This window comes from Foetidibacter luteolus (assembly GCF_009650435.1).
GTDB lineage: Bacteria > Bacteroidota > Bacteroidia > Chitinophagales > Chitinophagaceae > Foetidibacter > Foetidibacter luteolus.
On sequence record NZ_VVIP01000059.1, the window covers coordinates 1 to 115,343 of the forward strand.

At 44.9% G+C, this 115,343-nt stretch carries 87 protein-coding genes and 1 riboswitch (1 of these 88 running past the window's edge); of the genes, 51 read left to right on the plus strand and 36 right to left on the minus strand.

The window, feature by feature from the left end; translation table 11 throughout:
* Positions 1 to 229 precede the first annotated feature (229 nt).
* From F0364_RS18740 to F0364_RS18750, 3 genes are all read left to right on the plus strand, one after another.
* A complete protein-coding gene (locus tag F0364_RS18740; protein ID WP_235921149.1) occupies positions 230 to 1,018 on the plus strand; it encodes a lysophospholipid acyltransferase family protein in 789 nt (262 codons plus the stop codon).
* A 268-nt stretch (positions 1,019 to 1,286) separates the two neighbouring features.
* Positions 1,287 to 3,212: a sensor histidine kinase gene (locus F0364_RS18745; RefSeq protein WP_153799340.1), complete on the plus strand. Its 1,926-nt coding sequence runs from the start codon at positions 1,287 to 1,289 to the stop codon at positions 3,210 to 3,212.
* A gap of 494 nt (positions 3,213 to 3,706) precedes the next feature.
* The gene (locus F0364_RS18750) at positions 3,707 to 4,600 is read left to right on the plus strand and encodes a sugar phosphate isomerase/epimerase family protein (protein ID WP_153799341.1); all 894 of its coding nucleotides are present in this window, start codon (positions 3,707 to 3,709) and stop codon (positions 4,598 to 4,600) included.
* 107 nt (positions 4,601 to 4,707) lie between these two features.
* Here F0364_RS18750 and F0364_RS18755 read toward each other — a convergent pair whose 3' ends face one another.
* From F0364_RS18755 to F0364_RS18765, 3 genes are all read right to left on the minus strand, one after another.
* The gene (locus F0364_RS18755) at positions 4,708 to 6,231 is read right to left on the minus strand and encodes a glycoside hydrolase family 32 protein (RefSeq protein ID WP_153799342.1); all 1,524 of its coding nucleotides are present in this window, start codon (positions 6,229 to 6,231) and stop codon (positions 4,708 to 4,710) included.
* Between the two features lie 48 nt (positions 6,232 to 6,279).
* A complete protein-coding gene (rdgB, locus tag F0364_RS18760) occupies positions 6,280 to 6,858 on the minus strand; it encodes an RdgB/HAM1 family non-canonical purine NTP pyrophosphatase (RefSeq protein WP_153799343.1) in 579 nt (192 codons plus the stop codon).
* A 156-nt stretch (positions 6,859 to 7,014) separates the two neighbouring features.
* Complete coding sequence (locus F0364_RS18765) at positions 7,015 to 7,566, minus strand: hypothetical protein (RefSeq protein WP_153799344.1); 552 nt, start codon at positions 7,564 to 7,566, stop codon at positions 7,015 to 7,017.
* 65 nt (positions 7,567 to 7,631) lie between these two features.
* On the opposite strand from F0364_RS18765, the gene F0364_RS18770 reads away from it, so the two are divergent.
* The 19 genes from F0364_RS18770 to F0364_RS18860 all read left to right on the plus strand — a co-directional run bounded on the left by F0364_RS18770 (position 7,632) and on the right by F0364_RS18860 (position 34,136).
* Positions 7,632 to 8,696, plus strand: a complete 1,065-nt coding sequence (locus tag F0364_RS18770; RefSeq protein WP_153799345.1) for a branched-chain amino acid aminotransferase — start codon at positions 7,632 to 7,634, stop codon at positions 8,694 to 8,696.
* Positions 8,697 to 9,054: 358 nt separating this feature from the next.
* A complete protein-coding gene (rpsL, locus tag F0364_RS18775; RefSeq protein ID WP_076379475.1) occupies positions 9,055 to 9,435 on the plus strand; it encodes a 30S ribosomal protein S12 in 381 nt (126 codons plus the stop codon).
* A 50-nt stretch (positions 9,436 to 9,485) separates the two neighbouring features.
* Complete coding sequence (gene rpsG, locus F0364_RS18780) at positions 9,486 to 9,953, plus strand: 30S ribosomal protein S7 (protein WP_153799346.1); 468 nt, start codon at positions 9,486 to 9,488, stop codon at positions 9,951 to 9,953.
* Between the two features lie 259 nt (positions 9,954 to 10,212).
* Positions 10,213 to 12,600 carry an alpha-L-arabinofuranosidase family protein gene (locus tag F0364_RS18785; RefSeq protein ID WP_153799347.1) on the plus strand — a complete coding sequence of 796 codons (2,388 nt, stop codon included), beginning with the start codon at positions 10,213 to 10,215 and terminating at the stop codon, positions 12,598 to 12,600.
* Between the two features lie 454 nt (positions 12,601 to 13,054).
* A complete protein-coding gene (locus tag F0364_RS18790; protein WP_153799348.1) occupies positions 13,055 to 18,013 on the plus strand; it encodes a PKD domain-containing protein in 4,959 nt (1,652 codons plus the stop codon).
* A 269-nt stretch (positions 18,014 to 18,282) separates the two neighbouring features.
* A complete protein-coding gene (locus F0364_RS18795; protein ID WP_153799349.1) occupies positions 18,283 to 19,173 on the plus strand; it encodes an RpnC/YadD family protein in 891 nt (296 codons plus the stop codon).
* 445 nt (positions 19,174 to 19,618) lie between these two features.
* Positions 19,619 to 24,568, plus strand: coding sequence for a PKD domain-containing protein (locus F0364_RS18800; protein WP_153799350.1), 4,950 nt, complete (start codon positions 19,619 to 19,621; stop codon positions 24,566 to 24,568).
* Positions 24,569 to 24,789: 221 nt separating this feature from the next.
* Positions 24,790 to 25,461 (plus strand): hypothetical protein, encoded by a 672-nt coding sequence (locus F0364_RS18805; protein ID WP_153799351.1) that lies wholly within the window; start codon positions 24,790 to 24,792, stop codon positions 25,459 to 25,461.
* A 43-nt stretch (positions 25,462 to 25,504) separates the two neighbouring features.
* Complete coding sequence (locus F0364_RS18810; RefSeq protein ID WP_207632761.1) at positions 25,505 to 25,870, plus strand: VOC family protein; 366 nt, start codon at positions 25,505 to 25,507, stop codon at positions 25,868 to 25,870.
* A 67-nt stretch (positions 25,871 to 25,937) separates the two neighbouring features.
* Entirely contained in the window at positions 25,938 to 26,438 is a 501-nt protein-coding gene (locus tag F0364_RS18815; protein ID WP_153799353.1) for a hypothetical protein, read from the plus strand.
* Between the two features lie 106 nt (positions 26,439 to 26,544).
* Positions 26,545 to 27,276, plus strand: a complete 732-nt coding sequence (locus tag F0364_RS18820; RefSeq protein ID WP_153799354.1) for an ATP-grasp domain-containing protein — start codon at positions 26,545 to 26,547, stop codon at positions 27,274 to 27,276.
* A gap of 36 nt (positions 27,277 to 27,312) precedes the next feature.
* The gene (locus tag F0364_RS18825) at positions 27,313 to 27,705 is read left to right on the plus strand and encodes a hypothetical protein (RefSeq protein ID WP_153799355.1); all 393 of its coding nucleotides are present in this window, start codon (positions 27,313 to 27,315) and stop codon (positions 27,703 to 27,705) included.
* A 233-nt stretch (positions 27,706 to 27,938) separates the two neighbouring features.
* Positions 27,939 to 29,234 (plus strand): aminopeptidase P family protein, encoded by a 1,296-nt coding sequence (locus F0364_RS18830; protein ID WP_153799356.1) that lies wholly within the window; start codon positions 27,939 to 27,941, stop codon positions 29,232 to 29,234.
* Between the two features lie 27 nt (positions 29,235 to 29,261).
* A complete protein-coding gene (locus tag F0364_RS18835) occupies positions 29,262 to 30,029 on the plus strand; it encodes a CDP-alcohol phosphatidyltransferase family protein (RefSeq protein ID WP_153799357.1) in 768 nt (255 codons plus the stop codon).
* Positions 30,026 to 30,274: a phosphoribosylformylglycinamidine synthase subunit PurS gene (purS, locus tag F0364_RS18840; RefSeq protein WP_153799358.1), complete on the plus strand. Its 249-nt coding sequence runs from the start codon at positions 30,026 to 30,028 to the stop codon at positions 30,272 to 30,274. The genes F0364_RS18835 and purS overlap by 4 nt, the downstream gene beginning before the upstream one ends.
* Before the next feature lie 197 nt (positions 30,275 to 30,471).
* The gene (locus F0364_RS18845; RefSeq protein ID WP_153799359.1) at positions 30,472 to 30,888 is read left to right on the plus strand and encodes a hypothetical protein; all 417 of its coding nucleotides are present in this window, start codon (positions 30,472 to 30,474) and stop codon (positions 30,886 to 30,888) included.
* Between the two features lie 55 nt (positions 30,889 to 30,943).
* Positions 30,944 to 31,612 carry a 16S rRNA (cytidine(1402)-2'-O)-methyltransferase gene (gene rsmI, locus F0364_RS18850; protein ID WP_153799360.1) on the plus strand — a complete coding sequence of 223 codons (669 nt, stop codon included), beginning with the start codon at positions 30,944 to 30,946 and terminating at the stop codon, positions 31,610 to 31,612.
* A gap of 60 nt (positions 31,613 to 31,672) precedes the next feature.
* Positions 31,673 to 32,122, plus strand: coding sequence for a PepSY-like domain-containing protein (locus F0364_RS18855; RefSeq protein WP_153799361.1), 450 nt, complete (start codon positions 31,673 to 31,675; stop codon positions 32,120 to 32,122).
* Positions 32,123 to 32,276: 154 nt separating this feature from the next.
* Positions 32,277 to 34,136, plus strand: a complete 1,860-nt coding sequence (locus F0364_RS18860) for a M1 family metallopeptidase (RefSeq protein WP_153799362.1) — start codon at positions 32,277 to 32,279, stop codon at positions 34,134 to 34,136.
* 150 nt (positions 34,137 to 34,286) lie between these two features.
* On the opposite strand, the gene porT is transcribed toward F0364_RS18860, so the two are convergent.
* From porT to ubiE, 5 genes are all read right to left on the minus strand, one after another.
* Positions 34,287 to 35,060 (minus strand): type IX secretion/gliding motility protein PorT/SprT, encoded by a 774-nt coding sequence (gene porT / locus F0364_RS18865; protein WP_235921150.1) that lies wholly within the window; start codon positions 35,058 to 35,060, stop codon positions 34,287 to 34,289.
* A gap of 121 nt (positions 35,061 to 35,181) precedes the next feature.
* Entirely contained in the window at positions 35,182 to 35,742 is a 561-nt protein-coding gene (locus tag F0364_RS18870) for a hypothetical protein (protein ID WP_153799363.1), read from the minus strand.
* Entirely contained in the window at positions 35,717 to 36,460 is a 744-nt protein-coding gene (locus F0364_RS18875) for an ImmA/IrrE family metallo-endopeptidase (protein WP_153799364.1), read from the minus strand. The genes F0364_RS18870 and F0364_RS18875 overlap by 26 nt, the downstream gene beginning before the upstream one ends.
* Entirely contained in the window at positions 36,453 to 36,875 is a 423-nt protein-coding gene (locus F0364_RS18880) for a helix-turn-helix domain-containing protein (RefSeq protein WP_207632762.1), read from the minus strand. The genes F0364_RS18875 and F0364_RS18880 overlap by 8 nt, the downstream gene beginning before the upstream one ends.
* A gap of 8 nt (positions 36,876 to 36,883) precedes the next feature.
* Positions 36,884 to 37,627, minus strand: a complete 744-nt coding sequence (gene ubiE, locus F0364_RS18885) for a bifunctional demethylmenaquinone methyltransferase/2-methoxy-6-polyprenyl-1,4-benzoquinol methylase UbiE (protein ID WP_153799366.1) — start codon at positions 37,625 to 37,627, stop codon at positions 36,884 to 36,886.
* A gap of 191 nt (positions 37,628 to 37,818) precedes the next feature.
* Between ubiE and F0364_RS18890 the strand changes: the two genes are divergently transcribed.
* From F0364_RS18890 to F0364_RS18910, 5 genes are all read left to right on the plus strand, one after another.
* Positions 37,819 to 38,817: an AAA family ATPase gene (locus F0364_RS18890; protein ID WP_207632763.1), complete on the plus strand. Its 999-nt coding sequence runs from the start codon at positions 37,819 to 37,821 to the stop codon at positions 38,815 to 38,817.
* 56 nt (positions 38,818 to 38,873) lie between these two features.
* The gene (locus F0364_RS18895) at positions 38,874 to 39,791 is read left to right on the plus strand and encodes a DUF58 domain-containing protein (protein ID WP_153799367.1); all 918 of its coding nucleotides are present in this window, start codon (positions 38,874 to 38,876) and stop codon (positions 39,789 to 39,791) included.
* 119 nt (positions 39,792 to 39,910) lie between these two features.
* Complete coding sequence (locus F0364_RS18900; RefSeq protein ID WP_153799368.1) at positions 39,911 to 40,834, plus strand: hypothetical protein; 924 nt, start codon at positions 39,911 to 39,913, stop codon at positions 40,832 to 40,834.
* Entirely contained in the window at positions 40,815 to 41,822 is a 1,008-nt protein-coding gene (locus F0364_RS18905) for a vWA domain-containing protein (protein ID WP_153799369.1), read from the plus strand. Before F0364_RS18900 ends, F0364_RS18905 begins: the two co-directional genes overlap by 20 nt.
* Before the next feature lie 394 nt (positions 41,823 to 42,216).
* Positions 42,217 to 42,822 (plus strand): hypothetical protein, encoded by a 606-nt coding sequence (locus F0364_RS18910; protein ID WP_153799370.1) that lies wholly within the window; start codon positions 42,217 to 42,219, stop codon positions 42,820 to 42,822.
* Positions 42,823 to 43,149: 327 nt separating this feature from the next.
* On the opposite strand, the gene F0364_RS18915 is transcribed toward F0364_RS18910, so the two are convergent.
* The 5 genes from F0364_RS18915 to F0364_RS18935 all read right to left on the minus strand — a co-directional run bounded on the left by F0364_RS18915 (position 43,150) and on the right by F0364_RS18935 (position 51,742).
* On the minus strand, positions 43,150 to 43,923 hold the full coding sequence (locus tag F0364_RS18915) for a DUF2272 domain-containing protein (RefSeq protein WP_153799371.1): 774 nt from the start codon (positions 43,921 to 43,923) through the stop codon (positions 43,150 to 43,152).
* A 363-nt stretch (positions 43,924 to 44,286) separates the two neighbouring features.
* Complete coding sequence (locus F0364_RS18920; protein WP_235921151.1) at positions 44,287 to 45,429, minus strand: metallophosphoesterase; 1,143 nt, start codon at positions 45,427 to 45,429, stop codon at positions 44,287 to 44,289.
* A gap of 253 nt (positions 45,430 to 45,682) precedes the next feature.
* A complete protein-coding gene (locus F0364_RS18925; protein WP_153799372.1) occupies positions 45,683 to 48,496 on the minus strand; it encodes a M16 family metallopeptidase in 2,814 nt (937 codons plus the stop codon).
* A 309-nt stretch (positions 48,497 to 48,805) separates the two neighbouring features.
* Positions 48,806 to 50,143, minus strand: a complete 1,338-nt coding sequence (locus F0364_RS18930; RefSeq protein ID WP_153799373.1) for an exonuclease domain-containing protein — start codon at positions 50,141 to 50,143, stop codon at positions 48,806 to 48,808.
* Between the two features lie 288 nt (positions 50,144 to 50,431).
* Positions 50,432 to 51,742, minus strand: coding sequence for a hypothetical protein (locus tag F0364_RS18935; protein WP_153799374.1), 1,311 nt, complete (start codon positions 51,740 to 51,742; stop codon positions 50,432 to 50,434).
* Positions 51,743 to 52,174: 432 nt separating this feature from the next.
* Here F0364_RS18935 and F0364_RS18940 point away from each other — a divergent pair, with 432 nt between their 5' ends.
* The 3 genes from F0364_RS18940 to F0364_RS18950 all read left to right on the plus strand — a co-directional run bounded on the left by F0364_RS18940 (position 52,175) and on the right by F0364_RS18950 (position 56,318).
* On the plus strand, positions 52,175 to 52,702 hold the full coding sequence (locus F0364_RS18940; RefSeq protein WP_153799375.1) for a hypothetical protein: 528 nt from the start codon (positions 52,175 to 52,177) through the stop codon (positions 52,700 to 52,702).
* Between the two features lie 317 nt (positions 52,703 to 53,019).
* A complete protein-coding gene (locus F0364_RS18945; RefSeq protein WP_153799376.1) occupies positions 53,020 to 54,057 on the plus strand; it encodes a CBS domain-containing protein in 1,038 nt (345 codons plus the stop codon).
* Between the two features lie 170 nt (positions 54,058 to 54,227).
* Positions 54,228 to 56,318, plus strand: coding sequence for an ATP-binding protein (locus F0364_RS18950; RefSeq protein ID WP_153799377.1), 2,091 nt, complete (start codon positions 54,228 to 54,230; stop codon positions 56,316 to 56,318).
* Positions 56,319 to 56,476: 158 nt separating this feature from the next.
* Here F0364_RS18950 and F0364_RS18955 read toward each other — a convergent pair whose 3' ends face one another.
* From F0364_RS18955 to F0364_RS18980, 6 genes are all read right to left on the minus strand, one after another.
* Entirely contained in the window at positions 56,477 to 56,941 is a 465-nt protein-coding gene (locus F0364_RS18955; protein ID WP_153799378.1) for a hypothetical protein, read from the minus strand.
* Between the two features lie 288 nt (positions 56,942 to 57,229).
* Positions 57,230 to 57,628: an RNA-binding S4 domain-containing protein gene (locus F0364_RS18960; protein ID WP_153799379.1), complete on the minus strand. Its 399-nt coding sequence runs from the start codon at positions 57,626 to 57,628 to the stop codon at positions 57,230 to 57,232.
* Between the two features lie 16 nt (positions 57,629 to 57,644).
* Entirely contained in the window at positions 57,645 to 59,015 is a 1,371-nt protein-coding gene (locus F0364_RS18965; protein WP_153799380.1) for a dipeptidase, read from the minus strand.
* 76 nt (positions 59,016 to 59,091) lie between these two features.
* Positions 59,092 to 60,033, minus strand: coding sequence for a cation diffusion facilitator family transporter (locus F0364_RS18970; protein WP_153799381.1), 942 nt, complete (start codon positions 60,031 to 60,033; stop codon positions 59,092 to 59,094).
* Positions 60,034 to 60,890: 857 nt separating this feature from the next.
* Positions 60,891 to 61,649 carry a superoxide dismutase gene (locus F0364_RS18975; protein ID WP_153799382.1) on the minus strand — a complete coding sequence of 253 codons (759 nt, stop codon included), beginning with the start codon at positions 61,647 to 61,649 and terminating at the stop codon, positions 60,891 to 60,893.
* A 9-nt stretch (positions 61,650 to 61,658) separates the two neighbouring features.
* A complete protein-coding gene (locus tag F0364_RS18980; protein ID WP_153799383.1) occupies positions 61,659 to 63,113 on the minus strand; it encodes an LptF/LptG family permease in 1,455 nt (484 codons plus the stop codon).
* A 100-nt stretch (positions 63,114 to 63,213) separates the two neighbouring features.
* Here F0364_RS18980 and F0364_RS18985 point away from each other — a divergent pair, with 100 nt between their 5' ends.
* Positions 63,214 to 63,822, plus strand: a complete 609-nt coding sequence (locus tag F0364_RS18985) for a hypothetical protein (RefSeq protein WP_153799384.1) — start codon at positions 63,214 to 63,216, stop codon at positions 63,820 to 63,822.
* Here the strand turns inward: F0364_RS18985 and F0364_RS18990 are convergent.
* Positions 63,819 to 64,199: an START-like domain-containing protein gene (locus F0364_RS18990; RefSeq protein WP_153799385.1), complete on the minus strand. Its 381-nt coding sequence runs from the start codon at positions 64,197 to 64,199 to the stop codon at positions 63,819 to 63,821. The genes F0364_RS18985 and F0364_RS18990 overlap by 4 nt on opposite strands.
* Before the next feature lie 293 nt (positions 64,200 to 64,492).
* Between F0364_RS18990 and F0364_RS18995 the strand changes: the two genes are divergently transcribed.
* On the plus strand, positions 64,493 to 65,365 hold the full coding sequence (locus F0364_RS18995; RefSeq protein WP_207632764.1) for a sigma-70 family RNA polymerase sigma factor: 873 nt from the start codon (positions 64,493 to 64,495) through the stop codon (positions 65,363 to 65,365).
* Positions 65,366 to 65,465: 100 nt separating this feature from the next.
* The gene (locus tag F0364_RS19000) at positions 65,466 to 66,086 is read left to right on the plus strand and encodes a GLPGLI family protein (protein WP_153799386.1); all 621 of its coding nucleotides are present in this window, start codon (positions 65,466 to 65,468) and stop codon (positions 66,084 to 66,086) included.
* A gap of 21 nt (positions 66,087 to 66,107) precedes the next feature.
* Here the strand turns inward: F0364_RS19000 and F0364_RS19005 are convergent, their stop codons facing one another.
* Complete coding sequence (locus tag F0364_RS19005) at positions 66,108 to 66,455, minus strand: hypothetical protein (protein ID WP_153799387.1); 348 nt, start codon at positions 66,453 to 66,455, stop codon at positions 66,108 to 66,110.
* A 120-nt stretch (positions 66,456 to 66,575) separates the two neighbouring features.
* On the opposite strand from F0364_RS19005, the gene F0364_RS19010 reads away from it, so the two are divergent.
* Entirely contained in the window at positions 66,576 to 68,003 is a 1,428-nt protein-coding gene (locus F0364_RS19010; RefSeq protein ID WP_235921153.1) for a tetratricopeptide repeat protein, read from the plus strand.
* 412 nt (positions 68,004 to 68,415) lie between these two features.
* Here F0364_RS19010 and F0364_RS19015 read toward each other — a convergent pair whose 3' ends face one another.
* Both F0364_RS19015 and F0364_RS19020 read right to left on the minus strand, forming a co-directional pair.
* Positions 68,416 to 70,377 (minus strand): DUF5689 domain-containing protein, encoded by a 1,962-nt coding sequence (locus tag F0364_RS19015; RefSeq protein WP_153799388.1) that lies wholly within the window; start codon positions 70,375 to 70,377, stop codon positions 68,416 to 68,418.
* Positions 70,378 to 70,394: 17 nt separating this feature from the next.
* Positions 70,395 to 72,956: a TonB-dependent receptor gene (locus F0364_RS19020; RefSeq protein WP_153799389.1), complete on the minus strand. Its 2,562-nt coding sequence runs from the start codon at positions 72,954 to 72,956 to the stop codon at positions 70,395 to 70,397.
* A 254-nt stretch (positions 72,957 to 73,210) separates the two neighbouring features.
* Between F0364_RS19020 and F0364_RS19025 the strand changes: the two genes are divergently transcribed.
* Positions 73,211 to 74,254 carry an endonuclease/exonuclease/phosphatase family protein gene (locus F0364_RS19025; protein WP_153799390.1) on the plus strand — a complete coding sequence of 348 codons (1,044 nt, stop codon included), beginning with the start codon at positions 73,211 to 73,213 and terminating at the stop codon, positions 74,252 to 74,254.
* A gap of 246 nt (positions 74,255 to 74,500) precedes the next feature.
* Here the strand turns inward: F0364_RS19025 and F0364_RS19030 are convergent, their stop codons facing one another.
* The 4 genes from F0364_RS19030 to F0364_RS19045 form a co-directional block, all read right to left on the minus strand.
* On the minus strand, positions 74,501 to 75,151 hold the full coding sequence (locus F0364_RS19030; RefSeq protein ID WP_153799391.1) for a DUF4136 domain-containing protein: 651 nt from the start codon (positions 75,149 to 75,151) through the stop codon (positions 74,501 to 74,503).
* A gap of 278 nt (positions 75,152 to 75,429) precedes the next feature.
* Complete coding sequence (locus F0364_RS19035; RefSeq protein WP_153799392.1) at positions 75,430 to 79,875, minus strand: Calx-beta domain-containing protein; 4,446 nt, start codon at positions 79,873 to 79,875, stop codon at positions 75,430 to 75,432.
* A gap of 11 nt (positions 79,876 to 79,886) precedes the next feature.
* Positions 79,887 to 80,897 (minus strand): hypothetical protein, encoded by a 1,011-nt coding sequence (locus F0364_RS19040; RefSeq protein WP_153799393.1) that lies wholly within the window; start codon positions 80,895 to 80,897, stop codon positions 79,887 to 79,889.
* An 844-nt stretch (positions 80,898 to 81,741) separates the two neighbouring features.
* Positions 81,742 to 84,192 (minus strand): sodium-translocating pyrophosphatase, encoded by a 2,451-nt coding sequence (locus tag F0364_RS19045; RefSeq protein ID WP_153799394.1) that lies wholly within the window; start codon positions 84,190 to 84,192, stop codon positions 81,742 to 81,744.
* A 530-nt stretch (positions 84,193 to 84,722) separates the two neighbouring features.
* On the opposite strand from F0364_RS19045, the gene F0364_RS19050 reads away from it, so the two are divergent.
* From F0364_RS19050 to F0364_RS19070, 5 genes are all read left to right on the plus strand, one after another.
* On the plus strand, positions 84,723 to 84,881 hold the full coding sequence (locus tag F0364_RS19050) for a hypothetical protein (RefSeq protein ID WP_153799395.1): 159 nt from the start codon (positions 84,723 to 84,725) through the stop codon (positions 84,879 to 84,881).
* 217 nt (positions 84,882 to 85,098) lie between these two features.
* The gene (locus F0364_RS19055; protein WP_153799396.1) at positions 85,099 to 86,316 is read left to right on the plus strand and encodes a hypothetical protein; all 1,218 of its coding nucleotides are present in this window, start codon (positions 85,099 to 85,101) and stop codon (positions 86,314 to 86,316) included.
* Positions 86,317 to 86,319: 3 nt separating this feature from the next.
* Positions 86,320 to 87,288 carry a chitosanase gene (locus F0364_RS19060; protein ID WP_207632765.1) on the plus strand — a complete coding sequence of 323 codons (969 nt, stop codon included), beginning with the start codon at positions 86,320 to 86,322 and terminating at the stop codon, positions 87,286 to 87,288.
* A gap of 234 nt (positions 87,289 to 87,522) precedes the next feature.
* Positions 87,523 to 88,338: a caspase family protein gene (locus F0364_RS19065; RefSeq protein WP_153799397.1), complete on the plus strand. Its 816-nt coding sequence runs from the start codon at positions 87,523 to 87,525 to the stop codon at positions 88,336 to 88,338.
* A 213-nt stretch (positions 88,339 to 88,551) separates the two neighbouring features.
* Positions 88,552 to 89,385 (plus strand): hypothetical protein, encoded by an 834-nt coding sequence (locus F0364_RS19070; RefSeq protein ID WP_153799398.1) that lies wholly within the window; start codon positions 88,552 to 88,554, stop codon positions 89,383 to 89,385.
* A 91-nt stretch (positions 89,386 to 89,476) separates the two neighbouring features.
* Here the strand turns inward: F0364_RS19070 and F0364_RS19075 are convergent, their stop codons facing one another.
* A complete protein-coding gene (locus tag F0364_RS19075; protein WP_153799399.1) occupies positions 89,477 to 90,559 on the minus strand; it encodes an AI-2E family transporter in 1,083 nt (360 codons plus the stop codon).
* 444 nt (positions 90,560 to 91,003) lie between these two features.
* On the opposite strand from F0364_RS19075, the gene F0364_RS19080 reads away from it, so the two are divergent.
* Positions 91,004 to 91,723, plus strand: a complete 720-nt coding sequence (locus tag F0364_RS19080) for a hypothetical protein (RefSeq protein ID WP_153799400.1) — start codon at positions 91,004 to 91,006, stop codon at positions 91,721 to 91,723.
* Positions 91,724 to 91,776: 53 nt separating this feature from the next.
* Here F0364_RS19080 and rocD read toward each other — a convergent pair whose 3' ends face one another.
* Complete coding sequence (gene rocD / locus F0364_RS19085; RefSeq protein ID WP_153799401.1) at positions 91,777 to 93,006, minus strand: ornithine--oxo-acid transaminase; 1,230 nt, start codon at positions 93,004 to 93,006, stop codon at positions 91,777 to 91,779.
* A 509-nt stretch (positions 93,007 to 93,515) separates the two neighbouring features.
* Between rocD and F0364_RS19090 the strand changes: the two genes are divergently transcribed.
* Positions 93,516 to 94,925, plus strand: coding sequence for an arylsulfatase (locus F0364_RS19090; RefSeq protein ID WP_153799402.1), 1,410 nt, complete (start codon positions 93,516 to 93,518; stop codon positions 94,923 to 94,925).
* A gap of 325 nt (positions 94,926 to 95,250) precedes the next feature.
* On the opposite strand, the gene F0364_RS19095 is transcribed toward F0364_RS19090, so the two are convergent.
* Positions 95,251 to 95,973 (minus strand): head GIN domain-containing protein, encoded by a 723-nt coding sequence (locus F0364_RS19095; protein WP_153799403.1) that lies wholly within the window; start codon positions 95,971 to 95,973, stop codon positions 95,251 to 95,253.
* 166 nt (positions 95,974 to 96,139) lie between these two features.
* A riboswitch (TPP riboswitch) is annotated at positions 96,140 to 96,236 on the plus strand.
* A 63-nt stretch (positions 96,237 to 96,299) separates the two neighbouring features.
* On the opposite strand from F0364_RS19095, the gene F0364_RS19100 reads away from it, so the two are divergent.
* The gene (locus tag F0364_RS19100) at positions 96,300 to 98,684 is read left to right on the plus strand and encodes a TonB-dependent receptor (RefSeq protein ID WP_153799404.1); all 2,385 of its coding nucleotides are present in this window, start codon (positions 96,300 to 96,302) and stop codon (positions 98,682 to 98,684) included.
* A 251-nt stretch (positions 98,685 to 98,935) separates the two neighbouring features.
* Here F0364_RS19100 and F0364_RS19105 read toward each other — a convergent pair whose 3' ends face one another.
* A complete protein-coding gene (locus F0364_RS19105; RefSeq protein WP_153799405.1) occupies positions 98,936 to 99,694 on the minus strand; it encodes a C40 family peptidase in 759 nt (252 codons plus the stop codon).
* Between the two features lie 79 nt (positions 99,695 to 99,773).
* Between F0364_RS19105 and F0364_RS19110 the strand changes: the two genes are divergently transcribed.
* Entirely contained in the window at positions 99,774 to 100,346 is a 573-nt protein-coding gene (locus F0364_RS19110; protein ID WP_235921155.1) for an RNA polymerase sigma factor, read from the plus strand.
* Positions 100,346 to 100,696, plus strand: coding sequence for a hypothetical protein (locus F0364_RS19115; protein WP_153799406.1), 351 nt, complete (start codon positions 100,346 to 100,348; stop codon positions 100,694 to 100,696). Before F0364_RS19110 ends, F0364_RS19115 begins: the two co-directional genes overlap by 1 nt.
* 208 nt (positions 100,697 to 100,904) lie before the next feature.
* Here the strand turns inward: F0364_RS19115 and F0364_RS19120 are convergent, their stop codons facing one another.
* Positions 100,905 to 102,548, minus strand: a complete 1,644-nt coding sequence (locus tag F0364_RS19120) for an LVIVD repeat-containing protein (protein ID WP_153799407.1) — start codon at positions 102,546 to 102,548, stop codon at positions 100,905 to 100,907.
* Positions 102,549 to 102,799: 251 nt separating this feature from the next.
* Positions 102,800 to 104,002 carry a hypothetical protein gene (locus F0364_RS19125; protein ID WP_153799408.1) on the minus strand — a complete coding sequence of 401 codons (1,203 nt, stop codon included), beginning with the start codon at positions 104,000 to 104,002 and terminating at the stop codon, positions 102,800 to 102,802.
* A 231-nt stretch (positions 104,003 to 104,233) separates the two neighbouring features.
* Here F0364_RS19125 and greA point away from each other — a divergent pair, with 231 nt between their 5' ends.
* Together greA and F0364_RS19135 are read left to right on the plus strand one after the other, a co-directional pair.
* Positions 104,234 to 104,707 (plus strand): transcription elongation factor GreA, encoded by a 474-nt coding sequence (gene greA, locus F0364_RS19130; RefSeq protein ID WP_153799409.1) that lies wholly within the window; start codon positions 104,234 to 104,236, stop codon positions 104,705 to 104,707.
* A gap of 35 nt (positions 104,708 to 104,742) precedes the next feature.
* On the plus strand, positions 104,743 to 105,138 hold the full coding sequence (locus F0364_RS19135) for an HIT family protein (RefSeq protein ID WP_153799410.1): 396 nt from the start codon (positions 104,743 to 104,745) through the stop codon (positions 105,136 to 105,138).
* 324 nt (positions 105,139 to 105,462) lie between these two features.
* On the opposite strand, the gene ruvC is transcribed toward F0364_RS19135, so the two are convergent.
* Positions 105,463 to 106,020, minus strand: a complete 558-nt coding sequence (gene ruvC / locus F0364_RS19140) for a crossover junction endodeoxyribonuclease RuvC (protein ID WP_153799411.1) — start codon at positions 106,018 to 106,020, stop codon at positions 105,463 to 105,465.
* Between the two features lie 827 nt (positions 106,021 to 106,847).
* On the opposite strand from ruvC, the gene F0364_RS19145 reads away from it, so the two are divergent.
* Positions 106,848 to 108,242: an MFS transporter gene (locus F0364_RS19145; RefSeq protein WP_153799412.1), complete on the plus strand. Its 1,395-nt coding sequence runs from the start codon at positions 106,848 to 106,850 to the stop codon at positions 108,240 to 108,242.
* A gap of 399 nt (positions 108,243 to 108,641) precedes the next feature.
* Positions 108,642 to 110,492, plus strand: coding sequence for a glycoside hydrolase family 13 protein (locus F0364_RS19150; protein ID WP_153799413.1), 1,851 nt, complete (start codon positions 108,642 to 108,644; stop codon positions 110,490 to 110,492).
* Positions 110,493 to 111,135: 643 nt separating this feature from the next.
* On the opposite strand, the gene F0364_RS19155 is transcribed toward F0364_RS19150, so the two are convergent.
* Complete coding sequence (locus tag F0364_RS19155) at positions 111,136 to 111,714, minus strand: hypothetical protein (protein WP_153799414.1); 579 nt, start codon at positions 111,712 to 111,714, stop codon at positions 111,136 to 111,138.
* 171 nt (positions 111,715 to 111,885) lie between these two features.
* Between F0364_RS19155 and F0364_RS19160 the strand changes: the two genes are divergently transcribed.
* Both F0364_RS19160 and fusA read left to right on the plus strand, forming a co-directional pair.
* Positions 111,886 to 112,251 carry a sialidase family protein gene (locus F0364_RS19160; protein ID WP_153799415.1) on the plus strand — a complete coding sequence of 122 codons (366 nt, stop codon included), beginning with the start codon at positions 111,886 to 111,888 and terminating at the stop codon, positions 112,249 to 112,251.
* 171 nt (positions 112,252 to 112,422) lie between these two features.
* Positions 112,423 to 114,570 carry an elongation factor G gene (fusA, locus tag F0364_RS19165; RefSeq protein ID WP_153799416.1) on the plus strand — a complete coding sequence of 716 codons (2,148 nt, stop codon included), beginning with the start codon at positions 112,423 to 112,425 and terminating at the stop codon, positions 114,568 to 114,570.
* Positions 114,571 to 114,744: 174 nt separating this feature from the next.
* On the opposite strand, the gene F0364_RS19170 is transcribed toward fusA, so the two are convergent.
* Positions 114,745 to 115,343: the 3' portion of an alpha/beta hydrolase gene (locus F0364_RS19170; protein ID WP_153799417.1), read on the minus strand. It continues 313 nt past the right edge of the window; only the last 599 of its 912 coding nucleotides appear in the window; its start codon lies off the right edge, out of view; its stop codon occupies positions 114,745 to 114,747.

Consider the following 115,343-nt stretch of genomic DNA (forward strand, 5'->3'; position numbering starts at 1 on the left):
TTGCTTTTGGGGGTGCCCCCAAGCTGCGCAAGGGGTCGGGCTTTCCGCTATTACTCCGCCACAAGGCCCTGCTGCAAAGGCTTCAGCGGGGTAGCCGCTTCAATCCCTCACCCGCGGTGTAACACGCGGCTATTTTTATGGCTTCTTAACTTTTTGTCTTCATGACTTTCCTGTCTTCATGACTTTCTTGACTCTCTGTCTTTTATGACTTCATGACTTTCCTGTCTTCATGACTTTCTTCACTTTTCTGTCTTTCTCTACTTTGTCTTTTATTTGCAATATGAAAATTGCCAGGGAAATCGCCGGGAGAATATGGGCCTTTTGGGCCCTGCTTGTATTTGTACCTTCCATGCTGGTAGCTATTATTTTTTACATGCCTTGTTTTTTAATGAAGGAGCCGGCAGCATCCTGGTGGCATCGCAGCGTTTCCCGTGCATGGATGACTTTTTTTCTTAACCTCGTAGGCTGTCCATTAAAGGTAAAAGGCGGCCATTATTTTAAGGAAGGGGAAAGTTATGTGGTTGTATGCAATCACAACAGCCTTATGGATGTGCCGGTAACCACACCTTTTATGCCTCATGCCAATAAAACCATAGCTAAAAAAAGTTTTGCGAAAGTGCCATTGTTTGGCTGGATATATTCGTTAGGCAGTGTATTGGTAGACAGGAATAGCGACGCCAGCCGGCGCAAAAGTTTTGAAGAAATGAAAAGGGTGCTGGCACTGGGCCTGGATATGGTTATTTACCCGGAAGGTACACGCAACCGCTCCGGCAAACCTCTTAAAGAGTTTTATGATGGCGCTTTCCGGCTGGCTGTTGACAGCAAAAGGAAAATAATGCCTACACTTATTTTCAATACCAGGAAAGTGCTGCCGGCCTCAAAACCTTTCTTTATGCTGCCGCATAAACTGCAAATGCATTTTCTGCCCCCGGTAGAGGTTGAGGGCCTGTCGTCAAAAGAGTTGAAAGAAAAAGTGTTTAAGCTTATGTGGGATTATTATGAGGCCAACAGCAAATAAACGGTAACATTTACGGTTAATTCCAATTTTCGAAGAACCAATGGGCTATGCTGCCCGGTGCCAACATAGGTATTGGGCAAGGCAAAATTTCAAATACCTGGCTGGTTACTAACGCTGTATAAAATAAACATTATCTTCGTTGCCGCTTAAGTAATCTGCCCATATCCTAAACGCAAACCATTTAATTCAACATCTTTCCTAAATAATAGGCCCTGTTGACTTGTAGTACATAACCTTATTTATTTTAACAGCACTGTATCCTTACGCAATGAACCCAGTAAGAGTATTGCTTTGCATTTTATTGTTGTTGCCCGCCTTTGTAAAATTTGCGGCCGGGCAGGTTAACTTTTTTAAGGAAGACCCCAACACGGTTGTAATTAAACGAACCGTTGACTCTCTGAATGAGTTGGCCTTTAAGGTAAAAAAGTACGACCTTAACAACGCCCTTACCTATATTGAAACAGCTAAAAACATTGCGGCTAAAAACAATTATAAAAAAGGCCTGGCTGTATCAGCATTGTACGAGGGTGGAATATTTCAGCAAAACGGGTATGCAAACAGGGCGCTCTCATTGTACTACCAGGCACACCAGATAAGCAAATCCATTAACGATACATTGAACATGGCCCGCGCCAACCAGCAAATAGCCATGAGCCATAGTAGTATGGGCCTGCAGGCCGATGCGGAAAAACGGCTGCTGGAAACGTTAGTGATTTATAAAATGCTTAACCAACGGGAAGAAATAATTAACGTTAAAAACAGTTTGGGCGTTATAAAACTTGGGTATAGAAATTTTGTTGCGGCGGACGAAAATTTTAGGGAAGCATTGGCGCAAAGCCTTACTCTTGGATATCCCTATGGAGAAAAGAAGGCCTATTTTAACCTGGGCCTTCTGTTTGAGGCGCTGGAAAAATATGATTCGTCTAATTTTTACCTGAAGAAATCATTCAGGCTGGATTCGCTGGCTTCCGATTGGTACGGCATGTCGTTAACCATGATAGAGTTGGCCAAAGTTGCTTACGAACGTAATAATATCACCAAAACCATCGAGTATGCGGAGCGGGCCGATACCATGGCCATTAACATACAGGCCCATGCGCTAAGGATAGAAGCCATGCAGCCTTTGTTGCGGGTGTACGGCCTGCAGGGGCGGCAAACAAAGCTTAATGAAACATTGCAGCGCATTGTGCGTAACCAGAAAGACCTGCTGCAAATGGAAAACCGCTATGTGGCCAACTTTGCCAACGCAATAAGGGAACAGCAGGAAAAGAACTTCCAGGCCGAAAAAGCCGCCATTGATGCTGAACGTGCTGCCCGCAACCAGTTGATACTGTTAATCTTTATCGGGTCAATTTTGCTGGTTGTATCACTGCTGCTTATACCCACTTTTCGCAACTACCGTAAAACTAAAAAGCTTACCAGGGAACTGGCAGAAAAAAATACATTGATACAGGAACACTCAGAATCGTTGGATAATCTTAACAAAGCCATCTCTGCTCAAAACAAAAAGCTGGAAGAAGAGAATAAAATGAAAGACAAGCTGCTGTTCACCATCTCCCACGACCTGCGGCATCCAATTGTCAACATCAAAAGCATCCTCGATCTTATCAGCCTTAACCTCGTTAGCCCTGAAGAAAGCCAGAAGTTGTTTCGCCAGTTGGGCAGCCAGTATATTAAAAGCCTGTCGCTGCTGGATAACCTCCTGTACTGGATACGTGGGCAAATGGATGACATTACCCTGGAGCATGTTAAGGTTAATATTTATCACCTGGCCAGCCTGTTGCTGGAAGAGCAAAGGCAACTATTGGCAGCAAAAAAAATTCGTGTATTCAATGATATTGATAAAGTGGCAGAGTGCACTGCCGAACCGGAAATGCTGAAAGTAATATTGCGTAACCTGCTCAACAACGCTATCAAATTTACCGGTGAATCCGGCAGTGTTCACCTTTCTTGCATGCAGGATAAAACCTACAGTTATATCAGCATTAAAGATACCGGTACAGGCCTAAGCAAAGAAACCCTGGAAAAGCTAAGGCTTAAGCAATACCACTCCCTTAACGGTACTGCCAACGAAACCGGCAGCGGGCTTGGCCTGCTGCTTACCAAAGATTTAATTGAACGCCACAAAGGCGAACTGCTGATTGAAAGCCAGCCAGGAACAGGCAGTACGTTTACGGTTAAGATACCTAACTAAAACTGTATCTTATATAAAAAGGTGCTTCGTAACTTTTACTTTTTTTCCATCATATACCCCACATCAAACATCTAACATTATTATGGGGTGCCCCCAAGCTGCGCAAGGGGTCGGGCTTTCCGCTATTACTCCGCCACAAGGCCTTTGCACAATGCCTTCAGCGGGGTAGCCGCTGCAATCCCTCACCCTCAGGTGTAACAGGTTGTTTATCCGCAGGCGGGCTTCATTAGGTACGAGTTACGAAGTACTCCAGGCTTAGAAATTATTTTTAAAGTAACAATTACAGGTACTTCGTAACTCGTTTGCATACACCGTACATCCCACACCTAACATCCTACATAAAAAAGGTACTTCGTACTTCGTAACTCGTACTTTGCATACATCGTACATCCCACATCTAACATCTTACATAAAAAAGGTAACCCCTACTTTGGTATCTTCTTAATACCTAACTTGCCCCGCTTAACCTCATTAATTATTAAAACACAATACAAATGAGAACGATTGTTTATGCGTGCCTGTGCTTATTGGGCATTGCTTTATTTACCCAATGTAATTCAGGTGGCTCCGGCGATGGTAGTGCCGACAGTACCTCCGTTGCTACTGATACCTCCACTGCCCCCGGTTCTACCGCCGGCTTTAAAATTGGTGCACAAATGTGGACGTTCCGCCTCTTTACCCTGGCCCAGGCTCTGGACAAAGCCGACAGTGCCGGTATCAAACACATCGAAGCGTTTCATGGCCAAAAGCTGGGCGGCGATATGAAAGGTTCCTTCGGCGTGGATATGTCTGCCGCTGACCGTGGCAAACTGAAACAACTGCTGCAGTCAAAAGGCATCAGTATTGTAGCCATGGGTGTAATTAGTCCCCAAACCCCCGAAGAATGGAAAAAGAATTTTGACCTTGCCAAAGAATTTAACCTCAGCTATATCACTTCCGAGCCTGTTAAATCACATTGGTCTGTTATAGACAGCCTTGCCGGGGTTTATGGAATCAAAGTAGCCATTCACGACCATCCCAAACCCAACGCTTACTGGCATCCGGATTCTGTATTGGCCGCCATCGAAGGCCATCCCAATATCGGCGCCTGTGCAGATGTAGGCCACTGGGCACGCAACGGTTTAAACCCGGCTGATTGCCTTAAAAAACTGGAAGGCCATGTATATGGCGTACACCTGAAAGACATAGTTAAATTCGACCAGACCAATGCCGCTGATACAGTGGTTGGTAAAGGTGTAATAGAGTTTGCGCCAATTTTTAAAGAATTGAAACGGCAAAACTTTAATGGTATGTTCTCTATAGAGCATGAATCTAATTGGGAAAATAACCTGCCTGATGTAATAGCAACGGTAAAATACTATAACGACCAGGTTGATGCGATAAAATAACTTCTTATTGGTATAAATAAAAAAGGGCGTTGCCGCCCCTTTTTTATTTATACGAATGTTGTAAGCAACGGCATTGCCTTTAGTTTGGGGTTAGCTTATACAAAATTTTACCACTGCATCGCAGGAAACAATTGCCACGATTTTACCGACTCTGCTTTAACAGTTGCGTCTTCTGCAAATATTTCAACATGTACAGCATCCTTAAGCGTTGGATAAACTACTTGCGTAATGCACTGTCTGCCATTTACAAAAACCTCTAAAACAGATTTGTCCAAAAATGCACGGATTTTCAGTTTTTCGCCTGGTAATATTTCAAAAGGGGCTTCTTCTATATCTACAGCAGGGTTAGGTTCCCGCACCATAGCAAATTCACGATACACTGACTTTTGCAGGCTGGATTGGTCAACGTTTATACCCAAAGTTTTTTTGTCCCTGTCAAAAACAACCGCTGTTTTCTCCCTGCCATCTGCTGAGCAGAACACGTTAAATCCAAAACGTTTTGCCAGGCCGGGGTCTACAACCATTTCTATTTCCATGCTCTTGCCTGCCGTGTTTTTCAGGGTCACTGTTTGCCCTTTTCCAATTTCAAAGCCTGCTTCACTGGCGGGCTGGTACCTTAGCCTTTCAACTTCCTGTGGCGGTTCAATCAGCAGAGATTTTTTGTCCTTTGCCAGTGTAAGCACACGTGGCATGCTCATAGTGCCGCTGGATACTCCGGATTTCCTGTCCAGTACCCAGGCCCATAAAATGCGTCGGCCTTTGTCGTCAAGCAGTGTTTCGGGGGCAAAAAATGTTCCGCCAGGCCAGTTCATCCTGTGGTGGTATTCCGGCGTAAACTGCTGGCCATCCCAATTGCCTATATAATACCTGGCGCCGCGGATATGACTGATGCAGACGAGCACCCATTTATCATCCAGCTTAAAAAAATCAGGGCAGGAAATATCTTCAAAATCATCCACACCCGGCAGGTCATACTTTAAAAAATTTCCCAGTTTTTTCATAGGCTCAGTATAACTTTTGCCGGTAAACAAAACAGCCGGGTTAGGTATGCCTGCAGATACCGGCATACCGCCGGAAATCTGGTAATAGGTATCTCCCTCCAGCCACATGTGTGGGTCCCACCCCGGTGTGGCAATAGGGTTGGCTTTGGGTTTTTGCCATATATCCAGGTTTTTGTCGCTGCTGTACGCCACGCAATTGCCTCCGCTTTCCACGCCATGGTAGCTTATAACAACGTTACCGTCTTTGGCTACAAAGGCATTACCGCTAAAAATACCTTTGTCGGGGTCGCCGGTATGGTGTTGTAAATCTTTGGAATGCCAGCGCCAGTGAAAGAGGTCAATGCTGCTCAGGTGCTGCCAGTGGTGGCCCGCTTCTGCCTGGTACAGGTGCCACAGGTGATAAACCCCGTCTTTAAAAATGGCCCCATTGGGGTCAAAAGGCATGCCTTGCCCTTCCGCAATTGTCAAATGCCAGGCGGGCCTTATTGCATCATCCAATTCTGCACGGCGTACACGCCTGGATGCTTCAATATCCCCGGGTTTAATGGTAAGTGTATCTTTTGTTTCCTGTGCGGTTGTGGTTAATACGGCAAACAGCAAACCTGCACAGAACAGTAAAAGTCTTTTCATGGCATAGCTTTTATCTAATATACAATTAAAAGCTTTAGCCAATTACAGTTAGCAGCTTTGTAAAAAGCTTATTAGTTTATCAGTAGCTTTTCTCCTGTGGCTGAAAATATTTTTTTCATCCATGCTCATTTCAGCAAAAGTCTTCTCGCTTCCTGCAGGTACAAAAACCGGGTCGTAACCAAAACCACCCGTGCCGGTTTGTTGTTCAATTATATGGCCATTACAAATTCCTTCAAATAAATGTTCTTTGCCATTCATCAGTAAAGAAATAACAGTTTTAAACCGTGCATTCCTGTTTTCTTTACCGGCAAGGTTGGCCAGCAGTTTGTCAATATTCTTTTGAAAATCTTTGCCGTCACCAGCGTACCTGGCGCTTTTCACGCCTGGTTCGCCATTCAGCGCCTCCACTTCAAGGCCCGTATCTTCACTAAAACAATCCTGCCCGGTAAGCTCAAAAATTACTTTCGATTTTTCAGAGGCATTAGCCGCGATGGTATCATGTGGTTCCGGTATATCTATGTTAATACCTGCTTCTTTCAGCGTAATAATTGTAAACCTGCTGCCAATAACATTTCTTATTTCTTCTACTTTGTGTTGGTTATTGGTGGCGAATATCAGTGTTGGCATTTGTAACGGGTATTTGGCTTGGTTTTGTTAAAGAAAAATTTTTATGAACCCGGCTGAGGGTTTTCATGGCATCGCCTCTTGCGTCGCAACAGCGTGTACGTCCGGCTCATTGGGCGGCTTTTCAGGCCCTGGTAGAAACCCCGCCTGCACCAGGCATCAGCTAAATACCCTTTTTAAACTATCCCAGAGTTTTCTTTTTTCTGCGTTGATGGCCTTGTCATTTTTTTCAGTGGAAAGCGTAGCAACCGGCGCCGATAAAATGGTACAATTGCCATGTTTCTGTACCTGGTAGTCAGGCATGGCAAAGGGCAACTGTATGTCTTTGGTGCTTATGCCAAAAAGCAGCACATACTGCGGTTGCAGATGTTTCTTCAGCAGGGTAAAAGTAACCTGTTGCTGGCTGGCATTAACTATGGCAATATCCGCCATATTCATTTTCAGGGCTTCCAATAGTTTCATCAGGGTATTAAGGCTGTTGTCATCAATGTAAGCATTGTCTTCATCGCTAACCACTACAGTAATATGGCGCCTGTTATCGCCCAGCCACCATTTTTTATTGATGAGTGGCGCCGGCCGGGCTGCTGCTTCAGGCTTTTTTGTTGTAATTTGCGTCTCATCATTCGTTAATCCAGCCTTTACATCACCCGTTAAAACAAGCGTGTTTCTGAAAAGTTCCGCAATAACAAATGGTGGAAGTGTGGAATTCATGTAATGAGTATAATTAACGGTTGTTAGTTTTATTTTTTTATTTTCTTTGCAGCAAATTTAGTGTTATGACCGAAGCTTTAGACATTTCAGTAACAAGGGTTGAAAGAAGCAAATTAACAGGCTTCAATTTTGACAACCTGCCTTTTGGCAAGTATTTTACCGATCACATGCTGGAAGCCGACTACGAAAACGGCGAATGGAAATCAGTCGAAATAAAACCTTACCAGCCCCTGCTGCTGGAGCCTTCGCTTGCGGCGCTGCACTACGGCCAATCTATTTTTGAAGGTATTAAAGCTTACAAAGACGCGGAAGGAAATCCTTTCATCTTTCGCCCATACGATAATTTTAAAAGGTTTAACCTTTCGGCAGACCGTATGAACATGCCGGAAGTGCCTGAAGAAATTTTTATAGAGGGTATGCGCCAGTTGATTGAAATTGATAAGAATTGGATACCCGCTAAAAAAGATTATTCCCTTTACATACGCCCCTTAATGTTTGCCACGGATACCATGCTTGGCGTAAGACCTTCTGAAAAATATAAATTCCTTATACTGTTAAGCCCGGCCGGCGCCTATTTTTCCGCACCGCTGCGCATAGCTGTTGAAGAAAAGTATACCCGCGCTGCACCTGGGGGCGTTGGTTTTTCAAAAAACGCCGGTAACTATGGCGGAAGTATGAAAGCCGCTACCGTGGCTAAAGAGCAGGGTTACGACCAGGTTTTATGGACAGACGCTTTTGAGCACAAATGGCTGCAGGAAGTGGGCATGATGAATGTATTCTTTATAATCAACAACGTGGCCATTACACCTTCGCTGGAAGAGGGGACCATACTGGCTGGTGTTACCCGCAACAGTGTGATAACACTACTGGAAGAGATGGGGATTAAGGTGGAAGAGAGGAAAATCAGCATAGACGAGCTGACTGAGGCCTACAAAAACAACCAGCTACAGGAAGTTTTTGGAACCGGTACCGCTGCTGTAGTGTCGCTGGTGAAGGAGTTAAAGTACAGGGATACGGTTATGCAGTTTGATGTTGCTTCATTTAAGCTGGCCGCGGCTGTAAAGCAGCGCCTGGCCGATATAAGGGAAGGTAAAGTGGAAGATACCCACAACTGGCTGGTTAGGATTTAGTGCGATGTGTGATGATTCAAGTACGGGCTACGAAGTACGAAGTGCTTTTTTGTGTATGATGTACTATGTGGGCTGTAATTGACAGAAATGCACAAGACTCACTATTCACCACTCACCATTCACCACTCACTTCTCTACCCGGGCTTAAAAGCCGCATAGCGAACAAGGCGTACAAGTGAGTGACACAACGCAAGCCCGGTTAGAATTGCCGTCGCTGGTCTCCTGAAAAAAGAAAAAATTCAATAGAAATCCCCGGTTTATTCACAAATCCGGGGATTTTTTGGAAATAGGAATTTGTTTATTTGGAATTTCACAATCATGCCGTTACCTTTGCCGTCCGAAAAAATAATGGTTTAGAATGCCTACAATACAACAATTAGTTAGAAAGGGCCGTGAAATCATCAGGGCAAAAAGCAAATCAAGGGCTTTGGATGCTTGTCCCCAGCGCCGCGGCGTTTGCACAAGGGTTTATACAACCACTCCAAAAAAACCTAACTCCGCTTTGCGTAAAGTTGCCAAAGTGCGTTTAACAAACAAAGTAGAGGTTATCGCTTACATACCTGGTGAAGGTCACAACCTGCAGGAGCACTCCATTGTGCTTATACGCGGTGGCCGTGTTAAAGACTTACCGGGTGTTCGTTACCATATCGTACGCGGAAGCCTGGATACTGCCGGTGTTAAAGACCGCAAGCAGAGCCGCTCTAAATACGGTACCAAAAAGGAAAAACCTAAAAAATAGGTTTTCTGTTTAAAAACTGATAAGTAACAAATAATAATAGTTTTTGAGATATGCGTAAAGCACAAGCCAAAAAATTACCCTTAGCGCCTGATGGCCGCTATAACGACAAACAGGTTACCCGTTTCATTAATAACCTGATGTGGGATGGCAAAAAAAGCACAGCTATCAGCACTTTTTACAATGCTTTGGATAAAGTAAGTAAAAACACTGGTGAAGATGGCTACGAAATATGGAAAAAAGCATTGGTGAATGTTACCCCTGCAGTTGAAGTGCGCAGCCGCAGAATTGGTGGCGCTACCTTCCAGATTCCTACAGAAGTACGTGCTGACAGAAAAATTTCCCTGAGCATGAAATGGTTAATCCGTTTCAGCCGCGATAGAAACGGCCGTACCATGGCTGATAAACTGGCTAACGAAATAGTGGCCGCCAGCAAAGGTGAAGGCGCTGCTTTCAAAAAGAAAGAAGACACACACCGCATGGCTGAAGCCAACAAGGCATTCTCACACTTCCGTGTATAACCGTTACCCGTTCAATCTAACGTCATTATATACCTGTCCCGCCTAACCGGCGGGACTTTTTTTTTGCACAATCTTTCAAACTTTTCCCCGTTTAAAGGGTTATTAAATCTCCGGCACTTTCTTAAAATAGCGTTTAAATGCTTGCCGGGCTAAAACTTAAGGCATAAATTCGGTTACCCATCTAATTATAACTTTAATTATCAGAATCTTGCACGGTTTGTGCGTATTGTTGAAAAACCAATAATTGAAAATTTTGAGCATGAGAAAATCCCATCTTCAAAAGGTGATATTATTAGCTTGTATTATATTGCCCGCGGCCTTATTCGGCCAGGAAAAGTCAGTTTCCCTAACAGTGCATCCCTCGCGGATAGCAGGCAAAATCAACGAAAAAATTTATGGCCACTTCCTGGAGCACATTTACCACTCTGTTAATGGGGGTATTTGGGGCGAAGTGGTCTGGAACCGCAGTTTTGAGGAATGCATGGCCAAAGGCAACTGGCGCATTAACAACCAGGATAAAACCATTATCACCAGTGCGCCGGAAAAGGCAGCCTCCCAGTTTTTAATAGGCGATGAAAAGTGGCGTGACTATGAAGCCTCCGTAGAGTTCAGAAAAACAGAAGACGAAGGCGATGTGCTGGTGGGCGTACGCAACACGCTTAACCGTATTACACTGGCGTTGGGAGACTCCAACAACACCCGGCAATCGCTGGTAGTTGCCGCGCAATGGAACTTTATTAACCTTAGCCAGGATATAAAAACTGTCCAGTCCCTCAAGGGCAGCATAGCAAAAGACCGCTGGTACAACCTGGTGGTGCGTTGCGATAAACAGCGGGTGCAGGCCTGGCTGGATGGTCAATCCCTTTTTGATTACCAGTTACAGAAAACAGATCCTCAAAACGGGCGGCTAAGCCTGGGCGCAATCAATACGGTAGCGGAGTTCAGGAACATTAAGGTAAAATCATTGTCAAAAGATTCCCTTGCGCCGGTTATTACCCCGGCCCGCCATTGGTATGTAACCGGCGATTGCCAGGTAAGCCCCGATACTTCTAATCCTTTAAACGGACATGTAAGCGTAAAAATAGCGGCCAACGAAAGTGAGGGTGGCCTTTACCAGCAAAACTTTAATGCCCGCAAAGGGGATACCCTGCAGGGGTCTGTTTGGCTCAGGGGTAAATCTGACAAAGGCATTATTGTACGTTTAATGAACAGGGACAAAGTGCTTGCCCAACAGGTGATCAATCATATTGACCCGGAATGGAAAGAATACCCCTTACGTTTGGCCAGTAATGCAGATTGCGATACCGCGCAGTTGCAAATTGTCTCCAACGGTAAAACGGTTGCCTGGGTTGACCAGTTAAGCCTGATGCCTGCATCTGCTGGTAAAACGGGTGGTTTTCGTGCCGATTTGTTTAAAGCTATGCAGGATTTAAAACCTGCCATTATACGATGGCCGGGTGGCACATTTGTTTCTCATTACGATTGGGAGCATGGTATAGGACCACAAAAAGCCCGTATTGGCAAAAGCGGTTGGGATGAGATGGACCCCCTGGCTTTTGGGCTTGACGAATTCCTGCGACTTTGCGAAAAGCTGAAATCAGAGCCGGTTGTTGTAGTACATGTAGGCTACAACACCAATAAGTGGGAGCGGGAAGGATGGCTGAAAAAAACACTCAACTGGATGGAGTATTGCAACGGCGATACCACTACCCCCTACGGTAAACTGCGGGCCCAAAACGGGCACCCGGCACCCTATAATGTAAAGTACTGGGAACTGGATAACGAAGTATGGATAATGCAACAGATGGAGTATGTAAAGATCATCCGCCAGTTTGCACCGGAAATGCGCAAGAAAGATTCTACCATCAAAATTATTGCCTGTGGCAGCGGTTACTTTAACACCTCATGGAAGGGTAGTGATACACTTATTATTAACAATGCTGCCGAGCATATAGATTACCTGAGTATTCACAATTACGAAGACCCTGCCCACTTTTTAACCGGCATTCCTTACGCGGAAAAATACTGGAATTCGCTTTCGCCATACATAGCAAAAAGTAAAAACCCCAGGGTTAAATTGTTCTTTTCTGAGTGGAATGCCCAAAGTACCGATTGGCGTACCGGTTTGTACGCGGCAGGTATGTTGAATGCTATGGAGCGTACCCCATTGATTGACATGGCTACGCCGGCATTATGGCTGCGCCACGTTAAAGCCCCGGCCTGGGACAATGCCTTCATTAACTTTAACCAGAGCAAATGGTTTGGGGCGCCCAACTATAAAGTGATGAAGCTGTGGCATGAGCATTTTGCGCCTTATCGTATTGAGATGAACGGCTCCACAGATAGCCTCAACGTAATAGCCACTAAATCGGTGGATGGAAGTAAGGTATTTATTAAAGCTGTTAACCCGCTTGACAGGAATGTGGCTGTTGACATTAAACTTGACAGCGGTTTTGTATTGAACAAAACAGACTTTAAGCTTATTTCCGCGGGTTTTTTAAGTGAGCGTAATACCATAGAACAACCACAAACCATAGAGCCGGTAACCATAACGGTTAACCAGGAGGGGGATGATACCATCAAATTCATCTTGCCCAAATGGTCGGCCGGTGTTGTTACCGCGATGATTAAAAAAAGAAACGGGTAATTGGTTATAAAATAAATCCGGTGTACTGTGTTGAACATAGTACACCGGATTTTTATGAACCCGGCTGACGGTTTTTTATGGCATCGTCCCTTGCGTCGCAACAGCGTGTGCTTTCTGCTCATTGGGCGGCTTTTCAGCCCTGGTAGGGTAGTGAATGGTCAATGGTGAATGGTGAGTAAATGCCGTTTAGTTAAGAATGTCATGCTGAGCTGTCGAAGGCGGATTCGTGAAAAGTAACTTGCATAAATCAGTTTCTATAATGCTTCGGTAACTTCAGCTTAACAATGCTTAAGTTAATGGCATTGCTGCACCCGCATTATTTTTTCTCCTAACCCCATCCCGCAACATTTTCCGGCGTATCTTTCCAACCCAAAAAACACTTGAACCCGTAAGCAAACTAATAACCAGGAAAATACCCCATAAGTTAACAGTTTGCCTCAACCTTTAACTGTTTATGCCCCTCAAAAAAAGCCGCCTTAAATTGTCCGTACTTTTTGCAGCGTGCCTTTTATGGCACGGTTACCTGTTTGCGCAAACAGCAGATTTTACGGCAGACAAGGCGGGAGGCTGTTCCCCGCTGGATATCAGGTTTACCAATACATCTACCGGCATGTCCGCATCAGCCACCTACAGTTGGGATTTTGGCAATGGCAACACCTCTACATTAACCAACCCGGGCACTACCTACAAAGAAGAAAAAACATACAGTGTTAAACTAACCGTTAAAGATGCCGGTAAAGCCTACACCAAAAGCATGAATGTAACGGTGTATAAAAAGCCGTCGGTAGATTTTACTGTAGATGTAAGTAAGGGCTGCCTGCCATTGCCTGTAACTTTTAAAAGCACATCCACCCCCGGCGATGGAAGCATCAGCAATTATTTCTGGGATTTTGGCGATGGCTCAACACAGCCTGGCAGCCAGCCATCCGAACAGCATACCTATAATACACCTCAAACAGTAACGGCCAGCCTTACCATAACCAACAGCCATGGCTGTTTTAATACGCTTAGCAAAAGCGCTATTGTAAAAGTGCTGCCGCCGGTAAAGGCCGATTTTAAAATAGATAAGGCGGTTCTGTGCCGGGTTACAGATGCGGCTAAGTTTACCAATACCAGTACAGGTTCCGGCACTTTAACGTATAGCTGGGATTTTGGTGACGGTAAAACTTCAACAGATAAAGATCCTTCTCATGTCTACGGTGCAAAGGGCACTTATACCGTAAAGCTTACCGTTAAAAGCAGTGATGGCTGCACCGACGTAATAACCAGGGATGCTGTAGTTAACGTAGCCAATTTTAAAAGTGATTTTGATGTGCCTTCGCTTATTTGCCAGGATAATACCGCAACATTTACTGATAAAAGCAACCCCATATCCGGCAACCAGGTATGGCTGCTGGATGGTAATGAATATTACTATAATTACAGCCAGTTTTCAACAACATTTACAGACGGTAAACAGCATAAGGTACAGTTGGTAAACAAATATGGCAGTTGTGTGGATACAGCTACTAAAACCGTAGCGGCAAAACCTTCTCCTAAAACACAGGATTTTATTGCTGACATGGGCGGCGTTTGTGGCGCCCCGGTAACCGTTAAGTTTAAAGATACCACAGCTTCAGCCGTAAAATGGGGCTGGGATTTTGATAACCTTTATTACTATAATTTCGATCCTACGGCCTTTACCAAAGACCCTACATTTACTTACACTGCGGATGGTACATATTACGTTACCCTGCAGGTTACCAATGCAGACGGTTGTTCAACTTTTGTAAACAAAACGGTAGCTGTGTACAAGGCAAATGCACAGATAATAAGTTCTGGCGGCGACCTGGCATGCCAATCTTTAACTACCCAATTCAGCGTTTCTTCCGATGTTGCTGTTACAGACTATAGCTGGGATTTTGGCGATGGCAGCAAAAGTACTTCAGCCAAACCCTCTCACACATTCAGCAAGCCGGGCACCTACAACGTTAGGCTTGATTACACCAATGCCAATGGCTGTAAAGGAACGGCTTACAAAACCATCAGGGTAGAAGAAAAACCTAAGTTTGATTTTACGGCCAGCCCCGGTACTACCATTTGCGGTAATACACCGGTTACGTTTGTTGTTACCGGCACCAACCTTGGCTTTGGAAACTTCCTGTGGAATTTTGGCGAAAATGAATACTACGGTTACTATGCCAACAATACCCACCAGTATTATCATGATTCAACTTATACCATCTCGCTGATTGTTGACAACAACGGCTGCCGCGACACAGTTACCAAGAAAAACTATGTAAAAGTATTGCCGCCATTTCCTAAGATAGCTTCCGTAATGAATACCTGCGACGGCACCCGTGGTGAAGTGACTTTTACCGAGACATCAGACCAGGCGAAAGGCTGGAGTTGGGATTTTGGTGATGGCAGCGCTGCTACTGCTTACACTACGGCTAAGCCGGAAGTAAAGCACACCTATACCCAAACAGGTGCTTACAAAGTGGTGCTTACTGCCACCAATGGAGGCTGTTCGGTAAGGGATTCCGTTACGGCTTATGTATTGTTGAAGCAAAAGCCTTTACTGGCAGCCCAATCATCCCAGGTGTGCAGCGACAGAGATCTGTTTTTGAACATAACGCAAATGGAACACAACCCCTATTATTCTTACTACTATGAATATCAAGTGGTACAGGCGCTTTATGGTGACGGTACACCCTATAACAGCTACATTAATATAATGGATTATTATTGGTCAGATGGGTACCAGTTTTTCCTCCGCGACCTAGATGTAACCAAAAAAGACCTGCAGGTTATTACCCGTTCTGATTATTTCAACTGTTTAGACACTACCAATATGATACCTCTTGTAATTAAAGGGCCAACTGCTGGCTTTGAGGTAGTGAAAGACAATATATGTTTTAAATCGCCGGTTGAGTTAAAGGATACATCCAAAGCAGGTGGCAGTGTACCTATTGAAAAATGGGAATGGGATTACGGCGATGGCATTACCGAAACCTTAACCAAAGGCGGGCTTACCAAACACACTTACAGCAACCCGGGTTACTACTATGTTACGTTAAAGGTTACAGATAAGGATGGTTGTACCGATGCCGACAATGCCTACCATAGTGTAACGGTTAATGGACCCAAAGCATCTTTTTACATGTCTGATAATCCTGTACTGCCTAATACAACAGTCACCTTTTACAATACATCCAATACATACGGCACCAACTATTACGACAATAGCTTTACCTGGCATTTTGGCGACGGAACAAGTACTGTTACCAATCTTTACGATTATCCCTGGCATACCTACACAGAAACAGGTATTGATACGGTGATGCTGATAGCATCTGCCGCCGACAAATCCTGTACTGATACCGCGGTGCAATACCTGCAGGTAAAAAATATTAACCTGGCATATACTTATACTACGGCATTTGTAAACCCTTCAACAGGCTGCCCGCCTGTTATAGCCAGTTTTGTAAACACATCCATCAATACCAGCAGCATATCCTGGAGTTTTGGTGATGGCAGTACCGCTGACAATATCAATTTTGCCAGCCACGTGTACGAAAAGCCAGGTGTGTACAAGGTTACTTTGTATGGTCATTTTGCAGATGGAAGCATTGACTCCACGTTTGAGTACATTACCATAAAAGGGCCTTATGCAACGTTGTATGCGGATAAGATGTTTTCCTGCGGTTCTGCAGATACCATAAAGCTGCATGTTGAAGCATACAACACCAGCAACTACCTGTGGGACTTTGGAGACGGCACCACCATTGAAACCGCTGATACCTTTGCAGTTCACAGTTACCTTACACCTGGGGTATATAACCCCGCTGTTATTCCTAAGGATGGCAGCGGCTGCCCTACCAACAGCTTTTACCTTGATAACAAAGTGGTTATTGATACCCTGTCTATCGCCATTAAAACCCAGCCACCTGTAGTGTGCGACTCCAGTACGGTTTTCTTTACGATAGATATGTTGAGCGTTGCCAAAAACCAGTTACAGGAAACCATGCATTATCATTGGGACTTTGGCGCCGGCAATGTTACGGATACAGCCAATACCGAAGACCCGGCGTTTGTGTACAATAACACCGGCAACTATACGGTAAAGCTTAAAGTAGCTTCGCCCTATGGTTGTGTGGATGAAACGGATGTAAACATACTGGTAAAGCCTACTGCCCGTGGTATTATTACCGGCCCGCCGGAAGTATGCCAGGATCTTTTTGCTGCTTTTACCGCCACTACAAACATACCGGTAACCAATGCCACCTGGCAATGGCAATTTCAAGGCAATGCTGCCGCTACCCAGCAAAACCCACCGGCACAACAGTTTATACAGCCTGGCCCTGCGCAGGTAAGGTTAGTGGTAAATAATGATGGCTGTTACGATACAGCCTATCACAACATTATCGTAAATGCAAAACCTTTTATTGATATACTGCCCAAACAACCGCATGTTTGTGTGGGTGGCGCTGTTCAGTTGCAGGCGCATGATGGTGTCAGCTTTACCTGGTCTCCGGCAGCGGATATTGATAACCCCAATATTGCCAACCCCTTTGTAAGTCCCGCTGCTACCAGCATGTACGCGGTAGATGTTACCAATGCCAAAGGCTGCTCCAGCCGCGATTCTGTTACCGTGCTGGTAATACAGCGCTTTACCGTTGCGGTAGATTCGCCGGTGCACCTCTGCCAGGGCAGTACCTTAATGTTAAAGGCCACTGGTGCAGACAGCTACCGCTGGATTGACGGCAGCAACCTGGATAACCCGCAAAGCGGCACGCCCGTTACCAATACCACCGTGCCCAGAACGTATACGGTAGTTGGCTACGACAACTATGGTTGCTTTACTGATACTGCTCAAACCATGGTATTAATAGATCCCCTGCCCACCGTTAATGCCGGAGATGATATAATAACACCGGCAGGTTCTGCGGTTGAGTTAATAAGTACCGCCAGCAGCGATGTAGTTAGCTGGGCCTGGCAGCCATCCACCTACTTAACATGCAGCAATTGCGCATCACCGGTAAGCATACCACGGTCTGATATAACGTATGTTGTTGAAGTGGCCACCGCTCAAAACTGCCGGGCTAAAGACAGCGTTAGCATTAAAATTGTTTGTAAGGCCAGCCTGGTACAAATACCCACTGCCTTTACGCCCAACGGAGATATGCGCAACGATTACTTTAAAATCACCGGCCAGGGCATTAAGCTCATCAAACATTTTGTGATATTCGGCCGCCTGGGCGATAAGGTATTTGAAAAGAACAACGTATTGCCCAACGATTTCAGCGCCGGCTGGGATGGCAAATACCAAAACCGCACAATGCCCACCGGCACCTATGTGTTTATGGCCGAAGTTATTTGCGACACCGGCGAAACCTACAACTATAAAGGAACGGTTACGTTGATAAGATAGAAAAATTCGTGCTGCTTTACTGCATATCGTGTTCCATTGAACAAAACGTAGCGCATATTTAGCTTTTTTATGAACCCGGCTACAATAAATTATGGCACCGCCTGTTGAGCAATCTTGCGTGGCGAAGCAGCAAGATTGGAATACTTGTACGTCCGGTTTTTCATGGCAGCTTTTCAGCCCTGGTAAAGTCCGGGAGAAATAGGCTTTTATTAATTTCTGCTTTGTCATAGTCATACTGTTTATATTTACTACTCCGGTAATCCTATTTTATGAAACGCGACGACATCCTCTGGAAAGGTATACTTGAAAATGTATTTGACGACTTTCTACGTTTCTTTTTCAGCAATGCAGACGAACTTTTTGACATGGAAAAAGGCTTTGCTTTCCTTGATAAAGAACTTGCACAACTGTATCCCCAGGGGGAAGGCACTTATCCAAAATTTGTTGACAAACTGGTTAAAGTTTTTTTAAACGATGGAAGAGAGGAGTGGATACTGGTACATATTGAAGTACAAGGCCATAAAGACGCCGGTTTTGAAAAGCGCATGTTCACTTATTTTTACCGTATACTGGATAGATATGACAAGCCGGTAACCGCTATTGCTATTTTAACAGACAGCAATAAGAACTTTAAGCCTGGTACTTTTGCTTATAACTGCCTTGGCACAAGTGCTGTTTTTAGATTCAATAGTTACAAAATAATAGAGGAGGACGAGGAAAGGCTTTTGTCAAACAGCAATCCGTTTTCAGTAGTGGTATTAACGGTACTGCTCGCTATTAAACAAAAAAGGGTGCCTGACGACAATTTGCTGCAACTGAAGGTGGAACTGGCAAAAAATCTGCTGCGCCGAGAAATACCTTTAAAAAAGGTTAGAGAGTTATTAGTTTTTCTGAAGAGTTATGTACGGTTTGCCAAAAAGGAAAATAACGCTAAATTTGAACAAAAGATAAACGACTTTACCGGAAATAAAACAACTATGGGTATTGTAGAAATGTTGATGGAAAGGGAAAAGAAGGAGGGCATGCTTCAGGGTAACCAGGAAGCAAGAATTGCATTTGTAAAAAACCTGTTGCAACAAACAGATTTCAGCATAAGGAAGATTGCACAATTAGCTGATGTTACTGAAGCATTCGTAAGGAAAATAAAGAAAAGCTTATAACAGGCAGAAATATCCTTTTTAACAGGCGGCTTATTAACAGCCGCCTGTTTGTTTTATTGGAGAACAAACACTGTAATGTAACTCTACCCATGCTGGGAAGATGCCGCAAAATATCAATCACGCCTGAAATGCTGCAGGATACTGTATTTGTTGCTCAATAAAGTTATAGCGTACAAGTGAGTGACACAACGAAGTCCCCATGAAATACATCTGCCCGTACCATAAAAATAAAAAATGCCGCAGGCATTATTCAGGCACTCCATGCCCTTAAACCGCATTGTTATCCCCACTGTAAAAAGAAATTATCAATAATCTTGGTTTGTAACCTTTAAGGCAGGATTTTTGTACATCAATCCCGGTATTATCCATTTAATTTCAATATCTCTCGCTTAACCTGATGTAACCCATCCTGAAAAAACCGGCAGTAAATCCTTTTCGTTTGTTTATGAGTGCGAACCAGAGACGCCACCGTCATTTTATTGTGTTTATTTTGTTTTTTTTTATTTGCTGTTTTTCCCAGGCCCAAACCGCGGATTTTACGGTAAATAAAACCGGGGGCTGTTCGCCGCTTGATGTTCGCTTTACCAATACTTCATCGGGACTTTCAGCAGGCGCTTCTTATAAATGGGACTTTGGCAACACAAATACATCTACACTTAAAGACCCCGGCACTACCTATAAAGATGAACAGGTTTATACAGTAACACTTACTGTTACTGATAAAGGCAACATCTACACCAAAACGCTGGACATAACAGTATACAAAAAACCGGTTGTTGATTTTTCTGCCGACATTGCCAAAGGTTGCCTGCCATTGCCGGTAACCTTAACCAGCAACTCAACACCCGGAGATGGTACTATTACCAGCTATTTCTGGGATTATGGCGATGGTACGGCCAAGCCTGGGGAACAAACAACCGAACATACTTACAAAGCTGCTCAACCTGTTACGGCCGGCCTTACGGTAACTAATAGTTTTGGTTGTTATGCCACTGTAAACAAAAACATAGTGGAGGTATTGTCGGCAGTTGAACCATCTTTTGACGCGGTACCGGCTACGGTTTGCAACATTAATGATCCGGTAAGTTTTCAAAATAACAGCCAGGGGCCCGGCACACTTACCTATGCCTGGAATTTCGGCGATGGAAAATCCGCTTCCGGTGCAACTGCCAGCCATGTTTATGGGGTAAAGGGCTCCTACAATGTAACCCTTACCGTAACCAGTTCTGAAGGTTGCGTGGCAGAGCTAACCAAAGACAGCCTGGTAAACGTGGCGAATTTTAATACGGCCTTCGATATGCCGCCGGTTGTTTGTGAAAACAGTGAAGCAGTGTTTACCGATATAAGTGTACCCGCGGCGGATGCACAGACCTGGAAAATTAACAGCGTTGTGCAGGGGGGCGCCCAACAAATACTTACGCATACTTTTAGTCCTGCGAAAAATTACAGGGTAACCCTTATAAACAGTTATGGCAACTGTAAGGATACCGCGGTTAAAACGGTAAGGGTAAAACCGTCTCCACAAACAAAAGATTTCTTATTGGCCATGCAGGGAAACTGCGGGGCGCCTGTTGAGGTAAAATTCCAGGACACTACTACTACACCCGTTAGCTGGGAGTGGGACTTTAATTACAGCGATACCGGTTTTAACGTAATGGCTGCCGGGCAAACGGCAGCATATACCTATACTGCTGACGGCACCTACCGGCCTGCCCTTAGGCTAACCAACGATGCAGGTTGCAGCACTACCATTACAAAACAGGTAGTGGTGTCAAAACCCAATGTTACTATCCAAAGTTCCAACGGCCCGGAAGGTTGCCTTTCTTTAAATACTACTTTTTATGTGCATTCCGATGCTGAAATAGCAGAATACCGCTGGTCGTTTGGCGATGGTGGCAATGGCTCAGGTTTACCGCAACCCAAGCGCAGTTTTACTACACCGGGTGTTTATACGGTTACGCTTAACTATACCACGAAGGCAGGCTGCAAAGGGGCAGCCGCTTATAGCGTTACTATTTTTGAAAAGCCCAAACTTGATTTTGTTGCAGACCTTACCACCGTTTGCGGGGATAACCCGGTAACCTTTACAGTGTTAGGTGCGGATGGCGGGCAGGGGGCTTATGCCTATTATTGGCTTTTTGGGGATAACAACTCCGGCACCAGCACCAGTACCGGTATTTCTCACCGGTATTACAGGGATGAAACATTTACGGTAACGCTTATTGTTTCTAACGGAACCTGTGCTGATACCATAGTAAAAGAAAACTACATCACTGTTCTGCCACCCTTTCCACGCATTACCGCCGCCAATAACACCTGCGAGGGAGACCGCGGTATGGTTAGTTTTGAAGAATTGTCCCGCAAGGCTGAGAAATGGGCCTGGAATTTTGGAGACGGCAGCGCTGAAGTAAGTTATAGCAACTATAAGCCTGAAATAACGCACCACTTCACCAAAACCGGTACTTACCAGGTAGTATTAACAGCAACTAATGGCGGCTGCAGTGTGCAGGACACTATAATAACTTCTGTGTTACTTAAGCAGGATCCCCTGCTTTCCGCGGAAAAAACTGAAGTATGCTCCGACGGTTCCCTGCAGCTATATATTTCCCGTATGGAAACCAACCCCGTGGAAAGTTTTTACCAGTATGATATTATAAAACAGGTATACGCCGATGGCAGCGCTTTTAATGGCACCCTGCAAACAGGCCAGCAATGGTTAAGCCCACACCCGTTTACCCTGCAAAACTGGGACAACGGCAAAAACGGTCTCCAGGTAATTACCCGCTCTTACAATTTTGGCTGCGATGATACCACCAATCTTATTCCGCTGGCTATTAAGGGGCCTGTTGCCGATTTTGAAATGACGGTGAACAATGTTTGCTTTAAAACCCCGGTAGGTTTTAAAGACAAGTCTTTGCCCGGCAGCAACAATACCCCTATTGAAAAATGGGAGTGGAATTACGGCGATGGCCAGGTAGAAACTACCATTAAAGGCGGGGATGTAAATCACCGCTATGCAAACCCGGGTTCTTTCCAGGCTTCTTTAACCATTACCGACAAAGAGGGCTGTACCGCCACTGTACTTAATGGTAATTATGTGGTACTGAAAGGGCCGAAAGCAGCATTCAGTGTTTCCGAAAACCCTGCGCTGCCAAGAACAAATATCCAGTTTGCCAATATTTCTAACCTGGCCAATACCAATATATTAGACAACCAGTTTACCTGGTCATACGGTAACGGGCTTTCCGCGGTTACAGATTTTTATGGGCAGCTTTCTCATATATACCACAGTACCGGTGTTGATACTGTGCGGCTTATTGCCCGGAACAATGCCGAGAAGTGTGCCGATACCGCCGTGCAGTATGTGTACATAAAAAACACCAACCTTAACTACAGCTACAGCACCACTTTTTTAAACCCTAACAGCGGGTGCCCCCCGGTGCTGGCCATTTTTAACAGCAGTTCTGTAAACGTAACCGGCGTATCATGGAATTTTGGCGATGGCACCGGCGCAGATAACCGCAAAGTGGTAAGCCACACGTACGAGAAACCGGGCGTATATAAAGTAACATTGTATGGCCATTTTCCCGATGGGTCTGTGGACTCTACTTTTGAGTTCATTACCATACAGGGGCCCTATGCCACGTTAAGGGCAGATAAGCCCTTTAGTTGCGGGGCGGAAGCCATTACCCTAACCGCGGAAGCTAAGAACACTACCTCTTATACCTGGGATTTTGGCGACGGCACCCTGGTAGATGCTGCCGATTCCTTTGCCGTGCATCATTACCTTACGCCGGGTGTTTATACACCATCGCTTATTGTAAAAGACAGTAATAACTGCTCCTTCCCGTTCTTTCTTAATGAAAAAATCATCATAGATACCCTGCTGGCAGCTATAGAACAACAGCCTGCCATAGCCTGCGATTCCGCTGTGGTGCAGTTTACACCCAGGCTGGTTAGTATTGCAAAGAACGAGCTGCAGCAGCCTATGCAATATTCCTGGAATTTTGGAACAGGCGCTGCTGCCGATACCTCAGCCGCAGAAAAGGCTTCCTTTATTTACAATAAACCGGGCGTGTACCCGGTTAACTTAAAAGTCAGCTCTCCTTATGGCTGTGTGCACGATACTACGGTTAACATAACCGTTAACCCGGTAGCAAGGGGGCGCATTACAGGGCCTGCCACTATTTGCGAAAGTACTTATGCAACATTTAAAGGCAGTACAGATGCTGCCTACAGTGGCCTTACCTGGCAATGGCATTTCCAGGGCAGTGATACTTCTACGCTACAAAACCCGCCGCAAATGCTGTTCAGCCAAACCGGTGCAGATTCTGTTACGCTGATAGTAAACAACAAAGGCTGTTTCGATACTACCTTTTACGGCATTTTCGTGCATGCCAAACCCGTAATTGACCTTCAGCCTAAGCAACCTCACATCTGCGTAGGCAGCTCTGTGCAGTTGCAGGCACATGACGGCGTTGAATATTTATGGAGCCCCAATACTGCCATAGACCATATTCAAAACCAAAATCCCGTGGTATCACCAAAAACAACTGCACAATACAATGTGCAGGTAACCAATAGCCACGGCTGCGTTAATACAGATTCTGTAATAGTACGGGTAACAGAAAAGTTTGATACCAAAGCAGATTCCCCCGTGTACCTGTGCCGTGGCGGCAGCCTGCGGCTGAATGCTTATGGCGCATACAGGTATCATTGGATTGATGGGGCCGACCTGTCAGACCCCAATTCAGCCAATCCTGAAACAAGAACCGGTACCGCCCGTACCTATACCGTGGTAGGGTACGACAGCCTTGGTTGCTTCAGCGATACTGCACATGCAGAAGTACGTATTGCAGAATTGCCCACCGTTAATGCCGGGCCGGATGTTACTTCTTTCGCCGGTACCGAAGTGCAGTTAACAGCCACCGGCAGCAGTGATGTTGCCAACTGGCAGTGGACGCCTACAGATTACCTCAACTGCAGCAACTGCGCAACGCCTATCAGCATACCGCGTTCTAATATTACCTATACCGTACAGGGCACTACCGTACATGGCTGCGTGCAAAAAGACAGCGTTAACATCAGTATTGTGTGCAAGGCCAGCCTGGTGCAGATACCCACGGCCTTTACGCCCAACGGCGATCTGCTGAACGATAATTTCATGATTAAAGGCCGCGGCATTAAGCTCATCAAACACTTTGTGGTGTTTGGCCGCTGGGGCGATAAAATCTTCGAAAAAAGTAATGTTAACGCCAACGACCGCAGCGCCGGCTGGGATGGCCTGTACAAAGGCAGGCCCCTGCAAACCGGCACCTATATTTACATGGCCGAAATTATTTGCGACACCGGCGAAACCTATAATTACAAAGGCACAGTAACACTCATCAGGTAAGTTTTTTATCTATTGCTCCGCAATAGCCGTAGAACTTTTATGGGCCCGGCATGGGAATTACTATGAGGCGTCCCTTGCGTCGCACTCTTGTACTTTCTGTACTTTATGCGGCTTTTCCCACATGGTAGAATTCATGATCGCATGTTTTGAAATGTTTGTAAAGGTTGATATATTGAGGATGAATAATCAACAGGTTTTTGTATAATTGACTGCTGCTTATCATGAGACAACTAACTGAAAGAGCTTTAAATTATCTGCACGGATTAAAACGTAATAAAGATGCAGTTACCAATAGGAACGAATTAGAGAGCTTTTTCTTAAATCAAAATATTCCGGTTTTTGAGCCGGTCATAAATTATGGGGTTTCCTTTTCTGGATTCACATTTAGAACAAAACTTAGGAAAGGAGATGCATTCTCAACTTTTCTTGTTTTATTACAAGATATTGAATCAGGCAAACCATTTGAATTTGAAAAAGAACAAGGTAAATTCTTGTTTTATTGTGGAGATCATGAAACAGCGCAATTCTGGTTTTACATTGATCAGGATGGGCAGTTTTGTTCAGATGGCTATTCTGGAGCGAATGTATTGAGTTCATCTTTTGAGGTAAAAGTTGAACAATATGCGTTCAAGAATTGCCTTTTAGGTTGGATTGAACATCCATATTATTACGAACTAAAAGACCTTGATTCTTTACTGCTGGCCTTAACAAATCATTTCGACGTTATAAACGAATGTACAGACGGTTATAATTCTTGGTTTCGAAGTGATAATCTAATCGTACAAATCGGAATTTGGTTACATGAGCAAAGCTATTTTGTACATTTTTATGGAAAATCTGGTGAGGCATTAGCGAAATTCATAGCCGATTTGGAGGGGGAAAAAATAATTTAACCCACAATGAATACTGTTCGCTTAAAACACAAACCAAATGAAAATGGTTCCCATCTTTCGCTGCCGTAATATGAAAGAAGCGCTTTCATTTTATACCGGCATTCTTGATTTTGAGATGAACGAACCCGGCGCCTCAGCCGATGATTGGGTTGTGGCATTGTCAAACGGAGAGGCCAGTCTAATGCTCACAATCCTGGAGGGCGACCAGAAGATAGGTATTGCCGCCAATGTATTGGTTGAAGATATTGACAGCTTGTTTGAGAAATATATCAGCAGGGGTCTGGACACTTCGGGAAAAGAAGGTTCACCTGTGCACCAGGGGCCTATTGACCAAAGCTGGGGAACCCGTGAATTTTATGTTACCGATGCCGACGGTAATACGTTGAGGTTTGTGCAGTTACCTGGCTGAGTTGTAAGAGAGTTTACCTGTATTTAAAGGATATAGATGCTATCAAATAAGTTTAACTTACACTTTCATGAAATTACACCTAAACTTTAAGCAAATGATAAAAGCGTACTTCTTTACAGCCCTTCTATTCTGCTCGTTTACAGTCTTTGGGCAAGATAAAACCCACCTTACCGGTAAATGGAAAATTATTGTGTTTGACGCAATTGTATATCATAACTATAAAAAAGACTCAACGTTTATACCTGGGGAGTTTAAGGAGTCCTTAAGGGGAGATAAAGACAGCTCATTTACTTTAGGTTTTATTGCCGGAATGATTAAAGGTTTTAATGATTATTATTATGTTTTTCTTGAAAATGGCCAATATCAGGAGCTTAAAAATGATAAACTAAAACAGGAAGGAGTGTTTATTGTTAATGAAGCGGGTAAAGAATTGATCCTGACGGCGAAGGATAAGTTTGGTGGAGAAAGTAGGCAAACTTTACTTTATGAGATTAATAACGGAAATCTGTTATTAAAGATACCATCTGAAGGAATGAATCTAAATTTTGAACTTGAAAAAGTAAAATAAGCTGGCGATTATTGATTTTTTGAATTTATATGAAGCGCATGAGTAGGTATGCTATTATTGTGCAGAAACTACAACCATAAACGTATTTACTTTTAAACGTACCACCATGCATTTATATACAGAAAAGCTTATTAAAGGGCATTTTAGTAATATAAGTTTCTATACTGCTATTGAGGCATTTTATAACATGGGTTTTGAAATACATGAAGTGAGTGATTTTGATGGCCTTAAAGTAAAAGATGATAACATTTTTTTAGGTAGCATATCATTTATACACCAGGCACTTAGCTTATTAAAAATTAATATTCCCTTGCCTTTTGATTACCCGGATAACTTGCATGAATTCTATGGAAGAAAGATTTATAGTTCCACAATTAGCCATGTTTCCAATAACCCTTCAATGTGGAATGTATTTATTAAGCCCAAAGGGGTACTGAAGCAGTTTTCGGGAAGGGTTGTGAGGGGGACTGCCGACTTAATTGGAACCAGTAACTATGAATTTGATACACCAATTTGGGTTTCTGAACCGGTGAATTTTGTAGCTGAATGGCGGGCTTTTGTGCGATACGGGGAAGTGCTTGATGTGCGACGTTACAAGGGACATTGGAAGTATGGCTATGATCATAAAGTAATAGAAGCTGCCGTTAAAGCCTTTTGTGATGCGCCCAAAGCCTATGCTTTAGATTTTGGGCTAACCGCAGACGGAAGACTTTTGGTAGTGGAAGCAAATGAAGGACACTCAATTGGTAGTTATGGGCTATTTTATGTTGATTATGCTAAACTGATTTCAACAAGGTGGTGTGAGTTGACTGGGCAAAAAGACCTTTGTGATTTTTAAATAAAAAGTTAGGATAGTTTAGATGTACAAAGGATTATGAAAAACAAATTAAGAAGGCTCAAAATTGGTAATGCTCAATACTTGTACTCTGTTGTTCGCAGGTACTACACAAACACACAAATAAGCGAATTGATAATCAGGATTTTTTTAAGTGGGCAAAAAGCAACGCCATTAATACTAAGCTTTTCAACTGTTGATGATTATTATTTAGGGCACCCTCTCAATGCCGGCGTTGCTTTAATGAATGTAAAAACCAATATGGCCAGTGTAGTAAACCTTAACAAGCCAGCATATATTCGTAAGTTTATTTTGCAAGGCATAAAAAATGGGTGGACAGGAACGAATGATATTGGAATGCAGGACGGATTGGCCTACCTGGAAAAGTTCGGGTTTGAAACAGGAAAGCTGAAACCACGAAACAAAGCATGAATTAACTGCATTTTTGAGATGGGTTAGTTTCTTTTTATCTACCCTGCGGTAAAAGCCCCGTAAAGAACAGGACGCACAAGAGTGCGACGCAAGTAAAGCCTCATACTTGTTACTCCTGCCGGGCCCATAAAAATCCGCACAAATGCCTTTGTCAACAAAACACTAATCTTACCGCTGCCCATTGCCGTTTAAATCTTTATTTTATCTTGCAAGCCTTACCATTAAGGCAACACATGAAACATCTCCCTGTAAATCCTGCGTTGTTTACAGAAAACAGGAAACGGTTTATTAAAGAAATGGTGGGCGACAGTATTGCTATTTTCAACAGCAATGATGAACTGTCATCCAATGGCGATGCATTGCACCCTTTTGTGCAAAACAGCGACCTGTACTGGCTCTGCGGTATTGAACAGGAAGATACGATGGTTATCCTGAGCCCTGATTGTCCCGACCCCAAGTACCGCGAAGTGCTGGTACTGGTGCGGCCGCAGGAACTGAAGGAAAAATGGGATGGCAAACGGCTGCGTGCCAAAGAAGCTACCGCCATAAGCGGCATTGAAACCATTGTTTGGCTGGACAGCCTGGATGGCCTGCTGCAAACATGGATACACCAAATAGACAATATTTACCTGAATACCAACGAAAACGACCGTAAATCCGTTACTCCTGAAACACGGGACTACCGTTACATTAAGCAAATGAAACGGCTTTACCCGCTGCATACCTATTACCGCAGCGCCAAAATAATGCGCCGGTTAAGGGCGGTAAAAACAAAGCACGAAGTTGAAGTATTGCAACAGGCCATCAACATTACAGGCAATACCTTTCGCCGCCTGCTGGGCTTTATTAAACCCGGCGTGATGGAGTATGAAATTGAGGCGGAAATATGGCATGAGTTCTTGTGCAGCAGGGCATCAAAACCTGCTTACAGCAGTATTGTTGCCAGCGGAGACAGGGCCCGTACCCTGCACTATATTGCCAACAACCAGGAGTGTAAAGATGGCGAACTGGTATTGCTGGATTTTGGCGCTCTTTATGGCGGCTACGCGGCAGACTTAACCCGTACTGTTCCGGTAAATGGTAAGTTTACCACCCGCCAAAAGCAGTTGTACAATGGCTGCCTGCACCTGCACAATTATGCAAAAGCATTGCTGAAGCCCGGTATCTCTATTGCGGATTATACCGAAAAAGTAGGGGAGGAAGCAACAAAGCTGTTTATAAAGCTGGGCCTGCTTAAAAGGGAAGAGGTGAAGAATGAGGATAAAAACAACCGTGCCTACCGCAAGTATTTGTACCATGGTATATCTCACCACCTGGGTATTGATGTGCACGACCTGGGTACACGTACAGAGCCCATTCAGGCGGGCATGGTATTTACTGTGGAGCCCGCTATTTACATTGAAGAAGAAAAGCTGGGCATAAGAATAGAGAACAATGTTTGGATAACTAAAACGGGCAATATAGATTTAATGAAAAATATTCCTATAGAAGCAGATGATATAGAAAAGCTAATGGCCGCTAAGGCATAGGAAAACCAGCACAATCAGAAATCATAAATGAAACAAATCCCCAATTTATTTACGTTGCTTAACCTGGTTTTCGGGTGCGTTGCTATTGTGTATATTATGCAAACAGGCTTAACCCTGGTAGAAGATGGCAATGGCGCAATGGCTGCCGTAATTCCCGAGAAAATTTACTGGGCCTCGCTGTTCATTGGCCTTGCAGCCATCATTGATTTTTTAGACGGGTTGGTGGCCAGGCTGCTGAAGACTTCTTCCCTGCTGGGCAAACAACTGGATTCGCTGGCCGATGTGGTAAGTTTCGGCGTGGCGCCCGGGCTTATTGTTTTCCAGTTTTTGCGCCTTTCCTATGCGCAGCAGGCAGATGGGCTGGATGTTAGTGCAGCCTGGCTGTGGCCGGCTTTTATTATACCATGCGCCGGCGCCTACAGGCTGGCCAGGTTTAATATTGATACGGAGCAATCCTACGGTTTTAAAGGTGTGCCCATACCCGCGGCAGGTTTGCTTATCGCCTCTTTTCCGCTTATTTACTGGTATTCTAACCAGGAAACCATAATACGCCTGTTGCTTAACAAATGGTTTTGGTACATTGTAATAGTGCTGGTAAGTTATCTTATGGCTTCCACCCTGCCCATGATGGCGCTTAAGTTTAAAAACCTCACTGTTAAAGATAACTGGCCCCGGTTTTTGCTGGTGGCACTTGCGGTAATTTGTGGCCTGCTGTTTAAATGGCTGGCCGTTCCGCTTGTCTTTATAATGTATATCCTGTTATCTTTGGCGCTCAAAAAAACTACTACAGCATGACCTATAATGTTCAGATAAAAGTAATGCCGTTAAAAGATTTGCTCGATCCCCAGGGTAAAGCCATTCTTGGCGGTCTTCAAAACCTCGGTATCAGCTCTGTGCAGGACGTACGGGTGGGTAAACACATTACTTTGCAGATAGATGCCCCTGGCGAAGAAGAGGCACGCAAAGCAGCCGATGAAGCCAGCAAGAAACTACTCTCCAACCCGGTAATGGAGTTTTACGAAATTGAATTTGTGAATTAGCCTCCGGTTGATATTTACCGCCGCAATCGAACATTTTTTGGTGGCCGGCTTTGGATACATTGTGGAGGCATCGTTGCGTCGCACTACGTTCATCGTCCGGTTTTTTATGGCGGCTTTTCAGGCCCGGGTTTGCTTGAAGATACTCTTTCAATTACGATTAGAAATCAGTTGTATCTGGTATCATCAATATGATTGCTATGATTCGGTTACTGGTTGCATTATCATTGCTTATAGCCACCTCTTGTAATAGCGGCAGTTATTATTTTGAGAAAGATTATTACGAAAAAGTAACCGGTATCAAGTTCCCTTCCAAGTATAAAGTTTTAGAAACGTTTGATAATGGAGAATGGGTGACTGCGGTTGTGCTGTCTATTGATAGCTCAGCTCTCATGAGTTTCGTAAAGACCAATCATTTTGACACGATGAAAGCTGTTTCTGATTTGAATTTGATGGGGTTTCGAAACTTTAAAAGTCAAAAACCGGATTTTAATTCGAAACAGGGCATTTTTTTTATCAATAAAAGTAAAAATAAGAATGACTGGATATACGTGGCAGACCTAAACGAGAATAAGCTTTGGGCTGAAGTCAGGTATCCGGATTTTGCCGGAGACTAACGTATTGTTCCAGAAGTAACCATCTTAAATTCGCTTACCCAAAGTTTATCTTCTAATGCTCTACCTCGTTCCAACGCCACTTGGCAATCTGAAAGATATCACGCTGCGTTCGCTGGAGATATTGCAGCAGGCAGACTTGATTCTGTGTGAAGATACCCGTACATCCTCCAAACTGCTTAACCATTACAACATACACCAGCCGCTGTCTGCTTACCATCAACACAATGAGCATAAAATTCTACAGCATATTGTAACCCAGTTACAGGCCGGTAAAACCATAGCGCTTATTACCGATGCAGGCACACCCGGTATTTCAGACCCTGCTTTTTTGCTGGTTCGGGAATGTGTAAGAAACAGCATAAAGGTTGAATGCCTGCCCGGCGCAACAGCTTTTGTACCTGCGCTTGTTAACAGCGGCCTGCCCATCAACCGCTTTGTGTTTGAAGGTTTTATACCTGTAAAAAAAGGTCGGCAAACCCTGCTTAAGCAGCTTGCCGAAGAAGCACGTACCATGGTATTTTACGAAAGCCCCATGCGGCTGGTAAAAACACTGGAAGATTTTATGGAATACTTTGGGTCAACCAGGGCATGCAGTGTTAGCAGGGAGTTAACAAAAATGTTCGAGGAAACGCAAAGAGGAAGTTTGCACGATGTTTGCCAATACTTTAAACAAAAAGAGGTAAAGGGCGAAATTGTAATTGTGGTACAGGGTAAGGATGATTAGGGTTACTGCGCTTTACCACCTCTTCAAACAACAACATTCGTAATACCAATTAGAACAAATATGAAAAAGATAATTTTATCAGTTGCCATAGCCTTTTTCGCAGTGGCCTCCGTAAATGCCCAACTCAGGAAAGTTCCGGCAGAAGTAACAGACGCTTTTAAACAGAAATTCCCTTCAGCATCAGGTGTTTCTTGGAAAGATAAGCTTAGCTCTTTCCAGGCAACCTTTACAGATAACGGTCAGGAAATGAAAGCCTGGTTTTCTAAGGAGGAAGGTTGGAAAGAAACAGAAATAAAAAAGGAATTTGATGACCTGCCTGCTGCCGTTAAAGACGGTTTTTCCAAAAGCAAATACAATACAGACGATTGGGAGCGTGGTTCAGTAGCGGAAGTAATTAAAAAAGATGGAACCGTGCAATACCGCATTTTTGTGGAGAAGAACCTGGTATCTAAAAAGTTCCTGTTCTTTAGCAAAGAGGGACAGTTGCAAAAGGAAAACCTGGGAGTTTAATATAACAGATAGATAAAATTAAGCCTGGAACATGCAGTGTTTCAGGCTTATTATTTTCAGGAAGTTATATTTGCGGCATTTGGCAGGTTGGCCCGCCGGTTTTGGATGGCTGGCTAAAAATTTATTTTGCTTACAATTCAACTGTTGTTTAAGGATGAAAATATTTACCGGTAGTTTGTTGTTGTTTTTTGTGGTAACCGTTTCCGCTCAACCCGACCGCTGGCAGCAGCGCATTAAGTATATAATGGATATAAAGGTAGATGCCGCAGCCAACCAGTTTACCGGTACACAAAAAATTGATTACTGGAACAACTCCCCGGATACTTTAACCCGTGTGTTTTTTCATCTTTACTGGAATGCTTTTCAGCCCAACAGCATGATGGATGTACGCAGCCGGGAACTGGGTAAAATACTGGTTGGGGTAAATAAAAAGGGCGAAGACGTGTACGACTGGGACAGCCGTGTTAAAGACCGCATTAAAAACCTGAAACCAGATGAAATAGGCTACCAAAAAGTGAAATATGTAAAGGTGAACGGGGTTGAGCAACCATTGATTGAGCATGAAACTATATTAGAAGTAAAACTGCTGAAACCCATAGCGCCCAAAAGCAAAAGCAGCTTTGATGTGGCCTTTGAAGCGCAGGTGCCAAAACAAGTGAGGAGAAGCGGCCGCGACAATGCTGAAGGCATCCGTTTCAGTATGAGCCAGTGGTACCCGAAAATGGCGGAGTATGATTACCAGGGCTGGAATGCGAACCCTTATGTAGCCAGGGAATTCTATGGCGTTTGGGGAGATTTTGATGTGAATATCACGATTGATAAAAAGTATATGCTGGCAGGTAGTGGCACATTGCAAAATGCCGCTGAAGTCGGTTATGGCTACCAGCCGGATGGTGTGCAGGTACACCATACCGCAGGCGCAAATCTTACCTGGAAGTTTAAGGCTGACAATGTGCATGATTTTGTATGGGCTGCGGATACAGCCTACACCATGATAAAAAGGCAACCTGCCAACGGGCCATTGATTTACGTGGTTTACAAAAAGGCTGATTCAACGGAAACTTCCTGGAAAAAAATGGCCGATTTTGTGGAGAAGGCTTACCCCTATATGGCTAAAACTTTTGGCGCATACCCTTACAAAAACTATTCATTTATACAGGGTGGCGATGGTGGTATGGAATACCCTATGGCAACACTGATTAAAAGCTACAGCATTGGTACCGCGGTACACGAATGGATGCATAGCTGGTACCAGGGGCTGATGGGCACCAATGAAAGCCTTTATCCCTGGATGGATGAAGGTTTTACCTCTTATGCAGAAAGCCGGGTAGTTGGCTACATCAACCAGGATAGCGGGTTTTGGTATCAAAAAGATTATGAAGGATATTTTGCCCTGGCGAAAAGCCCCAGGGAAGAACCTATGTCAACCCATTCTGACCATTACAATACCAATTATGCATACTCAAAAGCTGCCTATAACAAAGGGGCTGTATTCCTGGCACAGCTTGGGTACATTGTTGGTGACAAAAAGCTGGATGAAATACTGCTGGATTACTATAACCAATGGCGTTTCAAACATCCCAACCCTAACGATTTTATACGTGTAGCCGAAAAGGCCAGCGGCATGGAACTGGACTGGTACAAGGAATATTGGGTAAACACCACCCGCACCATAGATTTTGCGCTTGGAGATGTGAATTTTGAAGAAGGTAAAAGCAAAATTGTTATAAAACGCAGCGGCGGCATGCCAATGCCGTTGGATGTACTGATAACCTATAAAGACGGTAAAAAAGAACTGCACTATATACCCCTTAACCTAATGTATGGCAGCAAAGCGCAGGAAGACAGCAGCGCCGCTTTTATACAGCACCCTGAATGGAAATGGACCGACACCGAATACAGTTTTGAAATACCTTACGGAGTAACCAATATTAAAGAAATCAATATAGACCCCAGTATGCGCCTGGCCGATATCAACCGTGTAAACAACAGGATTGTAGTGCCGGGCAATTAAACTAAGGTTTTTTGTTGATTATCAACCTGTGTCACCACCGCGCCAGGGATTGAAGTGGAAACCCCGCTGACGGCATTGTGTGTTGGCTTTGTGGCGGAGTTGTAACGGAAAGCCCGGCCCGCCCTGTATTTTGGCGGGGGCGCCCTAACCTTAATCCTCCAGGTTAATGGTAAATACAATCATTTTTGACTGCAGCTTATCCAGCACGCTGGAGTATTTCAGGTTGGGATCCCGGCTGTGGATGTTGCCAAGGCCGTTGCTTATTTTAAGCTCGGGAGATACGGTAACAAACGGCAGGTAAAAATTGAAACCAATACCCACCTCGTAACCCGCATCGTACTTTTTAAGCTTTACCAGGTCTTCTGCATTTCGGGCGGTTGAGTTGCTGGCCAGGTCCATATCGTATTTTACACCGGCAAGCAGGTACACCCTGAAGTTATCAATACGGTCGCTGTTGAATTTAAACTGTAATGGAAAACTTACAATAGTGGAAGGGAGTGTTTTTTTCTCTACCGCTTTTTCTCCGCGGATGGGATTCTTAAGCCAGTAGGTAAAATATTTAGCCCCGCCTATAATGAGTGTTGGGTTAAGGCGGGCTTCAAACCTTTTGCTGAGTTTTAATGTTCCCAGCAAGCCCAGGGCAATGCCGCCGCTGGAGCCGGGCTCTACCCGCATAATGCTGTCGTTTTGTAAAAAAAGCGGGTGTTTGGTGCCGTGCAGGGTGCTGTTGTTATAGGCCAGGCTCATGCCGAAGTAATAAGGCATATTATCGTGGTTGGGCCTGTGCAGCTCACGCTGGGCAGCGGCAGACAAAAAACAACATATACCTAAAGCCAGTAAAACCGTATGCTTGCGCAGAAAATAAATCAGCAACCTGTCAATTTTAAAATCTGTGAACAAATATTTTTTTCTGTTGTCAGGCATAAATTACGCTTACGGTGCTTTTCAGCAGTCTGCAAAGCTCAAAAATACCCTGTAACCAGCTTAATAACGATGAATGCGGAGAATTATTTTCAGCAACAAAATCAGAGATGGATTTTATTGGCTATCCTAAAAATGTTATTGGTGTGCATTGATAATCTTTGATGGAGATAACCGGTAATTTTTTGCCCGCCTTGCGTAAGGTTTGTAAAAAATTATTGCACTTATTTTCATCGAACAATCCCGTTTTTAGTGCCTGGCACAAAAAGTCCATAGTGGTTAAGTAATCTATTTTGTGCATACCGCAATAATTTTTAATATCCCTGAGGTTACTGCTGGCTAAGATATTTTTGGAAAACCTTGCAACTGCAAGGCATGCGCTTTCGCCGTCACCCTTAAAAAGCATTTGTTTAATCCACCGGTATTCTTTTAATATCATTTCATTGTCTTCAGGAAACTCCATGATTTGTATTGCCTTTTTGCTTAAAAGCAGGCTGATGCGCTCAAGCATTGCCTGCGACGGCCACCTTTGCAATTCAGCATACACTTTGTTTAGCAGAAATATTGGGTGTTGGGGGAATATTTTATTGATGTAATCAGCTTCTCCCGCGGTTACAAAGTGAGAGATTACATCAGCATCAATAAGAATAATCCGTTGCTTATTCTCCATCTGAAGTATGTTCAATGTCGCGGATGTTTACACCAATGTCTGCCAGCAATGTGTAGTAATGGCTTTCGGAAATTTTACCACTATCATACAAACCTTTAGCCCTTGAGCCATAGTCGCCAATTATTTCATTAAAATTACCTGGCTCGTAAAGGGTTGTATTATAGCCATTTTCCAGCGCAGTTCTTTTTACATTAACTGAAAATAAATCATATTGTTCCGTAGAAATCAATCCAAGTTTTTTGAGCCGGTACAGTAAGGCCCGCCTGCTGCAGGAGTAATAATGCTCAATGTACAGGATGGTGGCAACAGTAAGTTTGTTTTTGTTGCTAAGTTCTTCTGTGGGTATTAACGTAAGTAAACCCTCCTTAGGCAGCAGCAGGTAACTGGCAAATAAATCAGCATGGTATTCTTCTTTATCGGTTTTGTCGAATATGGCTGTTTTACAAATGCGGCTGCTGAAATGCTCCTGTACAAACAGGTGATACAGTTCATGACAAATGGTAAAATGTTGCTTACCTATAGATTGGCTGGCATTAACAAGCATAAAGCGGGATACAGAATTGCTGTTGCCGGACCTAATAGCCATCCCCGAGAAGTCAGCGCTAAGTTCAGCAAAGCTGGTTATTACATTTAACCGTTGAAGTAAACTTTTTAGCCTTATGGGTTCCTGGTTATTAAAGCCGTAATTGGTACGAAAAGAAAGAGCTGCTTTTTCAATTACAAGTTCACTCATTTTCTGTTACACTTTTCATGTTAACGTAATTGCGAACCACTTTCTTAAAGGCGGCTACCTGTTGTAAATCTTCGTTATTTAATAAACCTGCCCTAAAAGCAAAAGCTACATGAATACTGCGTTTAACAGGGTCTTCTTCGTAAAAGTCGTATTCATTTATGCAAAATAAGTCGGCAAGTTTTGCCAGGTGGGTTGATGATACCGGCCTTTGCCCCAACTCGTAGTAAGCAACCTGCTCCCTGGTTGTTTGTAAGTAATTGGCTAAGGCTTCCTGTGTAAGGCCCATTTCTAAACGGATGGACTTTATGTTTTTGCCGATAATGGCATTGGATTGAGACGGTTCCATGTGTGGCTGAATTGTTACAAAAGTAACGCCATTATTTAAACATTCTGTATTTTGTAACAGTTTTTCCAAATCTGCAGTTACTTGCTTCCGCAATAAATACAGCATATCCCCAGGCTAAGTGGTTTGAAACTAGTGTTGGTATAACCCACTTGGTTCATAATGTTAACCATGTTTTCCCGTTCGGGAAAGGCTTGCACAGATTCGTTCAGGTACTGGTAAGCCTCTTTGTTTTTAGAAAAGAATTTACCCACCCCCGGCGCCACAATATTCATGTATAAATTATAGAAGCTTTTGAAACCCGGATACCTGGGGCGGGAAAACTCCAGTATCACCAGCTTGCCGCCGGGTTTTAATACCCGCAGCATTTCGCTTAAGCCCTTCTCCAGGTTTTGAAAGTTACGAACGCCAAAAGCAACGGTTACCGCGTCAAAAGTATTGTCGGCAAAATGAATGGTTTCGCTGTCGCCGGTTTGCAGTTCAATTACCGGGTGCAGGCCCAGTTTTTCAATTTTTTTGCGGCCATGCTCCAGCATGCCTTCTGATATATCTATGCCGGTAATTTTTTCGGGCTTCAGTAAATGCCAGGTCATAATAGCAACATCGCCGGTGCCGGTGGCTACATCCAGCACATTTTTGGGTTGCAGGTTTTTTAGCTGGTGGATGGCTTTTTTGCGCCATTGTACATCAATACCGGCGCTTAAAAACCTGTTGAGAAAATCGTATTTAAAAGCAATGCTGTCGAACATTTTAGCCACCTGCTGCTTCTTTTCAAGATCACTCTGGCCATAAGGAACTATATCGTCATGCGCATACTTTGTCATGTGGCGAAGATAGTGAAGAAAGGAAAGCTGCAAGCTAAAGGGCAGTTACTTCCAACTTCAAATTCGTGTTGCCCTTTAACCTGTTGCCCGGCATAATTGTTGGTTAATTTTTCGCAAATTGCCGGCTAAACCGGCTATTCGTTACGCATAGAGACTTTAGTTTGTACATTCACGCAATTAATCTGGAAATCATGCTTACAGGAGATGAGATAAAACAACTGAACGAAAAAATACAGCATGCGGCGGTATTTGTTGACAACCTGAGAAGTGAGCTGAATAAAATTGTGGTGGGCCAGGTAAACATGGTTGACCGCCTGCTCACCGGCCTGCTAAGCAATGGCCATGTACTGCTGGAAGGTGTACCCGGGCTGGCAAAAACACTTACCATCAAATCGCTGGCGCAAGCCATACAGGCAAAATTCAGCCGCATACAGTTTACGCCCGATTTGCTGCCCGCAGATGTTATCGGTACCATGATTTATAACCAGCCGCGTAACGAGTTCATGGTGCGTAAAGGCCCCATCTTTGCCAACTTTATACTGGCCGATGAAATTAACCGTGCCCCTGCCAAGGTGCAAAGCGCCCTGCTGGAAGCCATGCAGGAACGGCAGGTAACCATTGGTGAAGAAACCTTTAGACTGGATGACCCCTTTTTGGTGCTGGCTACCCAAAACCCGCTGGAGCAGGAGGGTACCTACCCCTTGCCCGAGGCGCAGGTTGACCGTTTTATGCTGAAGGTTATTGTAGGCTACCCCGATAAAAAAGAAGAGCAGATGATTATACGCCAGCAGGTGCAGCAGTTGCAGTTGCCGCGTATAAACCCTGTTGTAAGCGTGCAGGAAATTATCAATGGCCGCGAACTGGCCCGCCAGGTGTACATGGATGAAAAAATTGAGCAGTACATAGTGGATATTGTTTTTGCCACCCGCTATCCCGAACAATATGGCCTTGGCAAGATAAAGAACATGGTAAGTTATGGGGGTTCTCCCAGGGCAAGCATCAACCTGGCGCTGGCTGCCAAGGCTTACGCATTTATGGAGAAAAGAGGATTTGTAATTCCAGACGATGTAAAAGCCATTTGTAAAGATGTAATGCGCCACCGCATTGGGCTTACCTACGAGGCTGAAGCGGAAAATGTAACAACAGAGAATATCATAGATAATATTGTAAGAACAGTTCATGTTCCTTAGCAGCAGCGTATAATTTTTGGTCAGTTAATCCCTGCCTGGTAAGGCTCATATTCAATATGGCATTTTTTAAAAGAAATAAAAAACCTTCATCTGCTGAGGCGCCTGTTGCAAACGCCGGCTCCATCACCGCCAAAGTGAGGGAACTGGAGATTTTGAGCAAGCGCCTTACCAACCACCTGTTTACCGGCGAATACCACACCGCTTTTAAAGGGCGTGGCATGGCCTTTAAGGAAGTGCGGGAGTACCAGCCGGGGGATGATGTGCGTTTTATTGAATGGAACGTTTCTGCCAGGATGGGCCATACCTATAGCAAACTATTTGAAGAGGAAAGGGAGTTAAGTGTGTACCTGTTGGTAGATATGAGCGCCAGCAGCCTGTTTGGCACTTACCGCCAAACCAAAAAAGATCTTATTACAGAAATATGCGCAGTGCTGGCTTTTTCTGCCATCAGCAATAACGATAAAGCCGGCCTTATATTCTTTAGCAACAAAATAGAAAAATACATTCCCGCCAAAAAGGGTCGGGACCATGTGCTGTATATGGTGCGTGAAATGCTGTCTTTTCAGCCGCATTCTGCCCAAACAGATATTGTTAAAGCCCTGCAGTTCCTCAACAACACTACCCGGCATAAAAGCATTGTTTTTATCCTTAGCGATTTTGCGGATGCCGGTTACAGCGATATACTTAAAGTGGCTGCCAAGCGCCACGATGTAATCGGCATACAGGTGTACGACCGCCGGGATGAGCACCTGCCCAAAGCCGGCCTTATGCAGATACGCGATGCCGAAACAGGCCAGGTGAAATGGCTTAACACCAACGATACATTTACCCGCGTTAACTACAACAGGCAGTTCCTGAAAATACTTGAAGACGCGAAACAAACGTTCAGGAGCGCCGGGGCCGACTTAATTCAATTGCCCACAGGAGAAGATTATGTAAAAGCTTTGAAAGACTTTTTTATTAGGAGGGCATAAAGCAACCATTGAATCCGCAACACACATATAAGCCTCGCATTTTTTTGGCACTTAGCTGCATTGCTGCTATTAAGCTTCCGTTGTGTCACTCACTTGTACTGCAACAATTCTATTCTGCAATGTGCAGGCCTGTTCTTTTTCTTTTCAGCTTTTTGTTGGGTACAGCTTTACATGCGCAACGGGTTTCAGCGTACCTTGACAGGGATAAGATTCTGCTTGGGGAGCAGGTAACACTTACCCTGCAGGCAGACGACATTAACCCCCGGCTCCTCAGTCTTGGCTGGTTTAGCCTTCCCGATACATTCAATCATGTAGAAGTGGTTAAAAGGGAAGTTTTAGATTCTGCAAATACCGGCGGCGTAAATACCTATATACAAAAAATTACTCTTACGTCTTTTGATTCCGGGCGTTGGCAACTGCCCGAACTAAGTATTACGCTTACAGATAATGCAACCGGCAAGCAGGCTGTTATAAAAGCGCCGCCTGTTTTCCTGGAAGTATTGCCTGTAGATGTTTCCGGCATGAAGGATTATCACCCGGTTAAAGATATTATTGAGGTAGAAGCCCGCAGCCGCACATGGCTTATTATTGTACTGGCCGCAGGCGGCGTAGTATTATTGTTTTTATTGTGGTGGTTTCTCTTTCGCAATAAAAAATCTAAACCTGCGGTTGTAAAACCTGCTGATAACCTTACCAATTACCAACGCCTGCTTAAACAGGTGGAACAGTTGCGTACCGCTAACCTGCCGGCTAAGGAATTTTACCAGCAACTGGATGACTGTTACAGAACTTATTTTGATACCGAGCTTAACCTTCAAACGTTGCAAAGCACCGCGGATGAGCTGATGGTATCCATGAAATGGTTTTTAACGGATGAAAAGCTGCGTACGGAATTTTACCAACTGGTAAGGTTGGCTGCCGCCGTAAAGTTTGCCAAATACATACCTGATGAAACCCGGCAGGCTGCGCTGAATACGGTACTTGCGGTAGCGGATAATATCAATCAATACAGAATAAGAAAGAATGCTGAAAGAGTGGTTTGACCATATTGAATTTGCTTATACCTGGGCATTGGGGCTTTTGTTACTGGTTCCTGTGCTTATAATTGAATACATACGTAAAGGAAGTAAAGGACAGGCTTCCATGCTGGTAACCACCACACACTTCATTGGCGATACAGGCAGCCTTAAAGTGGTGATGCGGCACCTGCCGTTTGTGCTGCGCTGCCTGGCTATTGTTTGCCTGGTAGTTGCGCTGGCCCGGCCTCAAAAAAAATATACGGAAGAGAACACCAATGGCGAAGGCATTGATATTATACTCTGTTTTGACATAAGCGGAAGTATGACGGAGCGGGACTTTCAACCCAACCGGCTGGAAGCTGCTAAAGAAGTAGCCTCAGAATTTGTAAAGCAACGGCCCGGCGACAGGATTGGCATTACCATATTCAGCAACCAAAGTTTTACACTCTGCCCGCTTACCACAGATCATAACGCGGTGCTTACCCAGATACGAAATATACAAAGCGGGTATTTGCAGGATGAGGGCACAGCCATTGGCTCCGGGCTGGCTACCAGCGTTGACAGGCTGAGGGCCAGCCAGTCGAAGTCTAAAATAGTTGTGTTGCTTACGGATGGTGTTGACTTTGGCGGAACCATTCCGCCGGATATAGCCAGGGATATGGCCAAGCTATACAAGGTAAAAGTGTACACTGTGGGCGTGGGCAGCGAAAAGGAAATTGAAGAAGTTGCCAACACACCCTTTGGTCCCGTGCGACAAACAAAGAAACTTGAGTACAATGAGAAGCTGTTGCAAGACCTTGCCACGCAAACCGGCGCCCAGTATTTTCATGCCTTAGATAGAGATGCCCTTGAAAAAATTTATGCAAGCATTAACCAGCTCGAAAAATCCCAGGTGGAAATTACCAGTTACAACCGCTTTACGGATGAGTACCTTCCTCTTCTTCTTGCTGGATTGGCATTGCTGCTGCTTGAAATTGTTTTGCGTTACACCGTATTCAGGAAGTTTCCATAGCATGTAAAGCTTATCATGCCGGCTAACGGAAATCTGGTTTCTATACAACCAGTTAGCGAAAGAAGCAAAAGGCCTGCACCTGCGGGTGAGGGATTGCAGCTGTTACCCCGCTGAGGAACCCCCTCCAACTCCCCCTAAAGGTGGAGGGTCAGCGCTGCCCGTGGCGGAGTAATAGCGGAAAGCCCGACCCCTTGCGTAGCTTGGGGGCACCCCATAATTTCTTCAACGCTGCATGTAAAACATTATTTTTCAAAATTTTATATCATATATAATGTTAGGTTAATTCAATATTCATTGATTTTTAATTTAATCCCGGTGTAACATCTTCGTTGCAAACTTTACCATTATGAAATTATTTTACCTTACCACTCTTTTAATGCTCTTTGCTACCTGTATGTATGCCCAGTTTAACGCCGGCGATAAAGTGCTTGGCGGTAGTTTTAGTTTGAATGCAAGCAAAAATGAACAGTTGCCTTATGTGAATTCGGATTTCGGGATCAATGTATCGCCGAGTTTTGCGAAGTTTAAAACGGCTAATACCGCAGTAGGATTTAAAATTTTGGGGCAGTACTCTAATGCCAAAACAGAAACGCCTAATTCAGGGTATCAGAAAAATCGTTATTGGTCGGCTGGGGCTGGTGTTTTTGGGCAGCGGTATTTCTTTATAGGATCGCAATTTTTTGTTATGGGAGAAGCGGGCTTCAATGCGTCCTACAATAAAGGAAAAGTAACTTATGGAGAAAGCACTTACACCAATAGTTCTGGTTTTAGCGGAGGTTTTTACCTGGCGCCGGGCTTTGGGATAAAGCTCAGTAAAAAATTTCTACTTGACTTAACGCTTAACAACCTGGCCGTTATAACTTATCATCATTCAATCAATAAAAGTGTAGTTGCCGGAGCCGACGGGGGTAAATCCAAGGTGAATAATTTTTCTGTATCATCTAACTTAAACGGTAATACATTAGGAAACCTTGGACTTGGCTTCAGGTGGCTAATGTAGCCGGTAACTCTTTCATTGGGGGAAACAAAAAAGGGGCTGCCTGGTATTGGCGGCCCCTTGCTGTTTGCAAGTCATTTTATAGTACATTCATATTTGTACCTTTAATTTTGATATCATTTTCAAAACGAAATGAAAACAGTTATACTTATCTTTTAGTTTAACATGTTGCAGCAATTCGTTGATGTTTGCTCCATCCAAATAATTTGCGGGTTCCAAAGCGTAGTTAATGCCTGGAATTTCTTTGGTTAGAAAAATACCAAAATTGCTGTGAGTTATTATTAATGTTGATTTTAAACCAAACATGATAAATTCCTCTCCGGCCCATCATTAATCCGCTACTTTAATGATAGCAAAAAAATCTTCCTGGGTGCCGGTGAATTCATTGTCCGGGTCGTCGTTGATGCACCATACGATGTTCCTGTCAATAAGGCCTTTTTCATCCAGTTGTACCAGCCGTTTGGCTACCCTGTTATTCAAATTGCCGCCGATGGTGGTAACTGTTCTGTTGGCGGGGTTTACTTCGGTTACAATATCGCAATGGCTGATACAGCCTTTTTTAATGCTGCCCAGCGTGTAAGATTTGCCGCCGCGGTTTTTGCAGAGCAGGTCGCCGGGCTGTGGCCAGGCGGCCAGGCTGTCTGTTGTTTCATAAGCTTTAAATTGTATGGCTACCGGCATGGTATTGTTGCGGGCAGCGGCAATGTACTCTGCATGGCTGGCTGCATAGCGAAAGGAAGCGCCGGCGCCGGCCTGCCGCATTACCCAGGAAATAAAGGCGGCGCTCCAGGGGTTGTATTCCTGCCACAGAGAATCCCTTAGCTGGCTGCTTTTTACCTGCATACCCAGGTTGGCCCAGTAATCTTTCATAGTGGCATCCATAGCGGTATCATTTTCGCGGGCTGTGGCGCCGTTGTTCCACCTGTTGTGCTCCTGTGCCGCCACCGTTACCAATTGATGGCGGAAAGCCTGGGCTGCGGTTTCATTCTTAACAGGCAGTGTGGAGCGGGCAGAGTCAGAGCCGGTAAAAGCGGCTTGCGCCATAGCGCTGCACAGTAAGCAGGCTATAAAGAAAATGTACTTTGCAGGTTGATGCTTTATCATAAAAAGGTTAGGGTTTGCCTGCTAAGCTATAATGCCCAAGGCTTTGCTGCAATGTGAAAAATCACGTTTTGCGTATTATAACACCTGAAGTGTGGGATATGCGGTACAAGTTGGAGAAATTATTGTCACGGGGGGCCGGAAAAAGAACTTGTTGATAATGCGGGCAACAGTTAGTGCGGCATTTTTTTGAGCCCAACGGCATTACTGCTATGAGGCTTTGCTTGCGTCGCACTACGTTCATCGTTCCGTTCATTGGGCGGCATTTTAGACCCGGGGTGGAAAATATTGAACAAGGAACAAGGAATGATGAATGAAGAAAGTAAAGCGCCCAACTCACCACTCACTATTCATCACTCACCCTATTTACACCGGCGTATCTGCCTTAACTGTTTCTTTTTTATTGAAGTGTATAATGCTGTCAGCAAGCTCTTTTAAAGAAGTTTCCTCTGCTATAGCCCGGCTGGCTACGCCGTTTACATAATGCCATTTTACCAGCCTTATAAAACCATCTGCTATTTCAATGCCGGTAATAGTGCCGTCTTCAAAACAGCAGCAGCCTGTATTAAAATATGCGGGTTTCATATTGCGGAAGCTTTGGTTTACAAAATCATACTCCCGCCTGCGGCGCGGTACTTCAGCCGTTATTTTTTCTATTGCAGCTTCATCTTGTTTTTCGTGGGCTTCTTCCAGTTTAAGGTACAACCGCTCAAGGTGCGTTAAGGAGTTGAATACGGGCTGGTGGGTATGGCCGGTTACCAGTACAATGTTCTGCTGGGCGGCGCTCCACTCGTACATATAAAAATTATGAAGGGTTTTATTTTCATCGTTGGTGGCCGGGGTGTTGGGGTTTATGCGCAGGAAGCTTTGCAGCGGCCCCCATATATAACTTACAAACCATTTGCTGAAGGCGTTGCCATCACTTTGGGCATCGCCCTGGTGGCCGTGGGTGCAGAAGATGTCCAGGTATGTTTGCGGCAAATCAATCCTAAACACTACGCCGGAATAAATTTTGATGGCTTCTCCAAAAAGGCTTTTCAGGTACACGGCGGATAGCGGGTCGTTATCCCAGAACAGGTCGTGGTTGCCGTAGAGTTTGCAGTAAGCCTTTCGTGTTACAAATTGTTTTTCTTTTTCAAAATTGTCTTTGTTGTGCTTGATAACACCCAGCAGCGTGTTTTCCCATAACTCTTCGCTGTCGCCCAAGTTTACGTAGTAGAAGCCTTTTTCATTGTAGTATTCCAGGGCTGCCAGGTAGTTTTTTTCGGCTGTTCCAAAATCATCCGAGCCATCGCGGCAGCCTTTGTGGTGGTCGCTGAAGATGATTACCGGTTGTTCTTCCGGCTTAAAAGTAATCAGCGGGCCTTTTTTGCCCGGGTTGCTGACGATGCTTTTATAGAGTTCGCTTAAAGCGGCAAGCACTTTGTCTTTTTGCGGAGACGAGGAGAACCTGCCGGCCATCCACATGACGGGTTTAAGTAACAGGAAACGAAAAAAACGGCGAATCATGCGATAAAGTAAACGAAAGGTTTTTACAGTTACAGCAAGGGCATAAAAAAGCCCGCAAATTTTTGCGGGCTTTTGTCGGAACGTTGATTTAAAAAGCACATAAAAGTTGAGCTTGCTGCACTATGGCGAGTAGCGTACAAGGCGTACAAGTGAGTGACACAACCCAAGCCTCATAGTAGCAATCCAGCCCGGGCAATAAAAAAAATCTGCTTTCCACCCCACTCACCATTCACTACTCACCACTCACCACTCCCTACTTGCTTTCCGGGTACAATACCGCTTTCAGCACATTCTTGCCATCAAACAACTGGATAGCGGTAGCCTTAATATCATCAACCGTAAGGGCGCCTACCAGTTTCTCGTAATCAAGCATACGGCCGGCATCATCTCCCTGGAAGTAGATGCTGTTTAGTTTACCACTCCAGTAACCATTTTCTTTTACCTGCACCCTGTGCTGTTCCAGCCAGGTTTGTTTTACCTTATCAAGGTCTTTTTGTTCGGGGCCATTGGTTTTAATTTTTTCGATTTCCGCAGCCGCGCCGGCCAGCAGCTTGTCTACATTTTCCGGGCCGCAGGGCAACTGCAGAAATAGCTGGTAGTTGCTGTAAGGGTACTTGTTAAGCCCTCCACCCATGCCGCCGCCATAAATAGCGCCCAGCTTTTCGCGCAAGTCTTCAATTATCTTAATATTTAGTATTTCCGTTAGAGCGCTGGTTTTTAAGGCAAGGTCTTCGCTATAAGGCGCCTCGCCACTGTACACGCTTAAAATAAGGCTCTTGGGTTCGCTGCCTTTTTTAACCTTAAGGTCTATATCGCCGGTGGCTATGCGCACCCCGTTATCATTAAAAGCGGCTGTTTTGCCGGTGGAAGGCAGGCCGCCGATGTACTGCGCCAGCAGCGGTTTTATTTTATCTACGTCAAAGCTTCCGGTAAAGATGAATGTAAAATCAGTAGCATCGCCCAGCAGTTCTTTGTAAATAGCCAGGGATCGGTCCAGGTTAATGTTATCGAAATAAGCTGGCCTGGGCACCACCACCGGGGCCAGCGGGTTGCTTTTATACAGCGTTTGGTAAAAGGTATCCACAAATGCAGTTTGAGGATCGGCCATTGCGAACTGTACGGCTGATTTCTGTTTGTCTTTCCAGGCACTGAACAAGGCTTCATCTTTACGGGGGCTGGTTAAATACAGGTAGCCCAACTGTAAAAGGGTTTCAAAATCTTTTACGCTGCTGTTGCCGTTAAGGCCGGCGCTTAAGCCCGAAATGCGGGGGCTAACGCCTACCACTTTGCCCGCCAGGAATTTGCGCAGGTCTGTAGGCGAAAACTCGCCGATGCCCATCTGGCCTACAATCTGCGATGCAAAGTTGGCGCTGTATTTATCTTCTGGCCCGTATTTGGCCATGCCGCCCTTATGAAAGGCCGTTAAGATAATTTCATCATTTTTAAAGTCGGTGGGTTTTAATACCGCTTTGGCGCCGTTGGAAAAGGTTAGCTCCGTAACACCCAGTTTTTCGTTCTTTGTTTCGGCGGTAATGCTGCCGGGCTGTGGTTTGGCGGCCATCAGTTCCGCGGCAACGGCTTTTTCTTCGTAAGGCTTAATATCTGCTTTGCGTGCATTTTGTGCAACTGCTAATAACGCTTTGCTGTCGGGCAGCTTTAAGCCACTTTCAGATGGGCCCTGCAGGCTTACAAATATATTGGGCGTTTGCTTTAAAGGCGCCGCTACGGCATTTACTTCGGCCAGGGTTATGCCGGGCAACCAGGCTTTTGATTTTTCAAACTCCCATTCAATACCGGGTACAGGTTCCTGTTGCAAAAAGTTGCGGATATATTCTTCCACATAGTTGCCGGATTCGCTCTTGTCCCTGTCGTTGTAAGCTTTTTCCAGGCTTGCCAGTATTTGTTTTTTACCACGCTCCAGCTCAGCATCGGTAAAGCCGAATTTTACGGCTCTTTCCAGTTCTATTGCCAAAGCAGATAAAGCGGTGTCCGGCCCTTTTTGACCAGCCACGGCAAAGCCGCTGAATGCATCGTAACCACGCACCATACCGCCAAAACTGGCACTGCCAAACAGGAATGGGGGATTGCTGCCCTGCGATAACTCCCGCATGCGCTGGTTGAGCAATGAAGTGAACAGGCTTTTGATAAGACCTTTACGGTATTCTACTTCTGTACCTTCGGGACTGTCTTTTTTAAACGGATAATCAATGCTCAGGTAAAAATTTGTGGCTTCTTTGTCGGTAACCACTATGCCGTCGCTCTTCTTCCATACCGGGGCGCCAAAAGCGGTTCTTGGCCTTGGCGTGGCGGGGTTTTTAAGGCCGCTGAAGTATTCTTTCACCAGGCCTTCTGCCTTGGAGGGTTCAATATCGCCCACTACAATCACTGCCATCAGGTTGGGGCGGTACCAGTCTTTGTAAAACTGTTTAATAGTAGCATACTTAAAACTTTTCAGAATACTATCCTGGCCAATGGGTATGCGGTCTGCATATTTGGATCCCGCATATTCTTTTGACAGTATTTTACGTTGCATACGGTCATCGGCGCCTTTGCCTATACGGCTTTCTTCCAGCACAATGCCACGTTCGCCATCAATCTGGTCGTTGTCAAAGCTTACGCCGCCTGCCCAGTCCTGCAGTACTTCAAAACCCTTGCGCAGGTTGCTGGTATCGCTTAAGGGTATGGGTAAAATGTAAACCGTTTCATCAAAGCTGGTGTAGGCGTTAAGGTCGGCGCCAAATTCCACGCCTATTTTTTGCAGAAAATCAACCAGTTCGTTTTTCTTAAAATGGTTAGAGCCGTTAAAAGCCATGTGCTCTGTAAAGTGTGCCAGGCCCTGCTGGTTATCATTTTCCAGTATAGAGCCCGCATTTACCACCAGGCGCAGCTCAACTTTATTTTCCGGTTTTTTGTTTTGCCTTATGTAATAGGTAAGTCCATTGGGCAGTTTGCCCACCTTCAGTTTGCTATCCAGCGGAATTTTTGGCGAAGGGGACTGTGCATAGGTAGTTACGGCAATAAAAGCAGTAATAACAGCTATTGCTGCGCGGTACAATTTACTTTGCATAATGTGATTGTAATTATTCTGTAAATATATAAGCAGATTTAATCCGGCATCCAGCCTCGTACAAAGTATTCACATTTTGTTGATGGGTAAAGAATAATTTTATGAGTGGTGGGATTGGTTGCTTTTTGTGGGACCCATCCCCTGAAGAGGTGTTTGGCCGTAGCATGATAAATACATTTATGGGCCCGGCAGCAGGAACCATTATGAGGCATCGTTGCGTCGCACTCTTGTACTTTCTGTTTTTTATGGCAGCAATCAGCGGGTTAAATGAGCTTTTGTTTTAAACTATGGGCAATTGTGCCTAAGGAGTTATACATCATCCAGGTTTATTACGGCAGCGGGCACCCGTTCTTTATAGCTGCGGATAAGGGTTTGTATCACTTCATTTTCAGGATATTGGGTAAGATATGTTTTTATACCCTCCACATGGTAGGGGTTCACATTTTCGGGCAGCAGCCCCATGCCATAAAATTTCCCCTTTTCCACCAGTATGCAGGACGTTTCATTAAAAAAATCACAGTCTTCAAAAATGGCGTAGGTACCGCCTTGCTTTTTTAGTTCCCGTAAGGCTTGTTCCACACGCAGGTTATAAAGTTCCGCTTTCAATTCTTCTTCAACCACGGCAGATTTGTCCAGGAAACAAAGTGCAGGGTGCAGGCTAAACTCTTTCACCAGCTTCCACATGGTACGGTAAGCATCTGTAAGAACGGCAAAGGAAAGTTCAGGCTCAAAAAGTTTTCTCTTTTTGTCAATAGCCAGCCGCAAGTAACCCTTTGCATCTTTAAAGGAGTAGATGCCATAACGGTTTTGAAAATTTTTCTGGCTTACATTATAGGCCGGCCATAAACGTTTTATTTCAATGCTTTCAAGTATGCAGGCTGTTAGTTCTGTAGGGCATTCCTTGTAAGTAATTGAGTGGATGTTGCGGAGAAATTCCTGCCTTTTAAGGCCGGTATTAAGGCCCGTAAAATGGCTGACAACCCTTTTTTTAAGGTTAATGGCTTTGCCAACATAGATCACTTTATCCTTAGCGTCTTTAAAATAGTAAACGCCAGGCACATAGGGGAGGTTATTTACATCCTGCGGAGAAAGGTTGGGGGGCAATATCTGCTCCCTGTTTTCCCGTTTAAGCGAATCTTTAATAAGCTTATCGCCACCTTTGGCAACAATCTTTTCAAAGAGTATGGCCGTGGCGCCTGCATCGCCGCCGGCGCGGTGGCGGTTTTCAACCTCTATTTGCAGTTCCCTGCAAATATGGCCAAGCCCGTAGCGCTGAAAACCCGGGAACGCTTTTCTGCTCAGGCGAAGCGTGCAGAGTTTCCTGGGGTTCCATTCGTAGCCGGAGACACGCAGGTGGTACTTGATAAAACTGTAATCGAAATTTACATTATGCGCTATAAAAATACGGCCGTTGAGCAACCTGAAAATATTGCCTGCCACCTCTGTAAAAGGCGGCGCTGTAGCTACCATGTTGTTGGTAATGCCGGTAAGATGAGATACGTAAGGGGGTATGGGTACACCGGGGTTAACAAGTGTTTCGTAACGCCCTTCAATAGCCTGTCCGTCATGTAATACAATGGCTATTTCTGTTATTCCATTGTTATGGGCGTGGCTGCCGGTAGTTTCTATATCCACAATTGCGTACATGCTTTGGCAAGCTAATAAAAAATGGTGAGAAGAAAACAGTGCTGGTTGCTTTTTACAGGCCGGCGTAATGTTGGGCTGCTGCACAGGCTTAAATGGTACGTATAGGTAAGGGATGTGCAGAATGTGCGTGAGGGATTGAAGCGGTTACCCCGGTGAAGGTTTGTGGGTTGGTTTCTGTGCCGGAGTAATAGCGGAAAGCCCGACCCCTTGCGATAGCTTGGGGGCACGCCCAAAAAACCAAATACGGGTACGAAATACTTTCTTATGGGAGGTAAGTATATGACTGACTTAGCCGGTAAGCTGCTGAATTTTAGCCGCAATGGCGGGTAATTGCTGTTGCAGGAACTGCCTGATTTTTTGCCCTGCATCCGGGCCATCGGGCATAAGGTAAAGCTGCCCGGCAAAGGGCTGGTTATCTGTCGCTATGCCGTTAATGATACCCTGAAAAATACAAGTGGGTAAAGGGGCAGTGGAAATATATACCTGTACATGTGGAAGTTTGTCATTTTCTGTAAAGAGCCCGTGCAGTAATGTGGCGGCATTTTTTAGCTGGAAGCCTCCCGTCAATGTCCATAAGTCATGCAGTTTAACCATAGAAACCTGAGAAGCCGGATTGATAGCCAAATGAACCGGCATAAGGGCACCGTTGAGCGTTATGGCATAACCGGTATAATTACCGGTAAACTGTTGTAACAAATGCGCATAGGGGCTGTGGGCATCTAATTGATGTAATGTTTGCGGCAGCAGGGCCGGTGCGTGCAGGCGCCGGTGCAAAAGCCTGTTGGCAATGGCCGGTGGTACAGTCCTGCCTGCAACAATCACCTCCAGTTCGGTTTTGCTGCCAACCTGCTGAAAAATTATTTCTCCGCAAACGGGGCAACTGTTCATATCGAAGCTGGCGTAGGTGCCCGTGATGAATGGCCTTTTGGATACATTGTAGCCTGCAAAAAGCGCCAGGAAAGCATCCCCATTGTGCTGGTGCGAATGGCGGCGGCTGAAGGAAACCGTAAGCCTGTCTGCATGCAAAACCGGCAGCCCTTTATAGGTATGGTACCCGGTAATGGTATTAAGGGTGTAATCATAATCCGGCACATGCCATTCTGCTTCTTTATAGTTATTAAACAATGTTAATGCAGATACAGTGATGCATTGCTGTTCTCCATAAAAATAACCGGCATAATACTCCTGCACATACGGGCTGGCGTTCTGGCCAAGCAGTTGCAACTGTTCCGCCTGCTGTTGCTGCGGTATACGGCCACACTGTTCAACGTATTCCGCCACGCCGGCATACCCCAGTGTTTTAAAGTAAACATATACAAACTCCCGGTTAAGCACCAGCAGGTTTTTGCCATGCTCGTATTCCTTTAGTTTGTTGTACAGGTATTTGCCATTTACCCATTTGCCGGTACGCTGCTCAATAAACAGTTTAAGGCTGGGCAGGCGCCGGTTAAAAGAGCCAAACCCGAATAACTGGAAGTTGCCAAGATTGTTTGCCCTTACAGCAAATTGCTGTTCAAAAGCCTGTACCAAATGGGCATACAGGCAATTGAATACATGCCTGGTAAGCATTACAGAAGTTGTTGGTGGCGGTACAGACATTACGATAGGGTTTGCCCTGTTAAGTTCGCAAAAAAATATCGCTTATTCCTGAAAAAATCTGCCCGTTTCCTGATATGTAACACAGGAAGCTGTTTTGTTGCAGTTACAACAGCCGCATGCTAACTTTATAAACATAACGGTTTAAACAGCCTTCGCCAGGGCACTGCCAATGCCCTGCTTATATATGTTACGAGAACTGTACAAGGCCGGGGCTATTTATTGAACTTACACCCTGTTTCCCGGCACAAAGGCTGTTATTGTTAGTTGTAATGATAACAGCCTGTTTTTATCCTGCTATGTGCATTAAAGGTGTTTGTACGCCCTTCCTGTTTTATCCTGCTGAAAAAGTACTACTCCAGCTAACTGCAAGATGATTCGTTTACAGCAACGCAATCCGTTTGTAACCACTTTTTACCCTTAAATGAGCAGTTTATGAAACAGGTTTGTTTTTCAGCCATCCAGGTAATATTGATATGTGTAGCGGCAACAGGATATGTAAAGTCACAAACGGCCGGTACCGGTGTGTACACCGGAACTGTGCAGCATTCGCCAGTCATCGAACAAACGGATGATGTTATAAACAAGGAAGTGCGTAAAGAAATAAACATAAAGGCGGTGCGACATTTTAAAATGAAATATGGAAAGGTAAGGGGAGAGAAATGGTGGAAGATATCATCCGGCTTTATTTCAGGTTTTACGGTTAATGGAGTGAGGTATTCTGTCTATTATGATACAAAGGGTGGATGGCTGCAATCCTGCCAGTGGTATGGGCAAGACCTGCTGGCGGCGGATGTTAAAAATAACATTAACAAATGCTATGAAGGCTATGATATTATGATGGTGGCAGAAATAGAATATCCCGACAGGCAGAGTATGTTGGTACAATTAAAAAACCGGCAAACACAGCAGCCAAAAATTATTACTTACAACAATGGTGCTCAACTGGCTGATGATAACTAAAAAGTTACTTGCCTGGTGTATGGATGTTGCCACTGCAAACAATGTTTTTAATGCCATTAGGCAGGATTTAATGTTTTAGGAATCCTGATTTCCCTACTTTTACCCTTGTTATGTTTCCTGTTTAAACGCAGACAGGCAAACGATACCATACCAGCATATATTATTAAAATCCAATAAACCAAAACCATGTTAACATCCCCGGTACAAGGGCTATCGCTGTTATTGTTTCAAAAAATTTACGGGTTTTACTTTTCTGCCGGCTGTACTGGCCTTAACACCAGTTTGGGGGGATTATATGGTTTAAGAGGGGTTAAAGAATGGAGATAACCCCATTTATCAAGAACGATTTTCCGGTTACTTATCCTTATGCAGATATTAACTCCATAAGAAAAGAGTTGTTGCATTTTGGGGCGGTACTGGTAATGGGCCATGTAGAGGAAGGCCTGCCACTGGGCGTGCTTACATCGGCAGACCTTGCCATTAACTGCGGCAACTGCGTGGGCGAATACCTGTCGTCCAAACCCGTAACGGCAGCAGGCTGCACCGTTGAAGACGCCCTGCAGGCCATGCGCAGCCACCACAGCGATGTACTTGTTATTAACAACGGCAGCAATTTTGAAGGTTTGGTGTTAAAAGAAGATTTGATAGCATTCATGGATAGAAAAAAACAACCCGCAAAAAATGCCCAATATGGCGGTGCCGCAAGAAGCGGTATGTCTGAAAAAATACTGAAAGCGCTTTACGATAATTCCACCTCCTTACGCATTCTTATTTCCCCTGATTTTAAAATATTGTTTTTAAATAAGGTTACGCAGTATAAATCGTACATGTTTTACGATGAGCAGTTGAACGAGGGGGACGACCTGCTGCAATACCTTTCCCTTAAGTTTGAAAAACACAACGAAGGTTTTGTAAAACATGTTTCTGAAAGCCTGCAACAGGCACTTTGCGGAGAGAATATTGTGCACGAAGCGCCTTTACGTTTTTCTTTTGCCGGCGGGCAGGATATTGTTCTGTGGTTTAGGTTTGGTTATTATCCTGTATTTGACGACGGTACGCTCATCGGCATATCCGTTACTGTAACGGACATTAATGAAAAGAAAAAACATGAGCTTTTTATTGAGAAACAAAATAAGGTGCTTAAGGAAATAATACATACACAATCCCACGAAGTACGCGGCCCTTTAGCCAACATACTTGGTATTTTAAACCTGGTAGATACAGATCAGCTTTCCCAACACAATAAAGATGCGTTCGAATGGTTAAAGACATCCGCTTTGCAACTGGATGAAATGATAAAGAACGTGGTAAACAAGGCTGGCCAATGGAGCCAGGTAGAAGAAACAAAAAAATGAACTGCTTATCAACCTTTCTTCTGGTAAAAGCCCATGCGCCAATTTTAAAGTTGAAACCGTTTTTTATTTCTGTTTTAGCAGAACTTGCTTTGTTCAATTTTCATTTTTTTCAAGTAAGTTAGTACGCTCTGGCAAACACTGCGGCAAGCAGGCGAAAGAGACCAGCACTTATGAAATGTAACCACCAAAAAGTTCTATACGCAGCCTGCATACCTGTAGTTGTTCTTTTTATGGCCTGCGGTAATGGTAATAACCCAGCGAGTAAGCCCGAAAGCTATTACCGGCATATTATTGACAGTGTAAGCAGCCAGTTTGGGTTTTCCAGGCAGGCCGTGCAGCTTTTAGATTCAATTTTTTCAGACCATGCAGCCGGCAATCCCTCAGCCAGGTTTAAATATTACTCTTACCTGTGCGGTTATTATTCCCTTGTAGCCAACGATACAGCTAAGGCAATGCTGTATGCAGACAGTATGCTGTTTATTACCAGGCAACGGTCTCGTAAACAAGACTACCGCAACGAAGAGGCCATGGCTAACCTGGCAAAAGGCGATGTTTTATTCAGCCAGAAAAATTACAGCGAAGCCTATTTTTACTACTACAAGGCTAAAGTGGCGGCAGAGAAAAGCCTTGACTCCTGCGCTTACAGCGAGTACAGTTACCGCCTTGCGATGGTGATGTATAAAACGGCCGTATATGCAGATGCCGCTTCGTATTTTAAACAGGGTTTTGCAGAATCCGCCTCCTGCGCAAATGATTTTAATACCTTTTACCGCCGGCAGGAATTACTGAACAATGCCGCCCTTTCTTACGCCAAAAGCAACCAGCCCGACAGCGCCAAGGCGTACTACTACAAAACCCTGGATTTTTTAAAAGCCAACGAACAGGCATTTACCGGGAAAGGCAAGTTTTTTACCATAGCCCGGGGTGTTATCTACGGCAACCTTGGCCAGGTGTATGCGCCGGTTGATAATGCCGTTGCAGATTCCCTTTACCGCTTAAGCATATCCATTAACAGGCAGCCCGGTTACGAGGTTAACGATGCCCTGCTTACGCAACTGCACCTGGCCAGCCTGTACCTTGATAACGGAAAAGAAGAGCAGCTACACCTGCTGTTGCAGGAAATTAAAACCGGCATAGATACCATACCCAACCAGCAGGCAACTATGAATTATAATAAGCTGATGTGGCAATGGTATGAGCGCCGCAAACAGTACCTGCAGGCTTATCACTACCTGGCCGAGTATAACCGCCTGCGTGAAATAGACATCAGCAACACAAAAAAACTAAACGAAACAGATGTTACCAACAAAATAAGGAGCCTTGAATCTGAATATGAGGTTACACTTCTTAAGCAGAGCAGCCGTTTACAGCAATTATACTTTTTGATAGCCGGAGGCCTGCTTATTGCCACCGTTGCTATACTGTTGCTGTTGTGGTTAAACTGGAAACGTTCCCGCCAGCATATCAATACCCTTACGGCATTAAATAACCAGGTACAGGCCCAAAAAGAAAAGCTTGAATCGGCCCTGGAATTGCTGGAAATAAAAGACAAGGAAAAAGACCGCATTCTCCAGATTGTGGCGCATGATTTACGCAACCCTATAGCCGCCATACATTCCCTTTCTTCCATCATGATAGACGAGCTAAGCAACCAGCGTGAAGTGGTGGAAATGCTGAAGCTGATACAAGGTGGCTGTAACAACTCTATGGAGCTGATCAATGAAATTCTTGATTACTCCCTGCACGATCAGCAAACAGATAAAACAAAAGAGATAACCGTTGATGCCAACAGGCTGGTTAACAACTGCGCCAAACTTATACGCTTTAAAGCACTGGATAAAAAGCAGGTAATACAGGTTAAGCTAAGTGCAGAGCCACAGTTTATCAAGGTAAACCCCTCACGTGTGTTCAGGGTAATCAGCAACCTTATCACCAACGCTGTTAAGTTTAGCCCGCCGGGCAAGCTAATTAAAGTAGAGGTACAGTCTTACAGTAGTAATGTACAAATAAGCGTGCAGGACCAGGGCATTGGCATACCGGATAACCTGAGTGGCAAATTGTTCAGTGATTCGCCCGATGTACGCAGGCTGGGCACCGAAGGCGAAAAGCCCTTTGGCATGGGCTTAAACATCTGCAAAGAAATCATGGCTTCCTACAACGGCGATATATGGTTTGAAACGCAGCCCGGGCAAGGCTCCTGCTTTTACATCAGCTTCCCCAAAGAAACCAACCTGCCGGACGCGGCTTATGTAAACGCATAACAGAAGGCAGGCAAATGGCTTCGCCATTTATAAGTAACAATTATGGGCCGGGCAGAAGAATAAGCATGAGGCTTTGGTTGTGTCACTCACTTGTACGCCTTGTACGCCGTGCAGCTTTGCCCGCAGGGTAGGGAGCTACTGTAGGGGCATTTTTAGTATTATCGCGGGTTATAAACACTAAAATAAATAGTATCCCCAATGAAATATAAAGTATCTCTTTTTAATACAGCATATTTGCTTTTTGTAAAATCCAGCGGAATATCTAATTCAAAAGTATCCGCGTACCGGGTATAACTGCCCCAATAATATGTTTCGCTAAAATGGTCTATGCGAAACCCTTTCAAGTGTTTATTTGTCTTGAAATCTAAAGTGATGCCGCCGTCGTTTCCTATGTTGTAATTTTCAGCGGTAAAATAAGTTTCCGACTCATCCAGGTGGGAACGTATAAGCTTATGCCCAAATATTAATACTAAAAACATTACTCCCATCAAGGCAGGGATGAGAGTAATAATCTTACCGTTACCATGATATTGGTTGATATTTTTAACTAAATAAAAAACAGTTAAAATGAATAGAATGATTAATGGAAGGAGATTAAATAATTCTTCATCGAAGAAGATCATTCGTTTCTTAATATTCTGAAACTCCGGAAACAGAGTCAGCCCTCCAAAGAGGAAAATCAGAAATAACTGGACTGGCCGCATGTTGGCTTATGTTATATTATTTTATCGTCCTATGCCCAACTATATGCCAAGCTTAGAGTATCTCACTGTAATGGTTAAACCTATCTACCCTGCGATAAAAGCCGCGTAGCGAACCAACCGCACAAGAGTGCGACGCAACGGAAGCCTCATGCTTATTCTTCTGCCGGGCCCATAAAAAGAATGCTTCACCGGCGGCAAAGCCGCAGGTTAATTGTCTTCCAGTTCCATGTAATCCCCCAAATCCCGGCGCTGCTTTTTGGTGGGCCGGCCAATTTTGCTAAGGCGTTTGCCGGTATGAAAAGAAGCGGCTTCGTGTTTCATTTTGTCAAGCTCTTCCTGCGGCGTAAGGTCTTCGTAGTGTTTAATGGCTTCGCTGTATTGTACCCGGTGGTCAAGCAACGCTGTTACTTTAATTATCCATTTGCGGGCTTCGGTTTTTACATCGTAGGTATCGCCAATATTTACGCTCCGGGATGCTTTTACGGCATTGCCCTCCATTTTCACTTTGCCTTTGTCGCAGGCATCTGCGGCCTGGCTTCTTGTTTTAAAAAGCCGTATGGCCCACAGGTATTTATCTATGCGTAATTTTTCTTTTACCTCACTCATTCTGGTAACGTTTGTGTTACTGTTTCATTTCCGCGTAATACTGGTGGAAGTACGGAATAGTTTCTATGCCTTTGTAAAAATTAAACAGGTTAAATTTTTCGTTGGGGCTGTGCAGGTTATCGCTGTCAAGGCCAAAACCCAGGAATACCGTTTTGCAGCCCAGCACGCTTTCAAACAAAGCGGTAATGGGTATGCTGCCGCCGCCACGCACCGGTATGGGTGGCTTGCCGAAGGAAGCTTCAATAGCTTTGGCCGCGGCCTTATACTCGGTGCTGTCAACCGGCGTAACATAAGGGTCGCCGCCATGGTGCGGCGTTACTTTAATGCTAACGCCGGGAGGCGCAATTTTTTCCAGGTGTTCTATAACAAGCGCTGTAATAACCTCATGCTTTTGATTGGGCACCAGGCGGCAGCTTATTTTAGCATAGGCTTTAGAGGGCAGCACCGTTTTGGCGCCTTCGCCGGTGTAACCACCCCAAATGCCGTTCAGCTCCAGCGTAGGGCGAATGCCGGTACGCTCATTGGTTGAGTAGCCGCTTTCTCCCCAAAGGCTTTTTACGCCAAGGTCTTCTTTGTATTCCGCTTCGCTGTAGGGGGCTTTGGCCATCTCAGCCCTTTCTGCCTGGCTAGCTTCGGCCACGGCATCGTAAAATCCCGGTATGGTAATGTGGTTGTTTTCGTCGTGCAGGCTGGCAATCATTTGCGCAAGAATAGTAATGGGGTTGGCTACCGCGCCGCCATAAACGCCGCTGTGCAGGTCGCGGTTGGGGCCGGTAACTTCTACTTCAATATAGCTAAGGCCGCGTACGCCCACATCTATGCTTGGGTTATCCATGCTAAGCATGGCGGTATCGCTTATCAGTATCACATCGGCTTTCAGCAGGTCTTTGTGGGCCTTTATAAAATCGCCCAGGTGGCTGCTGCCAATCTCTTCCTCGCCCTCAATAATAAACTTTATGTTTACAGGCAAAGTGCCTGTTTTAACCATGGTTTCAAACGCCTTAACGTGCATGTAAAACTGGCCCTTATCGTCGCAGGCGCCACGGGCATAAATTTTACCGTCTTTAATAACCGGCTCAAAAGGGCCGCTGTGCCAAAGTTCCAATGGGTCTGGCGGCTGCACATCGTAGTGGCCGTATACCAGTACGGTAGGTTTGGCGGCATCTGTAATTTTTTCAGCATATATTACGGGGTGGCCGGGCGTTGCAAATATTTCCACCTTACCTGCCCCTGCTTCCTGCAGGCGTTGCTTAACCATGTCTGCACAGGCCAGCATATCCTGCTTATGCTCACTCCTGGCGCTTACGCTGGGTATCCGCAGCATCTGTAATAATTCATCCAGGAAACGGTCTTTGTTTTCATCCTGGTATTGTTTCCATACCTGCATAGTATATGTTGTTTAGATGTGGTTGCGAATATAGTTAATGCGTATGAAAGGCAACATGCGGCCTAAAAGCCGGCACTTATTGCTCGCTGTGGCGCTTGTTGGTTAAAATCTTTTCCAAAGTCCAGTGTGGTCGGTCTTTAACAATGGTTTCATTGCCTGCATCTACATGCACAAACATTTCCAGCGCATCGCCAAACTCTTCTTTCACCAGTGTTTCCAGGGCTTTTACTTCTTCATGCGCCTGCAGCACATTCAGGTTCCAGGGTACCGTTAAATGGCAGTCTACATGTAACAGGCTGCCGTATTTTATTACCCGCAGGTTATGCAGGTCTATCCAGTTATCGCGGCGGTTAGCGTTTAACAACATCACCATTTTGTTAAGCAGTTGCATATCGGCTTCATCCATAATGCCTGCCAGCGAGGCACGTATTATTTTATAGCCATTGTACATTACAATTACACTCATGGCAAGGGCAATCACTTTATCCAGCCAGTACAGTTGTGTAAACAGTATAATCACCAGCCCTGCTATAATGCCCAGGGTTGAGTAGGTATCAACCTGTAAATGTTTGCCGCTGGCCTGCAACGCCAGTGAGTTGTTGCGTTTGCCAATTTTTAAACAGATAAACCCGGCTATATAGTTGGTTACCGCCGTTGCGGCTACCAGCCAAAGACCTGTATCCAGCGACTCAATTTGCTTGCGTTCAATAAAGTTGGTAATGGTTTCATATAAAATAAGTATGCCGGACGACATGATTAACCCACCCTCTGCCGCCGCCGAAACAAACTCTGCTTTGCCGTGCCCGTAGGGGTGATCTATATCCCTGGGTTTAGCCGCCACATACAAGCTGTACAGGCCTATAAAGCCGGCCAGCACATTAACAATACTTTCCAGCGCATCACTTAAAATAGAAAGGGAATGTGTAATGTAATACCCCGCAATTTTAATAATGAACAGTACAACGGATAAGCCGGTTATCCATTGCTGAACGCGAAAATTTTGTTTGGCTGATTTCAAAGCATGTGATTGTGTGAAAAAGTATTGTTTGCCCCAAAAGAAGAAATTTATTTTGAGAAATTGCCTGAAAATGTTTTGCCTTTAGATACCAGCGACAGTTTTTCATGGTATCATCGTTGCGTCGCAATCCGTTCATCGGTTGGTTTTTTATGGCAGCTTTTCAGACCCAGGTATGTTGGTGCGTGGAGACACGCACCAAGGAGGAAGAATATCGAACAAGGAACAAGGAATGCCGAATGAAGAATGAAATGCCCCCATTCACGATTCACCATTCACCAAAAGAATATGGAACAAGTAACAAGGAATGCCGGATGAAGAATGAAATGCCCCACTCACTACTCACCATTCACCATTCACGAAATGAATATCGAACAAGGAACAAGGAATGCCGAATGAATGAAATGCCCCCATTCACCATTCACCACTCACGAAAAGAATATGGAACAAGTAACAAGGAATGCCGGATGAAGAATGAAATGCCCCCATTCACGATTCACCATTCACGATTCACGAAATGAATATCGAACAAGGAACAAGGAATGTTAAATGAATCGTTTAATTAAGAAACGAATGTCAGGTTAAGCTTGTAGAAACCGTTTTATGTCCTTTGCTTTTCACGCATCCGCCTTCGATTCCGAAGTTTCGGAACTCAGGCTAACAACGAAAAAAGCAGCGTGTTACACCTTGCGCCAGGGATTGCAGCGGTTACCCCGGTGAGGCCTTGTGATCGGGCTTATGTGCCGGAGTAATAGCGGAAAGCCCGGTGCCCATCGCCTTAGCGTGGGCAGGCGCCCTTAACCAAATAAAAAAGGAGAGGCAATCTCTCCCTTTTGTGCTATTATTTTATTTATGGGTGTTTACACTAATCCTTCAAACCTCTTTTCTACAAAGCCCCAGTTTACAACATTCCACCAGGCGTTAATATAGTCCGGCCGCTTGTTTTGATACTTTAAGTAATAAGCGTGCTCCCATACATCAAGCCCCAGCAGTGGCATGCCTTTCAGTTCGCTTACATCCATTAAAGGATTGTCCTGGTTGGGGGTTGAGCCCACTACCAGCTTTTTATCGTTGGTTAACACCAGCCATGCCCAACCGCTGCCGAAACGTGTTTTGCCGGCATCGGAGAACTGTGTTTTAAATGCTTCTACAGACCCGAAATCTTTTTGTATGGCTGCGGCCAATTTACCGGAAGGGTTGGCTGTACCCGAGGGGGCGGCCATCAGCTTCCAGAAAAGTTCGTGGTTGTAATGTCCGCCCAGGTTGTTGCGCATTTTGGTGCTGTATTTGGAGATGGTAGCCAGTACAGTTTCCGGTGTAGTGGAAGAAGTGTTTACGTTTTCCGCAGTTACTGCCTCTGCTACGTTTTTTGCATAGGTAGCCGCATGTTTGGTATAGTGAATTTCCATGGTAGCCGCGTCAATATGCGGCTCCAGCGCAGTGTATGAATAGGCAAGCGGCGTTTGGGCAAAAGATGTGCCTTCTGCAGGCAGGTGAAAGCCTTTTTTGTCAAAGCCGCGGGCTATTGCCGGCACTACTGAGGTGGAAAGGCCCGCCGCGATACCTGCCATACCGGCTGATTTTATAAAAGTTCTCCTGGATGTGCTGTTGTTTTCCATACTATGGTTTTAGTTGCTTGTTTGTGATGGTTGGTTATTCTTTTTAAAGCGCTGTAAAAACTTTTTAACGCCCCTGAAAGTTCTGAAATAAAATTCTTTGTTGAACAATTGGGAATCGCTCATGGCTTTTACGGTTAAAAATATGCCGATAGGTATCAGCACCGCGGTTGACAGCCACATGCCTGCCAAAGGGCTGCTCACTTCTGATTTTGCGAACTTTTCTCCAAAAGTGTTCAGCAGGTGAAAGAGTACAAAGAATACAATAGCAAATACCAATGGAAGCCCAAGGCCGCCTTTGCGTATGATAGAGCCCAGCGGGGCGCCAATCATAAATAAAACCATACAGGCTACAGAAAGGGTGAATTTTCTATGCCATTCAATTTCGTGGCGGGTGAGCGATTTATGGCGGGTATCGTAATCTGTTGCCATTAACTCCACATTTGTTTTAATGGTATTTACCTGCGATGTAGCACGGTCTATAGAAACAAATTTGAGTGAGTCGCCCAGTACCTCATCAAAATTTTTAGCCTTGGTTTGGGGCAGTGTATCTACGGCTTTCCAGTTACTGTCCCTAAACCGCAAAAAGGTAAGGAAAGGCTTAAGCTCCTTTTCTGTACGGTTATAAAAAAAGGTATTAAGATCGGTGAGTGAATCTATGGCAGTATTTAACTGGCGCAGCGTTAGCATCTTGGGGTCGTAGTACATGGAGTCGTCTGTGCGCTTAAGCATAAAGCTGCTCAGGTCGAACATTTTTTTGTAAGTTTTAAAGCCGGTACGGGTAAGCTGGGTATTGATGGAATACCGTTCGCCTTTTTCTGAATACTGCCAGCCGTCTTTAAGGGTAAATTCCAGGAAACGTTTATCGGGTGTAACACGCATAATGCCGCTTTTGGCCACCATAAAATTATCCTGTAACCCGTAGCTTTTTTCGTAGATAACTACATCGCGTATGGTGCTGTCGTCTTTTTCTTTTTTGCCCAGCTTAATAATGAAGCCTTCAATCTTATCGTAAAAAATACCTTCTTTAATATCAAAGGCGGGTTTTGCTACGATGATATCATACTTAAGTGCATTCAACTTAAGGTTGGCAACCGGTATAATGTTATTAGCGAATATGAATGCGATGCCGCTGATAAAAGTGGCCAGTATAAGTAATGGCCGCATAAACCTTAACAATGGAATGCCGGCAGATTTGATGGCCACCAGTTCGTATGTTTCGCCCAGGTTACCGAAAGTCATTATGGAGGAAAGCAGCAAAGCCAGTGGCAGCGCCAATGGTACAGCCGTAGCTGCAACGTAACCTACTAATTGAAGCAGGGTAAAAATATCCAGGCCTTTACCAATAAGGTCATCCAGGTAAAGCCATACAAACTGCATAACCAGCACAAAAAGCGAAATAATAAAAGTGGCAAAAAAAGGCCCGATGAAAGAACGTATGATCAGTTTATCAAGCTTTTTTATCACTGTATGCCAGTTTCTTTTGAGAAAAGGTTTATGGAAAGCTGTCTGCGGGCTGGTTATATTGCAGTAGCTTCACCCGTGTAAATTAATGCCTTAAATAGTAATGGACAGCGCAAATGTAAATCTTTCGGAGAACGAACTGTTATTGGTTACAAACACAGATTGGATTTTAACAAAGCACCGCATCATTGAAAAGGTTTACCAGTTATTTGGACAGTTGAGCGCAGACATCCGTGAGCAGGGAAGCCATTTGCCAGAAGAAGTTTTAGCTATACCACCCAAGATATACAAAGGGGAGCAGTACAAGTATCTGCCGTATGTATTGATGGATTATCCGAGGCATTTTAAAGAGAATAATTTTTTTGCCATCAGGTTCTTTTTTTGGTGGGGCAACTATTTCAGCATAACGCTGCAGCTTTCAGGAAAATACAAACAGCAGTACCAGAATAAGATAAACGATGCCTACCATACGCTGGCAGGAAGTGACTGGTTTGTTTGTATAAATAGCGATGAATGGCAGCATGATTTTGAGCCTGGCAATTACCTGCCTGCTGGTGAAATGAATGAACAGGAATGGCAGGAGCTTATTTATGGCCACCCGTTTATTAAGGTTGCAAAAAAAATCCCACTGCAGGAGTGGGAAAAAGCATACCAATTTTTTACGGCGAATTATTTTTTGCTCTGTCAGTTACTTGCCGGCAACAAACCTTAATTGCCCAATCTGTGAAAAAGGTCTTTAACCTGGTATTCCCATAACTGGCTTTGGTCTTTAATCTCACCTTTTTCAGCAAAGTCTTTAATTACCAAAATTGTTTGATTGGTGATTTCGGTTTTTTCAATCCTGAATTCAAAGTACTCCTCTTTAGCTGCATGGGTCCAGTGAAAGCGGATGAATTTATCTTCTTCCTGTTCAATTACTTCTGCTTTTTCAACAGACCCATTCCATGAAAAGCTGAAAATGCTGTCCCGCTCATCTACCTTATCCGCAAACCATTCCTGCAGCCCTGCCGGAGTTGATAAAAACTCATACAATATTGAAGGGGAGCACCTTACCGGATATTCTAAAGTATATAACTGTTTTTTTGCCATTAGTCTTCTTTTGTACTTCGCATGTTGGGGGCTGCAATAATATTAAATAATTCATACCTTAAAAATATTTTTTTACTCATCTGCAGCTTCGCCAGTGCCCGAAATATACATCCATAAAAGGTGATTTTCTAATAAATTGGATGTCAGCTTATTACAAAAAGAAAAATTTGGAAGTGATTTTTTGATTATGTAACTTGGTGTTTCCTTTCAGTATGTCTCACCTCCCGTGAAATTTTTGGGTAATTTTCTTAATTAACTAAACAATTTTTGGTAACCCTGCAAAACTATTACCTATGAGCATGCGTCAATTAAAAATCACGAAATCTATTACCAATCGTGAATCACAAAGCCTGGAAAAATATTTACAGGAAATTGGTAAGGTCGAGCTCATATCCCCCGAAGAAGAAGTTGGTTTGGCAGTTAGAATTAAACTTGGCGACCAGAAAGCTATGGACAGGCTGATTAAAGCTAACCTGCGCTTTGTTGTATCAGTAGCCAAGCAATATCAAAACCAGGGGCTTTCACTACCCGACCTCATTAATGAGGGTAATGTTGGGCTTATTAAAGCAGCCTTGCGTTTTGATGAAACCCGTGGTTTTAAATTCATATCCTATGCAGTATGGTGGATAAGGCAAAGCATACTGCAGGCGTTGGCAGAGCAAAGCCGTATTGTACGCCTGCCGCTTAACAAGGTTGGGCTTACCAACAAAATCAGTAAAGCATTTCAGCAACTGGAACAGGAGTTTGAGCGGGAACCAACCGCCGAAGAACTGGCCGATTTGCTGGAGTTGGATATTTCTGATGTTGCTGAAACCATAAACATTGCGTCCCGCCATGTAAGTATGGATTCTCCCCTGAGCGAGGGCGAAGAAAATACACTGGTGGATGTAATGGAAAACCCCAATGCGGAAAGAACGGATGAAAAGCTGGAGTACTACGAGTCCCTGAAACAGGAAATTGACAGGTCACTAAAAGCATTAACAGAAAGGCAAAAAGAAGTGGTTTGTTATTTCTTCGGTATCGGAGTTGACCACCCGCTTAGCCTGGAAGACATTGGTGAACGCTTTAACCTTACAAGGGAAAGGGTAAGGCAGATAAAAGATAAGGCCATTGTTAAATTAAAAACTACAAGCCGTTGCAGGCAGTTAAGGGTTTACCTGGGTTAACCTGTTAAAAATTAAACGAATCTGTAAAAGCTCATGCGTTAGCATGGGCTTTTTGTTTACCGAAAAAACATACATTTACATGAATCCCTGAAAAAACAATATGAAAAAATTGTTCTTGTTTATCGTGCCCGTTCTCGCAAGCTTAAACTTGTACGCCCAGCCAAAGGTGGTTGCAGAGTGTACGGTTAATTTTACCATTACTGTTACGGGCGAAGGAAGCAGCCCTTTGAATAATGCCGCAAAGACGCTGTACATAAAAGGCAGGCAAAGCCGTGTAGATATTGTAGCGCCTTCGTTTAAACAATCCGTTATTTACGACAATAATGCCGATGTGGCGGTTATTTTAAGAGAAATAGGTAATGATAAATATATTTCTACGCTGGATTCAGTAAAATGGAAAGAACAGAACAAACAATACGACGGCATGACAGTGGCTTTAACCAACGAAACCAAAACTATATTGGGATATGAGTGCAAAAAGGCAATAGCTACATTAAAAAATGGCAATGTATTTACCATGTACTATGCCACTGCTATAACGCCTTCCGCTACGGAAAACCCATACCAGTTCAAAAATTTGCCGGGGTTTGTTTTAGAATATGAATCTCAGCCCGAGGGGAGTAAACAGAAAATTACTTATACCGCGAATAAGATAAATTTAAACCCGGTACCGGTTGCAACTTTTGAAATTCCAACCAAAGGGTACAGAATATTACAATAAAAAAATACTATAAAAAACGGATTACCTGAAAGATGGAGGAGTTGGAGTTTTAAAACGGGGCACTTTAACTTTAAACTTATAGGGATATATATAAGTTGTTTTGCCAGTCTCCAATCTAATCATTGAATTATAACCATTTGTACCTATGGAACCATATTGGTTGGGGAATTCAAAGGTTCCTTTATACTGAAACGTATTGTATTTGAGGGAGGAAAGTGAGTATTGTTTGGAAAGCTTGCCGAGATTTTTAAGGCTGAATTTGTTCTTGTTTTTGTCTTCAGCCGTGCCCGAGGATGAACCCATAGCCACAACAGCCGCCGATGTAAGCAGTACTGTTAAAAACGTGATATGAATAAATTTGCGGCTCATCTGTGTAACAAAATTAGCATTTTATTTAGAAACGTAAAATATTTTTATCGCTTTTTGATGAGCGGTGGCAGACAAAAAATTGGATTGTATTGAATTCATGATTAAATTACGCTAACCTACATGAATATGCAAGATTATCCTTCCCGGGACGAGCGTGAAGAATTAAGTGAATTGTTGCAACAATATGAGAATCTGCGCTCTGGCCGTAGCCACTCATTCATAGAAGAGGACGCGTTTGAAAAAATCATAGATTATTTTGATGATAAAGATGACCTTGGCAAAGCCCTGGAAGTAGCGGAAACAGGCCTTGAATATTTTCCTTATTCTTCTCAACTGCTGGTTAAAAAAGCCGACCTTTTACTGGCAACCCGCCGTTATAAAGAGGCCCTGGCCATTTTACAGCACGCAGAATTGTACGACAGCAGCGATATCAATATCTACATACTTAAAACAGAGGCTTACCTGGCGCTTGACCAGCAGGAAAAAGCTGTTAGGTTGCTGGAAGAAGCTTTAGTGCTTTTTGAAGGTGAGGAAAAAGTTGACCTGCTGTTTGAACTGGCCGACGTGTACGACGACTACGAGGAATTCGACAAAGTTTTTGACTGCCTGAAAATTATTCTCGAGCAGGAGCCCACCAACGAAGAGGCCCTTTACAAAATCTGTTTCTGGACAGATTTCACCGGCCGCAACGAAGAAAGCATACTGCTTCACAAAAAAATAATTGAAGACTTTCCTTATAACGAGTTGGCCTGGTTTAACCTGGCCGCTGCTTACCAGGGGCTTAAACTGTACGAGAAAGCCATTGATGCCTATCAATATGCCGTAGTAATTGATGAAAAGTTCGATTATGCCTACCGCAACATGGGCGATGCCTATATACGGCTGCGCAAATACAAAGAAGCCATTGAAAGCCTGCAAAAAGTTCTGGAACTTACCCGGCCGGAAGAAGTAATTTTTGAAGCCATCGGGCATTGTTATCACCGCCTGGGCAAATTTGCACAGGCCCGTTTTCATTTTAGAAAAGCATCGCACATGAACCCGGGCGATAGCAAACTGTACTATAAAATAGCCCTTACTTATATTAATGAAGAACAGTGGGAAAGCGCCATTAAACAACTGGAAAGCGCTATGCGCATTAACCGCAATGCGCCTGAGTATAACCTGGCACTGGGCGAATGCAGCATGCAACTGGGCAATTATAAAGAAGCCATACAATGTTTTAGCCTGGTTGTGCGCAGCAGGCCTAAGAATGTGAGTGGTTGGGAGGCGCTGATACGGTGTCTTATAAAAGCCGGGTATTTTGAAGAAGCGCATACACAAAGCCTTGCCGCGTTGCTGGCCACAGATGAAAAGGCCGTATTTTACTATTACATAAGTGCGGCACTTTTTGCTAATAATAAATCAAAAGAAGGCATACTGCAACTGGAAAAAGGATTGGAAAAAGCCCCGAAACTGTTGCGTAAATTCTTAGACCTCAATCCTTCCATTCTTCAAAACAATGCCGTGGTTGACCTGCTGGCACGTTACAAAAAAACAAAGAAGATATAGCCATTTATTAAGGGGTAGTTTCAGGGCGTGCCCCCAAGCTGCGCAAGGGGTCGGGCTTTCCGCTCATACTCCGGCACAAGGCCCGGCTGCGATGGCCTCACCGGGGTATCCGCTTCAATCCCTCACCCGAAAGCCGGTTGCCGGTCACAAGTAGCTGGTTACCGGTCTGTTGAAGTGTAAAAGGCTTATAATTCGTTTAGCGGAACATTATCACCTGCTAACATTAAACTTTAAACATACTAATATTGAACAGTTGCCGGTTACAGGTTTGCCGCCGAAGGCGGCAGAAAAACTATCCTGCGGGAAAAGCCAAGTAGCGAACAGAACGTACAAGAGTGCGACGCAACGATGCTTCATGCTTATTCTCCTGCCGGGCCCATAAGTATTTTCTTTGATGTGGGGCAAGGGATATTTATCTGTTGCCCAGGTCGCTTACATCATCCTTGCCGTTGCCGCCAATTTCCCATTCGAACGCAGCAGCATTGGTCCAGTTGGTATTGCCTGCTTTTACTGACTTTTTTCTGCGCAGCGATTTGTCAATACAAGCCTTGTCATTGCCTGCAATCGTCCAGCTTGTGCCGGGGTCGTTACCGGGTTCTCCAAAAACATCAACAGGCTGGCCGTTTTTCTCCAGTATAATCGCATCGTCTCCGTTAAAGCCGCAAACCGCGCTGTTATAAGCCACTACACCGGTTGGCAGGGTAAGGTTGGCGGATGTGTATTTGAGTACCAATACGGCGCCGGCCGCCATTGATGGAGGGATGTTGGTAAGCGTACTGAGTTTGATGGTGCTGGATGCATCGGCCGAACCATTCTTGTAAAGTTTCAGTGTATAATCGGCAAGCTGTATGGCGTTATCGCCGGCATTGTACAACTCAAGGTATTTGTTGTTGGAAGAGCCTTCTACGTATTCTGAAATCAACAGGCTTGCACCGGTTTCAACACTGCTGTCTGCTACTACATCGCTGGCGTTGCGCAGGTTTACCTGTTTATCCGCATTAAGCTGGGTAACAATGCCGGTAAAAGAAACCACTTCGCCGGTGGGGTACAGGTTGTTGCTGAAACTTGCAGTATTAAGGGTGGTACAGGTAATGGCGCCCTGTTTATCTGTAAGGGTGGTTACGCCATTCCAGGAGCCGTTGACGCCGCCGGTAATCTTTAAGCGCTGCAATGTTACCAGCGTACTTTCCATGGTTTCAAAATTTGCCTTTAAATCAGTGGTGGTTGTAACTTTTGGTATAATGGTACCGGTACCTGTTTTAAGTATATTTTCCGCCGGTACATTGTTTATTTGCAGGGTGCCGCTAAACTCTTCCAGGCTAAGGTTAGAAATGTTTACTTCCAGTTCATCACCCATGTTGTAGGAGTGCGGTTCTGTACACCTTATAACAATACCACTGCCCCCGGTTTGTTGCAATACCAGGTTCTTAGTGTTGATATTACCGCCCGGCCTGTCTGATATTACAACGCCTTTAATTTTAATGGCATCGGGCAACAGCACAGCCGTTCCGGTAAACATGGTACGTACCTGGGATATGTTGGTTAGTGTGGCCGCAATGGCATCGCAGCGTTTGCCGGTAAACTTAACGTCCGCAGTGTCCCGCACGTACAACTGTTTTGTACTGCCAAATACTGTATAGACAGCGGTGAGGTTACCATTGCCGTTTGGCACATTAATGCCCGCAAAATCAGCATAGCTGCTGGTTCTTAAAGTAATGCTGTGGTTGGCGCAATTTTTAAGCGTAAAGTTCCTGGCAGAGCTTGCAAGCGTTGCATCGCCAAATGTTTTGGATGTGTCTGCTGATGCAAACTGGAAACCTTCCAGTTCAATCAATGTATTTTGATAAGCGTCATTCAATTCACTTACAGTTACAACCTGCGGCTCTACCTTGTTGCCCGTACTGCCTTTAATAATGTACTTGCCGAATAGATTGGAAGCAATGCCGGTAACATTCAGTGATGATGGGTTACTGTTGTCAATACCACCGCCCAACTGTATAGAGCCGTTATAATCGCCAAGGTATAATCCCTTTAGCTTTACGAATATTTTTCTGCCTGTGGGATAGTCAGTAAACAGGTTAAGCCCATCCATGCGTATGGCAATACCCCCGGTTTCATCCTGTATAACCAGTTGTTTATAAAAGTTGCCGCTTTTATCATCAGCTATAACAATGCCTGCAATAATATCGTCAGTGGTAACAGCGTCAACATTGCCCATGTTGTGCATGGCCTTCAGTGCCTGTATGGTTAGGGTAGGCGTAACATTGGGCTCTTCATCCGTAGGCGGTTCATCAAATTTTTTGTTGCAGGATAACAGGGTAACGGCTAACATTGCCGCGGCGAATAACATAGAAAGGAGACACTTCTGTTTCATAGAATATGGTAATAAGGTTAAAAACGAAAAGTCGCACTTAAAAAATAGGTTCTTCCGTAACCGTAATAAGTTTTGGGAGGAAACCGGCCAACATCTTTTTCTACCGAGCTGAACCTGAGTTGCTCATACCCGCCGGTAACCATGTTTTTGTTATCCAACAGGTTACTTATACCTGCATTAAAAAATATGGAAGCGTACTTGGTGGGCCTGAGGGCTTTGGGCAGTAACCAGGTATAGCCGCCAAAAAAATCAAGGGTGTATTGCGGTGGCCATTTGGTTTGCGTAATAATGGTTTTGTAAAGGTCGCTTTGTTTGTCCAGCCCTTCCACGGCTGCTGCAGTTCGGCGGATGGGGTTATAGTCCAGCCAGCTTTCCCTGAAATAGTTGCCGGTAAGGTTAATGAAAAATTTGGGGCGGCGGTAACTAAAGCCAAGGCTGTAGGCTTCCTGTGGCGTTGTGGCCACCCTGAAGTTTTGTGAGTAAATGGTGGAAGTTTCCAGCAACTCTGCACTGTTATCCAATGTTACTGTGGCTTGCTGGCGGCTGTTGTAGTAGTAACGCCCAACTGCGGCGGCTGCATTAACAGATAAACCGGCAGCAAGCTTTGCTTCGGCGCCAAACTCACCGCCATAATGTAACTTGTCAATATTACTTAAGGCGTAGTTTACAAAGCTCCTGTAATCGTCATGATAAAAAGATAATATGTTCATGCCGTTATTTACCTGTGTGTAATAACCGCGTAACCGCAATTTAAGCCCCGGGGCATTCAGCGTATAGCCCGCTTCTGCCGTATGTATGGATTCCGATGTTACGGATGGTTGTGTAAAATCCCGGGTGCGGGCCGAGAGATAAACATTGTCAAAGTAAGGAGCCCTGCTTAGGGAAGCAACGTTTGCAAAAAAGTAGTTCCTTCCATCCAGCTTATAAGTAAGGCCGGCTTTTATGCCGGTGTTAAAGAACTGATAAGTGGCCGACCTGCCGTACGAGTTTTCAGGAAACAGCCCGTTGCGCACATGCCCATCCCTGTAGAAGCTGGTGTAAGCAACGTTGCCCGCCACAAAAAAATCAACATGCTTAAAGCGAAAAACCACCTGGCCCCACTCTTCCGCTTTGGTTATGCGTATGGAATAGTCGTAGCCAAATTTGTCACCTGTTTTTATAATCCTGTTGGGCCTGTCAAGGTCATTTTGTACAGCATTAATATCATTAGGAAAATCCCTTTCCGCAAACTGGTTAATGTTCACATAAAAATCGCCGCCAAGTAAATCGTTCAGCACTTTGTAATTGTGGTTGCGTTGTTGCTGGTAACTAATGCCGCCGGATATTTGAATATGATCGCCAATAACCGCGTTAATATTGCTGTTGAAGTTAATGCGACTTGTATTGGTGATGCGTTCCTCTACTACGTAACGTGAACGGTTACCGGTAACTGTGTTGCCGTTTACGCCATCCGCGTTTTGTATGGTTTCAAAACTGTTCCTGTTCACATTATATAAGCGCTGCCAGTTGATTTGCCTGGCAGCTTCATCGGTGTGCATCAGGTTATATACCTGCTGGTATTGTATTGAATCGTCTTTATAAAACGATGGCAGGTAACGGTAATAATCGGGCCTTGGGTCTGGTGCATTGTACCAGTCAATACCGGTGCGGCTTTTATTTCCGGTGGAGTAACCTGCGGAGGTAGTTAAAATTGTTTGGCTGCCTATATGAAATTCATGATTAAGTATGACGTAAGGCTGGTGTGTTTTATTTATGGCAGCACTGCGTTTTTTACCATTTTGATAACCCCAGTAGGCATTGTAATAATGGCTGCCTGCCAGTTGTTGTATCTCTTCAACACTGCCACCTTGCGCTGCCGCTTCCGTCGGTGCGCCAAATACTGACAGCGAGAGTAAATGCTTTTGGCCTATCCGCTTATCAAGCCCGGCAAAATAGCTATAGCCATTGTACCAGGTACCTGGCACGTAACCTTCATCCGCATAGCGGCGGCTGGCAGACAAAGTAAAGGCCCAGCCTCTTTTAGTAAGGCCGGTGCTATGGGTAAGCATGACACGGTGTGTATAGCTGCGGTTGCTCCAGGCATACCCCAGGCTGGTTTGTTTGCGTTGTTTGGCCGCCCTTGCATCAATAAAGGTGGTGGCGCCAATATCGCCAAACGAAAAACTGTTGTTGCCCAGTCCCAGGTTTTGTTCCCTGTTGCGTAGTATATCGTTTAGCCCGCCCCACAGGCTCCAGGGCGCTGCACCGTTATCAAGATTATCCATCGGCAAACCGTTGATGTACACGCCAAACATGTCCGCATCGTAACCACGGATCTTAAACCTTGCAGCGCTAAAGTTGAAGGAAGCTGCGGTGAAAAAAGGATCTCTTGCTGCCGTTAATACCGACGATATCAGCCTGCCGCCGCTTTCACCCGCATCCAGTTCGTCCAGCGTAATAACGGGCAGGTTGTCCAGCACATTTTCCTGTATGTCGTTTGTAATAAGGGAATCTTTTAAAGCAGTACTGTCAGCCTGGGCATAAACACCGGTATCCAAAGAAAGGAATATCAATAAAAAGACGCAGTATAGTTTGTGCATAGGACGGATTTGGAAATTGATCAAATCTAAAATACTTTTTTGTTTCGTGGCATACTGCAACCATACATTCTAAGGTTTTCTTAATCTGCTTGTTTATATGGCTTCGCTATTTTTATTTGGGATATTATGTGCCCCGGCGACATAAGTATATGGCATCGCCTGTTGTGTCACTCACTTGTACGTTCAGGGCTATGGGCGGCTTTTCAGACCCGGGTAGCAGCCCGGATGTATTATAAATTCTTAATCCTTTACCTATGCTTAAATGGTTTTTTGCCTGCATATCAATTTTTACAGCCTGCGCCGCTTTCTCACAAAAACAAACCTATAAAACAGCCATCATCGGCTTTTACAACCTGGAAAATTTTTACGATACCATCAACAATACGCTTGTTGATGATGAAGAGTTTTTGCCCAATAGTGCAAGAAATTATAATACGGCAGTTTACCGCCATAAAGTGAATAACCTGGCCATTGTACTATCGCAAATGGGCACAGATGTTAACCCTGACGGCCCTGCTATACTGGGCGTGGCTGAAATTGAAAACGACACTGTTTTAAGCGACCTTGTAAAACACCCTTTGCTGAAAGAAAGAAATTACCAGGTTATTCATTATGATTCAAAAGACCTGCGTGGAGTTGATGTGGCTTTGCTGTACAACCCTAAATATTTTGTACCCCTTAGCAGTAAAAAAATCTTTGTGGTGTTGCCTGATGGCGCTAAGGAAAGTTATTTTACCAGGGATGTATTGTATGTAAAAGGAAAGCTGGATGGAGAAGAAATACATGTAATGGTAAACCACTGGCCCAGCCGCCGCGGTGGCGAAGAGCGCAGTGAGCCGGGACGGTTGGCTGCCGCATCTATAAACCGGAATGTGGTAGACTCTGTACTCAAGCTGAACATGAATGCCAAGCTGGTGGTAATGGGCGATTTAAACGACGATCCGTTAAACCGCAGCATTACCGGTGTATTAAAGGCAAAGGGCAAACCGGCCGATGTAAAAGAAGACGATATGTTTAACCCATGGACAGATCTGTACAAAAAAGGTATTGGCACTTTAGCCTATAACGATGCCTGGGGCCTGTTTGACCAGGTGATTATCAGCCATGCCTGGCTAAGCAAACAGCAGCAAGGGTTTTTCTATTACAGGCAACAAATTTTTTGCAAAGAGTTTATGAAAGAAAATGCAGGCAGGTACAAAGGCTACCCTATGCGTACCTGGGATGGTATGCTGTACCGGGGCGGCTACAGCGACCATTTTCCGACTTTTGTAGTGATGCTGAAAAGAGTACCATCTTAAAATGGTAAGGGCCGCTGCAGGCGGCCCTTACTTATTCCACTATTTCAACTTCACTTCATCAATATTTTATAGGATCAGGCAGAGTAACGCACTATACAACCTGTGTTCCTGCGGAACACTTTGTAGGTAGAACATTGCAGGGTGATAGCCTGCGTTCCCGAGGAACGCTTTGTGCTTTATCTGCGGGGATGAGAGCATGTATCTCCGGAACAAATCCATGCTTTTGTTCTACCCAATCCTATTCATCTAATCCCGTTCGTAAGGAAAATTCCTGGATACTTTACGCATCATGCGCTCCATCAACTGGCTGCTGCTGCCCAATACGTCTTCATTCATTTCCTTGTAAAAACGCCAGAGCAGTTCGCCATTTTTAGCGTCGTAAATCTGCATGATGAGTGCGCCGCCGGCAGTTTTGCTGAAAGCGGAGCCAAACAATAAGGCTTTGGTAATAGCGGCCCCTTCAGAGGACGTTTTCTCGTACGTGAATTTGCATTTGATAACCGCGTCAACATTCAGCAGCTTAGCTACAGAATCCTGTGTCATTTCGCTTAACTGGTTAATGATGCCGGCCCTTTTAAGCAGGGCGTTGGTCCGTTCCACATCCTGGAAGCTTACAGTGTATTTATCGTTTTTGCGCAGCAGAAAAGTAAACATACCCTGCTGCAGTTCTGCCGCCAGGTTTCTTTCTTCAGCCTGGTGGGCGGATGAATCAAAATTCTTGGGTGGCCTTCTGTAAGTAATGGCAACATCAAAAGGCAGGATGGCTACGGTTTTATGCGTGCTGATTTCATTTTTAAGGTTGGCAGATTTGTACACCTGCTTGTTGCTTTCAAACTGGGCCATTGTGCAAAGGCTGATGCAGCAGAGCAGTATGGCTAATAAGTAGTGCTTTTTCATGGTTTAAAGTTTTTAGGGTTGCAATTTGCCATGAAACGCGGCCAAAGTAAAGGGGGCGCTGTATGAACTGCATTTATTGACTAATGGAAAGTGTAAAAGGGCAGGGAGAAAATTTTTGCCTACCCTGCGGGCAAAGCCGCACAGCGTACAAGGCGTACAAGAGTGCGACGCAAGTAAAGCCTCATAGTACTACCGTCTGCCGGGTACATAAAAATGCTGTTTAACATACAAGGCGGCCTGGCCGCCTTGTATGTTAAAAGTTATTATACTGAACGTAATTAATTACCGCTCTTTATAACTTTTGTGGTTGTTTTCAGAAGCCCCTGCAAGGCTGTAACAGCATAACTGCCGGGCATGTAGCGGCGGCCAAACTGTATATTTTGCGCAGGGGAGATGTTGTTCCAAATATCCAGCAGCCTGCCATTATTGTCGTGAACCATAATGCTGATGCCGGTTTTGCTGTCGGTGCTTTCGGGCCTTATGGTAAACACATCCTGCGAAGGGTTGGGATATACTTTTAGCTGCAGCACTGCAGGCCCGTTACCGCGGTTAATGCTCTTTTCAGCCTGTTCTGCTATTGCCAGGTATTCTTGCATAGCCTGTGGGCTAACATCATCATAAGTTCTTGCAGCCTGTGTACCGGTGCTGGTTAACCTTGTTCTGCCGTCTTTAATAACCACAATGGCAGAGCCATCTCCTATAACCGCGTTTACCGGCTGGCTAAGGTTTACATAGAAAAATTCATCACCCTCTTTTCTTGCATCGGGCACTATAGGCACCAGGGCCCTGGCAGTTGTAAAGCCGGGCAGTATTACCAGCCAGTGCGCTGTTGACAGGTAATCTGATGGGCTTACCGCTGTGCCGTTTTTAGTGCTGTACCTTACCAATACCAGCTTGTTAACCGGCCTTGACAGTTTAACCTTTACGTAAGCCAGCCAGCCAAATTCTGATACCTCGGTATCAACAATGCTTAACAGCGGGAAGGGGCAATCTTTAACCTCTACCGTAAAGCTGCAGGATGCTGCCGGGTTATGCGCCAGGCTGTAGGTTACTTTGGTTATGCCTCTGTTGAATACTTTACCGCTTGCCGTACCGGCGCCTTTACCTGTAGTGGCTCCGGTTAACGTGTAGTTTACCTTAGCAGTGCCTCCGGCAGGGCTTAAAACAGGGTCTATACCGGTTACAGTAGCTGCGCAGGTACTGGTTGTGCCTGCAACTACTTTATTGGGCGGGCAGGTAAGGGTGGTTAAGTATTTTACAAGTACCATAGCGCTATCGCTAAAGCTGCAGCTTTCCCTGGTTACGGTAACTGAGTACAGGGTGCTTGTGTCCGGGCATACTTTTATGGTTGCTGTAGTTTCACCAGTGCTCCAAGCAAAGCTGTAAGCACCAAGGTTAGTTTCGTCAATACCGCTTACTGACAGCGTTGTGCAGGCGGAATCGGGCCTGTCTGCATAAACAATGCGGTCTGCACCCAAATCCAGTGCTGACAAATCGCAGCCGGAAGCGATTACCAGGAAGGGGCCTGTTACATTTTCTGTTGCCACTTCGCTGCCTGTTGTAACTGTAACATTGCGGAAACCAATGATGGCAGCAGGGTCAATCTGTATTTCCGCCTCCAGTTGTTCGCTGTTTATGGCCGTTGTTTTAAGTATGGTAATACCGCTGCCGAGGTTTAGTACAGAAGTATTGTTGAAATGTGTGTTGATAGCTGTTACCTGCACTGTTAGTTTTTCACCTGTAGCGCCTGTTGAAGGAGAAATGCTTAAGATGGTAGGCCCAAACGGTTTTGCCACTACCTGCAGCAGGCCCCTGCCACTTGCAGAGTCACTCATGCCGCCGCCGAGGTCTGTATAGGACAATACATCTTTAAAGCCCAGTGAAACAGTATCTGCAACTGTTACAATGGCCTGAAGTTTTGAAAGGGTAAGCACATCCAGTTCTGTTACAACAATACCGCTGTTGCTGAACCAAAGAGAGGTAGTGGTGTTAAAATTGGTTCTTGAACCGGTAATGGTAAGGGCAAGCGTTGAGCCTACAGGCGCTTTTGACGGTTCTACATTAGTGATAGCGGGTGCTATGGCGCCCTGGATTATATTGTAAGCTATGTTCTCATATTTCTTCCTGTCATCAGGGAAACCGCTGTTAACTTCAGGAACATAAGCAAATGTGCCGCCTGTTTCTTCTGCCATAAAAGAAAATGCCTGCAGTGCTGTTGGGTTAGGGGGCAGGGATGCCAGTGTGCCTGGCGTATAAGCAGAAGGCGGGGTAACCGGTGTTGTTGTGCCGCTGTTGCCGCTGTTATCGTGGTTATCAGAATAAGGGGCAGGATCGTATTCGTTGCTGCTGTTTTGCTGCTGGCCCTGGGCTATTGCACCTGTTGCAGTGGGTTCGCCACAGTTGCCGGACAGCAGTACAGATACAGTAATCTTTTTTTCTTTAAGTTTAGCGGTAATGCCGGCTATGTCGGTTCCGGCATGTGGCCCGGCATCTGTTGCCAGGAAAAGAATGCCACCCTCTTTTACAAAATCTTTGGCTGCATCAAGCGCTTCTGCCGAAGCTTCGGGGCAATCGCCGCCACCCGATGCTATCAAAGCCGCTACCTGGTTCTTTATTTCGTTAAGGTCTGAAGTTTGCGGACGAATAGACACATTGTCTTTAAACGATGTAAGCTGGAATATCCAGTTGTTATCATTGCTGGAAAACATAGGCAACGACAGAATGAGAAGTATAGCGTTCTTAACACTCTCAATTTCTTCGCCCATACTGCCCGTATCATCAATTACAAAGCCTATATCAACCTTGGTTTCTATCTTAAATGCGTGGATGGTATCTTTTAAAGGCGGGTGAGAGGGTGTCCACGAGCTGTCTAAGTTGCGCTTTTGCAGGTCTGCACCTTTTCTTACGCCTTTAGACAAAAAGCCCTGTAATGCATTGTTGGCTGCATCACGCCCGTCAATATAAACGCTGTGCGGTCCTTCCTTTGCACCACGGGTTACTTTGGCTTCAATTTCTATTTCCCAAACCGTGCTGTCTGTATTGGCAACCACTTTCATTTTATTTACCGGGTATTTAAGGCTTGGTATTTCTATATTGGCTTCTTTCATGGGCTCGCTGAAGGTGATTTTTACATTTACCTTGCCAGAAGCTTTTGATGTGTCTTTGTTATCGGTAAGTGCCAGTTCCCCTTTCGCGTCATCCCACTTCCACTCTGCCATATAGTTAAGTTTGCCAGATTTAATTTCAACCTTTTTGGCATAGGGCCTGAAATTGTCCACCAGTATTTCCTGGTACGAGTCGGCAGACCTGTTTACAAAATCCTCCAGTTTAATGCCTGCCCTGTAACGCCCATCCGGAAATTTGGCCTCATCCACAGCCCTGGCTTTATCGTAGTTGGTTTTAAAACCATTGGCTTCGGCTACTGTCTTGCGGGCATCCGTAGCCCAAAACTGGTTGCTGTCAAGGTCGGCAATGGCGCCGGTTGTTCCTTTGGCGTTGGTTACTATATAGGTAAACCATTGCTTAAAGTCGTAACCTGCGGGGGTATTGGCATTAAGGCCGGCTTTAAAGTCAATAATAGTATGGGTTACAATGTTATTGGATGTTGTAGCCCCGCTTTTGTAAAAAGTATCTGTATTCATCAGTATGTAGGGGCTGGCCTGGGTTCTTACAATATCCTTCCAGGCATTTTTTTCCTGCTTTTGAATATAGTATCCTACTATTTTAGGAACCTGCCAGGGGGCATCGGATGATTGCCTGTCAATGGCCTCAGCAACAATATCCACCCCGTTATGCACTTTGCCGTTTGCAGGAAAATAATCGTTGGTACCCGGCGCTTTCCTGAACCTTACGGAATCTTTATCTCCGTTGGTATCCATCAGCGTGGGGTTTGTTCCCTGCGGGTCCCGGTAACTGTTAACGTTCCAGATGTTGAAAGGGTTAAGGTTGGCAGTAGTATAGTTTTGAAAGGCAGAGGAATAATTGCAGTGGGTATGGGCAGTAAGGGCAGACCATAAGCCGGTGGCATCATTAATCTCTCCCAGCGAATCGCCCGGCGCAACAGATTCCCCTATAGAAAAATTGGGGATCTTTTGCAGGTGGTTAAAGTTAATGTAGCGCAATACGCCGTTAATGGATACTTCAAGCTCAACGTTCTGGTTAAGGCCGGCGCCTGCGGTGTTATCAAAAAACCTTATAATGCCGCCGGCTGGTGCTTTCACACAATCGTTGCGTACACTGCCTTCGCCCTGAATGTCAATGCCTTCGTGAAAGTATTCCGTAGGCGCAGAGGCAAAGCCCCCAATGGGTTGCCCAAAGCCGTGCAGCAGTTCAATGCTTTCGGTGGTGCAGTTGGAGATGCGCCTTACCGGCCATATCCTGGCAAATGAGTTTTTGCGTTCGTTGGATGCGGGGCCAAACGCGGCGCCCACTTTTGCACGCACCTGGTAAGTATAAATACTTCCCGCAGCCAGGCCGGCATCTGTAACGGTTAAGGCTGCGCCATTGCTTTTCCAGGCTGAGTAGGCGCCGCCATCCTGTTTAACACGGTATTCATATTCTGTGGCCCCTGCTACAGCATCCCAGGCAACCACCATTTGGTTGGCGCCAATCAGTGGCTTTACCACTTTAAGGTTTACTACCTGGGCATAGCCGGGCAGTATGGCTGTTAAAAGCGCTGTTGCCAATACAGCTATTAATCTTTTACAGCAAGTATAGGTAGTCATATTCCTGGCTTTTAATTGTTAAGTTTCAAAATGATTGTCTCCGCGGGGGTTTGCAACCGTATGGTGCCGTTGGGTTCTATTTCCGCGGCCCGGTAGGGCACCCAGTAAGCGGGCTGGCCTTTAAACACGCTTTCCGCCAAAACGGACCCGGTTTTTGTGTTAAAGGCCTGTATGCGCACACCTTTGCCGGCTTCGGTTACTACCGTAAATATATCCCCCGATGCAAAGGCGGTTACCGGCAGGCGGCCAATGGTTTTACCCTGCAGGCCGCCAGATGAAACCAGGCTGTAGCTCTTCCCGGCATCATACAGGTACCACTCGGTTCCTGTACAAACCACTATTTTGTTGCCGGGTATAAACTCAATGGCCGAAACGCTGATGTGGGAACTGTCAACAAAAAGAAGGGCGCCATTTGAACTGTAGTATTGAATATGGCTGAAAATGCCCCCTGCTTTAAAACTCAGCAGGGCGATATACCTGTTATCAGGGGCAGAGAAAAGACCGGCAGGATTATCATTGTTTATTTTATGTTCCCATACCCGGTTGCCATTTTTATCATACTTAAACAGGTACATGGCTGGCGGGTCTCCCGGCATAGCTTTATTGCCCGCTATAATAAGGGTGCCATCTTCAGACAAAGTTGCCGCGAATGGGGCGCCGGCAACTTTACCAACAGATTTTATCAGCACTCCGTTAGAGTTATAAAAATTAGCATAGGCATTATTGTTTACATGGCTGCCGGCTTTATCACCATAAGCAACAATCCTGTCTGCTTTTTGGGCATAGGCAATATTGCCCAGGGCTTCTGTTATAATGCCGCCATTCTTTAGTTTATACACCGGTTTGCCGGCTGTTTTGCCCATTTCAAAATAAGTTTCCTGCCCGTTTTTTGCCCCACCTGTAACAGCCTGCCTTGATATAACCCGGAAGGCGCCGGCTTGGGCGCAAATACCAACTGGAAGGATGGCCGCTGCTGCAAAAAACGCGGCTGTTGAAAGAATGCTGGTTAGTTTATTTTTCATGATGTATGATTTAGGTTTTTGGCAATGTATGCGGGGGCAATAATCCGGCGCTGGTATTGCCGGAAAAATGTGTTGGTAACCCTGGCAGGGTAGTTTGCATGAACGCGTTACACCCCATAATTTTCAGGGGTTGTTGAGGGTATAATACAACAAGATTTTTTTGGGGGTGTCCCTCGTACCTCGGGCCGGGCTATCCGCTGCAAGTCCTCACCACCTCCGCTAAGGCTGCGGTGGTTGCGGGCTTTCCGCTTCTATCCCTCACCCTAAGGTGTAACCTGTTCCTTCTTTCGCAGGCAAATTGTATAACAGTCTGTACTGCGTTTGCAGGACGGGCACAGCATTCTTCTGACAGAATTTAAAACTGGCCGCAGCCTGCTGTATATGGGCAATAGTTTTACCCAATTGTTTCCAATCGTTTTTTAACCGTTTACCGGGGGTAATAAATGGGATAATGCCTATCATTTTGCGAAAAATCCCGGGAGAAAAAATCGCGAAGTAGTTGTATAGAAAGGTGCTAAAATTTCCTTGCGTAGTTATACTATGTCTATATGGCAATGCACAGGTAAAGTACAAACTTAAATTGCCAAATCAAAGTGAAAACGGATATTTTTTTGTGAGTATTTTCAAAGCTATGGTGTAAACAAGATTTCAAAAAGCCATAAGGGAAACTTGTTTGTAAATGCTACCCTGCGGGCAAAGCCGCACAGCGAACAAGGCGTACAAGAGTGCGACGCAAGTAAAGCCTCATAGTGGTTCCTGCAGCCGGGTACATAAAATTCTTTTCTTGCCGCAGGCTGGGTACAATGGCTATAAACAAAAAAGGTGGCCTAAGCCACCCTTTCAGTTATTTTATTTCAAGCTGCAGGTTTATCTTTTTATTACCCTCCAAAAACTCTTTGTACTTATCTATTATCTCGGACGGTTGCTCCTTGCCATTGATGTAGAGCTTATTATCTTTTACTTCAACAGATACTTTATCATCACCGGTAAGACCATCTTTTTTCAGGGCTGCCAGTAACGCTTCGGCATCGTTGGCCGTGTTATCGGTTTTAAAAGTTAAAGAAGCATCTTTACCATCAATTTTCAGTTCAATTTTCTTTTCCGCAACATGTTCGCTGTTGCCTGTATGGTGTACCCGGGCCAGCGTGGGGGCAAGCACCAGCGATACGATAGACATCAGCTTGATCAATATGTTCATGCTGGGGCCGGAAGTATCTTTAAATGGGTCGCCAACGGTATCGCCGGTAACAGAGGCTTTGTGCGGCTCAGATTTTTTGTAATACATCTGGCCGTTAATGTCAACACCTTTTTCAAAAGATTTTTTGGCGTTGTCCCAGGCGCCGCCTGCATTGTTCTGGAACATGCCCATCAGCACACCGCTAACCGTTGCGCCGGCGAGGAAACCGCCCAGCGCTTCAGGCCCCAGCAGAAAACCGATTAATATGGGAGAAATAATGGCGATAGCGCCGGGCATCATCATTTTCTTAATAGATGCATCAGTAGAAATAGCCACACACTTATCGTATTCCGGTTTGCCGGTACCTTCCATAATGCCTGGAATACTGCGGAACTGGCGGCGTACTTCTTCCACCATGCTCATAGCTGCTTCTCCCACTGCACGAATGGCCAGGGACGAGAATATGAAAGGTATCATGCCGCCCACAAAAAGGCTGGCCAGTACTTTAGCTTTGTAAATGTCAATGCCGTCAATACCCGCAACACCCACAAACGCCGCGAATAATGCCAGCGCCGTTAAGGCAGCAGAGGCGATAGCAAAACCTTTACCGGTAGCCGCGGTGGTATTGCCCACGGCATCCAGCACATCGGTTTTTTCACGTACTTCTTTAGGCAGTTCGCTCATTTCGGCAATACCACCGGCATTATCGGCAATAGGGCCAAACGCGTCAATGGCCAGTTGCATGGCCGTGGTAGCCATCATACCTGCGGCGGCAATAGCTACACCATACAGGCCGGCACATTCGTAAGAGCCCCAGATACCACCTGCGAGTACCAGTATGGGCAGAAAAGTTGATTCCATACCTACTGCCAGGCCACCTATTACGTTGGTGGCGTGGCCTGTGCCCGACTGGCGGATGATGGAAAGCACAGGGCGTTTGCCCATAGCGGTATAATATTCTGTAATAATGCTCATTAAGGTACCCACAGCCAGGCCTACCACTATAGCGCCCATTACGCCATTTTGAGTAATGGCTTTAGCGGTTTCTTTTAACTCGCTGGTACCTGCTATAAAATCACGTTTCAGGTAAATGGCTTCTGGCGGAAGAATATAGTAAACCAGACCTGCGCTGGCAATGGCGGTAAGAACAATGGAACCCCAGTTACCCATGTTCAAGGCTTTCTGAACATTGTCTGTACTGATACCCGCCGCATCACTTACTTTAACGAAGAAGGTGCCTATGATAGAGAAAATAATACCGATGCCGGCAATAAGCATGGGCAGCAGAATGGGGGAGAGGCCGCCAAAGTTGTCGGTAGCTTTTATTTCAGCACCCAGCACCATAGTGGCGAGAACAGTGGCTACATAAGAGCCAAAAAGATCGGCGCCCATACCTGCTACATCTCCCACGTTATCGCCCACATTATCAGCGATGGTGGCCGGGTTGCGGGGATCGTCTTCAGGAATGCCGGCTTCCACCTTGCCTACCAGGTCAGCGCCTACATCGGCAGCTTTTGTGTAAATGCCGCCACCTACACGTGCAAACAGGGCAATTGATTCCGCACCCAGGGAAAAACCGGTAAGCACTTCTATGGCCCTGGTCATTTCTTTTTCATCAAACCCGCCTGTGGCAAGGGAAGGAACAAACACTTTCAGCAGTATCAAAAACAAGCCGCCGAGGCCCAGTACGGCCAAACCGGCAACACCAAGCCCCATAACCGAACCACCAGTAAAAGAAACTTTTAAAGCCTGCGCAAGGCTGGTGCGTGCCGCTTGTGCGGTACGTACGTTGGCCTTGGTGGCCACCTTCATGCCTATATACCCGGCAGTAGCGCTGGCAACGGCGCCTATAATAAACGATAACGCAATAAGCCAGTGAGAATCCGGGTTAGTATTGGCCATAACACCCAATAGCAGGGCCACAATAATTACGAAGTAGGAGAGTATTTTCCATTCGGCTTTTAAAAATGCCATAGCGCCCACAGCTATGTAATTGCTGATCTCTTTCATCCGGTCGCTGCCTGCATCCTGGCTGGAAACCCAGTTGAATTTTACCAGCGTATAAAGAAGGCCAATTACACCCATGAGCGGGACTGCATAAAACAACAGATTGTTCATAAGCAAGTATAACGTGATTAAATTATAAGGATGGCAAAAATAGGGGGTAAATTGATAAAATGTTAAAAAGCAGAAATTTAGATGTAACTAATGTATGCGTGTTACAAACAAGGGAAAGTTCTTCATTAAACAGGCTTACGTTGGCACGGTTATCGAAGATAACCTTTTGTTCACCGATTAAAAATGTTAAAAAGGGGCTTAAAATTAGTTTTGGTTTTAATTAGTTTTTAATTTTACCCCTGTTAACGATTCAGAAAAATATTTTATATAAAGATACTATCCATAGGGGTATGGATTGTTTATGAAGGGTTACAGAGAGGTTCATTCTTGAACCTCTTTTTTTATGCCATCCATCTGCAAGCCGCTGTGAATTATTCGTGTTGTTAACGTCAGCGTGCTTTTTTAGACTATTCTCAGGAAAATACCGAATAAAGCAGGTGCGCTGCATCCTGTTTTCACAAGCAGGTTAATGCGCCAAATCAGTAAAAATACTGGTTTAGATAATCTATCCGGGTCTGAAAAGCTGCCCAATGAACCAAACGATGAAAGGATTGCGACGCAACCGGGCCGCCATGAAAAACCGGACGCTGGTATCTATATTCTTTTCTTCCACAAAATCCCGGCTCATTAACCAACTGGAAAAGCTTGTTGCACTACTTGCATTTCTGAAAAATTATTACCATATTTAAAGTGATAAGATTGCTGCATTTGTGTCATGCCGCTACAGCCTCCTTAAAATAAACGCACATCTTTTATCGCCAATTCCCAACGTGAAAAATCACATTCATAAAGGTGTAAATACGCCTTGATGCAGGCTTTCAGGCAGCGTATGTTTGAAAGCGTACCCTGATTAAAACACCCGGAAAGCCGAAAAGGGGTTAAGAGTAGGCGCTTAAAAATGTTTGTATGACGGGTTCAGTAATCCTTGATGTGATTATAGGGCTTGTATTTATTTACCTGCTATACTCGCTGCTGGCAAGCATACTGCAGGAGTTTATAGCGGTTAAGCTCGCCTTTCGTTCCAAAATTTTAGAAAAGGCTATACTGCGCATGCTGGAAGATGGCAAAACCACGCACAAGTACCGTATTATTGACAGGTTTAAAGGTTTTGCCCACCTGCTGGGCCGCCCTAACCTGCTGAAAAACAAAAAAATAGCTTCCTGGTTTTATGCCCACCCCTTAATAAAATACCTGGGGGAGGACAACTTTTTCAGCAAGCCCGCTTATATCTCTTCCCGCAATTTCTCCAAAGTGCTAATTGACCTGCTGCACGGCCTGGATGGAAACAGCGAACTGCATGCCCTTAAAATAAAGCAGGCTATCGAAACCGGTACCATTGCCACGTTTGCGGTAGATACGGTTAACGAAAAAAGCAATCCTGCTATAGAGGCCATCAGTGCAGCAGGCATTGCCGCAAAAGAAAAAATAAATGAGGATACTACCCTGTTTCTGCAAAGCCTTTGGCGGGATGCTTCCGGCGATGTAAACAAATTCCGCACCCTGCTGGAACAATGGTTTGACGATACCATGGACCGTGCTACCGGCTGGTACAAGCGCTACACCAAATACCTGCTTTTTATTATAGGCTTAATCATCGCCATCGGTTTTAACCTGGACACTATTTCCATTGTAAAAAAACTTGCCCGCGACCCTAAGCTGAGGGAACAACTGGTAAACAACGCTTCTGCTTACATGAAGGAAAACCAGGACCTGGGCATGCGCATGCAGGCCATGCGTGAAAAGGGGTTGGACAGCACGGTAGAATTTCTTTCTATGCAGGCCAGTTACGATGATTTATCAAGGCGAAGCCGTGAACTTTCTGATTCTGCCAACAGCCTTATCAGGAAAGATATCAAGAACGTAAACGACCTGCTGGGCATGGGCTGGGATCATGGCTTTTTAAGAGGGGTTACCGGCAAAAGCATCATAGGCTGGCTTATAACAGCATTTGCATTATCGCTGGGGGCGCCCTTCTGGTACGACATGCTTAGCAAGCTAATGAAGGTTAAAAATTCCACCAGCAGCCGCACCGCTACCGATGGGCCGGCCGGCAGCAATACACCCGCCGCGGCGCCTGTAACCGTTCATGTTAACACTCAATCCGGCGAGGAGGCCGTAGGTTAAGTTATGGCACAGTTGATAGTAAAAGCCAACAAGCTAAACAAGCGAAGCAGCGTGCCCGCTTTTTTGCCCGATAATACCAACATAACCGGTGTTGTGCTTAAAAATTTTGTGTTCCAGGGAGATGAAGTGACCGTTGTTCCCAACCCGTCGCTCGGCAAATGGTACAAAGACCGCGACAACCAGTTCTACTGGGGCGGTGGCCTTAATGTTTTAGAGCCGGATGTTGATGACCAGGCCCCGGAACTGGTAACACCCGATAATGAAACCATGGAAAACGCGGTTATCAGCCCGGTTGTAAAGAAAAAGATTGAGCAGGTAATAAACGCTTTTGAAACAGGCAGTGCACAGGGCAACTACGCCACGCTGGTTAAATACCCCGATTATACTGACCCGGATACCGGCAACCGTATTGTGCAGGTAACATTTGGCCGTTCGCAAACCACAGAATTTGGCCATTTAAAAGCCCTTGTGCAGGATTATGTGGATAGCGGCGGCGCTTTCGCCACGGCGCTTAGCCCGTTTTTACCCCGTTTGGGCAAAAAGCCCAGCCTGGCCACCAACGATGAGTTTTGCAATGCGCTTAAAAATGCAGGTAAAAACGATCCGCTGATGAAAGTTTGCCAGGACAGGCTGTTCGATGCCAAATATTACCAGCCTGCCTATAAGTGGTTTTCTGTAAATGGCTTTACCCTGCCGCTTAGCCTGCTTACCATTTACGACAGCATTATACATTCGGGCAGCATTCTTGGTTTTTTGCGTAAGCGTTTTAACACGGTTGTGCCTGCCAGCGGCGGTAACGAAAAAGAGTGGATAACCAACTACATCAATGCACGCAATAGCTGGCTGGCCAACCATAGCAGTACGCTATTGCAAAAAACGGTGTACCGCACCAAATGCCTGCAGCAGCAGGCGCAACAGCAAAACTGGAATTTAAGCGCCCCGGTAAATGCCAACGGAATAACCATCAGTTAGAATTTTTTTGGGCCCGGCATTAGGAACTATTATGAGGCTTTGCTTGCGTCGCACTCTTGTACTGTTGGATTCTTTACGCAGCTTTTCTCACCGGGTAGGCTTGTTCCTGCCGCCTTCGGCGCCAGGAACTTGTTTGAAGGCTCGTGGCACATGTTTCTGCCGCCCCTGGCGTCAGAAACTTTTTAGGGATTGCGTTTATTCATCAGCATTCTTGAACTTAAAATAAAACAAACTATGCCAAACAAGTATGCACTATGCATCGGTATCAACAATTATCCGGGTACCGGCAGCGACCTTTCCGGTTGCGTAAACGATGCGAACGATTGGGGTGATATTCTGGCCCAGCGGGGTTTTACGGTTCAAAAAATACTGGACAAATCTGCCAAACGGCAGTCCATGCTAACCGCCATACAGGCTGTAATAGACAAAGCTCACAAAGGCGACAGTGTTGTACTGCAGTACTCCGGTCATGGCAGCTACGTGCCTGATGAAGATGGTGATGAGCCCGACGGTACGGATGAATGCCTTTGCCCTTATGACATCAATACCAAAGGGCCCATTACCGATGATGAACTGTTTGATATATTCAGCTCAAAGGAAAAAGGCGTAAAGCTGGTAATGATATCCGATTCCTGCCATTCAGGTACGGTAGCCAGGTTTGCGCCGGGTATACTCGCCGGCCCCAAGGAAAAAAATGCGCAGGTTAGAAAGGTAAAGTTTCTGCCACCTGCCACTTTTTTAGCGCCGAAAGAAATAAACAAGCTGGGCATTACCCGCAGCCAGCGCCGCTCATCGCCGCCCGGGCGTTATGGCGCTTTGCTCATGGCCGGCTGCCAGGATACGGAGTACAGTTATGATGCTTACTTCAATGGCCGGCCCAATGGTGCTTTCAGTTTTGCCGCACTCGCCACGTTAAAACAACTAAAACCCACGGCCACTTACGGTGAATGGTTTAAGGCCATCCGCAAAATATTACCCACACAGTTATACCCGCAAACGCCCAACCTCTTTGGTAGCGCCAGCATGAAGAAATGGAAAGTATTTGCATAGCAGTCTTAACTGGATTTTTCTAAACAGCCGCAGGATGAAACTCTGCGGCTGTTTTTGTTTTGGGGCGGAAGCAAGGGGGATTTAACGGTAAGTGAAGAAGGAAAAACCTGGCTCGAAATGCGTGATTTCGATAGTTGCTTCAAGAAAGCATAACAATAGCTTTGTTGCTTTAAATGATTTAAGATGTACTCAAGTTTTAAAACTAAACTCAATATGAAAAGCGTAACTCTTTTTCTTTTGTTGCTAACTGTAACGGCCTTTTCTTTTTCGCAAAATGTACCTGGTCCATATAATGGAAACTCTTTTGTTGATTTAACGGAGAAAAGGAGCAAGCTGCTCGCCGAAATTCCCGAATTGCAAAATCAAATAGCCGCACTTGGATACATGGCAGATACAATGGACATACAAAATGCAATTGCAGACTATAACAATGGCATTGAATATTATGAGGCTGAACTTAAAAAAAAGAAAGAAGGAGACACTTCAATTGCCATGTTGCAAGGCTATATAAGAAGGTACCGGGATTTAATAAAAGAAGCAAATATTAAAATTGAGAACGCAAAAAAATTATCAGTTCAAAAAGATTTTCTGGTAAAAAGATCGGATACGGCAAAAGCGTTGTTAAGTGATACCGAATACAAACTAAACCAATTAATGATCCCGAAAATATCCCAACAAAATTTTTTGTTTTGGGCAAGTATGGCTTTTGTGCTTTTGATGGGAGTTCTTTTATTGATTTTTTTCTTTGTGGTTAGGAGAGATGAAAAAGTTAGATTTTCCATTTTTGGATCCGATTCGGGATTGCAATTTGTTAGTTTGTTTAGTATAGTCATAGCCATCATTATATTTGGGCTTACCGGTATTTTAGAAGGGAAAGAATTATCGGCTTTACTTGGCTCTGTAGCAGGCTATATTTTGGGCAAGGCTAAATTTTCAGGCAAAGAGGTAGATGGTTCTCCTAAACCTTCTGACGGCAATACCCGCCCTAATCCACAGGTTCCAGTACCGGCACCAGCCCCAATCCCGGCCGCAACACCAACGCCATAAAACCGTAAGATTGCAAGGCAGTTTGTTGATAAACAAGCAATAACATCCAAACCTAACGTTAGCAATGTTTATCAGCTTAATATAGGGGGGCTTATACCGGTTTAAGAGAAACTTTACCCCTCCTTTCCAGCCACGATGTAAAAACCTTGTAAAAAACAGCCAGTATAATAGCCCCCTTAAACATGCCTGTAAAGCCCCAGGCTACCATGCCGCCGATAACGCCCAGGAACAACACGAGAAACGGCAGTTTGCCGCTGCGGGCTATAAGAACAGGTTTAAGGATACTGTCTATCACCATTACTATAACGGTGTAAACAGCAATAAAGATGGCCCAGCCGGTATGGCCCTGCGCAATCATCCAGATAATCAACGGTATCCATACTACCAGCGGGCCTACCTGTATTAACACCAGGAAGAAGATTAAAGCCGCTAAAGCCAGTGCGAATGGTATGCCCGCTATAACCAGCCCAACCCAGGAAATGAGCGCTGCAATAAATGCCGTGCCCATAACGCCAACCGCTACACCCCTTACAGCCTGCCCTGCCGTGTTTATAAGCGCATCACCATCATTATTGCCTAACAAATGCTCAATAGCGGAACGTACCGGCAGCAACATTTTTTCTCCCCCGGCTAAAAAAATGGCCGATACAATAATGCCCGCTACAAACTGTATGGTTACACCTGCTACACCGGCGCCGGTGGTTAGTATGTGCTGTAAAGCCATTTTTATCTGTGTTTCATGCAAAGCGATCGTTTCCCTGGGGTGGTCTTTTACCTGCTGCCAAAAGTCAGCAGCCTGTGTTCCTATCAACGGCATATCCGATGCCCAGGCCGGCAGCGGGGGAACGCCATTGTTTTTAACATCGGTTACAAATTGGGTAACGTCCTTAACATGATGGCTTAATGCGGATATGATGTAAATAAACGGCAAGGCGATAACCGTGGTTAATACAACCGAGTAAATAACCGCTGCCAGTTTCCTGCGTTGTTTAAGCAGCTTTACCAGTTTCTCAAACAATCCGGCAAACGAAACTGAAAAAATAATGGCGAAAGTAAATATGCCAAAAAATACCCTTAATACATTGTAAATGGCAAACATAAGGGCCAGAAGTAACAGAAGCACAAGTACGGTTTCGATAACATTGCGGGAGGATGGGGATTGTGGGGTATTCATAAAGTTGTTTAAAGGTGACGAATGGTAACCTTATAAATTTATGGGTTTCGGGGCAAACATTCATGGGGCTTTTTAACTTCTCACAGAAGGGTAAAGCGATTTTTCAATAGGATTGTTCTGCAGGCTGCCTGTAAAGAAATACGCACTTGCACTTTTGGGTGAGGGATTGAAACGGTTACCCCGGTGAAGGTGTTGTGCACCGGCCCTGTGCCGGAGTAATAGTGGAAAGCCCGGCCCCTTGCGATAGCTTGGGGACACCCCCATAAAAATTCGTTCGTTGCTGAATACATAGGTATGGCTGTTATTAGGCAGCTTTATTTTACCTTAAAAAAGATGATTGTTTGCTGTATGTGAAACCCGCCTGGCTTAACTTGCGTTTATCCGAGAGTGTAATACCGTATGCGTATTGCGTAATATTAAGGTATAAACCAAAATCCAGTATCCATGTTACAGCCCCACAAATTGTTCGGCAATTTTTTTGATGACCCCAGGATTGCCGATACCCGCCTTAGAAATTTTTCCATTGATGTATTGGCCCAGTTAAGCAAGGCTAACGGCACAGGCGATTATACAAGGCTCATTAACCAGCTTATACCGGTGATTAATGAGTTTAGCAGCCAGTTGGCCGAAACAGAAAACGCTTTAATGCCACGAAAACTGGCAGCCAGGCAGATTGATGAAATAATTGCCGGCTTTAAAAGCACGATGAATGTGCTGAGAGACATGATTAACCAAATGCCTGAAAGCGACGCGGTGGAATTGATGAAAGCATTTTATCCCCGGGGCGTTGAAGAGTATGCCGCATCTACCACAATACGCATACCTGTATTGTTGAAACGTGTAGGCAAACTGGCCGCCATGTACAGGAACCTGTTAGGGGATAATATGGCGCTAAAGCTACTGCACTTTGAAAGTGCATGGGCAGAAGCTTATGACAACCGGCTTAAAGCAAAAGAACCATTTACAGGATTAAAGGAGGGCCGTTTTCCCGCAAGGGAACAGCTTGAAAAAACATTGCTCGTTACCATGCATGCCATTGGCCAGAAATTCCCGGGCAACCTTTTGCATTGCATGAGTTTCTTCAACTTCAGCCTGCTGTTTCCCCCACAGGCCCACATGGAAAAAAACGTAACGGCGCCGGTAAAAGAAAAAACGGTTGCCTGATACAAACAAGCCCGGCAAAGTGGTGCCGGGCTTGTTTTTTATATAACAGCTAATCAAAGTGTCTTTAAGCTGGTTTCTATAATTGCCACACTTTCTTTTACCTCTTCTTCTGTAATAAGAAGGGGTGGCGCCAGCCGTATCTTGTCGCCGTGGGTTGGTTTGGCCAGCAGGCCATTTTCTTTCATGGCCAGGCAAAGCTGCCAGGCTGCGTCGCTGTTAGCATGCTCTATTATAATGGCATTCAGCAACCCCTTGCCACGTATTTGTTTTATAAAGGGCGATTGCAGTTTTGCCAGCTCCTGCCGCAACAGTTGGCCCATAAGTTCTGCGTTGGCCATCATGTTTTCATCCTTCAGCACCTGTAAAGATGCGATGGCTACGGCGCAGGCCAGGGGGTTACCGCCGTAGGTAGAGCCATGCTCGCCGGGCTTAATGTTAAGCATAATGTCATCATCTGCCAGCACCGCACTTACAGGTAATGTGCCGCCGCTTAGGGCCTTGCCGAGAATCAATATGTCCGGCCGCACGTTTTCATGATCGCAGGCCAGCATTTTTCCGGTGCGTGCAAGGCCTGTTTGTATTTCATCCGCAATAAACAGCACATTGTATTCCGTGCACAAATTTCTTATCGCCGCCAGGTATCCATCATCGGGCACCAGCACACCGGCCTCTCCCTGTATGGGTTCTACCAATATTGCCGCTACATTTTTATCCTGGAAGGCTTGTTCAATAGCCGTGGCGCTATTATATGCCACTACTTCAAAGCCGGGCATATAAGGGCCAAAACTGCCGTAAGCAGAAGGGTCTGTACTAAAAGATATCACCGTACTTGTACGACCATGAAAATTGCCTTCGCAAACAACAATGCGGGCTTGTTTATCAGGTATGCCTTTTACGGCATAACCCCAGCGCCGGGCCAGTTTAATTGCCGTTTCTACAGCCTCTACACCGGTGTTCATGGGCAGCACTTTGTCGTAACCAAAATAACCGGTTATGTATTGGGCATATTCACCCAAAAGGTTACTGTGAAAGGCCCGGGAAGTAAGGGTTAGCTTTTGTGCCTGCTTTACCAGCGCATCTACAATGCGGGGATGGCAGTGGCCCTGGTTTACGGCAGAGTAACCGCTTAAAAAATCAAAATATCTGTTACCGTCAACATCGTATAAAAAAACACCTTCGCCCTTTTCCAGTACTACCGGCAGGGGGTGGTAATTGTGTGCGCCATACTGCTCTTCCAGGTGCAGGTAATGGCTTGTCTGTTCAGACAAAGTATGGGTAAGCATAACTGTTCTCAATTAAATTGTAATAATAAAATAGTGATACGAATGGGAGTGATTGGCGAATAACGCCGGCATTACTTTCCCCTGAAGGGATGGTCGAGAAAGTCAAGGTTTTGCCGTAGAAATTTCATTTCGCATTTTATTGTGCTGCAATATAAGTAAGATTAGGCAGTACCGCAAGCGGTAGTTTCTACAGGGCTTACAGTACAGCCTGTTTTATTTGGGCTGAGCGTGTGTATGACTTTTCTTTGCCTTATAAGGGTTGTGTGCTGCAGCAATAAGATTTTTTGGGGGGTGTCCCTCGTGCCTCGGGCCGGGCTTTCCGCTATTACTCCGGCACAGAGGCTCTGCTGCGATGGCCTCACCGGGGTAACCGCTGCAATCCCTCACCCGAAAGTGCAACACGCCGCTGGTTTCGCGGGCAGGGTTTATACAAAGCAAAAAAGAACATAACAACCCTGCTGTCACCCTATGTTGAAACTTACGATGTAAAACATCCGAAAATTGAATTTATGATGCAATACCTGAAAACGCTGTTGTTTACCGCTTTTATTGCTTGCAGTACGATAGCAACTTTTGCGCAAGCAGGCAAACCCAACATTATACTTATTGTTGCAGATGACCTTGGCTATGGCGATCTTGGCTGCTATGGCCAGCAAAAAATACATACGCCCCACCTTGACGGCATGGCCCGCCAGGGCATGCGGTTTACAAGGTTTTATGCAGGCACCAGCGTATGTGCCCCATCCCGCGCCAGCCTTTTAACGGGGCTGCATACCGGCCACACATCTGTAAGGGGTAACCGGGAAATGCAGCCTGAGGGCCAGTTTCCACTGGCCGCGAATACACCCACCATTGCAGAACTGCTTAAGCAAGCTGGCTATGTTACAGCGGCCTTTGGCAAATGGGGGCTTGGCTTTCCCGGCTCGCCGGCAACGCCAGTTAAAAAGGGGTTTGATATGTTCTTCGGTTACAACTGCCAGGCACAGGCGCATAACTATCTTCCGGATCATGTATGGGATAACGATAACCGTGTAGAACTGCCTGGTAACATGCATGCAGATTCAGTTTACGCCAGCGACCTTATTCACAGGAAGACATTATCTTTTTTGCGGCAGCAGGGCAGCCAACCCTTCTTTTTGTTCCTGCCTTATACGTTGCCGCATGCTGCCCTTTCAGTTCCGCACGACAGTGTGTATAACAGCTACGTAAAAAAGTTTAACGAGCAGGCTGTACCAATTAATAAAGCAGCACACTATAAAGAAGATGAATATCCTCACGCTGCTTTTGCCGCAATGGTTACCAGGCTGGACGCTTATGTAGGTGAGATTATGCAAGCCGTAAAAAATGCAGGCCTTGCAGATAATACACTTATACTTTTTACCAGCGATAATGGTCCCCATAAAGAAGGCGGTGCAGACCCTGATTTTTTTGCCAGCAGCGGCGGCCTGCGCGGCATTAAACGGGATTTGTATGAAGGCGGCATTCGTGTACCCATGCTGGCTGTATGGAATGGTAAGATAAAGCCCAACACGGTTAACAAAGAACCGCTGGCAGCCTGGGATTTATTACCTGCTTTTTGCGAACTGGCAGGCCAACCTGCGCCACAGGGTATAGATGGCATTTCAATGCTGCCGCAATTAACCGGCGCTGTTCCGCAACTAAAACATGAATACCTGTACTGGGAGTTTCATGAAGGTGGTGGCAGGCAGGCGGTATTATGGGGCAAATGGAAAGCGGTAAAGCTTAATGTAAGCAAGATGGATAACCCGGTTATAGAGCTGTACAACCTGGATGCAGACCCCGCCGAGCAACATAATGTAGCTGCACAACACCCGGAAATAGTGAGCAGGCTTAACAGCATTATTCAACAGGCGCATGTATATGATAAAGAGTGGCCGCTGTTAAAAACTGAAAAATAAAAACATGCAATTGCTTTAGCCTGGTTGTGCTTCAATCCCTCGCCAATGGCATACCCCAGCCCTTTGAATTTAATGATGCGGCACTATCTGCCATGCGGGCAAAGCTTCATAGCAATCCATAGATGAATGGCTGCCGGATTGAAGCGGAAAGCCCGCAACCACCGTAGCTTTAGCGGAGGTGGTGAGGACTTGCAGCGGAAAGCCGGAACTGTAGCCCCAACAAAGAACAGGAAGCAGAAAGCCCCAAAATGCTGCCTGCTTAAAGCTTGCAGAATTTTGGGGCAAACAAAAAATGATGCAACTGAAAATGTGCCGCGTTTGGTTGTTAACTGTCTTTCTTTTTGATGCTGCTGCCGCCACTGGCATCTACGCTGGTGATAACGCCGTTGCCTTTGTAATGTATGATGCTGCCGCCGCTGGCATCGGCCTTAAGGTCTTTGTTGATGGTGATGTTTACAATGCTGCCGCCGCTGGCATCAACGCGGCAGGTATTTACAGTAATATCGTAGTCTTTAAAAATACTGCCGCCACTGGCTTCAATGTTAGCTACATCGTAGCTGCCTTCTACTTTGGCAATGCTGCCACCGCTAAGCTCTATATTAAGGGTAGTGCCGGTAAACTTACCTTCTATAATGCTGCCGCCACTCATGTCAACAGAAAGCTCGCTGGTTTTAATAGGGTCTGCCGCTTTAATAATAGAGCCGCCGCCGCCATCTAATGATTTTAATTCTGTAACGGTAACGTAGGCCCTCAGTTTTTTGTTGCCCCAGTTCCAGCCGTTCCAAAAGCCATTGTCAACATAAATTTTAAGAACACCGTTCTTTACTTCGGTTTTTATTTTGGCGGTGTATTTTTCTTCGCCGGCGCTTACGGCAACCGCCTGTTCGGTGCCCTGGCTAAGGTACAGGTTAATGCCGCCGCCTATGTCAACACCCGTAAATGCGGGTACTTTTCTTACTTCGGCATTGGCATCGTAAACAAGGTTTTGGGCTTGCGTAACTGTTGTTGCTATTGCTATGCAGGCAAACAGTGCTATTATTTTTTTCATAACTGCGGGTAATTTTATGCTGCTTAAAACGTAACAAATCTAAAAAGGTTACAGTCAATTTAAAATTTCTGTTGTTATTTTGCCGCTTATTGTTCAATGTTTGTTTGTTCAGTGTTTAATGTTGTTGGCAGGCCTGCCAACATTGAATACTGAGCTACAAACGGTTAAACAATCCTCGGGGTGCTTCCAACACGGAGGCTGAGATTACACCCGTAGAACCTGAACAGGGTAATTCCTGCGAAGGGAAAGGCGAACTTCCTTGTGTATTGTCCTCTCCATTAGCATTATCCCTGTTCCCAAAATTATTAACAGGAAAAAATCAGAACATGAAGAAATTTTTGGGAACATGCACATTATTATGCATTGTATTGATTACCAGCGCCCAGTACTCTATTAAAGGAACTGTAAGTGGCAAACAGAACCAGCCGCTGAAAGATGTATCGGTAACATTAAAGCCTGTAACCGGCCGGCAGCTTGCCACCGTTACCGGTGATGGCGGCATTTTTAGCTTTACCAACCTGCCGGATAAGCTTTCCGGCACGCTGGTATTTGAATTTGTGGGCAAAAAAAGGCTGGAACAGCATTTTACCATCAGTGGCAGCAACTTTACTGCCGATGCCTTGCTGGAAGACAATAATTACTTTTTGGAACCATTGGAAATAAAGGCTGTAAGGGCATCTGACAAAGCGCCTTTTACCAAGGTTAACTTATCCAAAACCGATATTGAAAAAAACAATTTTGGGCAGGATTTACCCTTTGTGCTTAACCAAACCCCGTCTGTAGTTGTTAACTCAGATGCAGGCAACGGCGTTGGCTATACCGGCATACGCATAAGGGGAACGGATGGTACCCGTATAAACGTAACGCTTAACGGCATACCGTACAATGATGCGGAGAGCCACGGCAGTTTTTTTGTAGACATGCCGGACTTTACCTCGTCTGTTAACTCCATTCAAATACAGCGGGGCGTGGGTACATCTACCAATGGCGCCGGCGCTTTTGGGGCTACTATAAACCTAAGTACCAACGAGTTTAATGAAAAACCCTATGGCGAAATAAACAACAGCTATGGCTCTTTCAGTACGTGGAAGAATACGGTAAAGGCGGGCAGCGGCCTGATTGACGATCATTTTACAGTTGACGTCCGCCTTAGCAGGCTTTCCAGCGATGGTTATATAGAGCGTGCCAGCAGCAACCTGCAGTCTTTTTATTTTTCCGGCGCCTATACGGCAAAAAAGACATCTGTGCGCTTCAACATTTTTTCCGGTAAAGAAAAAACTTACCAGGCTTGGAACGGCGTACCGGAAAGTATGCTGGCTACCAACCGCAGGTATAACTCCCTGGGTATGGAAAAACCGGGAACGCCTTACAGCGACCAAACGGATAATTACGTACAAACGCATTACCAGCTCTTTCTAAACCAGGCCATCAGCGACCATCTTTCTTTAAACCTGGCTTCTTTTTTAACAAGGGGAAAGGGGTATTACGAAGAATATAAAGCAGGGGAATCTTTTGCCGACTACAACCTGCCAAATTTTGTGACGGATAAAGATACCATTACCCATACAGACCTTGTACGCCGCCGCTGGCTGGACAACTATTATTACGGCCAGGTAGTATCGCTGCAATACAAAAAGAACAACGATGAGCTAACGTTTGGCGGCGGCTGGACGCAATACGACGGCAAGCATTACGGGCAGGTTATCTGGGCCCAGGCAGGCGTACCATCAGAGTATGAATATTACAGGTTTCCGGCAACCAAAAAAGATATGAACATATATGCCAAATGGTTGCACAGCTTTAGCAGCGGGTTAAGCATTTTTGCCGATATGCAATACCGCCGCGTAATGCATGAAATGTTGGGCTTTGCTGACAACCCGCAACTGAACATCAAAAGAACTTTTGGTTTTGTAAACCCCAAGGCCGGCATTAGTTACTCACGCAATGGATGGAACGCTTACCTAAGCTATGCCATGGCTAATAAAGAGCCTAACAGGAACGACTTTGAAGCAGGCGCCACACAGCAGCCGGATAAAGAAACCCTGCACGATTTTGAGCTGGCCGTAGAGAAAAAATACAACAGGTATAGCTGGGGCGCCACGCTTTACTACATGCTGTATAATAACCAGCTTGTGCAAACGGGAAAGATTAACGATGTGGGCGCTTACACCCGTATTAATGTGCCCAATAGTTACCGGCTGGGTATAGAACTGCAGGCCGGCGTTAAGGTTACAGACTGGCTTAATGCAAGCGCAGGCGCCACTTTTAGCCGCAACAAGATTAAAGCCTTTGATGAATTTGTAGATGATTACGATAACGGCGGCCAGTTGGCCAAAGCACACCGTAATACTGATATTTCTTTTTCACCTTCCGTTATTGCCAACGGGGCGGTTAACATTATACCTGTAAAAAATTCGGAGATAAGTTTCATCAGCAAGTACGTTGGGCGGCAGTACATGGATAATACGCAGGACAAATCCCGCAGCCTGAGCGATTACTACGTGCAGGATATAAGGGCTGCTTATACATTCAGAAGAATTATTTTTAGGGAGTGGAGCATTGCAGCGCAGGTAAACAACGTTTTTAGCAGAAAGTATGAGCCCAACGGGTACACCTTCAGCTATCTATATGAATCTAAGCTGGCTACGGAAAATTATTATTTTCCTATGGCGGGCACCAACTACATGGTTGCACTGAATATAAAGTTATGATTGGGCGGGCGTGTCCCCAAGCTATCGCAAGGGGCCGGGCTTTCCGCTCATACTCCGGCACAGGGCCTGCACACAAGGCTTCACCGGGGGAACTGCGTTCGCAACCATCGCCAAAGCAACTAAACGTTGCTTTGGCTTGGTTGCGCTTCAATCCCTCACGCAATTCAGGGGCATCCCTTAAGTTGATTAATCTATTGAAACTGCAGGCTGCCAGCCAAAATAAAAGCGGGACTGTTATGGTTCCGCTTTTATTATAAAAACCTTCTAATGGTCCTCAGCTTATGTGTCCGTTCACCGGTGTCAGAATTAATGATACCCATGTTATCAATCTTATCTATCCTTACCCTGCCGGATGAGTGGATAATGGTTTCCGGTGTAAGCATAAGGCCTACATGGGTAATGCGGCCTTCGTCGTTGTCAAAAAAAGCAAGGTCGCCACAAATGGTTTCCTGCAAAAAGCCCACAGGCTGCCCCTGTTCCGCCTGTTGCCAGGCATCCCGTTTTATTTTTATGTTTAACAGCTTCAGTACCTGTTGTGTAAAGCCGCTGCAGTCAATACCGCTGCTGCTTTTACCACCCCACAGGTAAGGCGTGTTAATGTATAACAGTGCAATGCTTTTTATTATGTAATCATCCCGCAGTTCGTTATCTGCTGTCCATATCAACGGGTCATCATATACAAGGGTAAAGTTTTTGGCAGGCAATTCTTTAAAAACAGGTGTTGCTACAGACAGGTATAATTTCTCTTCTTTTAAAATGGCTTTGCTTTTATGTTTATACGTGTACCCGAGGGGTTGAAGTTGGGTTGTTTCTTGGGTAACTTCGTCAGCCTGGTTGCTTTGTATCCAGCCTTCATAATCATCGTAAAGGCCGCGGATGCGTGAAAAAGTTTTTTCTTTTTCCAGCACCTCAACAAACTCCCCGAAAAGCAACTGGCTTACCATTTCGCTTTTATGGGAGGGTTCTTTTCTAATAGGACAAATGGACACAATACAAACGCCAAAACTCATTTACAAAAAATTATGATGTTAAGATATGGAATTTAGCAAGTGTTGAGTCAACATTGTGTAAATTATTTACATTCAGCCGGTGAATAATAGTCACATATACAGCCATATCAGCGATAACGAATTGCTTGAGCGTTTTTACAGTACTAAAGACAACCAGTTGCTCGGCATACTGCTGCAGCGTTATACGTTGCTGCTGCTGGGCGTGTGCATGAAATACCTGAAGAATGAAGAAGAAGCCAAAGATGGTGTTCAGCAAGTTTTTTTAAAAGCTATTACCGAATTGCATAAGTATAAAGTGGACTATGTAAAAAGCTGGTTGTACATGATTGCAAGAAATTATTGCCTGATGAAATTACGGGACAGGCATGGAAAAATTCCGAAAGAGATAAATGACAGCATGCCCCTGTACGCCGAAGAGACGGACAAAAAAGCCCATGAGCAAAAAGATAATATGCTCGGTTTGATGGAAGACTCGCTGGATGATTTGAATGATGAACAGAAAACATGTGTAACTTTGTTTTACCTGCATAAAAAAAGCTACCAGGAAATTACAGAAACTACAGGGTTTACCTTAATGCAGGTTAAAAGCCATATACAGAACGGAAAACGTAACCTTAAAATACTTGTAGAAAAGAAACTTAAAAAAGCCTGATGGCAAAAGCCCCTACCATAGTGAATGATAATGAAGGTTTGAGCAACGAACAGTTAATGAATTACCTGAAAGGAAATTTATCAGCAGAGGAATTGCATGAGCTGGAGCTTCAAATGGCCGATTCTGCCTTTGTAAACGATGCTGTTGAGGGTTTGCAGGCTTTTTCAAAAGATAAAAAGCTGGAAGAATATGTGGCGCAGTTAAACGGCAACCTGCAGGAGCAGTTGAACAACCGCAGGCAGCTTAAGGAAAAAAGAAAGATAAAGAACATGCAATGGCCGCTGGTTGCGCTTATAATAATACTGCTGCTCTGTTTTCTTGGTTATGTTGTGGTACGCATGCTAAAATAATACCGTTGAATTTACAGCTACCCGGGGCTGAAAAGCCGCCCAATGAACCGAACGATGAAGTGATTGCGACGCAACGAAGCTTAATTGAAATGATGCACCCTGTACCCTTATTGTAACCCCTTCTATTCTGTTTTCATCAAATCCTGAAAAAATAAAAAAGCCTGCCGCATTTAAGCAGCAGGCATAATTAAGGACTGAGGGTTATTTGCTATTTTGTTTTACCGAATGTATCTGTATAATTACCTGTAATGGCAGCACCCGAGTTTTTGGTAAACTTGCCGTAAATGGTTAAGGTAGAACCGCTGCCAAGGAAGTTTAATTTGGCGCCGCTATTCATAGTAAGGTTGCCGTAAATTACCAGGCTGCCCTCTACATTAAGTGTGCTGTTAAGATTAAGGTTTGAATTGCCTGATGTTCCAAAAGCCATGGCGCCATGCACTTCCAGCACACCGTTGCTGTTGATGTTGCAGTTATAAAGTACAGATAAGGCGCCACAGAAATACAGTTTGCCACCTACATTAAGATTTTGCAGAGAAGCAGAGCCGCTGTATTTAAAATCGTCGTTTGAGTTAACATTAAGATTGGCATCTCCTTTATAAACAGGGAACGAGGTGCAGGAAACCGTAGTGGCGGGCCTTGTAAATTTCAGGATTTTTAAGCCGCCGGTACCGGTGGCTACATAAATGTAATCGCCCTTGCTTTTTACATAGTTGGAAGAACCCTTTAAATCCATAGAACCTACCAGCGATAATGTAGTGGCAGATTTAGGGATGCTAAGATAAACACCGGCGGCGCCGTTGGCAGCCAGGAAAATGCCGTCGTTATTAGATACCGCGTTGGTAACAATATCATTGGGGTCAATGCCTGCAGGCGGAGTTTTAGGTAAAAGAATGTCATCAATTTTAGCGCCTGTGCTGCCGTTGTACCATACCATGCCGTTTTTACCACCTGCTACCAACAGGTTTTCATTGTAGTAGTCAATAGTACGCTTTGATGCAGCGGCATCAGTACCTGTATTGACGCTTGTGGAGAGTGTATAGCTGGTAGCATTAAATACACTAACACCTTTTTCGCCGCTTAATACAGAAAGCTTGCCGCCTGAAGAAACGGCCACAGCACGCAAATCCCGCTGCTCAAGGTACTTGCTGGTTGTAAGGGTGGCCTGGTCAATAACGCTCAGGCCGCCGTTAGCACCGGAACTTACATACAGTTTGCTGTTGGCAAAGCTGATATCGGTACCGGAAAACCCCGGAACACTGAATATCTTGTAATCGCCGGTAGGCACATTGCCGCTAAGGTTTACATAACCAACAATGGCATTAGAGGTTAGGGTTGAATTTTTCTCTTTATCGGCAGCGCCGGTAATGTAAAGCCTGCCATTGTTGTACACCAGTGCATTAATATCTGCGGATGTAAAGATGGCCTCGGCAAGCAGTTTAGGTTTGGCTGCGGTCGTAATATCAAAAACATCTACGGCGCCCAGGTATTTTTCGCCTTCTGTATTGTAAGATACATAAGCGTAATTACCGTTAATATCTACATGGGTTGCTTTTAAAGTACTGCCTTCATAAACTGGAGGGGCTACTTCTGCAATCAACTCAATGGGGTAGGGATTGCTGGTGTCAAGTACACCATACTCTTTACCGTTTGAAAAGCGGCCTGTTTTGCTGGCGCCGTTAATGGCAACTACACCGGCCGTATTAGTGCTGATGCGTTTGGTTAAACCATCGGCATCATTGCTGATAACAATTGCGGGAACTTGTTCTTCAGGGGTGCCTGAGCCTGATTTGGTACAACTGAATAAAAGGGAAGAAAGGGCAATAGCTGCCAGTGCAACATGGGTGCTTTTCATGATATTGGAATTATTTTTTGTTGACAGGTCAAATATAGAGCGCTGCAGCCATTAACTCCAATAGCGCTTATGCATAATTCATTGTGATTTAAGGAAAAAGGGGTGTTTTAAGGGGTTTATAATGTATTTTAAACATTTATAATTTGAAACAGCAACAACAATGTTATCTTATACAGCAGTAATAATGAAATATGGTAAGTTAGGAGAGGTGAAAGCCCCAGTTTTCACCTCTCATTTGCGCAGAAACCTCACTAACTAACCTTATACATTTTGCTGGCGGAGCTAATGTAATCCAGAGGATCAAATGTTTTATCAAAAGTCTCCTGTAAATCCTTCAGCTTTAATTCCAGGTCTTTTATGCGGCTGCCCAATTGCTCATCATTACGGTATTTGGCAAACAGGTCAGCATATTTTACAATGTTCTCGCTAATACGGAAAGTTATTTGCCCAAACCTTAGCTTAAGCGATTGTACTTCATTCATCTGGAAATAAACCTGCTGCTTCCAATCCTTGGGGTTGTTGTTCTTTTCGGTGCTCACAAAGGCTGCCGCTTTTTCCCGCATTTGTGTTAAGTACTGGTACCTCTTTTCTGCATCGTTTTCTTTTGAAAAGCCAGCGCCAAAATCACCAGCGGCAATTTTAAGTATGGCCAGGTTGTTGGTAAGCGATTTTTCATATTTCTTCTGCAGGTCCATCAGTTCTTTGGTAATAGATTCCCATTCATGTTCAATCTGGTCTTTATCATAGGTAAACTGGCTTATTTTCATGGTTAGCGTAAGCATTTTCTCGCTTTGTGCTTTCAGGTCTTTTTCCTTTTTGCCCATGTTGTCAATATAGCTGGTCATGCTGGAAAACAAAGCGGAAGTTACCGGGCCGGTTAATGGCACCAGCTTAGTGGCGTTGCCGGTAAAATTCAAAAGACTGGATGTTACGCTTAATAAGGGGCTTTTTTTATCGTTGCTTTGCAGGTAGGTATTAAACCCTTTGTACCATTCTGTAAAACCGGGATAATTCATGGGGTTGCCGGCTTCGCTAAGCGAACCGAAAAACTCTTTAGTTGAGTTAAAAAGCAGCAGGGGTTTAATTTCCCTGTCCATAGAAACCAGGTTAACAATAGCGCTTTGATAGTTGGCCTGGAAAATGTTCAGCTCATTCTGGTCAATCGCCTTTTGTTTATCCTCCAACGATTGTACCCGCTCCAGCAGCTTGTCAGCCTTTTCCCTGGCATCTTTAGATTCTTTGATGGATTTATCCAGGTAGTTTACACGTTCGTCCAGGCGGAATACCGTGGAGTCAATTGATTTGGTGCGTTTGTCAAAACCTGACTGAATTTCATTCAACACTTTGTCTCTTAACTGTTTATCATCAAGTCCCGAGCTTACTTGCTGAGCGGTATCCTGGGTAAAGCTTGCGGACGATATTAGTGTTGCGGCAATGAAGAGCGTTTTTTTCATATTATATTGTTCAGGTACGTTAAATCCAAAAATATGCCATTGCTGATAAACGTGTAATCAAGAAGCACCTTTTTTGCGACAGCGGACCTGTAAAATGTCGCACCACTTTAGCTGTTTTTCTGCAATTTTTGCTTGTTTTAGCCAAAAGAAGTTTTTAAATTTGTATTTGTGCAACGCCGCATTCACATGCAGCGTTGTATTTTTTTTATCTCTACTATAAACAGAAAGACTATGAGCGAAGTAATGTATGTGTCTAAAGAGACTTTCGAAAAAATGAAAGACGAGCTGCATCATATGAAATCGGTAGATCGCCCTGCCGCTTCAAGGGCTATTGCCGAAGCAAGAGAAAAAGGTGACCTGCGTGAAAACGCTGAATACGATGCCGCAAAAGAAGCCCAGGGCATACTGGAAGCTAAAATGGCATTGCTGGAATCGCAGATTGCCAGCGCCAGGATTGTTGACATCAGCGAAATTGATACCAGTAAAGTTTCTATACTAACCAAGGTTACCATTACCAACGTAGCCACCAAAAAAACAGTAACCTACCAGATAGTGGGCGAGAAAGAAGCCGACCTTAAATCCGGCAAAATATCTGTTTCTTCTCCAATAGGACAGGGCCTTTTAGGCAAAGCCAAGGGGGAAGTTGCCGAAGTAAAGGCCCCCAACGGCATACTTAAATTTAAAATTGAAAACATCGCCATATAAAACGGCAGCTTCGTACTGAAGCTGCCGCAACGCTTATGACACTTTTTTCCAAAATCATCCACGGAGAAATACCATCCTATAAAATAGCGGAAAGCGACAGATTTTTTGCTTTCCTGGATATATTTCCGGCCACTCCCGGCCATACGCTGGTGGTGCCCAAGATTGAAGTAGACCGCATTTTTGAACTGCCTGATGATTATCTTAACGGCATTCTTACCTTTTCCAAACCTATAGCGCAGGCTATTCAACAAGCATTTCCCTGCGACCGTATCAACATCCTCACACTTGGTTTTGAAGTGCCGCATGCCCATGTACACCTGCTGCCCATGAACGGCATGAGCGAAGCGGACATGATGGCCCATAAAGCCAAGGCTTTGCCCGAAGAACTAAAAGAAGCCCAGGAAAAAATATTGAGCTTTTTAGAAAAGTAATTTTACCGGAATTTTTTTTTTTGATACCAGCTATATAGCCTTGTGGCGACTTAGTTGCGTCGCAATCCGTTCATCGTCCGGTTCATTAGGCGGCTTTTCAGCCCCGGATAGAGTTGGCGCGTGGGGCACACGCAGCGGAGAAATATCGAGCAAGGAACAAGGAATGCTGATTGAAGAATATAACAGCCCCTTGCCTGCTCTGCGGAACTTACAGTTTCGCAGCACTATTATGTCGCTTGCAGCGACTACTACAGCCAGGCAGATCAACATTATCGAAACAGTCTACAGACCTGTAACTTGTAACCGGTAACCTGCAACTTTCACTTACTTCATCCTTTCCGGATTCTTTAGCACAAAATCTTCCCAACCTTTAAAACCCTTGCCAACAGAGGCCAGCGGCGAGCTGCTTTGGTAATGATGGCAGAGCGCCACCGCCAGGGCATCGGTAGCGTCAAAATGTTCAGGCTCTTCTTTTAGCAGTAAAATACGTTGCAGCATACTCCATACCTGCTGCTTATCCGCGTTGCCATTGCCGGTAATAGATTGTTTTACTTTTTTAGGAGAGTATTCAGTAACAGGCAGTTTGTATTGCATAGCCGCTGCAATGGCCACGCCTTGCGCCCTGCCCAGCTTAAGCATGCTTTGTACATTTTTGCCAAAAAAAGGCGCTTCAATGGCAAAGCAGGTGGGCCGGTGTTCTTTAATTATCTCACAAACTTTTTGATAAATAAGTTCAAGGCGTTCATATACATCTTTCTTCCCGCTCAGCTTTAGCACATCCATTGTTACAAAGCCCAGCTTATTGCCATTGGCATTAAGCACCGCAAAACCCATAAAAAGAGTGCCGGGGTCAATGCCAAGTATAATTTCGTTTTTTTTCATTCAGGGCATGAAAATAGGTTATTATCAGGTAAGGTTTTGAAGCGTGTTCATGTTATGCTAACTTTAGCTGCAAAACCTGTATAACAACCTTTTATGCCCCTATTCGTACCGGTATTATTGCTCTTATTCTGTTTTATGATAACTACGCTTTTCATTAACTTATACTTTTTAGTTTCACTGTTTGGTGCGGTAAAACCGGCAGATAAGCCGGTGGCAATTGGATTAAGTTTTACAGTCAGTTTTATTTTATCTGTGGTTTGTATGTGTTTCATAGCTTACCTGGCAATGGTACCTGTTTTACTGGTTTTTTGTGGTGGTTTTACCGGGTTGTCATTGAGTATGTTAAGAGACAAAAAAAGACGGCATCCTTACGATCCTTTGCCTGGAAAAACATTTTCTTTTAACCTCTACACTAAAATCGTTTTCAGAACACTTTCTTATATATTGGGTGGCGTGTTCGCTTCATTTTGTATGTTTTTATTGCTTTCTTACACGCTGAAATCTTTGCTGCAATTTTTAAATTTTTAGCCGGTACCCGCAGATTATAGAATTTGTTATTACAGGGTATGCATAGCAATATCTACCCGGGCTGAAAAGATGCCATAAAAAAGCGGACGATGAAGTGCTTGCGACGCAACGAAGCCGCCACGGAGTTATGTGGCTGGTATCCAAAGTCAAAAAATGCGGTTAACTGTTGCGGACTCTCTTCCCAAGCCAGCCCGGAGGACAACGGTGAATAAAATTTCGTGTATTTTGTACACATTCAAAACAAAACAATTATTTTGCATCCTCAACCAGCGTAACTTACCATACTTAAACGATTGCTTATGGCCTCTGTTGCTTTAACCTCCTCGTCTGCCGTTAAAAAACCTGCCCTAAAGTTTGTACAGTTGCTCAATATGAGTTTTGGTTTCCTGGGCATTCAGTTTGGATGGGATTTGCAACGGGCTAATATGGGACCAATTTATGAGTACCTAAAAGCCTCACCGGATGAAATACCAATGCTTTTTCTGGCGGCTCCGCTAACAGGGTTGATTGTACAGCCAATCATCGGTTATATGAGCGACCGTACCTGGCATCCGTGGTGGGGCAGGAGAAGGCCCTACTTTTTCGTGGGTGCTGTGTTAAGCACCATTTGTTTATTCTTTATGCCCAACAGTAGTGCCCTGTGGATGGCCGCGGGTTTGTTGTGGATTCTGGATACCTCCGGCAATATTGCGATGGAGCCTTTCAGGGCATTCGTGGCAGATATGTTACCGGAACACCAGCGTACCAGTGGCTTTGCTATGCAGAGTTTTATGATAGCGCTTGGTGGCAGTATTGCGTCTGCATTGCCATTTATATTATCCAATATCTTTCATGTGAGCAGAACAGCGGAAAGCGGACAGATTCCAGACTCTGTAAAATATGCGTTTTATATTGGGGCTAGCATCTTCTTCGCGGCTGTTATGTACACCATATTAACAACCAAGGAATACCCGCCAACAGATGCCGAGACCAAAGAAAAAGAAGAAGGTAAAGGGTTGGTGGCCGGCATTAGAGAAATTAACCGCGCCATTTTCAATATGCCAAAGAAAATGAAGCAATTGGCGCTGGTACAATTCTTTACATGGCCGGGGTTATTTTTAATGTGGTTTTATTATAGTACTGCGGTGGCGAGAAATGTATTTAATGCAGAAGACCAGACCAGCCCCGTTTACACCGAAGGTGTTGAATTTGCCGGGTTAACGCTTGCCTATTATAATGTAGTCGCGTTTTTAGTTGCATTGTTTATTCCTTTTATTGCCAGGAAGCTTGGCCGTAAATTAACCCACTCCGTTTGTCTATTATGTGGCGCTATTGGGCTTATATCTGTTGGTTTTGTTACATCAAAAAATGAGTTGTTCCTCTGCATGACGGGTGTGGGTATTGCCTGGACGAGTATTCTTTCTATGCCTTACGCTATGTTAGCGGGAGCTTTGCCCGAGCATAAGATTGGTGTTTATATGGGCATCTTCAATTTCTTTATTGTGCTGCCTGAAATTATTGCCTCTCTGTTCTTCGGGTGGATTATGCAGCATTTGCTTAATAACGACCGCATGCTGGCCGTACAGATTGGTGGTGGCCTGATGATACTCGCCGGTATCATCTGTTACTTTTTTGTGAGCGAAAGCAAGGGCGAGCATGTAGTAAGTGACCAGGATATTGCAGGCCTTGAAATAGAAGAACAGCGTTCAGTATAACAGTTTTGCAAACATAAAAATGCGCCTTAGGTAAATGGAAAATTATCTAAAAATCAAACAGGCAATAGAGGCAAAGCTTTTACCAATTTACTGCTTCGTACGTTTTCCACCAGTCCGTGCAAAAGGCGCCTTACCGGGTTCGGTTCAACCGCATGTGGAATTGCCCGATAGCGAAGCGCCATCGGAGCAAAGAAGCCGGTACAGTCCCGAAACTTCGGGATTGCAAGGACGAAGCCATGCGTCTTGAGCCATGTCTGAGGCTTTAACAGGTGATAAAAAAGTATAAAAGTGTCAAGGAAAGCTCCTGCCGGTGCAAAAAATTAAGTTAACAATAGTTCACTAAGTCTTTAACATTAAAGAATTGCTCTTATTAAATCATTCCATTCTTATTGCAGCTATATGAAAAAAATAATTTACTGCCTACTACTGCTTTTTTTTGTCATTATTTCCCAGGCGCAAACAGCCATAAACGTTTACCCCACCCATTGGTGGACAGGCATGAAAAACAAAAGCCTGCAACTGATGCTGCACCAGAAAGATGTTGGCAAGCTGGATATTAGCATGGCAGCCTACCCCGGCGTACGTATGGAAGCGGTTACCAAAGTGGAGAACCCCAACTATCTTTTTATTAACCTGGTAATAGATGAAACGGCACAACCCGGCAGCCTTGGTTTTACTGCCACAGATGCCAAGACAAAAAAGCAGCAAACGGTGTTTACGTTCCAGCTTAAAGCCCGCAGGCAGGGCAATGGTACTGCTTTTGCCCAAGGTATAACCTCGTCTGATTTTATTTACTTTCTTATGCCCGATAGGTTTAGCAATGGCGACCCTTCTAATGACAAACTGCCCGGCATGCGGGATCAGTCGCTGGACAGGGATTCTATCTTTCACCGTCACGGCGGCGATCTGCAGGGTATCATCAACCACCTGGATTACCTGCAAAGCCTGGGTGTTACCACCCTCTGGATGACCCCCGTGCTGGAAAACGATATGCCCAACCGCACTGAACATGGCTATGCTTTTACCGACCATTATAAAATAGAGCCCCGCTTTGGCGGCGATGCGGCCTACAAAAAGCTAAGCGATGCCCTGCACCAGCGCGGCATGAAGCTGATACAGGATGCCGTGTACAACCATGTGGGCAGCTTTCATTTTACCTTTTTAGACCAGCCTATGAAAGACTGGTACCACCAATGGCCCAGCTTTACGCAAACCAGCTATAAAGACCAACCGCTTATGGACCCCTATGCTGCCAAAAGCGATATAAAAAGAACAGCAGACGGCTGGTTTACTACACAAATGCCCGACCTAAACCAAAGCAACCCTTTTGTGGCAACTTTCCTTATTCAGCATGCCATCTGGTGTATTGAGGAGTTTGGTGTGGATGGCTGGCGCATTGATACCTACATCTACAACGACCTTGCTTTTATGAACCGCTGCAACGATGCGTTGACAGACGAGTACCCTGACATGACCATGTTTGGCGAGGCCTGGGTACATGGCACGGTTAACCAGGCCTTCTTTGCGCAGAACACCATGAATGTGCCCTTTAAAAGCAACCTGCAGGCGCCGGTAGATTTCCAGTGCAACCTGTACGGCATTGTGCCGGCATTAACGCAACAGTTCGGCTGGACGGAAGGCGTAAGCAAGCTCTACACAACGCTCAGCAACGATTTTCTCTACACCAACCCTATGCGCAACGTTATCTTTCTCGATAACCACGATATGAGCCGCTTTTTCAGCCAGGTAGGGGAGGATGTGGCCAAACAGAAAATGGGCCTGGCCTGGTTGTTTACCTGCCGCGGCATTCCGCAGTTGTATTACGGAACAGAAATTATGATGAAAGGTTTTGCCAACCCCGATGGCTGGGTACGGCTGGATTTTCCCGGTGGCTGGCCCGGCGACCAGAAAAATGTGTTCACCGGTGAGGGCCTTACTGAAAATGAAGCTTCCGTACTCAACCTCACCAAAAAGTTGGGCAATTTCCGCAAGAACTCCTCTGCCATAAAAACCGGCAGGTTTATGCAATACCTGCCTGTAGAGGGTCTCTACGTTTACTTCCGTTACGATGATAAGCAAACCGTTATGTGCGTAATGAACACCAGCGATAAGGCGCAGGAAGTTACGTTGGGCAATTATGCAGAGCGCACTGCTGGTTTCAGCAAATCGCTGGATGTAGTTACCGGCCAGGATCATGGTGCATCCTTCAGCATACCGGCTAAACAAATGTGGGTATTGGAGTTAAAGTAGCCATGTGGATTTTTTGGCTACCAACGACAGTTTTTTATGGCATCCAAGTTGCGTCGCAATCCGTTCATCGTTCAGTTCATTGAGCGGCTTTTCAGACCCGGATAGTGTGGAATAATTGTAAGACCGGTGCTGTAAAGCTTTGCTTATTTTTTAGCACGGTTAGTGATTTTCTACCTTAACATGTCGTCGCAGTATCCGTTTTAATCTCCATATAGAAATATTTGCATTATGTAAATTCAACTCTTCGTCAGGTATCACATTATTACCTCTGTAAATATCCATGAACACATGGTTGTGCGTGTGTCGAAATTTTATGCAGGTGATAGATGGCCACGGTGTATTTCCTTTGTTTCTTGTCCATAAATTTTGCTCGCTGATTTTGATCAGTAATTGGATGTTAGAGGGTTCCAGCTTCCTCAATAGTGGGAATAGGATTGCAAAAAGAATAAACAATACGCCGGTTATATATCTTGTCTCTGAAATCAGCTTAATGGCAAATGCAGTAATTAAAAGAGGTCCTACATAAAACACAATTTTGGGAGTTAGTGTTCTTTTAATGACTATCTCCTTAGTGTTTTTTAAGATTGAGCTGCCAATGAAATTTTGGCCTTTCAAATTCCTGTTTAAATTTTTTTGCATAAACTCACAAATTATAGGCCTTCGTTTTCAATCCCTTTTTCGTTCTATACATAATCACAAGTTGCTTATTACTCAGTTTGGTGCTTTCAATGCGATACAGAACTTGGGGCCCTTCAAAGATGTCATTGGGAAAACGCAAATAATACTTTTTCCCTGACCCAACGTTGTACAGTATCATTTTGTCTTTTCTGTTGGGAGTTTCATTTTCGCTATACAAGAGAAATTCTTTTTTCTCATCCGCGTCAATCCACGCCGCGCCATCCTTTAAAAGATTAGCCCCTGTTTTTTTGTTGATTAATTCAATTTGATGTGCGTTGCCGCTGCCAAAAGAGTGAACTAACACAAAGTAGTTGGTAAAATCTGCGCCCACATATCCCAGGCTCTTGTAAAGCATACCTTTTGATGTAGATGATAATTCAGCTATTGTTCTGTTGCCTTTTTTAAGGTACAGATATTGCAGACTATCATCAACCTTAAGCAAAATACTGTAGCCTCCTTTTAGAACCGTGTCATATTCATACGGCCTTACGTTTTCTTTAGCAACCGGTTGTGCTTTTAAGGAAGTTCCAATAAAAATGGTCAATATAACTATGTGGATTAATCGCATTTTGCAAACACTGTTTTGAGGGCTTAGATTGGAAGGGGTACAAAGTTTGATTCAGTTTGTATAACAATGATCTACCTTTAAAATCTGTAATAAAAGTAATCATTTTAACTGCTTGCCCCGATCTTTAGCGACCCAATAATTGCTTATATGAAGAAATGCTTGCTAAACCCGCTTTGCCTTTTTATACAGGGTGCCTTGTTTGCCCGCCCAGGCAAAACTGTGCTGTTTGCTTCCGGCACAGAAGGCTATGCCAGTTTTAGGAAACCTGCCATGGTTGCATTGCCGCAGGGCAGGCTGCCTGCATTTTGTGAAGGCCGTGTAAACAATGCCGGCGATTTTGGCAACGCGGATATTTTAAGGAAAGCCAGTAACTATAACGGTAAAACCTGGGGTTCTTTGCAACTGGTGGTTGATAATGGCAGCCTACACGCCGACAACCCGGCGCCGCCATCCTGCGGGAAAAGCCGCGTAGCGAATCCAACCGTACAAGAGTGCGACGCAACGGCAGTTTAATAGATTTCCTGCTGCCGGGCCCATAAAAAATACCATTTCAGAATGCCCGGGGTACACATAATCACAATTTAATCTCCCCAAACCCGCTCCTAATCAATTAAATCTTTACCTTTGCGCTCCGAAATTCGGGTAGTACCGTTTTTTCGCTAAAACAACAAACAACTCATTTTTATGGCGGACTTGAAATTACAACGCAATTTTGGTATTGCCGCACACATTGATGCCGGCAAAACCACTACTACCGAGCGTATTCTGCGCTACACCGGTATGATTCACAGGATTGGTGAGGTTCACGAAGGTGCAGCAACAACAGACTGGATGGAGCAGGAAAAAGAAAGAGGTATCACTATTACCTCCGCTGCCGTAAGCTGCCAGTGGAATTTCCCTACGCTGCAAGGCAAGCCATCCGCTGATACAAAAAAATACTATTTCAACATTATTGATACCCCGGGCCACGTTGACTTTACTGTAGAAGTAGAGCGTTCTATGCGTGTACTGGATGGTTTGATTGCCCTGTTCTCTGCCGTAGACGGTGTTGAACCGCAGTCTGAAACTGTATGGCGCCAGGCAAACCGTTACGGTGTTCCCCGTATTGGTTTTGTAAACAAAATGGACCGTGCAGGTGCAGATTTCTTAAACGTGGTTAAACAGGTAAAAGAAATGCTGGGCGCTAAAGCTGTGCCTTTGCAGTTACCCATTGGCGCTGAAGATAATTTTAAAGGCGTAGTTGACCTGGTGCAGATGAAAGGCATTCAGTGGGATGACGCTACAGAAGGTATGACTTACACAGAAGTGCCTATTCCGGCAGATATGCAGGAAGAAGTGGACTACTGGAGGGCGCAATTAATTGAGGCTGTTGCTGAATACGACGACAAGCTGATGGAAAAATTCTTTGATGATCCTAATACGATTACCGAAGATGAAGTTCACGAAGCCATCCGTAAAGCTTGTATTGACCTGAGCATCGTTCCGATGATGTGCGGTTCGTCCTTTAAAAACAAGGGCGTTCAAACTGCGCTTGACGCGGTTTGCCGTTACCTGCCTTCTCCGCTTGACCTGCCTGATACCGTTGGTACAGACGAAAGCGGCAATGAAATTACCCGTAAAGCAAACGCTAAAGAACCTTTTGCGGCGCTGGCTTTCAAAATTATGACTGACCCGTTTGTGGGCCGTCTCGCATTCTTCAGGTGTTACAGCGGCCGTTTGGAAGCTGGCAGCTATGTAAGAAACATGCGTAGCGGTAAAAACGAGCGTATCAGCCGTATCATGAAGATGTTTGCCAACAAGCAAAACCCGATTGACGCGATTGAAGCCGGTGATATTGCTGCAGCGGTTGGTTTTAAAGAAATCAAAACCGGGGACACATTGTGTGATGAAGATCATCCGATTGTACTGGAAAACATGTTCATCCCTGAACCTGTTATCGCTATAGCTGTTGAGCCTAAAACACAGGCTGACGTAGATAAAATGGGTATGGCCATCGCTAAACTGGTGGAAGAAGACCCCACATTGCGTGTAAATACAGATGAAGATACCGGCCAGACCATCCTTCGCGGTATGGGTGAGCTGCACCTGGAAATCATCATTGACCGTATGAAACGCGAGTTTAAGGTGGAAGTTAACCAGGGTGCTCCGCAGGTGGCTTACAAAGAGTCATTTGGCAAAACCATCACCCACCGCGAAATACTGAAGAAACAGTCTGGTGGCCGTGGTAAGTTTGCCGACATACAGTTTGATTTTGGCCCTGCTGATGAAGAGTGGATGAAAGAAAATGAAGGCAAGAGCTTCCAGTTTGTGAATGATTTATTTGGTGGCTCTATCCCCAAAGAATTTGTTCCGGCTATCATCAAAGGTTTTGAAACATCAATGACTACTGGTGTATTGGCTGGTTACCCCGTTAACAACATGAAAGTGCGTGTATTTGACGGTAGCTACCACGATGTGGATTCTGACTCCATGAGCTTTGAGCTTTGCGCTAAATCCGCCTTCCGCGAAGCTGGCCGTAAAGCAAAACCAACTTTGCTGGAGCCGATCATGAAAGTGGAAGTTATTACGCCAGACCAGTACATGGGTGACGTAACAGGTGACCTTAACCGCCGCCGTGGTATGCTGGAAGGTATGGACAGCCGTGGTAACGCACAGGTTATTAAAGCCAAAGTTCCGCTGAGCGAAATGTTTGGTTACGTAACCCAGTTGCGTTCGCTGTCAAGCGGCCGTGCAACTTCTACTATGGAGTTCTCTCACTACACACCTGCTCCTAACAACATTGCTGAAGAAGTGATTGCCAAGAGCAAGGGTAAAGTGAAAGTGGAAGACTAGACCACTGATTACAGTGATTTGAATGATAGAATGATTATAGCCCCGCACTTTGTGCGGGGTTTTTGTTTTTAGATACCGGCGGTTGGTTTTTTATGGCAGCATCGTTGCGTCGCAATCCGTTCATCGGTTGGTTATTTGGGCGGCTTTTCAGCCCGGATGTTAGAAAGGATAAGATTACAACCACCCATTCATTACCAGCCAGTTTTTCATTCTTTCTGTCCAGTCGTCGCTGGTGGTTTTGTTTTTAATGCCGAAGCCGTGGCCGCCCGCCTGGTAAATATGCAGTTCGGCGGGGGTATTGTATTTCAGCAAGGCTTCATAATAATAAATGCTGTTCTGCGGTATCACCGCTTTATCATCGCTGGCATGAACAAGGAATGCGGGTGGTGTTTGTGCGGTTACCTGTAATTCATTGGAGTACTCCTTTATCTTGTCAGCAGAGGGGGAGGGGCCCAGCAGGTTATTGCGGCTTCCCATGTGGGTGGTGCTGTCCGTAAAACTGATAACAGGGTAAATGAGCAACGAAAAATCGGGACGTACAGAAGTGTTCTTGGGGTTCTCAATCAAGGCTTTGCTAAAATGGGTGGAAGCTGTTGAGGCCAGGTGCCCGCCTGCGGAAAAACCCATGATGCCGATTTTGTTGGGGTCAACTCCCCATTCGGCGGCATTTTCCCGTACCATTTGTATGGCCCTTTGTGCATCCTGCAGGGGGCCGATTTCTTTGTGCAGCATCGTTACATCGCTGGGTAAGCGGTATTTTAAAACAAAGGCTG

Excerpts from the sequence above, each read along its gene's own strand:
- F0364_RS18740 (WP_235921149.1), top strand. The coding sequence starts at position 230 with ATGACTTTCTTCACTTTTCTGTCTTTCTCTACTTTGTCTTTTATTTGC.
- F0364_RS18745 (WP_153799340.1), top strand. The coding sequence starts at position 1,287 with ATGAACCCAGTAAGAGTATTGCTTTGCATTTTATTGTTGTTGCCCGCC.
- F0364_RS18750 (WP_153799341.1), top strand. The coding sequence starts at position 3,707 with ATGAGAACGATTGTTTATGCGTGCCTGTGCTTATTGGGCATTGCTTTA.
- F0364_RS18755 (WP_153799342.1), bottom strand. The coding sequence starts at position 6,231 with ATGAAAAGACTTTTACTGTTCTGTGCAGGTTTGCTGTTTGCCGTATTA.
- rdgB (WP_153799343.1), bottom strand. The coding sequence starts at position 6,858 with ATGCCAACACTGATATTCGCCACCAATAACCAACACAAAGTAGAAGAA.
- F0364_RS18765 (WP_153799344.1), bottom strand. The coding sequence starts at position 7,566 with ATGAATTCCACACTTCCACCATTTGTTATTGCGGAACTTTTCAGAAAC.
- F0364_RS18770 (WP_153799345.1), top strand. The coding sequence starts at position 7,632 with ATGACCGAAGCTTTAGACATTTCAGTAACAAGGGTTGAAAGAAGCAAA.
- rpsL (WP_076379475.1), top strand. The coding sequence starts at position 9,055 with ATGCCTACAATACAACAATTAGTTAGAAAGGGCCGTGAAATCATCAGG.
- rpsG (WP_153799346.1), top strand. The coding sequence starts at position 9,486 with ATGCGTAAAGCACAAGCCAAAAAATTACCCTTAGCGCCTGATGGCCGC.
- F0364_RS18785 (WP_153799347.1), top strand. The coding sequence starts at position 10,213 with ATGAGAAAATCCCATCTTCAAAAGGTGATATTATTAGCTTGTATTATA.
- F0364_RS18790 (WP_153799348.1), top strand. The coding sequence starts at position 13,055 with ATGCCCCTCAAAAAAAGCCGCCTTAAATTGTCCGTACTTTTTGCAGCG.
- F0364_RS18795 (WP_153799349.1), top strand. The coding sequence starts at position 18,283 with ATGAAACGCGACGACATCCTCTGGAAAGGTATACTTGAAAATGTATTT.
- F0364_RS18800 (WP_153799350.1), top strand. The coding sequence starts at position 19,619 with ATGAGTGCGAACCAGAGACGCCACCGTCATTTTATTGTGTTTATTTTG.
- F0364_RS18805 (WP_153799351.1), top strand. The coding sequence starts at position 24,790 with ATGAGACAACTAACTGAAAGAGCTTTAAATTATCTGCACGGATTAAAA.
- F0364_RS18810 (WP_207632761.1), top strand. The coding sequence starts at position 25,505 with ATGGTTCCCATCTTTCGCTGCCGTAATATGAAAGAAGCGCTTTCATTT.
- F0364_RS18815 (WP_153799353.1), top strand. The coding sequence starts at position 25,938 with ATGAAATTACACCTAAACTTTAAGCAAATGATAAAAGCGTACTTCTTT.
- F0364_RS18820 (WP_153799354.1), top strand. The coding sequence starts at position 26,545 with ATGCATTTATATACAGAAAAGCTTATTAAAGGGCATTTTAGTAATATA.
- F0364_RS18825 (WP_153799355.1), top strand. The coding sequence starts at position 27,313 with ATGAAAAACAAATTAAGAAGGCTCAAAATTGGTAATGCTCAATACTTG.
- F0364_RS18830 (WP_153799356.1), top strand. The coding sequence starts at position 27,939 with ATGAAACATCTCCCTGTAAATCCTGCGTTGTTTACAGAAAACAGGAAA.
- F0364_RS18835 (WP_153799357.1), top strand. The coding sequence starts at position 29,262 with ATGAAACAAATCCCCAATTTATTTACGTTGCTTAACCTGGTTTTCGGG.
- purS (WP_153799358.1), top strand. The coding sequence starts at position 30,026 with ATGACCTATAATGTTCAGATAAAAGTAATGCCGTTAAAAGATTTGCTC.
- F0364_RS18845 (WP_153799359.1), top strand. The coding sequence starts at position 30,472 with ATGATTCGGTTACTGGTTGCATTATCATTGCTTATAGCCACCTCTTGT.
- rsmI (WP_153799360.1), top strand. The coding sequence starts at position 30,944 with ATGCTCTACCTCGTTCCAACGCCACTTGGCAATCTGAAAGATATCACG.
- F0364_RS18855 (WP_153799361.1), top strand. The coding sequence starts at position 31,673 with ATGAAAAAGATAATTTTATCAGTTGCCATAGCCTTTTTCGCAGTGGCC.
- F0364_RS18860 (WP_153799362.1), top strand. The coding sequence starts at position 32,277 with ATGAAAATATTTACCGGTAGTTTGTTGTTGTTTTTTGTGGTAACCGTT.
- porT (WP_235921150.1), bottom strand. The coding sequence starts at position 35,060 with ATGCCTGACAACAGAAAAAAATATTTGTTCACAGATTTTAAAATTGAC.
- F0364_RS18875 (WP_153799364.1), bottom strand. The coding sequence starts at position 36,460 with ATGAGTGAACTTGTAATTGAAAAAGCAGCTCTTTCTTTTCGTACCAAT.
- ubiE (WP_153799366.1), bottom strand. The coding sequence starts at position 37,627 with ATGACAAAGTATGCGCATGACGATATAGTTCCTTATGGCCAGAGTGAT.
- F0364_RS18890 (WP_207632763.1), top strand. The coding sequence starts at position 37,819 with ATGCTTACAGGAGATGAGATAAAACAACTGAACGAAAAAATACAGCAT.
- F0364_RS18895 (WP_153799367.1), top strand. The coding sequence starts at position 38,874 with ATGGCATTTTTTAAAAGAAATAAAAAACCTTCATCTGCTGAGGCGCCT.
- F0364_RS18900 (WP_153799368.1), top strand. The coding sequence starts at position 39,911 with ATGTGCAGGCCTGTTCTTTTTCTTTTCAGCTTTTTGTTGGGTACAGCT.
- F0364_RS18905 (WP_153799369.1), top strand. The coding sequence starts at position 40,815 with ATGCTGAAAGAGTGGTTTGACCATATTGAATTTGCTTATACCTGGGCA.
- F0364_RS18910 (WP_153799370.1), top strand. The coding sequence starts at position 42,217 with ATGTATGCCCAGTTTAACGCCGGCGATAAAGTGCTTGGCGGTAGTTTT.
- F0364_RS18915 (WP_153799371.1), bottom strand. The coding sequence starts at position 43,923 with ATGATAAAGCATCAACCTGCAAAGTACATTTTCTTTATAGCCTGCTTA.
- F0364_RS18920 (WP_235921151.1), bottom strand. The coding sequence starts at position 45,429 with ATGATTCGCCGTTTTTTTCGTTTCCTGTTACTTAAACCCGTCATGTGG.
- F0364_RS18925 (WP_153799372.1), bottom strand. The coding sequence starts at position 48,496 with ATGCAAAGTAAATTGTACCGCGCAGCAATAGCTGTTATTACTGCTTTT.
- F0364_RS18930 (WP_153799373.1), bottom strand. The coding sequence starts at position 50,143 with ATGTACGCAATTGTGGATATAGAAACTACCGGCAGCCACGCCCATAAC.
- F0364_RS18935 (WP_153799374.1), bottom strand. The coding sequence starts at position 51,742 with ATGTCTGTACCGCCACCAACAACTTCTGTAATGCTTACCAGGCATGTA.
- F0364_RS18940 (WP_153799375.1), top strand. The coding sequence starts at position 52,175 with ATGAAACAGGTTTGTTTTTCAGCCATCCAGGTAATATTGATATGTGTA.
- F0364_RS18945 (WP_153799376.1), top strand. The coding sequence starts at position 53,020 with ATGGAGATAACCCCATTTATCAAGAACGATTTTCCGGTTACTTATCCT.
- F0364_RS18950 (WP_153799377.1), top strand. The coding sequence starts at position 54,228 with ATGAAATGTAACCACCAAAAAGTTCTATACGCAGCCTGCATACCTGTA.
- F0364_RS18955 (WP_153799378.1), bottom strand. The coding sequence starts at position 56,941 with ATGATCTTCTTCGATGAAGAATTATTTAATCTCCTTCCATTAATCATT.
- F0364_RS18960 (WP_153799379.1), bottom strand. The coding sequence starts at position 57,628 with ATGAGTGAGGTAAAAGAAAAATTACGCATAGATAAATACCTGTGGGCC.
- F0364_RS18965 (WP_153799380.1), bottom strand. The coding sequence starts at position 59,015 with ATGCAGGTATGGAAACAATACCAGGATGAAAACAAAGACCGTTTCCTG.
- F0364_RS18975 (WP_153799382.1), bottom strand. The coding sequence starts at position 61,649 with ATGGAAAACAACAGCACATCCAGGAGAACTTTTATAAAATCAGCCGGT.
- F0364_RS18985 (WP_153799384.1), top strand. The coding sequence starts at position 63,214 with ATGGACAGCGCAAATGTAAATCTTTCGGAGAACGAACTGTTATTGGTT.
- F0364_RS18990 (WP_153799385.1), bottom strand. The coding sequence starts at position 64,199 with ATGGCAAAAAAACAGTTATATACTTTAGAATATCCGGTAAGGTGCTCC.
- F0364_RS18995 (WP_207632764.1), top strand. The coding sequence starts at position 64,493 with ATGAGCATGCGTCAATTAAAAATCACGAAATCTATTACCAATCGTGAA.
- F0364_RS19000 (WP_153799386.1), top strand. The coding sequence starts at position 65,466 with ATGAAAAAATTGTTCTTGTTTATCGTGCCCGTTCTCGCAAGCTTAAAC.
- F0364_RS19005 (WP_153799387.1), bottom strand. The coding sequence starts at position 66,455 with ATGAGCCGCAAATTTATTCATATCACGTTTTTAACAGTACTGCTTACA.
- F0364_RS19010 (WP_235921153.1), top strand. The coding sequence starts at position 66,576 with ATGAATATGCAAGATTATCCTTCCCGGGACGAGCGTGAAGAATTAAGT.
- F0364_RS19015 (WP_153799388.1), bottom strand. The coding sequence starts at position 70,377 with ATGAAACAGAAGTGTCTCCTTTCTATGTTATTCGCCGCGGCAATGTTA.
- F0364_RS19020 (WP_153799389.1), bottom strand. The coding sequence starts at position 72,956 with ATGCACAAACTATACTGCGTCTTTTTATTGATATTCCTTTCTTTGGAT.
- F0364_RS19025 (WP_153799390.1), top strand. The coding sequence starts at position 73,211 with ATGCTTAAATGGTTTTTTGCCTGCATATCAATTTTTACAGCCTGCGCC.
- F0364_RS19030 (WP_153799391.1), bottom strand. The coding sequence starts at position 75,151 with ATGAAAAAGCACTACTTATTAGCCATACTGCTCTGCTGCATCAGCCTT.
- F0364_RS19035 (WP_153799392.1), bottom strand. The coding sequence starts at position 79,875 with ATGACTACCTATACTTGCTGTAAAAGATTAATAGCTGTATTGGCAACA.
- F0364_RS19040 (WP_153799393.1), bottom strand. The coding sequence starts at position 80,897 with ATGAAAAATAAACTAACCAGCATTCTTTCAACAGCCGCGTTTTTTGCA.
- F0364_RS19045 (WP_153799394.1), bottom strand. The coding sequence starts at position 84,192 with ATGAACAATCTGTTGTTTTATGCAGTCCCGCTCATGGGTGTAATTGGC.
- F0364_RS19050 (WP_153799395.1), top strand. The coding sequence starts at position 84,723 with ATGAACCAAACGATGAAAGGATTGCGACGCAACCGGGCCGCCATGAAA.
- F0364_RS19055 (WP_153799396.1), top strand. The coding sequence starts at position 85,099 with ATGACGGGTTCAGTAATCCTTGATGTGATTATAGGGCTTGTATTTATT.
- F0364_RS19060 (WP_207632765.1), top strand. The coding sequence starts at position 86,320 with ATGGCACAGTTGATAGTAAAAGCCAACAAGCTAAACAAGCGAAGCAGC.
- F0364_RS19065 (WP_153799397.1), top strand. The coding sequence starts at position 87,523 with ATGCCAAACAAGTATGCACTATGCATCGGTATCAACAATTATCCGGGT.
- F0364_RS19070 (WP_153799398.1), top strand. The coding sequence starts at position 88,552 with ATGAAAAGCGTAACTCTTTTTCTTTTGTTGCTAACTGTAACGGCCTTT.
- F0364_RS19075 (WP_153799399.1), bottom strand. The coding sequence starts at position 90,559 with ATGAATACCCCACAATCCCCATCCTCCCGCAATGTTATCGAAACCGTA.
- F0364_RS19080 (WP_153799400.1), top strand. The coding sequence starts at position 91,004 with ATGTTACAGCCCCACAAATTGTTCGGCAATTTTTTTGATGACCCCAGG.
- rocD (WP_153799401.1), bottom strand. The coding sequence starts at position 93,006 with ATGCTTACCCATACTTTGTCTGAACAGACAAGCCATTACCTGCACCTG.
- F0364_RS19090 (WP_153799402.1), top strand. The coding sequence starts at position 93,516 with ATGATGCAATACCTGAAAACGCTGTTGTTTACCGCTTTTATTGCTTGC.
- F0364_RS19095 (WP_153799403.1), bottom strand. The coding sequence starts at position 95,973 with ATGAAAAAAATAATAGCACTGTTTGCCTGCATAGCAATAGCAACAACA.
- F0364_RS19100 (WP_153799404.1), top strand. The coding sequence starts at position 96,300 with ATGAAGAAATTTTTGGGAACATGCACATTATTATGCATTGTATTGATT.
- F0364_RS19105 (WP_153799405.1), bottom strand. The coding sequence starts at position 99,694 with ATGAGTTTTGGCGTTTGTATTGTGTCCATTTGTCCTATTAGAAAAGAA.
- F0364_RS19115 (WP_153799406.1), top strand. The coding sequence starts at position 100,346 with ATGGCAAAAGCCCCTACCATAGTGAATGATAATGAAGGTTTGAGCAAC.
- F0364_RS19120 (WP_153799407.1), bottom strand. The coding sequence starts at position 102,548 with ATGAAAAGCACCCATGTTGCACTGGCAGCTATTGCCCTTTCTTCCCTT.
- F0364_RS19125 (WP_153799408.1), bottom strand. The coding sequence starts at position 104,002 with ATGAAAAAAACGCTCTTCATTGCCGCAACACTAATATCGTCCGCAAGC.
- greA (WP_153799409.1), top strand. The coding sequence starts at position 104,234 with ATGAGCGAAGTAATGTATGTGTCTAAAGAGACTTTCGAAAAAATGAAA.
- F0364_RS19135 (WP_153799410.1), top strand. The coding sequence starts at position 104,743 with ATGACACTTTTTTCCAAAATCATCCACGGAGAAATACCATCCTATAAA.
- ruvC (WP_153799411.1), bottom strand. The coding sequence starts at position 106,020 with ATGAAAAAAAACGAAATTATACTTGGCATTGACCCCGGCACTCTTTTT.
- F0364_RS19145 (WP_153799412.1), top strand. The coding sequence starts at position 106,848 with ATGGCCTCTGTTGCTTTAACCTCCTCGTCTGCCGTTAAAAAACCTGCC.
- F0364_RS19150 (WP_153799413.1), top strand. The coding sequence starts at position 108,642 with ATGAAAAAAATAATTTACTGCCTACTACTGCTTTTTTTTGTCATTATT.
- F0364_RS19160 (WP_153799415.1), top strand. The coding sequence starts at position 111,886 with ATGAAGAAATGCTTGCTAAACCCGCTTTGCCTTTTTATACAGGGTGCC.
- fusA (WP_153799416.1), top strand. The coding sequence starts at position 112,423 with ATGGCGGACTTGAAATTACAACGCAATTTTGGTATTGCCGCACACATT.